This window comes from Aquincola sp. J276, from assembly GCF_024700035.1.
GTDB lineage: Bacteria > Pseudomonadota > Gammaproteobacteria > Burkholderiales > Burkholderiaceae_C > Aquincola > Aquincola tertiaricarbonis.
The window spans coordinates 1,734,024-1,845,157 of the sequence record NZ_JAJONC010000002.1 but is presented as its reverse complement, the minus strand read 5'-3'; the positions used below and the strand labels follow the sequence as shown (position 1 = coordinate 1,845,157).

Below are 111,134 nucleotides of genomic sequence, written 5' to 3'. Positions count from 1 at the left end.
GCGCCGTCTCGGCCACCTGCACCGCACGCTCCAGGGCGAAGCGGCCGGTCTCGGGCTCGGCCAGGCGCCAGCCGATGCTCTCGCGCACGCAGCGGATGCCCAGCGCGGCGGCGGTGGCGTAGTCCTCGTCCAGGTGCTCGATGTGGCCGTTCGACTGCGCCATGTCCAGCGGCTGCTGCAGGCCGTTGATGTGGTCGGCGCCTTCGAAGCCGCCCATCCAGAACGAGCGGAAGGGCGAAGCGGGCTGCATGCAGCCGTCGGCGGCGGTCATCGTGCGCGGCCGCCGCATCGGCCGGCAGGCCGGTGCGGGGTGGGCGGAGTCTGGCGTGTCATGGCACATCCGGGGCAACGCGTGTGCCACGGCGTGCGGACGGCGCCAATCAGGCCGGGGGCATGGCGGTTGCCCAAGCGCCGCGATGGCCCATGCGGGCCCCCTGCATCCGCTTTGAACAGGAGTTTGCCGATGGTCAAGAGTTCCCGCCCCGCGCCCGGCGCGTGCCGCCTTGCCGCAATCGCCGCCGCGGCCTGCCTGCTGCCGCTGGCAGCCGGCGCCCAGCAGGGCGATGGCACCAACGTGCCAGTCACCGGGCATGTGTACAAGCCCGACAAGGCCCCGGCCACGCCGCAGCGCATCGCATCGCTGAAGGTGCCGCCGGGCTTCAGCGTGACGCCGTTCGCCCAGGGGCTGGGCAATCCGCGCATCCTGGCGGTGGCGCCCGACGGCACGGTGTACGCCAGCCGCCGCGAGGAAGGCGACGTGGTGATGATGAAGGACACCGATGGCGACGGCCGCGCCGACGGCACGCCGCAGGTCGTGCTCAACCGTGCCGGCGCCCTCGGCCTGGCGATACGCGACGGCAAGCTGTGGCTGGTGACGGTGAAGGAGCTGTTCGTGGCCGACCTGCAGCCCGACGGCCGCCCCGGCCCGCTGAAGATGTTGCTGGGCGACCTGCCGGATTCAGGCCAGCATCCCAACCGCACCATGGCCTTCGGCCCGGACGGCATGCTCTACCTCAGCGTGGGCTCCACCTGCAATGCCTGCAACGAGAGCAACCCCGAGAACGCCACGCTGCTGCGCGTGAGCCCGGACGGCAAGAGCCGCACCATCTTCGCCAGCGGCCTGCGCAACACCATCGGCTTCGACTGGCACCCCGCCACCGGCGAGCTGTGGGGCATGGACCATGGCATCGACTACCTGGGCGACGACGTGCAGCAGGAAGAGCTCAACCGCATCGAGCGCGGCCAGCAGTACGGCTGGCCGCACGTGTGGGGCGAGGGCGGGCTGAATCCGCAGAGCACGCCGGTGGGCGGCATCAGCAAGCCGCAGTGGAAGGCGATGAGCCGGCCCATGACGCTGGGCTACACCGCGCATGCGGCGCCGATGCAGATGCTGTTCTATACCGGCAGCGCCTTCCCGGCCGAATACCGCAACGACGCTTTCGTGGCCCTGCGCGGCTCCTGGAACCGCAAGCCGGCCTCGGGCTACGAGATCGTGCGCATCCGCTTCGCCCAGGGCGGCCAGCCGCAGCGCATCGAGCCCTTCGTCAGCGGTTTCGTCAACGAGGACGATGCCACCCACTTCGCCCGCCCGGTGGGCCTGGCCATGGCCCGTGACGGCGCGCTGCTGATGGCCGACGATGCCAATGGCGTGATCTACCGCATCGCCTACACCGGCATCGCCGGCCGGCCCGCACCTGCGGCGGCGGCCACGCCCGCGCAGCCGGTGCAGGCGCCGGCGCAGGCCATGCAGGCCCAGGTGGCGCAGGGCAACAACGTGCCGCTCGCGCTGGCCCGGCCGCAGGCGCAGGCCTCCGGTCGCATCGAGGTGCGCTCCGGCAGCATTCCGGCCGGCGGCGACATCCCGCTGCGGCACAGCGAATATGCCGATGGCGTCTCGCCCTCGCTGGCCTGGACGGCCGTGCCGGGCGCCCGCTCGTATGCGGTGATCGTGGAGGATCCCGACGCCTCGCCGATCAAGCCCTTCGTCCACTGGGTGGCCTGGAACATCCCGGCGAGCGTGACCCACCTGCCGGAAGGCCTGCAGGAACAGCCGCGGCTGAAGGACCCCGAGGGCCTGCTGCAGGGCAAGACCACCCGTGGCAGCACCGGCTGGTACGGCCCGCGGCCGCCGGTGGGGGATCCGCCGCATGCCTACCACTTCCAGGTGCTGGCGCTGGACACCGTGCTGGACCTGCCGCCCGGCAGCGACCGCGACGCCGTGCTGGCCGCAGCCCAGGGCCATGTGCTGGCCCGCGGCGAGCTGGTGGGGCGCTATGCCCAGCAGCAACAGCCGCTGAAGTAGCTAGAGCTTCTGGATCGGGTTGCCCGCATCGTCGTGCGGGCCCTTGCTGTCGTCCTCGGGCGGCGGCGGGGGAGGCGGGGTGCGCGGATCGGCAGGCGCCGGCGCGGCCGCCGGATCGGGTGGCAGGGGGTGTTCATGCGCTGCGCCGGGCAAGGCGCATGCCGCACATCGGCATGCCGGGAATACCCCTTGCCCCTGTCCGCGGTAGCCAATGCAAGGGAGCCAGGGATGGACAAAGCCACCAGACAGATCGAACTCACCGCCGCACAAGCCGTGCAGGAGGGCCAGGGTTTCGACTACCTCATCGTTGGTGCAGGCTTCGCCGGCAGCGTGCTGGCCGAGCGCCTGGCCAACGAGCTGGATGCGCGCGTGCTCATCGTGGACAAGCGGCCCCACATCGGCGGCAACGCCTACGACTGCTACGACGAGGCGGGCGTGCTCATCCACCCCTACGGCCCGCACATCTTCCACACCAACTCGGCGGACATCTTCGACTACCTGTCGCGCTTCACCGAGTGGCGGCCCTACCAGCACCGCGTGCTGGCCAGCGTGGACGGCCAGCAGCTGCCCATCCCGATCAACCTGGACACGGTCAACCGGCTGTACGGCCTCAACCTCACCTCCTTCGAGATGAAGGAATGGCTGCAAACCGTGGTGGAGCCGTGCGACGAGGTGCGCACCTCGGAGGACGTGGTGGTGAGCACCCTGGGGCGCGACCTGTACAACAAGTTCTTCCGCGGCTACACCCGCAAGCAATGGGGCCTGGATCCCTCGGAGCTGGATGCCAGCGTGACGGCCCGCGTGCCGCTGCGCACCAACCGCGACGACCGCTATTTCGCCGACACCTTCCAGGCCATGCCCCGGCTGGGCTACACCCGCATGTTCCAGAACATGCTGAGCCATCCCAACATCAAGGTGATGCTCAACACCGACTACCGCGAGGTGGTGGGCATGCTGCCGTGGAAGCACATGGTGTACACCGGCCCCATCGACGCCTTCTTCGACCACCGCCACGGCAAGCTGCCGTACCGCAGCCTGCGTTTCGAGCATGTCACGGTGCAGCAGGAGCAGTTCCAGCCGGTGGGCACCGTCAACTTCCCCAACGACTATGGCTACACCCGCGTCAGCGAGTTCAAGCACATCACCGGCCAGAAGCACCACTGCAGCTCGCTGGTGTACGAATACCCCTGCGCCGAGGGCGACCCCTACTACCCGGTGCCGCGCGAGGAGAACGCCGCGCTCTACCGCAAGTACCAGGCGGAAGCCGAGGCGCTGGACAACGTGACCTTCGTCGGCCGCCTGGCCACCTACCGCTACTACAACATGGACCAGGTGGTCGGCCAGTCCCTGGCCGCCTTCAAGCGCCTGCGCACGCGCCATGAGGCGGTGCAGGCCCAGCCGCAGCCCGCGGCCGAATCCATCGCGGTGCTGGCCACTCCATGACCCACATCATGCTGATCCGGCATGCCGAAAAGCCGGAGGACGAGGCGGACCTGTCGCTGAGCCCGCGCGGCTGGCAGCGGGCCGGCGCGCTGGTGCGCTTCTTCGCGCCGGTGGATGCGGCCGCGGTGCGCCGCCACATCGAGCAGCCAGGCCATGTGTTCGCCGCCCGCGCCACCGACGAGCATCCCTCGCCGCGCCCGCGGCTGACGGTGGAGCCGCTGGCCGAGGAACTGGGCCTGCAGGTGGACGAGCGCTTCAGCGCCAGCGAGCCGGTGTCGCACGTGGCCCAGGTGCTGCGCCTGCTGTCGGGCCCGGTGGTGGTGAGCTGGCGGCACGACGAACTGCCCGCGCTGGCCAATGCGCTGCTGGGCCGCGAGGAAGCGCCCACCCGCTGGCCCGACCACCGCTTCGACCTGGTGTGGGTGGTGCACCGCACGCCTGGCGGCTGGAATTTCACGCAGGTGCCGCAGCGCGTGCTGCCGGGCGACGCCACGCAGGGCATCGCGCGCCGGCTGCGCAGCGCCGCCGCCTGATGGACCTGCCGCCCGGGGCCGACGCATGACCGCGCTGCTGCTGGCCCGCATCCAGTTCGGCTTCACCATCTCGTTCCACATCATCTTTCCGGCGCTGACCATCGGCCTGGCCAGCTACCTGGCGGTGCTGGAAGGCCTGTGGCTGCGCACCGGCCGCCGGGTGTATCTGGACCTGTACCAGTTCTGGCTGAAGGTGTTCGCGGTGGCCTTCGGCATGGGCGTGGTCTCGGGCCTGGTGATGGCCTACCAGTTCGGCACCAACTGGAGCGCCTTCTCGCGCTTTGCCGGCAGCGTCACCGGGCCGCTGCTGGCCTACGAGGTGCTTACCGCCTTCTTCCTGGAGGCGGGTTTCCTGGGCGTGATGCTGTTCGGCCTGAAGCGCGTGGGGCCCGGCCTGCACTTCACCTCCACCGTGGCGGTGGCGCTGGGCACGCTGCTGTCGGCCACCTGGATCCTGGCTTCCAACAGCTGGATGCACACGCCGCAGGGCTACGAGATCATCGACGGCCGCGTGGTGCCCACAGACTGGCTGAAGGTCATCTTCAATCCCAGCTTTCCGTACCGTTTGCTGCACATGGTGGTGGCGGCCTACATCGCCACCGCATTGATGGTGGGCGGCGCTGCCGCCTGGCACCTGCTGCGCGGTCGCGACGACCTGCGCGTGCGCACCATGTTCTCCATGGCCTTGTGGATGCTGCTGCTGGCCGCGCCCATCCAGGCGGTGATCGGCGACCAGCATGGCCTGAACACGCTGGAGCACCAGCCGGCCAAGCTGGCCGCCATCGAAGGCCACTGGGAGCGCACGCCGCCGGGCGAGGGCGTGCCGCTGGTGCTGTTCGGCTGGCCCGACATGCAGGCCGAGGCCACGCGCTGGAAGCTGGAGATACCGCGCCTGGGCAGCCTGCTGCTCACCCACAGCTGGGATGGCCAGATCCCCGCGCTGAAGGACTTCAAGCCCGAGGACCGGCCGAACGCCACCGTGGTGTTCTGGACCTTCCGGCTGATGGTGGGCCTGGGCCTGCTGATGATCCTCCTGGCCGCCTGCGGCCTGCTGCTGCGCCGGCGCGGCCGCATCTATAACGCGGCCTGGTTCCTGCGCTTCGCGCTGCTGATGTCGCCCATGGGGCTGGTGGCCATCCTGGCCGGCTGGTTCACCACCGAGATCGGCCGCCAGCCCTGGGTGATCTACGGCGTCATGCGCACGGCAGATGCCGTCTCGCCCCAGCACGGCGTGGCCGAGGTGGGCTTCACGCTGGCGCTGTTCGTCGTGGTGTACCTGGCGGTGTTCGGCGCCGGCACGGCCTACGGGCTGCGCATCATCGGCAAGGGCCCGGAAGCCGGCGAGCCCGGCGTGGCCGAGGGCGGGCCGGGGCAGGACCGGCATCCGATGCGGCCGCTGTCGGCCGCGCCCGAAGGCGTGGACGAAGCGGGCGACCGCGCCGCGCCCGAGGCCGGGCCACCGGCCGGAGGGGGGCGCGGATGATGGACGGCCTGGACCTGCCGCTGGTGTGGGCCGGCATCATCCTCTTCGGGGTGATGATGTACGTGGTGATGGACGGCTTCGACCTGGGCATCGGCATCCTCTTTCCCTTCTTCGACGAGAAGGAGGACCGCGACGTGATGATGAACACCGTCGCCCCGGTGTGGGACGGCAACGAGACCTGGCTGGTGCTGGGCGGTGCCGGGCTGCTGGCGGCGTTTCCGCTGGCCTACGGCGTGATCCTCAGCGCCTTCTACCTGCCGCTGATGCTGATGCTCATCGGCCTGGTGTTCCGGGGCGTCGCCTTCGAATTCCGCATGAAGGCGCGTGCCGGCAAGCGCCGCATGTGGGACCAGGCCTTCATCGGCGGCTCGGTGGCCGCCACCTTCTTCCAAGGCGTGACGCTGGGCGCCTTCCTCGACGGCGTGCCGGTGGTGGAGGGCGAATTCGCCGGCGGCCCGCTGGACTGGGTGTCGCCCTTCGCGCTGTTCACCGGCGTGGCGCTGATGGTGGCCTATGCGCTGCTGGGCGCCACCTGGCTGGTGATGAAGACCGAGGGCCCGTTGCAGCAGCGCATGCGGCAGCTGGGCCAGTGGCTCACCTGGGCACTGCTGGCGGTGATCGTGGCCATCAGCATCTGGACGCCGCTGGCGCATGACGCCATCGCCCAGCGCTGGTTCCAGTGGCCGCAGCTGCTGTGGTTCTCGCCGGTGCCGGTGCTGGTGGCCCTGTGCACCTGGGCACTGCTGCACAGCCTGCGCGGCGAGGGCCATGCACGGCCCTTCCTGCTGACGCTGGCGCTGCTGTTCCTGGGCTACAGCGGCCTGGCCATCAGCCTGTGGCCGCATGTGGTGCCGCCGGACATCACCCTGTGGCAGGCCGCCGGGCCCGACGAGAGCCTGGGCTTCGCGCTGGTGGGCGCGGTGGTCATCCTGCCGCTGGTGCTGGCCTACACGGGCTTTGCCTACTGGGTGTTCCGCGGCAAGGTGAGGGCTGGCGATGGCTACCACTGACCCGCATGAAGCACCGCCGCGCTGGGGCCGGCGGCTGGCCTGGCTGGCCGGGTTGTGGCTGGCCAGCGTGGCCAGCCTGGGCCTGCTGGCGTGGTTGCTGGGCTGGGTGCTGCAGGCCGTGGGGCTGCAGCGCTGAGTGCTAGGCGCGCGGCCTTGCACGGGAACGGCGTTTGCTCCTTGGCCCAGGCCACAACAACAGGAGCCTCCCGTGAACGACCAGACCGATCCCACGCAGAAGTCCACACCCACGGGCCCCGGCAGCTCCGCCAGCCCCGGCAGCCTGAGCGCGGGCGCAAGCACCGGCAGCGAGTCGGTTTCCGGCACGGGCACGGGTACGGGCACCAGCGCCGGCAGCGCCGGCACCGGCGGCTCCAGCAGCGGCACGAGCGGCAGCTCCAGTGCAGGCAGTTCCAGCACGGGCAGTTCCAGCACCGGCGCCGGTTCCAGCAGCGGCTCCGCCAGCGCCACCAGCCTGGGCGCCAAGATGGGCTCCAGCAGCGGATCGGACACCGGCAGCGGCTACGGCGGCAGCAGCCCGTCGCGCAACGACTATTCCTCCTCCGCCGGCGACGAGCCCTCCTTCGACGGCACGGCCGCCTCGCTGGAGAGCCTGCCCATCGGCGAGGCCATGCACGAGATGCTGGAGATGACGCGCCAGCTGGTGCGTGAGCATCCGCTGGCCGCGGTGGCGGCCGGCGTGCTGGTGGGCATGGTGCTCGGCCGGCGTTGATCGACTTCACGCCGCCGCGCGAGAAATTGCGGGCGTGCGTGATCGTGCCGGTGCGCAACGAGGCGCAGCGGTTGCCTGCCACGCTGCAGGCCCTGGCCGGGCAGACCGATGCACCCCCTTACGAGGTGCTGGTGCTGGCCAACAATTGCAGCGACGACAGTGCTTCGATCGTGCGTGCGTTCGCGCGGCTTCATCCGCATGTCAACCTCCAGGTGTGCGAGGTCACGCTGCCGCCCCCCCAGGCCAACGTGGGCCATGCCCGCCGGCTGCTGATGGAGGAAGCCTGCCGCCGCCTCACCTGGAGCGGCCAGCGCGGCGCCTTCATCGCCAGCACCGACGGCGACACCCGCGCCGCGCCCGACTGGCTGCGCCATACCGCGCGCGAGATCGACGCCGGCGCCGATGCCGTGGGCGGTCGCCTGCTGGCCGAAGGCGATGCCGAGGCCGATGCCGACGAGCCGTCCGAGGTGGCCCGGCTGCGCAAGCGATGGCAGCGCTGGGACACCGCCTACCGCCTGGCCTGCCAGAAGCTGGACAGCCTGCTGGACCCCGACGATGCCGATCCGTGGCCGCGCCACCACCAGCACTTCGGTGCCAGCCTGGCGGTGCGGGCCGATGCCTATCGCGCGGTGGGCGGCATGCCCGACGGCGTGCCCTGGCTGGAGGACGAGGCGCTGGTCACCGCGCTGCGCCGTGCCGACCGCCGCATCCGCCACAGCTGCGCCGTGCGGGTCATCACCTCCAGCCGGCGTGAAGGCCGGGTGGACGTGGGCCTGTCCTGGCAGCTGCGCGAATGGGACCGCCAGTCCCGCGAGCAGGGCGAGCTGCAGGTGGACGATCCGGCCGACCTGCATTGCCTGATCCTGGCGCGACACCAGCTGCGCGGCCTGTGGCGGCGCGGCTTCGTGGCGCCGCGCGGCGATGCGCAATGGGAGCCCCTGGCGCGCGTGCTGCGGCTGCCGGCCGACGGCCTGTGGCGCGATGCGCTGGAGGCCACCACCTTCGGCGCGCTGTGGCATGCGGTGGCCGAGCAGCGCCGGGCCCGCGGCGTGCAGGCCTGCCGCCAGGTGCCGGTGCAGCAGGCGCTGGCCGAGCTGCGCCGCCTGATCGACGCGGCCACCCCGGCCGCCGGGCAGGCCGGCCTGCCGCGGCGGCCGCCTCGGGGTCAGCGCGCGGGCGCGGCCTCGTGGTGCGCGCCGGCCGGGTCGTCGATCTGGTAGGCCGGGCCCCGCTGCCAGGCATCGGCGGCGGGATGCACGGGCGGCGCTGGAATGTCGGCCCGCTCGGCCCGCTTGGCCGCGCTGTCGATGCCGAAGCGACGGTCGCGCTCCGCCACCCTCGCCGGGTCGATCTGGCCATCGGCCGTGGCGCCCATCATCAGCTGCGGCACGCCCAGCGGCAGCGCCTTGTCGCGGTCGGTGTGCCAGGTGTGCCAGGTCTTGCCGTAGGTATCGACCAGCTTGCGCATGAGGGCCCGCTCGGCCAGCTCGGGCACGCCCGGCAGGATCAGCTGGCCCGACTTCACCTCGTGCACATGGCTGTGCCACAGCCGCTGCTCGGTGGGCGGCAGGCCTTCATACAGCCGGCGCGAGACGATGTACTCCACGCCCATCAGCTTGGCGTCGCGCACGTTGCCGTCGTAGATCACGCACTGGATCACGTCCTCGTTGACGATGCTGCAGTAGTGGTGGGCTTCCATCTGGCCGGCCATGTGGCCGCTGTAGAAGTGGAAGCCATCGAGGTAGGCATTCAGCGCATCCACCGGCGGCATGTCCTGCAGCGCGGCGGCACCGGCCTCCAGCAGCCGGGTGCTGGCGGCGGCCGGCGCACCGGGCGCCTGCACCGGCGAGCCGGTGTTCTCCGCGCCGCAGCCGGCCAGCAGCAGGCACAGGCACCAGGAAGGAAATCGGGCTGTGTTCATGGGCCCTGCCGGAGCAGGGGACGTGCCGCGGCCACCAGCGCTTCCAGCGACAGCGGCTTGGCGATGTGCGCGTCGAATCCGGCCTCCGCCGCCCGCTGCGCATCGGCGGGCCGGCCGAAGCCGGTCACTGCGATGGCCGGCCACGACCGGCTGCGCTCGCGCCGGCGCAGCTCGCGCACCAGCTGGTGGCCGTCCATGCCGGGCATCGCGATGTCGGACACCACCAGGTCGAAGTCCTGCGATTCCGCCAGCGCCAGCGCCTGCGGCGCGCTCATCGCGGCGGCCACCTCGGCGCCTTCCATGCGCAGCAGCTCGGCCAGCACGTCCAGCGTGTCCGCGTTGTCCTCCACCAGCAGGATGCGGCGGCCGGCCAGCTCGTGCGGGCCGGCGCCCTCGTCGGCGGCACCGCTGCCGCTGTCCTCGCACAGCGGCAGCCAGACGGTGAAGCGGGAGCCGCGGCCACGGCCCTCCGAATGGCCTTCCACATGGCCGCCGTGCAGTTCGGTGAGCTGCTTGACCAGCGCCAGCCCGATGCCCAGCCCGCCTTCGCGCCGGGTGGAGGCGCGGTTGTCGCCCTGCTCGAACATGTTGAACATGGAGTCCATGAAGCCGGGCTCGATGCCGGGGCCGTTGTCCGTCACGTCCAGCCGCGCCAGTGCGCCTTCGCGCACCAGCGTCAGCCTCACCGCGCCGCCGGGCTGGGTGTACTTCACCGCATTGCTGGCCAGGTTCCAGACGATCTGCTCCAGCCGCACGATGTCCGCATGCACCACCATGTCCTGCACCTGCAGCGCCACCGCGATGTCCTTCTCGGCGGCCTGCGGGCTCAGCGCATCCACGATGCGCTCGACCACCGGCCGGTAGTCCACCGCCGCGCGTTCCAGCGAAAGCTTGCCCGTCTCCAGCCGAGAGAGGTCCAGCAGGTCGTCGATGATCTGCGCCTGGCCCTTGACCGTCTTGCGGATGGTCTCGGCCGCGCGTGCCAGCGGCTCGCTGCCCAGCGCCTGCGGTGAACGGCGGATCAGCTCCGTGTTGATGAGCACCACGTTCAGCGGGTTCTTCAGCTCGTGCGACATCACCGCCAGGAATTCGCTGCGCAGCGAGTTGGCCGCCTGCAGCTGCGCGCGCACCTGCTGCTCGGCCTGAAGCAGCTCGTCGCGCTGCTTCTCCAGCAGCTGGCGTTCGGTGAGGTCGCGGGCGATCTTGGCGAAGCCGCGCATCTCGCCATCGGTGAACGGGGTGGTGGTGCCGCTGCAGTACAGCCGCGTGCCGTCCTTGCGCTGGTGCCAGCGTTCGTCCAGCGCGCGGCCTTCCCGCAGCGCGGTGGCCAGCTCCCGCTCGGGCGTGCCGTCGCTGCGGTCCTCGGGCACGAACAGCAGCCGGAAGCTCTGGCCCAGCACCTCCTGGTCGGTGAAGCCGAACATCAGTTCGGCGCCCTTGTTCCAGGTGGTGATGAGGCCGTTCTCGTCCAGCGTCACGATGGCGTAGTCCCGCGTGTTCTCCGCCACCAGGCGCAGCCGTTCGTCGCGCGCGCGCAGAAGGTCCTGCGCGCGGCGGCGCTCGCTGATGTCGATGAAGTTGAGCACGGCGCCATCGATGCGGTCCTCGTTCGTGCGGTAGGCCGAGATGCGCATCAGGTACCAGCGGCCCGCGTCGCTGCGCAGTTCGCGCTCCAGCGGCTGCAGCGTGCGCAGCACCTCCTCGATGTCGTCGGCCAGTCCGTCGTGCGACAGGCGGTTGCTCAGGTCCAGCAGCGGCCGGCCGACGTCGCTGCCGAGGATGTTGAACACCTCGCGCGCCGGCGGCGTGAAGCGCTTGATGCGCAGCGCCCGGTCCACGAACACGGTGGCGATGTTCATCGACGCGATGAGGTTGCTCAGGTCGTCGTTGATCTTGGCCATCTCGTCCACCTTGGCCTTGAGCTCGTAGTTGACGGTGACCAGTTCCTCGTTCACGGACTGCAGTTCCTCCTTGCTCGACTCCAGCTCCTCGGCGGCAGAGCGCATCTCCTCGTTCATCGACTGCAGCTCCTCGTTCGAGGCGCGCAGCTCCTCGGTGGAGATCACCGATTCGCCGATGCTGCCGGTGAGTTCGGCCTGCAGCCGCGCCACCTCGGCCTGCAGGATCTGGAGCTCGGGGTCGGGTGCCTCGCCCACGCTTTCCGGCAGCGCCAGCGCCAGGTCCACTTCCTCGAACACCACCAGCATCGTGCGGGCCGGGCTGGCGGCGCCCGCGGCTGCGGCGGTGACGGACGCCGGCCGGGTGACGTCGGGCACCACCGTCATCTGCAGGGCCACGGCGGGGCCTTCGCGCCGCGGCAGGGGCACCGGCCGCGCGGCCACGCGGCGGCCCGTCTGCCCGGCATGCAGCAGCGCCGTGCGCAACGGCGGCGCCAGCTCCGGCAGCACCAGCGCCAGCAGGTTGCTGGTCAAGGCGCCCGAGGTCAGCCGCAGGTAGCGGCCCACGCCGCCCGACAGGTGCAGCACCATGTGGTGGTTGTCGATCACCACGCTGTGGCGCGCATGCTGTTCCAGCAGGCGCAGGTGCAGGCGCTCCAGCGGCGCCATTGGCGGCGGCTGGTTGGCCTGCGCCGGCATGGCGCCGGCAGCGCTGTTGCTGCGCAGCGCCGGCAGGTCGAACTTGCGGCGCTGCACCGGCGCTGCACGGTAGATGCGGTGCTTCTTGTCCACCAGCTGGAACAGACCCGGCGCGGATTCGGCCGTCTCCGCGCTGCCCAGGAAGAGCAGCCCGCCGGGCCGCAGCGCGAAATGGAACACCTCCAGCACCTGGGCCTGCACCTCGCGTTCCAGGTAGATCAGCACGTTGCGGCAGGCGATCAGGTCCAGCCGCGAGAAGGGCGGGTCGTGCAGCACGTTGTGGCGGCAGAACATGATCTGCTCGCGCAGCGGCTTGCGCACGCGGTAGGCATCGCCATCGGCGCTGAAGTACTGGCGCAGCCGGGTGGGCGGCACGTCGGTGACGATGGCGCCCGGGTAGCGCCCGGTGCGCGCCACGGCCAGCGCCTGCTCGTCGATGTCCGAGCCGAACACCTGCAGCGCCACGCCCGGCTCGCCCGGGACCCGCACATGGTCGTTCAGCAGCATCGCCAGCGAATAGGCCTCCTCGCCGGTGGCACAGCCCACCGACCAGGCCCGGAAGGCGGGCGTCTCCTCTTCCCGGGCCAGCCGCGGCATCAGCTCGCGCTCCAGCGCCTCGAATGCGTCGCGGTCGCGGAAGAAGCTGGTCACGCTGATCAGCATGTCGCGCAGCAACGGCAGGGTCTCGGCCTGGTTCTGCTCGAGGTGGGTGCGATAGGCAGCCAGGTCGGGCAGGCCGTTGACCTGCAGCCGGCGTTCCAGCCGCCGCAGCACGGTGGCGCGCTTGTAGTGCTGGAAGTCGTTGCCGGTGCGTGCGTGCAGCAGCTGCATCACCGCCTGCAGCGCCTGTTCGCCGCGCACCGCCGCGGACGCATCGCGCGGCGGCCGCGCCTCGGACTGCTGGGCCATGTCGGCTGGCAGCTCGATGCGGCTGGCGTTGTGCCACAGCGTCACCAGCTTGTCGGCCAGGTCGGCCACCGGCAGCACGAAGTCCGCCTGGCCAGTGGCAATGGCGGCCTGCGGCATCGCCTCGTACTCGGCATCGTCCGGGGCCTGCACCAGCGTCAGGCCACCCTGTTCCTTCATGTCGGCCACGCCCACTGCGCCGTCGCTGCCGGTGCCCGAGAGCACCACCGCCATCGCACGCTCCCGCTGGGTGCGGGCCAGGGAGCGGAAGAACAGGTCCACCGCCACGTTGCGCCCCAGCGGACGGTCCAGCGGGCGCGTGGCCAGCGCAGCGTCTTCCATCAGCAACTGCTGGCCGGGAGCGATGACGTAGACATGGTCGGGCGCCACCGGCGTGGATTCGACGACCTGTTGCACCGGCATGCGGGTGGCCTTCTGCAGCAGGCTGGCGGCGGCGCTTTCGTGCTGGGGCGACAGGTGCAGCACCACCACGAAGGCCATGCCGGTGTCGGCGGGCAGGTGATGCAGCAGGCTGGTCACGGCGGCCAGCCCGCCCGCCGAGGCACCGACGCCCACCACGGGAAACGGCAGGGCGGCGCGCTGCGTCAGGGGAGAAGCCGCCTCGTGGTCGGTGCCGTTCAGTGCTGCAGGGTCGGTCAACTTCTCTCCACTGGGTGCCACCGTCCACTGCAGGCCGGCGGGTCATTCTCACCGCCGCGGATGCGACGGCGCCTGGCGGCTGTCCGGCAATCCCCGTTCCGCCAACGCGGTACAGGGCTTGCCCCGCAAGGCTGCCCGCCCCTCAGCCATTCCACAGGAGACCGAAGCCCGTGAACACCCCGAACAACCGGCCGCTGGCCGTCGTCACCGGCGCATCCTCGGGCATCGGCCTGAAACTGGCGCGCTGCTGCGCACGCGAGGGTTTCGACCTGCTCATCGCCGCCGACCAGCCGCTGCAGGCCGCGGCCGGGCAGCTGCGAGCCGAAGGCGCGCAGGTGGAGGCGGTGCAGGCCGACCTGGCCACCGCCGACGGCGTGGCGCAGCTGTGCGCGGCCATCGGCGGCCGTCCGGTAGAGGCCTTGCTGGCCAATGCCGGCCATGGCCTGGGCCATGCGTTCCTCGACCAGGACTTCACTGCGGTGCGCCACGTGATCGACACCAACATCACCGGCACGCTGGACCTGCTGCAGCAGGTGGCGCGCGGCATGCGCCAGCGCGGGCAGGGCCGCATCCTGATCACCGGCTCCATCGCGGGCTTCATGCCCGGCAGCTTCCAGGCCGTGTACAACGGCACCAAGGCATTCATCGACTCCTTCTCGTTCGCGCTGCGCAACGAGCTGAAGGACTCGGGCGTGACGGTGAGCTGCCTGATGCCCGGCCCCACCGACACGCAGTTCTTCGAGCGGGCCGACATGCTGGACACGAAGGTGGGCACGCAGAAGAAGGACGATCCGGCCGATGTCGCCCGCGCCGGCTTCGACGCGATGATGAAGGGCGAGGGCGATGTCGTCAGCGGCCTGAAGAACAAGGTGCAGGTGGCGATGGCGAACGTGATGCCATCGGACACGCTGGCCGAACAGCACCGACGCCTGGCCGAGCCCGGCAGCGGTACCTGATGCCCGGCCCCCGGCGCATGCCTCCGCATTCCTTGCGGCAAATCAGTTCACACCGAAAGGACACCCGATGAAAGCACTCTGTTGGCGCGGCAAGCATGACGTCCGCTATGAAACCGTTCCCGATCCGGTGATCGAGGAGCCGCGCGACGCCATCATCAAGATGACCTGCTGTGCGATCTGCGGCAGCGACCTGCACCTGTTCGACGGCTTCATGCCCACCATGAAGTCGGGCGACATCCTGGGCCATGAGTTCATGGGCGAGGTGGTGGAGGTGGGCAAGGGCAACAGCAAGCTGAAGGTGGGCGACCGGGTGGTGGTGCCCTTCACCATCTGCTGCGGCGAGTGCGACCAGTGCCGGCGCGGCAACTTCTCGGTGTGCGAGCGCAGCAACCGCAACAAGGACATGGCCGAGAAGATGTTCGGCCACACCACGGCGGGCCTCTTCGGCTACTCGCACCTCACCGGCGGCTACCCCGGCGGCCAGGCCGAGTACGTGCGCGTGCCCTATGCCGACGTCACGCCGGTGAAGATCCCCAACGGCCTGACGGACGAGCAGGTGCTGTTCCTCGGCGACATCTTCCCCACCGGCTGGCAGGCCGCGGTGGCCTGCGACATCCAGCCCACCGACACGGTGGCCGTGTGGGGTGCCGGCCCGGTGGGCCAGTTCTGCATCCGCAGTGCGGTGCTGCTGGGCGCCAAGCAGGTGGTGTGCATCGACAACGTGCCGGAGCGGCTGGCCATGGCCACCGCCGGCGGCGCCATCACCATCAACTTCGACGACGAGAGCGTGCTGGAGCGGCTGAAGGAACTCACGCAGGGCAAGGGCCCCGAGAAGTGCATCGACGCGGTGGGCATGGAGGCGCATGCCACGCGCTCCATCGATTCGATGGTCGACCGCGCCAAGCAGGCGGTGATGCTGGAGACCGACCGGCCGCATGTGCTGCGCGAGATGATCTACGTGTGCCGTCCGGGCGGCGTGCTCAGCATCCCGGGCGTGTACGGCGGCATCGTGGACAAGCTGCCCATCGGTGCGCTGATGAACAAGGGCCTGACGGTGCGCACCGGCCAGACCCACGTCAACCGCTGGACCGACGACCTGCTGCGCCGCATCCAGGAAGGGCAGATCGACCCGTCCTTCGTCATCACGCACCAGGTGTCGCTGGCCGACGGGCCGGAGATGTACAAGACCTTCCGCGACAAGCACGACGGTTGCATCAAGGTGGTGATGAAGCCATGAACATGATGACCCACAACACCGAGAACACCCTGCGCAGCGCGCCGCCGCGCAACGCAGGCGTGCATGCGCTGGCGCGCGGCCTGGGCTTCTTCAGCCTGGCCCTGGGCCTGGCCGAGCTGGCCATGCCGCGCCGCATGGCCCGCATGGCGGAGATGGGCGAGATGCCCGACCGCCCGGAGCTGCCCAGCAGCCAGACCCTGGTGCGGGCGTACGGCCTGCGCGAGGTGGGCGTGGGCGCCGGCCTGCTCACCACCGCCGACCCGGAGCCCTGGGTGTGGGGGCGCGTGGCCGGCGACCTGCTGGACATCGCGACCGTGGCCCTCGCACCCCGCCGGCGCACGCTGTTCGGCCACGGCGGCGGCTCGCGCGCCGGCACCTTGGTGGCGATGGTGGCCATCACCGCGCTGGACGTGTACTGCGCCGAAGGCCTGCGCCGCGAGCGCATGGCGCGCCAGGCGCGGCCGCACGACTGGAGCCGTCGCAGCGGCTTCCCCGAAGGCGCCCAGGCCGCCAGCGGTGCCGCGTCGGACTTCGAGGTGCCGGCGGACTTCCGCACGCCGGAGCTGTTGCGGCCGTGGGGGCACGGTGGAAAGGCCTCGCGCTGAGAGATCCGGCTGCAGCCAACACTGCCTCGTCTTCTTTGGGGAGGTGATCACGCATGCTTTGACCTAGCCTTTTACGGAGCCAAGTGGCTTCGTCGAAGGAATCAACCATGTCGTGGACCTCCACCGCGTTGCTGGTCGCGGTCGCCCTGCTTCAAGCGTGCGCTGTGCCTTCGGCGCGCCACCAGGCCAGCCTCGCTTTTCCGCCCGTGCTGTGGCTCGACAACGCGGGGCAGGAGATCACATTCCCGCAATACAAGGCCCGGGCGGCGCAGCACATCCACGACTTCCACGGCTCATCGAAGGAGCTGTCACCCGACAGGCGAAAGACGGTTGTCGAGTCCATCGCTCCGGCTGAATGGTTTGCGAAGGGCAAACACTGCTCGTCGCTGAACACCGACGGTGTGCTGTTGGTGCATGGCCTTACCGACTCGCCGTTTTTGATGAGGGACCTTGCCGAGGCGTTGGCTGCCAAGCCGTTGCTTCCGAACCGCTGCCTGATTGCCCGCAGCCTACTGCTGGACGGCCACGGCACGGTGCCGGGTGACCTGTTGCAGGTGGACTACCAGAATTGGGTCCATACCGTCAGCTGGGGAATCCGCAGCTTCGTGGGTCAAGCGCAGGACGTTCACCTTGTGGGATTCTCCACCGGCGGCGCCTTGGGGCTCCTGCTCGCGCACCGCACCGCGGCATCCACCTTGAGGCCGCGTCTCAAAAGCCTGGTGTTGATTTCACCGGCCATTCGGCTGCTGGATGAACGTGCACAGTCCCCAGAGGCGCTCGGCATGCTGGCGTTCTCCGGGGTCAAGCCATGGCTCGAACGGTATGAGGATCGAGACTACGCGAAGTATGAATCGTTCGCGTTGAACGGGGTATACCAAGTGTCTCGGCTCAGCCAGCAGCTTGCGCGCCACGAATCGGAACCTCTGTCGTTGCCCGTATTCATGGCGCTGAGCCTGAACGACCAAACGATTGATTCAAGGGCGGCGATTCAACGCTTTGTACGACTGGCAGAAACAGGCAATGCGCTGTGGCTCGCGGCTCCGCGCGGCGCCTCGAACGCCGATCCGATCGTTCAAGATGTCCTGCGGGCGACTGGTCACCAGGTGTCCGTCGTCGACTCCAGGATCGAAACGGAACGGATAGACGACTTTTCCCATGTCGCCTTGCCGGTTGCGCCTGCCAATGTGCACTATGGCCGCCGTGGCGATTACGTGAACTGCCTCTCCTACGCGGCGATCGACACCGGGCTGTGGTGCGCCTGCTGGGGTGAGGACCTCGGGCATCGACCCGCGCCGCCGGCATGTCCAAAGCCTGACGCGGATCGAGTCATTGTTTATGGAGAGCCACCGCCGCGGCGCCAGGATGTCACTGCACCGGTGCAGCGACGCTTGACCTTCAACCCGTGGTTCGCCGAGATGGTTGAAGCGATTCGCTCATTTCTTTCCAGTATCGCGGAGCCGACGCCATGAACGTTCTCGTGTTCTGCCAAGCAGTTTCTGCGCTGCTATCCGTGGTCATGTTGACCGGTTGCACGTCGGTGGCGTCCTACCGGCCGTCCATCCGCAGCGCGGACGATGCACCGCTGATGGTGGAATGTGCGCGTTATGCCCAAGGGCCGACGGGGCGCGTGGAGCAGGTCGAGCTCCGGGCGGAACTCCGTACCGAGCGCCCGGACTGTTATGCCCATTCGGTGGAAGCCACAGACCAGTACCGACTGTTCTTTGTGGAGTTCGATGAACAAGGTCGTTTCTACGATCGCGCGCAAATGGAGCAGCTGTTCGCGTACCTGGATAAGTTGCGCCGAGTCGGCAAACAACGCACACCGGAAATGCACGGCCACTGTGGCGAGGCCAGCGGTGGCCTGAGCATCGTCACATTCGTGCATGGCTGGAGACACAACGCGCGGTACGACGACAGCAATGTGGAGCTTGCGCGAAAGGTGCTCAGGTTCACCGCCACTGGCGAACTGGCGCGTCCGCACCACAACCCCGCGGGGTGCCCCCGGGAGGTGGTGGGCGTCTACGTGGGTTGGCGGGGTTTGTCGACTACCGTCACGGATGCTGCTGCAGGTGGCCTGCGCAACGTGCTGGCGCCATGGGAGTGGCTTTCGGTCTGGGATAGGAAGAATACCGCCCAGAACGTGGCCGTCGGTTCAGTCCGGGAGCTTTTCGGGACCTTGCGCGCGTACCAGGAATTGCGGAACGCCGATGAGGCAGGGCTCTGCGACAAGGCCATGGCCCTTGACCGCGCGGCATCCAGCTCCGGGACACTGCAGGACAGACGCGAGGCGGGGAAGCGCTATGAGGAAGCCGGCGAGCTCGGGAACGTCTATCAATGCCTTGCGGTGCGTCACTTGATCGTCGGCCATTCCTACGGGGCGCTGATTGTCCATAACGCGGTCGCTCAGCAGTTGGTCGAAAGCGTCACACGCGGCCGCTTCGATGACCCGTCTGGGCCTGGCTGCAAACCCGAAGTCGCTGGCGGTGAACTGCGCGGAGGACCCGCGAACGGACGGGCGCTGGTGCGCGGGTATGCAGACCTGATTGTTCTCCTCAACCCCGCCATAGAAGGCGCCCGATACGAACCGTTGTACGAAGCCATCGCGCAGCGGACCCGACAACGAGGTGACATCGGAGGCTTCTGTGCAAACCAGAAACCGGTGATGGTGGTGTTGACGTCTGAGCACGACTTTGCGACCAGGCAGGCGTTCCGGGCGGTCCGCTATGCCAATACGTTCTTCGAAAGTCACAACCCATACGTCAAAGACAGGTCCCAACAGGCGTTGGACTACATCGCCAGCGAGGAGCGCCGCAGCAGTCTTCGCACCCTGGGGCACAACGAACGGTACAACACCCACGAACTGGTCGGGTGGCGCAGATACCTGGAGTTGCAGACCGGTGATGCCGCCGCCAGGACCGCTGAGGAGAAGGCGGAGGAAGACAGAAGGAGGTACGCTGCCTTATTGCATCAACCCGTCCGATCAGCCAGGGCGCAGGAGCAGTACCTGCGTATGGTGCAGCGAACCGAGCAGGCGAGGCAGGTACGGCACGATCTTGCTCTTAATATCCGGAAGCACTGTCCCGCCAACAAATCGTCACCGGTCGAATGGAAGATGTTCTGCCCATCAGCCGAAGCGCCGCCACCGCCACTGGATGCATGCACCAAGGCGTCCCTCGTGGACGCCAATCTCGGGTCCCGGCTGCCTCGACGGTACGACCAGGAGTCGGACCAGAAAGAACCGGGGTGGAGCGTGCCCTTCCTGGGCGGGACGGTCTTGAGTCACCTGCCGCATTACATGCCGTCCTACAACGAGGTGGATCACGACGCGCTCCTGGAAGCCGGCATGCTGCCCGAATTCCACTCAGCCAGAACGCCGGTGTGGAACGTGATGGTGCGGGATCCGGATGTCATGGAAGGCCATGGCGACATCAGCGGCGAAGTGCTCGTCCAGCTACTGGCGCAGCTGTACCGCGCAGCGGCCATCAGCAGCTTCCACCCTGACACGCTTCAGCACATGGAGCAGCTCTCAAAGAAGGCGGGCTGCGAGACAAAACGCCAGCAAACCGCGGAACGTTGAGGTTTGCCGGCCGCATCAAGTTACAGCCACCCGGTGCCCTGCACAGGCCATGCATGGGCCGGCGGCACCGACACCGCCATCGGCCGCAGCCTTACTTGTTCCCCTTCTTGTTGACCGTGGCATCCAGCGCCTTGGCCATCTGCAGATGGTGCTCCAGCGCCGGCACGGTCTTGGCGGCCCAGGCCTTCAGCTCGGGGTCCTTGGCGTCCTTGGCGGCCTTGCGGAAGAGCTTCAGCGTGTCCTCATGGGCATCCACGCCCATGCTGGCCACGTAGCGCTGGTCGAACTTCTCGCCCTCGGCGGTGTCCAGCACCGCCTTGGCCTTGCCCTTCTGCACCAGCGACGGCCCGCTTGGCAGCTCCACGCCCTTGGTCTTGGCCAGGGCCATCAGCTCCTCGTTGGTCTTGGTGTGGTCGTCGATCATCTGCTGCGCAAACTTCTTGACCTCGGGGCTGCTGGCCTTGGTCAGCGCCATCTTGCTGGTCTCCACTTCGGCATGGCCGTTCTCGGCGGCCTGCTTCATGAAGTTGGCATCGGTGCGCGGGATGGCCGGCACCTTGTTGTCGGCGTTGGTCGCGCCGGTCTTGCCCTCGGTGTTCTGCTGGCCCCAGGCCAGCGGCGTGGCGGCCAGCGCCAGCACGGCGGCGGCAATGGCGAGGGTGCGGTGCGAGGTCTTGTGGTTCATCATCAGGTGCTCCTGTTCATGGATGGAAGGGCAGGCGGCGGGTTGCACCCGCCGCCGGGCGCCTGCCTGTCGGCAATCGACGTTCCCTGCCGGCCTTACCAGCGGCTGGGGCGGCGCAGCGCCAGGCCCAGCAGCAGGCCACCGACGAAGAGCGTGGCCGTCATCGCCACCATGGCCGGCGGCAGCGTGCGCACCGAGCCCACCAGCAGCTGCCCGGCATGCGGCGCGGCCAGCTGCATGCGCCGGCGCGTCATGCGCGCGCCCAGCACCGGCAGCTGCTCGGCCAGCAGCGATTCGGCGGCCGGCAGCAGCACCGTCTCCTCGTCGGCCACGTGGTGGATCACGTCGCGCATCAGCTCCAGGAAGGCGCGGTCGTAGCCGCGGTCCTCGGGCGCCATGCTGCGCAGCTGCGCGATCAGGCGCTTCATCTCGTCATGCTCGGGGCGCGACTTGGTGAGCACGGCATTGCCGGTGGCCACCGTCTCCAGCGCGGGATAGAAGATCTCCTCCTCCAGCTGCGCATGGATCTCCAGCGCCAGGCAGATGGCGTCGACGATGGTCTTCTTGCGCGCGGGGGTCGGACTCCACCCGGTAGCGGTGCGACATGGTCAGCACATGCGAGTGGTCCATCCGGATCATCGTGGTGATGCCGGGCGACAGCGAGCTGAGGGCGCGATCGGTGTTCATGCGGTCTCCTTGGCGTGGTCGGTCCGTGTTGGCCGGGCGGTGTGGCCTGAATCCCCTGCTTGGCAAGCCGGATGCCCTGCTGCCTTGAGCGCCTTGCGGGAACGCCCCTTGCCGCCGTTTTCCGCATTGGCCGGCAGCTGCCGGCACCTGAACAGGAGCCCCCATGAGCCAGACGGAAGACACCACCGCGCGCCACCTGAAGATCCAGCAGGAACAGGACGCGAAGGACGCGAAGAAGCAGAAGGAGCAGCAGGACGAGAAGCCCCAGGGCGTGCAGGCGGGCGCGCGCGAGCAGCCCACCGACCTGCCAGCCCAGCACCAGGACAAGCCCGGCACCGAGGCCGACCTGCAGCTGGCCCCGCGCTTCATGGCGCCCGACTACAAGGGCAGCGAAAAGCTGCAGGGCATGGCCACGCTGATCACCGGCGGTGACTCGGGCATCGGCCGCGCGGTGGCGGTGCTGTTCGCTCGCGAGGGCGCCGACGTGGCCATCGTCTACCTCAACTCGCACGAGGATGCGCAGGAGACCCGGCGCTGCGTGGAGAAGGAAGGCACGCGCTGCCTGCTGATCGCGGGCGACGTGAAGGACAGCGGCTTCTGCCAGCAGGCGGTGGACCAGACAGTGAAGGCCTTCGGCAAGCTGGACGTGCTGGTGAACAACGCCGCCTTCCAGGAGCATGCCGAGTCCATCGTCGACATCACCGACGAGCGGCTGCAGGAGACGCTGCAGACCAACATCGCCGGCTATTTCCACATGGCCCGCGCTGCGGTGCCGCACCTGAAGCAGGGCGCTTCCATCATCAACACCGGCTCGGTGGTGGGCCTGAAGGGCAGCGCCAAGCTGCTGGACTACTCCACCACCAAGGGCGCCATCCATGCCTTCACCAAGTCGCTGGCGCAGAACCTGGTGAGCCAGGGCATCCGCGTCAATGCGGTGGCGCCCGGCCCGGTGTGGACGCCGCTGAACCCGGCCGATTCCCCGGCCGAGCAGGTGGCCGAGTTCGGCAAGCAGACCGACATGAAGCGCGCCGCGCAGCCGGAGGAACTGTCCCCGGCCTACGTGTACCTGGCCTCGCCGGTGATGTCCGGCTACGTCACCGGCATCGTGCTGCCGGTGACCGGCAGCGTGGGCGCCATCTGAACCTGAAGGAATCGTCATCATGACCAGCGAAGACAACAAGCCCGTGCCGCCCGCCTCCATCAAGCCCGACGCCCGGCCGGCATTCGCCAGCTCGGGCCGGGGCGACGACACCATCGCCTCGCATCCCATCGGTGCCACCGCCGGCGCGGTGGGCGGTGCCGCAGCGGGCGCGGTGGCCGGCCTGGCCGCCGGCCCGGTGGGCAGCGTGGCCGGGGCGGTCATCGGTGCCGCGCTGGGCAGCGGCGCCTCCGGCGGCACCACCGGCATGATGGCCGCCGGTGCGCCCAAGGAGGCGCTGGCCGACGCGCCCGACGACCATGCCGCGGCCTACCGCTACGGCGAGCAGGCACGCCAGCAACATGCGGGCCGGCCCTGGTCCGAGGTGGAGGCCGAGCTGGCAGCCGGCTGGCCTGCCGCGGCTGGGGACTCGGGCCTGGACTGGGCCAGCGCCAGTCCTGCGGTGCGCGCGGCCCTGGAGCGCGCCGAGCGCTGACGACCTGGCGCCGGCAACGGCGCTGGCGGGCATGCGGGTATGGCCCTTGCCGCAAGGCCAGGCCGCCCCGCGGCCAAGGAGAACACGATGAACCCGACCGACAAGCAGGACATGGAAGACAAGGCGCGCAGCCACAAGGAAGACCAGCGCCTGGAAGGCAAGAGCAAGGACAAGGACCGCGTGCCCACCTACCAGGAACTGCTGGACGAGTCGCTGGACCAGACCTTCCCCGCCAGCGACCCCATTTCGCCCGGCGCCGCCATCAATGCCGAGCGCCGCACCAGCACCGACAAGGACGAGGTGGACTGGGAGCTCAAGCCCAGCCAGGCCGGCAAGGACAACCCGCCCGCCGACGATGGCGAGACGGAGAGCAAGAAGCCGGGCAAGTGAGGGTCGTGCGGCGGCCAAGCCGCCGTTCTTGCCTGCTCCGCTGCCCGGTGGCGGATTGCTACTCGGTGCCGCTGGTCATGTGCGCAGGCACCCGCTCGGCATGTGCCTTGCCCTTGGCCGCCCATCACACCAAGGAGCCTCATCCATGATCACGTTGGGCATCAACGCGGCTTTCCATGATTCGGCGGCAGCGCTCGTCATCGACGGGCAGCTCTGCGCCGCCGCTGAAGAGGAGCGCTTCTCGCGCATCAAGCATGCCAAGCGGCCGGTGCCCTTCAGTGCGTGGGAGCTGCCCTTCAATGCCATCGACTTCTGCCTGGCGCGCGCCGGCATCGCGCTCACCGACGTGGATGCGGTGGCCTACAGCTTCGATGCCGGGCTGTTCCTGGACGGCCGGCTGCAGGGCGACACCATCACGCTGCCGCTCATCCCCTCGGCGCAGCCCGATCCCCGTTGGGAGAACCCCTGGGATCCGCTGTTCGCGGCCTATGTGTTGAATGCCTCGCGCCAGCTGGTCGACGGTGCGCCGCACCACCTGGGCAAGCGCTTCAAGGGCGCGAAGTTCGACGGTCCGTTCACATTCCACCATGTGGCCCACCACCTGTGCCACCAGGCCAGCGCCTTCCTGGCCGCGCCCTTCGAGCACTGCGCGGTGATGACCCTGGACGGCCGCGGCGAGCGGGCCACCAGCACCTACGGCGTCTACCGCGACGACAGCTACCGGGCCATCGGCGAGGTGCAGGTGCCCCACTCGCTGGGCCTGCTGTACGAGCAGGTGACCACGCACCTGGGCTTCCTTGCCTCGTCGGACGAATACAAGGTGATGGCCCTGGCGGCGCAAGGCCGGCCGCGCTGGCTGGGCCTGCTGCAGGAGCATGTGCACCTGCTGGACAACGGCCAGTACCGCATCGATCCCATCGACCTGGCCAAGCTGGTCGGCCCGGCGCGTGAGCGCGGCGGCCCGATGGAGCAGTGGCACTTCGACCTCACCGCCAGCCTGCAGGCGCTGCTGGAGCAGACCACGCTGAAGCTGGCCACCTGGCTGCGCGAGACCACCGGCGAGCGGCAGCTGGCCATGGCCGGCGGCGTGGCGCTGAACTGCGTGGCCAATGCCAAGCTGCGGGATGCCGGCCTGTTCGACGAGGTGTGGGTTCAACCCGCGGCAGGCGATGCCGGCACCGCGCTGGGCGCGGCCTTGTGGATCGACAGCCGCGCCCGCGCCGAGGGCAGCGCCAAGGACCCGCAGCTGCCGGTGATCCGCGAAGGCGAGCCGGTGAAGCTGGCGCCGCGCACCTGGACCATGACCCATGCCTACTGGGGCCCGGACTGGAGCGACGAGGCCATCGAGGCCGAGCTGAAGTGGGCCAAGCTGCCCTACCGCCGCATGGCCGAGCCGGCCAGGGAGGTGGCCCAGGTGCTGGCGCGCGACCAGGTGATCGGCTGGTTCCAGGGCCGCATGGAATTCGGCCCGCGGGCGCTGGGCGCGCGTTCCATCATCGCCTCGCCCATCCACGCCGAGATGCAGGCCCGCATCAACGAGCTGAAGGACCGCGAGGACTTCCGCCCGGTGGCGCCGGCGGTGCCGGAGGAGCACATCGGCGAGTGGTTCACCCCCGGCCACGCCAACCGCGGCAAGTCGCCCTTCATGCTCTTCATCTACGACGTGCTGGAGTCGCAGGCCGGTCGCATTCCCGCGGCCTGCCACAGCGACCGCACGGCCCGCGTGCAGACGGTCAGCGCCGAGACGCAGCCGGCCTTCCACAGCCTGCTCACCGCCTTCGGCGAGCTCACCGGCGTGCCGGTGCTGATCAACACCTCGTTCAATGTGCGCGGCGAGCCGGTGGTGTGCACGCCGCGCGATGCCATCCATGCCTGGGCCAGCACGCCGGTGGATGCGCTGGTGCTGGGCCCGTTCCTGCTGGAGAAGAACCCGCCGCAGGCACCGGCCTGACCGGCGGCCGCGCCGCTCAGCGGCGCGGCACCACGCCCTCGGGCCCCGAGCTCGGCCCGCGCAGCACCTCGTCGGCCGCTCCAGGGTCTTCCTCGCCGGCCTCGGACTCGCCCTCGATGCTGCTCTCCGGCTGCACCGGCATCTGGCCGCCGTGCTGCTGGCGGGTGGCCTGTTGCGCCTTGCGGGCCTTGATCAGCTCCGCGTCCGGATCCTCCGGCGCCACGTCGGGCGGCAGGTCGGCGTCGGGCAGCGCGGACTGGATGTGCGCGCGCTGCGGCGGCGGCACGTAGTCGCCGTAGTTGCTGCCGGCGCGGCTGCGGTCGCCTTCGTCGGTGGTGGTCACGCGGGCTTCGTTCGTGTGGCTGTGCAGCGGGTTCGGGTCGGTCATCTCGGCTCCTCGGTGGGCGGTGTGTAGGCACATCAGGCAACCCACGTTCCTGCCGGCGCTGCTTGCGGCAATTTGGTGCGGCACCGGCGCGCGGTTACAGATGGCGCGCCCAGCCATAACCGGCGGCAATGAAGAACGGGGCCGGTGGAACACCGCTTGCCATGTGGCGGCATCGGAGAACGCCGCAAGAAAGCCAACACCATGGTGCAACACCGCCGCCTGCGCATAGGCCTGATCAGCGAACACGCCTCACCGCTGGCCCATGCCGGCAGCGTCGATGCTGGAGGGCAGAACGTCTACGTCTCGCAGGTGGCGCGTGCGCTGGCTGCAATGGGCCACCACGTGGATGTCCTCACCCGCCGCGACGACGCCGCGCTGCCCGCCGTGGTGGACGTGCGCCCCGGCATGCGCGTGGTGCATATAGATGCCGGCCCACCCGAGTTTGTTCCCAAGGAAGACCTGCTCCAGCACATGCCGGCGTTCACGCGGGCCTCGCGCCACCTGATGCAGCGCAGCGTGGGCTACGACCTGCTGCATGCCAACTTCTTCATGTCGGGCTGGGTGGGGCTGGCGCTGCGCCACATCTTCGAGGTGCCGCTGGTGATGACCTTCCATGCGCTGGGCCTGGTGCGGCGAGAGCACCAGGGCAGCGCCGACACCTTCCCGGCCGCGCGCATCGACATCGAGCGCCGCATCGTGCAGGGCGCCGACCGGCTGATCGCCGAATGCCCGCAGGACCGCGACGACCTGGTGCGGCTGTACGGCGCGCAACCCGAGACCATCTCCACCGTGCCCTGCGGCGTGGACCTGTCGATGTTCGGCCCGCGCGACCGCGCGCAGGCGCGGCGCCGACTCGGCCTGCGCGAGGACGAGTTCGTGGTGCTGCAGCTGGGCCGCCTGGTGCCGCGCAAGGGCATCGACAACGTGATCCGCGCCGTGGGCCTGATGGACCGTGCGCTGAAGCCGCGCCTGCTGGTGGTGGGCGGCGAATCGGTGGAACCCGACGAGCGGCGCACGCCCGAGATCGCGCGGCTGCGCGCCGTGGCCCGCGACGCCGGCGTGGAAGACCTGGTCACCTTCACCGGCCGGCGCGACGTGGCCGAGCTGCCCGACTACTACGCCGCGGCCGACGTGTTCGTCACCACGCCGGCCTACGAGCCCTTCGGCATCACGCCGCTGGAGGCCATGGCCTGCGGCACGCCGGTGGTGGGCAGCGCGGTGGGCGGCATCCAGTACAGCGTGGTGGATGGCGTCACCGGCTACCTGGTGCCGCCCAAGCATCCGGCCGCACTGGCCGAGCGCCTGTCCTGGCTGTGCGCCAATCCGGCGCTGCGCGGCGCACTCGGCCGCGCCGGCATGGCGCGGGTGCGCTCGCAGTTCACCTGGGACCGCGTGGCCAGCCAGCTGGCCGAGGTGTACCAGGAGGTGTGCGAGGCAGATGCCGCGGTGCTGCAGCGGCCGCACCAGGCCTTGCACCGCGGCGCCGGGCTGCCTGCTGCCGCCACGCTGCCCAAGCCGGCGGCCCAGGCGCTGGTGCTGGCCGCCGCGCCGCGCGGCCTGGGCGCATGAAACGCGCCGTCTTCCTGGACAAGGACGGCACGCTGGTCGAGGACGTGCCCTGGAACGTGGATCCGGCGCTGCTGCGCTTCACGCCGCAGGCCCTGCCGGCGCTGCAGCGGTTGGCCGCGGCCGGCTACCTGCTGGTCATCGTCACCAACCAGTCGGGCCTGGCCACCGGGCGCTTCACCGAGGCCGAGTTCGGCGTGCTGCAGCAGGCGCTGCTGCAGCGCCTGCGCGAGGAAGCCGGCATCGAGATCGCCGGCCTGTACCTGTGCCCGCATGCGCCGGCGCCCGATGGCAGCACGCTGTGCGACTGCCGCAAGCCGCAGCCCGGCATGCTGCTGCAGGCAGCGCAGGCGCATGACATCGACCTGGCGAACAGCTGGATGGTGGGCGACATCCTGAACGACGTGGAAGCCGGCCGCCGCGCCGGCTGCCGCACGGTGCTGCTGGACCGCGGCGGCGAGACGGAATGGCTGCTGACGCCGATTCGCACGCCCCACCATGTGTGCGAGGACCTGGCCAGCGCGGCCGACGCCATCCTGGACAGCGATGCCGTGGTGGCCGCCTCCGCGCGGCGGGCCGCCGCGTCGCCCGGCACGGAGCTGCGCCGGTGATGGCGGCCATGCCGACCGACCCGGCCGCGCCCTGGCGCGGCGTGCGCCGCCTGCTGGCGGTGCGGCTGGACAACCTGGGCGACGTGCTGATGACCACGCCCGCGCTGGCCGCCATCAAGCAGGCCCTGCCGGGCGTGCACACCACGCTGCTGGCCTCGCCGGCCGGCGCGGCGCTGCAGCCGCACCTGCCCGACGTCGACGAGGTCATCACCTTCGAGGCGCCCTGGGTGCAGTCCCGCTGCACTGCCGCCCAGGCCGGCCCGGCGGTGCAGGACCTGGTGCAGCGCCTGGCCGCCGGCCGCTTCGACGCGGTGGTGGTCTTCACCGTGTGCACGCAGAGCGCGCTGCCGATGGCGATGGTGGCGATGCAGGCTGGCATCCCGCTGCGGCTGGCGCATTGCCGCGAGAACCCCTATCACCTGCTGAGCCACTGGGTGCGCGACGCCGAGGTGCCGGGCGACGGCATGCGCCACGAGGTGCAGCGCCAGCTCGACCTGCTGGCCGCGGTGGGCATCGCGCCGCCGGCGCAGGGCCTGCCGGGCCGCCCCGCCACCGGCCTGCGCTTCATGCCGGCGCCGGCCGATGCGGCTTCGCTGGCAGCCAAGCTGGCGCAGGCCGGCATGGACCCGGCCGCGCCGTGGTTCGTGGTGCATCCCGGGGCCAGTGCGGAATCGCGGCGCTATCCGGCCGAGCGCTTCGCCAAGGCGGCCCAGGCAGTGGCCGAGGCCGGCGGCGGCCATGCGGTGATCGTGGGCGGGCCGGCCGAGGCCGCGCTCGTGCAGGCCGCGCGGCCGGCGCAGGCGCCCAGCACCGCGCTGGTCGGTGGCCTGTCGCTGGGCGAGCTGGCCGCGCTCATCGCCGGCGCCCGCATCACGCTGTGCAACAACAGCGGGCCGGCCCACATCGCCGCCGCGCTGGGCGCGCCGGTGGTGGTGCTGTATGCACTGACCAATCCGCAGCACACGCCGTGGCAGACGCCAGCGCGCGTGCTCAGCCACGACGTGCCCTGCCGCAACTGCCTGCGCAGCGTCTGCCCCATGGGCCACCACGCCTGCCTGCTGGGCGTGCCGGCCGACGTGGTGGCCGATGCCGCGGTGCGGCTGATGCATGCCACGCCGCTGGCCACCGCGCCCGCCTGATCCCACAGAACAAGAAGGAGCCCGTTCCATGAGTGCATCCCTCACCGGTGGCGGCCTGCCGGCCTTCGGCGCCGCCCCGGCCGGCCAGCTGCCCACCGCCGCCGATGGCCAGGCCCCGCCGGGCAGCCTGCCCACGCGCGGCCCGCGGCCCGAGGTGGCGGTGGTGATGGCCACCTACCGCCGGCCCGACATGCTGCGCCGCTGCCTGGAGGCGGTGGTGGGTCAGAGCCTGGCGGGCGACCGCTACGAGGTGGTGGTGGTGGACGATGGCCCCGACGACGACACCCGCCGCGTGGTGGAGGCGATGGATGCCGCCACCGGCGGCGCGCCCGCGGTGCGCTACCTGCGCAACGTGGGCAAGGGCCCGGCCACCGCGCGCAACGTGGGCTGGCGCGCCAGTGCCGCGCCGCTCATCGCCTTCACCGACGACGACACCGTGCCCGATGCCGACTGGCTGCGCGAAGGCCTGGCCGCGATGTCGTCGGGCCATGCCGCGGCCAGCGGCCGCGTGCGCGTGCCGGTGGAGGGCGCACCCACCGACCATGCCCGCATGACGCAGGGCCTGGAGACGGCCGAGTTCGTCACCGCCAATGCCTTCGTGCGGCGCGACATCCTGCTGCGCGTGGGCGGCTTCGACGAGCGCTTCAAGCGTGCCTGGCGCGAGGACTCGGACCTGCATTTCGCCATCCTCTCCCTGGGCGCCGAGGTGATCCGCGCCGACAGGGCGGTGGTGCTGCATCCGGTGCGGCCGGCGCCCTGGGGCATCTCGCTGGGCCAGCAGAAGAACGTGGTGTTCGACGGCCTGCTCTACAAGAAGCACCGCGCGCTGTTCCGGCAGAAGGTGCGCACGCAGCCGCCGTGGCTGTACCTGGGCATCGTGGGCCTCACCGGTGCCGCGCTCGTCGCCCTGGCCAACGGTGCGCCGCAGGCCGCGGGCTGGTGCGGATTGGGTGCGCTGCTGGGCATCGGCCGCTTCGCCTGGCTGCGGCTGCGCGGCGCCTCGCACGATCCGGCCCATGTGTGGGAGATGCTGTGCACCTCGGCCGCCATCCCGTTCCTGGCGCTGTGGTGGCGGGTGGTGGGCGCCTGGCGCTTCAAGGTGATCTACCCATGACGCCGCAGCCACTGCCGCCGCTGCTGCCGGACGGGCCCCGCCGCATCGGCGTGTTCCGCGCGCTGATGCTGGGCGACATGCTGTGCGCGGTGCCGGCGCTGCGTGCCATCGCGGCGCGCTGGCCGGAAGCCGAGCTGGTGCTGATCGGCCTGCCCTGGGCCCGTGAATGGGCGAACCGGCTGCCGATGGTCTCGCGCTTCGTGGAGTTTCCGGGCTGGCCGGGCCTGCCCGAACGCGAGACCGACCTGGCCGCCTTGCCCGGCTTCTTCCAGGCGATGCAGGCCGAGCGCTTCGACCTGATGATCCAGCTGCACGGCAGCGGCAGCATCGTCAACAACCTGCTGGCGGCGTGCGCGCCGCAGCGGCTGGCCGGCTTTGCCGAGCCCGACGACCTGGCCACCGAGCCCGGGCTGTTCACCCGCTGGCCGCGGCAGGGCCATGAGATCGAACGGCTGCTGCATCTCACCGACCACCTGGGCCTGCCACGCCAGGGCACCGGCATGCTGCTGCCGCTGACTGACGACGACCGCGCACGCGCGGCCGCGCTGGTGGGCGACGGGCCGCCTTACGCCTGCGTGCATGCGGGCGCGCGCTTCACCTCCCGCCGCTGGCCGGCCGAGCGCTTCGCGGCGGTGGCCGACCGGCTGGCCGGGCAGGGCCTGCGCATCGTGCTCACCGGCAGCGAAGGCGAGCGCGAGGTGGTGCAGCGGGTGAAGCAGGCCATGCGGCATGAGGCGCTGGACCTCACCGCCCGTACCGACTTCTGGTCGCTGGCCGCACTGGTGGAAGGCGCCCGGCTGCTGCTGAGCAACGACACCGGCCTGTCGCATGTGGCGGCGGCGGTGGGCGCGCCCAGCGTGGTGGTCAGCTCCGGCAGCGACGTGGACCGCTGGGCACCGCTGGACGTGCAGCGCCACACGGTGCTGTGGTCGCCCGCGCCTTGCCGGCCCTGCGGGCATGAGCACTGCCCCTACCAGCATGAATGTGCGCTGGCCGTCAGCGTGGACGAGGTGGCCGCGGTGGCCCTGCGCCGCGCGGTGGACACCTCCCTGTCGGCCCGCGTGGCCGAGGAAGCAACTGCATGAACACCCCCACCTCCAAGCGCCTGCGCGTGCTCACCTGGCATGTGCACGGCAACTACCTGTACTACCTGACGCAGGCGCCGCACGACTTCTACCTGGCCACGCTGCCTGGCCATCCGTCGGGCCACGTGGGCAAGGTGGGCGTGCTGCCCTGGGGCGACAACGTGCACGAGGTGCCGGCCGACGCGCTGGGCGGGCATGAGTTCGACTGCGTGCTCTACCAGCATGAACGGCACTGGCACGACGACCGCATGAGCCGCCTGACGCCGGCGCTGCGCGACCTGCCCACGCTGTTCGTGGAGCACGATCCGCCGCAGGGCCATCCCACCGACACCCGCCATCCGGCGGCCGGCAGCGGCGCGCACATCGTGCACGTCACGCCCTTCAATGCGCTGATGTGGGACAACGGCGATGCGCCGGTGAGCATCATCGACCACGGCGTGCTCATACCCGAAGGCGTGCGCTACAGCGGCGAGCGCAACGAGGGCATCGTCGTCGTCAACCACCTGCAGCAGCGCGGCCGCCGGCTGGGCGCCGACGTGTTCGAGCAGGTGCGCCAGCAGGTGCCGCTGCAGCTGGTGGGCATGGACAGCCTGCGCATGGGCGGGCTGGGCGAGGTGGGCAACCTGGACCTGGCCGCGGCCATGGCGCAGTACCGCTTCTTCTTCAACCCGATCCGCTACACCAGCCTGGGGCTGGCGGTGATCGAGGCCATGATGGTGGGGCTGCCCATCATCGGCCTGGCCACCACCGAACTCACGACGGTGATCCGCAACGGGGTCAATGGTTATGTGGACACCCGGATCGACCGCCTGGTGGAGGTGATGCGCATGCTGATCAACGAACCCGACACCGCCCGCCGGTGGGGCGAGGCCGCTCGCCAGACGGCGCTGGAGCGCTTCAACATCCAGCGCTTCGCGGCCGACTGGGACCGCGTGCTGACCGACGTGGCCGGGGGTGCGAAATGAGCAGCCCGCCCCGCCCCCTGCATGCCAGGCGTGTCGTCGTCACCGGCGGTGCCGGCTTCATCGGATCGCACCTGTGCCGCAGGCTGCTGGACGCCGGCGCCGAGGTGCTGTGCGTGGACAACTTCTACACCGGCTCGCGGGCGCTGATCGCGCCGCTGCTGGGCCATGCGCGCTTCGAGCTGCTGCGCCATGACGTGACCTTCCCGCTGTACGTGGAGTGCGACGAGATCTACAACCTGGCCTGCCCCGCCTCGCCGGTGCACTACCAGCTGGACCCGGTGCAGACCACCAAGACCAGCGTGCACGGCGCCATCAACATGCTGGGCCTGGCCAAGCGGGTGAAGGCGCGCATCCTGCAGGCCAGCACCAGCGAGGTGTACGGCGACCCGTTGGTGCATCCGCAGAAGGAAGACTACTGGGGCCATGTGAACCCCATCGGCCCGCGCAGCTGTTATGACGAAGGCAAGCGCTGCGCGGAGACGCTGTTCATGGACTACCGGCGCCAGCACAAGCTGCGGGTGAAGGTGGCGCGCATCTTCAACACCTACGGTCCGCACATGCACCCGGGCGACGGCCGCGTGGTCAGCAACTTCATCGTGCAGGCCCTCACCGGCCAGCCGATCACGCTCTACGGCGATGGCCAGCAGACGCGCAGCTTCTGCCATGTGAGCGACACGGTGGATGCGCTGATGAAGCTGATGGGCACCCGCGACGACTTCGCCGGCCCGGTGAACATCGGCAATCCGGTGGAGCGCAGCATGCTGGACATCGCCCGGCTGGTGCTGGAGCTCACGGGTTCCAAGTCCGAGCTGGTCTTCGAGCCGCTGCCGCAGGACGACCCGCGCCAGCGCTGCCCGGACATCACCCTGGCCCGCGAGGAGCTGGGCTGGCAGCCCACGGTGGAGTTGCGCAACGGGCTGCTGGACACCATCGCCTGGTTCGACAAGTGCCTGGCGGGCGGGCCGGAGGATCGCAGGATGTGAGGCGGCGCGTCGGCCGGTGGCTTGAACCTGCTTGCCGGATGCCGACGACCTGGGAAGCCTGCCTCGCTGCCGTGAACGGCGGGCACGGCCACGTCTGAAGACGGCGGCGCCTATTGCCGCTGCGCCACCACCGGCGTGCTCGGCGCATCGGCCGCCAGGGCGCCGCCGCGGTGCACCAGCCACCAGTCGCGCACCACCTGCGGCGGCAGCACGCGGCGCTGCCGCAGCACCCAGGGCAGGCTCGCCATCGCGGCACGCAGGCCTTCGCGCCGCAGGCCCTGCTGGCGGGCGTCGCGCAGCACGCTGCGGGTCTCGTCCCAGGCCACCGCCAGCGGCAGGCGCAGCCAGGCCAGCCACAGCCGGTTGCGGATCAGGCTGGCGCGGCGGCGGTGCAGGTCGCGCGCGGGGGAAGGATGGTGGTGCGTCACCACGTCGTGCCGGTAGCACAGGGCCCAGCCGCGGGCCTGCAGGTCGAAGGCCAGCAGGGCTTCCTCGGCGCCCAGGAAGAAGCGCGGCTCGTAGCCACCGGCCTCGAGGAAGGCGGTGGTGCGCATCACCACCGCGCCGGCCATGAAGCCCACCAGGGCCGGGCCGGGCAGGCCGCGTGCATCCAGCGGGCTGTGGGCCATCACGTCGCAGGTGGGGTCGGTGCGGCCCTCCGGCTCCACGATCACGCGGGCATTGAGGGCGGCCACGCGCGGATGGGCATCCAGCAGGTCGGCCGCCCGCGCCAGCGCGCCGGGCGCCCACCAGGTGTCGTCGTCGCAAAAGGCCACGTAAGGCGTGTGCACCTGGGCCACGCCGCTGTTGCGGCCGGCGGCGCCGCGGTTGGTGGGCTCTCGCACCAGCCGCACCTGCGGATGCTCGGCCCGCACCCGCTCGGCGGTGCCGTCGGTGCTGGCGTTGTCCACCACGATGATCTTGGGCCGCTCGGGCAGGGCCTGCAAGCTGTGCAGCACGCCCATCAGTTCGTCGGCCCGGTTGTAGGTCAGCACCACGATGCTGATGCGAGGGTTGGCATTCATCCGAGTTGCAGGCGCCAGAAGCGCTCGGGGTGTCGGGTGTCGGCCAGGCCGTCGGGTCCGAAGGCCCGGGCCTGGCTGGGATAGGCCGCGATGGCACGCGCCTTGGCGGCGGCCTCGCCGGCCGGCGGCTGCAGCAGCGGCGTGGCCTGGATGCCGGCCTGCTGCAAGGTGGCCAGGCGCGCCTGCACCAGGCCGGGCATGGCGCGGTACAGCGCCTCCTCGTAGCCGAGGGCCTCGGCCCGGCCCACCGCGCGCAAGGCCTGCAGGCAGGCCTGGTGCACCAGGTCATGGTCGGAATGGAACAGGCCCAGCGGCACCAGCACCGGCGCTTCGGCCGGCAGTTCATGCAGCAGCCCGGCCAGCGCCTGGGCCACTTCGTCGATGCGGGGCGAGGCCTCGTACTGGCTGTCCAGGAAGGGCAGCCAGCGAGGATGTGCGCCCACGGCCTGCAAGGCCTCGCGGTCCTCGGCCAGCCGGGCCGCCATGGCCTGGCCAGCGCCGTCGAAGCCGCATTGGCGGTCCCAATCGGTCAGCCGGCCGGCATCGGGTGGCGTGCCGGCCAGCACCGTCACCACGCAGGTGCCGGGGTGGGCGGCCAGCCACTCGCCGCAGCCGAACACCGCATCGTCCAGATGCGGCGAGACGAGCAGCGCCCTCATCCGCCGGCAGGGAACAGCCGTGCGGTGAGTTCCTCGGCGCGCATGTGCGTCAGGTCATGGTTGTCGTCGTCGGTGATGACCGCGGCCACCTGCTTGCTGCAGGCCTTGCGCAGCAGGCCCAGGAAACGCGGCGCGGCCACCACGCGCAGCGTCTGGTAGCGGCCGGCCTGCAGGGACTCGGCCAGCCACTGCGCCACGGTGCGGGCGAACACCTCGGCATGCTGGTGCGTCTCGTCCAGCCCGGCGGAGGTGGTGGCATTGCTCGCATGCTCGGTGCCGCCGCGCCGGCCGTGGCCGTCGTGGCGCATGTCGGCGTCCTTGGCGTGGGCATCGGGGTCGGTGAGGGTGTGCACTTCCTGCAGCGTGGCGCCGGGCTTGGGCAGCTCGTACACATGGGCCACCGCCTCGTCGGCCACCAGCACCCAGAGCTTGTCGTTCGATGCGTTGCTCATCCCGCCTTCCTCCCGGTGGCCTGGCCGCCGGCATCGCCGTTGTCGCTGCCGGTGGCAGCGCGGTCGGCATTGCGGGCCAGCGAACTCTCGGCGTTGTCCATCGCCTGCTGCTCGGGCGTGTCGTTGGCTTGCTCCAGCTCGGTGCCGCCGTCCAGCACTTCGGCCAGGCCTTCCTGTTCCTTCACCGCATCACGGCGTTCGTTCATCGGCCGGCCGGGGCCGGAAACCTGCGTGGGATTGGTCATCGGTGTTCTCCGTGGGGTTCAGGTGCCGGCTTTTCGGCAAGCGCCATGCCGAAGCGACCGCACACGGGGGCATCGTCACTTGCCGTTGCACGGGTGCTGCGGCCGTTTGCCGCGACGGAGCGACGAGACCATGACATCCATCAAGAACAAGCCCTTCCTGCCCACCTCGCAACGCCCGCTGGCCGGCCTGCTGATCGTCGCGGCGGGCCTGCTGGCCGCCGGCTGCGACCGCGGCGCCCCCAACACCGATGCCAACGGCATGGCGCCCAACACGCCGGCCGCATCCGGCGTGGGGCCGGGCGTGGGCAACAGCCCCACCAACGCCGGCGCGCCGCCGCCGGATTCACCGGAGAACAGCCGCACCGGCAGCCGCGTGGGCATCCCGCAGGGCAGCCCAGAAGCCGGCATGGCGACGCCGGAGAACACGCCCACCACCGGCGGCGTCGGCGCGGTGGCGCCCTCGCCCGGGGCCGCCGCCTCGGCCGCGCCGCCGGCCAGCGGAACCAGCTCCACCGCGCCGGGCCCCGCCGTGCCGTTGAGTGCCAGCGAGAAGGCCTTCATGGCCGCGGCCCATGTGGCCGGCCTCTACGAGATCGAGGTGGGCCGCATCGGTGCCGAGCGTGCGCAGGACACCAAGGTGAAGGCGCTGGCAGGCCATCTCGTGTCCGAGCACAGCGTGGCCAACGATGCCCTGCGTGGCCTGGCCGCACTGCGCAACGTGGAGCTGCCCACCAGCCTGCCGCCCGATCGCCAGGCCGACATTGACAAGCTGAAGAAGGCGCCGGCCGCGCAGTTCGACGAGACCATGGTGCAGGCCGTGGTGATCCCGGCGCACCAGGACGACATCGCCCGCTTCGAGCGCGCCCAGCAGGACGCCCGCGACCCCGAGCTGAAGGCCTTCATCCAGCGCACGCTGCCCACGCTGCACCAGCACCTGAAGAGCGCGCAGACGCTGGCCCTGCCGCCCAAGAGCTGAGGCGGCGGCAGGCGTGAAAAAGGCGGCCGAGGCCGCCTTGTTCGTTGCCGCCGGAGCCCGGCAGGCTCAGTGCGCGAGCACGGCCTTGCCTTCCATCAGCTCCTGCTTGCGGGCCAACAGCTCGGCGCCCACGGCCTTGATGTCGATGCGGCGGCGCAGCTTGGGGAACATCTCTTCCTGTTCCTCCTTCACGTGGTGCTCGATGTACTCGCCCAGCACCGTGACCTTGGCGTCGTACAGGTCATCGTCGGCGGTCATCGACTCGATCTGCGCGATCAGGTCCTTGGCGCTGGCGTGCTCCACGGTGGCTTCGTCCACCAGGTCGGCCTCGGGCAGCACTTCGCGGGCGGCCGGGTAGAAGATCTCTTCCTCGATCTGCGCATGCACCGTCAGCAGCAGGCAGATCTGGTTGGCCAGCGCCTCGCGCTCCTGCGCGCCGGCCTCGGCCTTCACCAGCTTCTCGTACTTCTTGAAGAGCTTCTTCACCTCGTCATGGTCCTGCGTCAGCAGGGTCAGGGCGTCGGGCGCTTCCTTGTCCTTGCGGGCAGGCGCGGCGCGGGTGGTTCGGGTGGTGGCGGTGTTGGCGGTAGGCATTGGGTACATCCTCATGTATGGGTACAAGGCCTTCAGGCTATCGAAGCTTGCAGCGCTTGTGGGCCCCGCAGGGGCTTGTCGCGGCCAAGCCGCACGGCTGCGTGGCCGGCTGTCCGACACGCCGGTCGGACAGCGGATCAACCGGGCGCCCCACGGCGCCTTTGGCGCGGCTTTTCGAAGGCCAGCAGCACGCACAGCGCCGCGGCGATGGGCAGGTTCTTCAGCACCGGGCCATACGGATGCAGCCAGTAGTCGGGCAGCTTCAGCGTGATGACCACGGTGTAGAAACCCATCAGCCCCAGCTGCGCCCACCACAGCCAGCGCCGTGGATGCAGCAGCGTGGCCAGGCCCAGCGCCAGGTCGAAGGTGGCCGCGCCGTACAGCATCAGCACCGCCAGCGGGCCGGTGATGCCGGTGCGCGCCAGCAGCGCCAGGCTGTCGGCCACCGGGTAGAGGCCGTAGGACACCACGGCCGTGACCAGCCACACCAGCGCCAGGCTCAGCCGCAGCAGCGCCAGCGCCAGCGGCAGCCGCGCCGCGGACAGGGCCGCCTGCCGCAGCGGCCCGACGAAGCCGGTGGCCGCCCGCGGCGCGCGGCCCAGCAGGCGGGTGACGTCATGTGCATCGGCCACGTTGCCCCGCTGCAGCATCTGCCAGGTCTGCCGGTTGAGCACCGAGCCCGGCAGGTGGTCGCCTGCCGCGGCCAACCGGTCCATCAGCCCGCGCGGCAGCGGCAGGAAGCGCGCCGGGCGCAGGCCCATGCCGGCGCGCAGGGCCGCCAGGTAGCCGCGCAGCGGCAGCGGTTCCGGGCCGACGATGGCCAGCCGCCGCGGCGTGTCGGCGGCCACCTCGTCGTGCAGCAACAGCCGCATGACGGTGGCCACCACGTCGTCCACATGCACCGGCTGGATGGCGCCCGCGCCTTGCGGCAGCGGCACGGCCAGCGGTGCGGCCGCCAGCTGCAGCAGCTGCTGCGTGCTGGCGCCGTCGATGCCGAACACCAGCGAAGGCTGCAGCACGAAGCCCTGCACCGGCAGCGCCAGCAAGGCTTCGTCCGCCGTGCGCTTGCTCAGGTGGAAGGTGGTGCTGGCCTGCGCATCCGCACCCAGGGCCGAAAGCTGCAGCACCCGTTTCACACGGGCATCGGCGCAGGCCTCGAACAGCGCGATCGGTCCGCGCGCATGCAGTGCGTGGAAGGTGTTGCGGCCGTGCTCGGCGGCGATGCCCACGGCATTGACCACCGCATCGGCACGTTCGAGCGTTGTGCGGCAGCCGGCCAGCGGATCGTCGGCCGCGAAGTCCAGCGCCACGCAGCGGCGCTGGGGATGCTGGCGCTGGTAGGCATCGGGATCGCGCACGCCGCACACCAGGGTGTGGCCGGCGTCCTCGATGGCCTGCGCGATGCGGCTGCCGATGAAGCCGCTGGCCCCGGCCAGCAGGATCAGCATGGCGTGCGCCGCCTCATTGCGGCTTGGCCACCATCAGCCAGAAAACGATCACCAGGCCCACGAAGGCCGGTATGCCCAGCAGCACCCACCAGCGCAGGTAGCGCCAGTAGCGCTCGGGCAGCTCGGTGCCGGTGGCCACCGCATGGCGGGCCATGTCGCGCATGCGCAGCTGGATCCACACCACCGGCAGCCAGCAGGCGCCGGCCACGAAGTACAGCACGAAGGACCAGAAGATCCAGGTGGTGGTGAGCGGCAGCTGCGCGATGTGGGCCATCGCCAGGCCGGTGGCGGGCTGCACGATGATGGTGGTGGTGGTGAAGATGGCATCGGCCACCACCACATGGCCCACCACCGTGGCGGCCACCCGCGGATCGCGCGTCAGGCTGGCCAGCAGCATGTAGTAGGCCGAGCCGATGCCCGTGCCGAACAGGATGGTGGACGACAGCACGTGCAGCCATTTGAGGAGGAGGTAGCTCATGGGCGGGTGGGTTGGCGTGTGGGTGCCAGGGCATCTGGTTTGCCTCGGTTGCGGCAACCGGCATTCCGCCGGCATGAAAGGACGTTCATGCGCTACGCAAGCACCGGCGCGGCCCGAAGCGCGCTGCGGATCATCGAAGGCGGCCTCAGCCAGGTTCGCCAGGCACCCTTGGCCGGCGTGCGGCCCACCTCGGCGCTGTGGTGGGGCGGCATGGCGGCCAACCTGCTGTCGGCCGCGGTGCTGATGCTGCGGGGCCGGCAGGAATCCACCACGCTGGGGCCCATCAACGCGGTGAGCCACTGGGCCTTCGGCAAGGAAGCGCTGCAGCAGGACGATGCCACCTTGCGCCACACCGCCACCGGTGCCGCCATCCATGCCGGCAGCAGCCTGTTCTGGGCGGCGCTGTACGACTTCGTGGTGGTCAAGCCGCTGTTGCGCCGCCAGCCGGTGGCCAGCGAGCCGATGGCTGCCGCGGCGCCGCTGCTGGTGGGCGCCGCGGCAGTGGCCACGGTGGCCGCGGCCGTGGACCTGAAGCTGGTGCCCGAGCGGCTCACGCCAGGCTTTCAGCACCGGCTGTCGAACACCAGCCTGGTGTTGACGTATGCGGCCTTCGGCGTGGGCCTGGCCGTGGGCGGCCTGCTGCAGCTGCGCGGTCGGCGCTGAGGCGCCGGACAGGGCCGGGCGCTGCCCGGCCCGGGCGTCAGTAGCCCTTGTCGGGCGGCGGCGCCACCGGCACCGTGGGCGGTGCCGTCTCTGCGCGGGCAGCACGGGCGTTGTGGGCCCGGGTGGCCCGCTTGGCCTCGCGCGCGGCCTTCCAGTCCATCGCCGTGCGCGCGATGCGGAAGATGCGCATCGGCCACCAGCCGCCCGGCGCAAAGGCCGATGCGGCCGCCGCGGCCGGGGAACGGGCCGGCAGCACGAAGGGCGCCAGGATCAGGCCCAGCCGCGCCATGGCACCGAACAGGCCCGGCTTCTCGCCCGGGGGCAGCGCGCCCGGCGGCAGCGCATGGCCATAGCGGTAGGCCTCCTGGCGGGCGCGCGCGCGGGCCTCGGCCCGCGGGTCGTGGCGCACCGCCTTCACCACCCGCCAGGCGATCCAGGCCGTGGCCAGCGCGCCCACGCCGATCAGGGCCACGCGGCCGCCGGAGCGGGCGGCCACGCGGGTCTGGCGAGAGACGTCGTCGATGCGTTGCAGCAGCCGGCGGTCGTGCAGCATCACGTCGCGCTCGGCGCGGCGGATGCGTTCGTCCAGCGGCAGGTCGCTGGGGGTGTGCTGCGTGGTCATGGCGACACCTCGTTCGGACTGTTGGCGTTCTTCACGGTGAAGTGGTGCAGCGTGGCCGGCAAGGCCAGCAGCGGCACCATCGCCACCGCGCGCCAGGCCAGCAGCCCGGCCGCGGCCAGGTTCACCACCAGCACCAGCACCATGGTCCAGATCGGCGACCAGCCGGCCACCTGCACCAGCATCAGCACCACCGCGGCCCACAGCGCGATCCAGCCCGTCAGGGCCACCACCGCGGCCAGCACCAGCAGCGCGATGATCTTGGGCAGCACGTCACGGGCGCGGCGCAGCTCCAGGGCCAGCAGGTGCACACGGGCGCTGAGCGCCGCCGCGGCTTCCTGCAACAGGCCCTGGATGCCGGCAGGCAAGCCTGCCAGGCCCTGGCGCGTGCCGCCGTCAGGGGGTGGGGAGCCGGGGGAACGGTTCATGCTGGCCTTTCGTCGTGGAATCGTGGACGCACGCACCTGATGGTCGTGCTTGATACACCTGTTGGCAATTCAAGTGCCGACGTTCTTTGCAGGGCGAAACACTTGGGCGCCCGGGCCGGGTGCGGCAAAGATTGCCGCCGCGCCCGGTCCATGGCTCAACGCTTGGTGCCGGTCTCGTCGGACTGGCCGATCACCCTCGTCTCGCCGGCCTCGGGCTTCAGCCCGCCGATGCCGCTGCCGCCATCGAAGCCCTCGCTCATGTTTTCGAGGGCGGCCTTGCTCTGTTCACTGTTGCGCTTGGCGGTGTCGTCCTCGCGCTTCTTGTCCTTGTCGCCCAGGTTGTCGGCGCCGCCTTGGCTGGTGGGGATGGTCATCGTGCTTCCTTCGTCTGTGGTGGGGGTATCGGGGCGGTCAAGGCAAACGGCCTGCCGCCCAGCGGGGCAGGCAGCTGCGCCTGCGGAACGCGCATTGCCGTGAGGGGGCAGGCCTGCTCGCAGGCTCCGCGCAATCGATCGACGACACCACCCTCAAAGGAAGATTCATGTTCGTTCACAACAAGCGACTCCAATACACCGTCCGCGTCAGCGAAAGCAACCCGGGCCTGGCCAACCTGATGCTGGAACAGTTCGGCGGCCCGCAGGGCGAGCTGGCCGCGGCCTGCCGCTACTTCACGCAGTACCTGGGAGAGGACGACCCGGGCCGCAAGGACATGCTGATCGACATCGCCACCGAGGAGCTGAGCCACCTCGAGGTCATCGGCACCATCGTCGGCATGCTCAACAAGGGCGCCAAGGGCCGGCTGGCCGAGGCGGTGGAGGAAGAGGGCGAGATCTACCGCGCCATCACCGGCGCCGGCAACGACTCGCACATCACGCAGGTGCTGTACGGCGGCGGCCCCCGCTGACCAACTCGGCCGGCGTGCCCTGGACCTCGGCCTACATCGACACCATCGGCGAGCCCACGGCCGACCTGCGGTCCAACATCGCGGCCGAATCGCGCGCCAAGATCGTCTATGAGCGCCTGATCGCGCTGACCGACGACCCGGGCGTGAAGGAGGCGCTGGGCTTCCTGATGACGCGCGAAGTGGCGCACCAGAAGAGCTTCGAGAAGGCGCTGTACTCCATCCAGCCCAACTTCCCGCCGGGCAAGCAGCCGCCGGTCAAGCCTTTCGACGGCATCTACTACAACATGTCGCAAGGCGTGGGCGACCTGCGCGGACCGTGGAACAGCGACGAGAACTTCACCTACGTCAGCGACCGCGAGGAGCAGGCGGCGGTGGACGGCAGCGACGGCCAGTTCAGCGTGAAGCTCACCACCGACGAAGACCAGGTGGTGCAGCAGATGGCCACGCGCACGATGTCCGATCCGCAGTCCGATCCGACCACCGGCGCGGACCTGGGCAGCGGCCAGGCCCTGCTGCAGCCCGGCACCAAGTAAGCCGGAGCGGCATCGCATGAAAACCACCGTGGCCGACCTGATGACCCGCGGCGCGCATGTGATGGCACCCGACGACAGCCTCGACCTGGCCGCCCGGCTGATGGACGACCTGAACGTCGGCGCCATGCCGGTGTGCCGTGCCGACACCTTGCTGGGGATCGTCACCGACCGTGACATCGTGGTGCGCGGCATTGCGCGCAACCGCCCGGTGGACAGCACGCCGGTTTCCGACGTGATGAGCGAGCACGTGCGCTTCTGCTTCGAGGACCAGCCCCTCAACGAGGTGCTGCCCGAGATGCGGCAGGCGCAGATCCGGCGCCTGCCGGTGCTCAACCGCCAGCACCGCCTGGTGGGCATGCTGAGCCTGGCCGACCTGGCCACCAAGGCCAGCCCCCCAGGCCGCGGCGGACGTGCTGAGCGCCGTCTCCGAGCCGGCCGAGCCGGATCGGACGGCGATGCCGCAGAAGCGGGCAGCCTGAACCCGGGATGCACGCCCGGCGGGCGTGCACCTTCCCGTTGCTTCCCGCGTGCCATGGCGCTTTGCCAAAGCAGCTGGTCATGCAGACTGCCGAGGCGGTGCAGTGGCCGGTCAATGCCAGGGCAATGCCGCCCACCCTGAGTCGACGTGGCCGCGCTGCCAGTCACCGCGCAGCATCTGCCGACGCCGCCACCCGCAAGTCTTCCACCCACGCCGCGTAGGCCGCATCGAAGTCCTCCCGCGGCATGCGCAGCAGGGCCGAGGGATGCCAGGTGACCAGCACCGGCGGGCCTTCGGGGCGTTGCAGCCATTGGCCATGTTCGCGGGTGATGGTCACGGTGCGGCCCATCAATGAGCGGGCGGCGGTGGCGCCCAGGGCCACGATGCGCCGGGGCTGCACCGCTGCGATCTCGCTGGCCAGCCAGTGGTGGCAGGCCTGCACCTCTCGCTGGGCCGGGGTCTTGTGCATGCGGCGTCTGCCGCGCAGCTCGAACTTGAAGTGCTTGACCGCATTGGTCACGTACAGCGCTTCCCGCGGCAGCCCGGCTTGCTGCAGCGCCTGGTCCAGCAGACGCCCCGCGGGCCCCACGAAAGGCCGGCCCTGAAGATCCTCGGCATCGCCTGGTTGCTCCCCCCACCAGCATCAGCGCCGACGCCAGCGCACCCTCGCCCCAGACCGTCTGTGTCGCAGGCTCGCCCAGCGGGCATTCTCGGCAGCCGGCCGCGGCCGCGCGCAAGGCGTCGTTGTCCTGCGGCGGCGCGGCGGGGGCGGGAGACGGGGCCGCAGCCTTCACCGCAGCACCGGCGATTGCGGCAAGAGCAGCATGCGGTCGCGCGGCAGCGCAGGCAGGCGGCTCATGTCGATGGAGAGGTCCTGCACCGGCACGCTGTAGTGCAGCTCATGCAGCAGGAACTGCAGCGTCTGCGTCATCAGGCTCTCCGCGATGCCTTCGCCCGGGCAGCGGTGGTGCACCTCGGCCTGGCCGCCGCCTTGCGGCACGAAGCCGAAGGGCCGCTGCTCCGGCGGGCCGATGTGCTCGCTGCCGGGCCGCGGCTGCTGTCGCCGCTCGGGCCGGAAGCGCTCGGGGCGGAAGGCCCCGGGCGTCTGCCAGGCGCGCGGTCGTGGTTGGTGCCGTACAGGTCCAGCAGCACCCGGCGCCCGGCTGGAAAGGCGTAGCCGTTCCAGGTGAAGGCGCGGCGGGTGCGGGCCGCCACCGCGGGAAAGAAGGGGTAGTAGCGCCGCACCTCGTGCACGAAGCAGGCCATGGCCATGCGCTGGTCGGCCGGCGGCGCGCCCAGCAACGCCTCGCGCTGGCCGGGCTGCTGGTGCAGCGCATGCGCGGCCAGCACCGCATAGACCGCCACCGCCACCGTGGGCCGCAGCAGGTTCAGCAGCTCCACGCCGGCAACGGCAGCGGGCAGCAACTCGCCGTCGGCCTCCCGGTGGCTGGCGATGCGCTCCAGCGCCGTGGCCGCGGTGGACGCACTGACGCCGGCGCTGCGCACCGCCTCGACGAGGCCGGTGGCCCAGGCATCGGCGGCCTGGCGGGCACGCCGCGAACGCAGGTGCTGCAGGTTCATCGCGCCTGCGCCATCGAACAGCAGGCTCAGCTGCTGGGTGCGCTGCTTCACCTCGGCCTCGGGCAGCGGCACGCCGGCCCAGGCACACACCGCACGCGTGAACACCTCCTGCGCCGCGGGATACAGCACCACCGGCTCGCCGGCCCGCCAGCCGGCGGCGGTGCGCCGCCAGGTCTCGCGCACCTGCTGCGCCAGGGCCTGCACCGGCTGCGGCCCGCACAGCGAGACGAACAAGGCCTTGCGATGGCGGTGCCGCTCGCCGTCCAGGCCCTGCACGCCGCCCTGGCCGAACAGCGTGGCCTCCAGCGCCTCCGGCGCGGCGCCGCGGCGGGCGAAGCGTTCCTCGTCGTAGAACAGGCGCGCGGCCTCCGGGCCGGTGAGGCACAACGTGGGGCGCAGCAGCAGCCGGGCCTCGAACACGTCGGTGCCGTGTTCGCGGCAGCGGCTGCCGATGAAGCGGTAGGGGTCGGCCATCAGCGCGAGGCTGCTGTCCATCTGCGGGTCGCGCGGGATGGGCCGGCTGGCGGTGGGTGGCGTGGTGTGGGTCGTCATGCGCATGCCTGCAGCAAATCAGGCTCCCGCCGGGTGGCGCACCAGCGTGCCAGCTCGGCCTGCAGGGTGTCCGGTTGCAACGGGCCCGGCAGGCAACCGTCGGCGCCGGCCTGTTGGGCGCGCCACAGGGCGTCGGTGGACAGGGTGTCGGCCTCGGCGGACGCGCCTTCGGCATGGGCCAGCAGCAGCACGCGGCACGGCGGTGCATGGCCATGGCGCTGCAGCTCGCGCAGGCGGCGGGTGGCTTCACAACCATCCAGCACCGGCAGCTGGAAGTCCAGCAGGGCGAGCACCGGCGCCCGCTGCTGGCAGGCCTGCAGGGCCTGGGGGCCGTCGGCGGCCAGGTGCACTTCATAGCCCAGCGCATCCAGCATCGTGCGGGCCAGCATGCGCAGCGCGGGCTGCGGCGTCGCCACCAGCACCGGCAGGCGGTCGGCCGTGGTCAGCGGGGCCGGTCGGGTGCTGCCGCTGGGTGCGTCGGCGCTGCCGGCCAGCGCCTGCGTCCAGCGGTTCCAGTCGCCGCGGCTGAACGGATGGCAGCCCAGCACGAAGCCGGGCAGCGTCTGCGGATGCAGCAGCCACGGCGATCCCGCCTCCACCGCCAGCACGCAGTGCACCCGCTCGGGCAGCAGAAGACGCAGCCGCTGCAGCGCCAGCACCGACAGGCCCGGGCCTTCAAAGGCGATAACCAGCGCCGGCCAGGCCTGGCCCGGACGCTGCGCACGCACGCGCCGCAGTGCATCGTCCAGCGTGGGCAGGGTGGTGACGGCCCAGCCGCATGCCTGGGCCTGGCTGGCCACCGACGCGGCATTCACCGGATCGCCCTGCAGCAGCCACAGCCGCGGATGGCCACTGGCCGGCGGCGGCTCCGGCTCGCGCTGGGCATCGCGCAGCGGATAGGCCGCGCTGAAAAGGAAACCCGCCAGCGGCAGGCAGGCGAACTCGATGCGCGCCTGCGACGCGGGACACAGGCCATGGGCACGCTGCAAACGCGGCTGGCCGGCGCGGCCGGAGGCATCCAGGTCCACCACGAAGCCCATGCGGTCCAGCGCATGCAGCATCTGTGCATCCGCGCCCAGCCGGCCGGTGCCGCCCACCCGCAGCCGCAGCATGCAGCCGCCCAGCTTCTGGCTGCGCGCCACCGCATGGAAGGCCAGGAAGCCCTGCGACAGCAGGCCCAGTGCACACAGGTACAGCCGGTGCAGGCTGCAGGCCAGCGCCGGCGCCTGCGCGGTGCACCAGTCGCTGCCCTGCTCACCGAAGGTGTAGCTCAGGCTGCGTGCCGCCAGCAGCGGCACCACCTCCCTCACGCTGACGGCAAACAGCCGCGACACCGGCATCTGCATGCTGCCCTTTCGCAGTCCAGGCCCGGTGCAGGCGGCAATCGGCTTGCCAGCCGGCCCGGCATCCGCGTCGGCACACGGCACGCCATGTGCCCATGCAGCGCTGTGCGCAATACCGCGCCGACAACCGCTTTCGAAGGACGTACCGACATGGACCGAACCACCGCAGCACCCGGGGTGCGCACGCATTCCACTTCCATCGTGGGCACCATCGCGATGATCCTGCTCATCGTCGGCGGCCTGAACTGGGGCCTGGTCGGCCTGTTCAACTTCGACCTGGTGGCCGCGCTCTTCGGCGCCGGCACCGTGCTGGCCCGCGCCGTCTACATCCTGGTGGGCCTGTCGGCGCTGTACGCCATCTTCCTCACCCCGCGGCTGTCACGCGCGCCTTGAGGGCGCCTGAGGCAGGCAGCAGCCGGCTGAAGGGCGCGCTGCGCCGCAGCCGGTCGTAGCAATAGCGGTAGCTGGCCGCGCTGGGGTGGATGCCATCCCGCGCGAACCAGCGCTGGCGGTCCGCCACGAAAGGGTCGGCCGCCCCCACGCGGAAGAAGTCCAGGTAGGTGGCCCCCGCCCGGCGTGCGCAGCGCGCATAGATGCGGGCGGCCTGCCGCGTGCGCAGCGACATCCACCACGAGAACGGCGGCACGAACACCGGCGCATGGCCGATGTTGGCCGGCCCCAGCCACACCACCCGCGGCGCCACCGGCGCCAGCACCCGCATCAGCGCATCGGCGGCCCGTTCCAGCTGCGGCAGCCGGCGGGTGTAGAGCACATCGTTGCCCCCGGCCAGCACCAGCACCGCATCCATGTGCGGCAGCTCATGCGCATGCGCGGCCACCTGCTGCGCCACGTCGGGCAGGCGCGCGCCGCTGCGGCAGGCGTTGATGAGCTGCAACTGCGGATGGTCGCGCGCCAGCAGCGCCGCCACCGAATGCGCCGGCCCGCCGCCCACGCCCACGCCGGTGCTGTCGCCCAGCAGCAGCACGCGCTGCCGCGGGCCGTGCGGCCGCTGGGTGAATGCGGTGGTGTCGGCCACCAGCCCGCGGGCAGCCTGCAGTGCGCGGCGCAGCCGGCCCGCCTGCAGCAGCGTGGCCCCGGCCACCACGGCCAGGGCGAGGGCGCCGCCGAGTCTTGCGGCAAGGGTGTCGTCGGATCCCGTCATGTGTCTTCCGTGCCCAGGTGGCGCGGCAGGGGCGCCGCCCGCTGGCTTGGCAAGGGCTGTTCCGCACCCTCGGGCGGTGCAGGTGCATTGATTGCCGCAGCCACCGTTCCGCAGTACCGCATCCGAAGGCCCGCCATGAGCAACGACGTCGAGATCCAGCCCTATGACGGCCCGGTGGGTGGCTGGGGCTCCGTGAGCTCCATCGCGCGCCGCGTGCGGGACGACGACGCGCCCACCGCGCTGCCGGAGCTGGCGCGGCAGAACAAGCCCGACGGCTTCGCCTGCGTCTCCTGCGCCTGGGCCAAGCCGGCCAATGCGCACCTGGCCGAGTTCTGCGAGAACGGCGCCAAGGCCACCTTCGCCGAGCTGACCCGCCGCCGCGTGGGCGCCGAGTTCTTTGCCCGCCATGCGGTGTCCGAACTGCTGGGCTGGCCCGACCAGGCGCTGGAGCACGAAGGCCGCCTCACCGAGCCGCTGCGCTACGACGCGGCCACCGACCGCTACGTGCCGGTGGGCTGGCAGGAGGCTTTCGCCGACATCGGCGCGCAGCTGAAGGCGCTGCAGGCCACGCCCGATGCCACGGTGTTCTACACCTCCGGCCGCGCCTCGCTGGAGACGGCCTACCTGTACCAGCTGTTCGCGCGGCTGTACGGCACCAACAACCTGCCCGACAGCTCCAACATGTGCCACGAGAGCACCTCCGTGGCCCTGAAGGCCGCGCTGGGCGTGCCGGTAGGCACCGTGAAGCTGGAGGACTTCGAGCACACCGACTGCCTGTTCTTCTTCGGCCAGAACGTGGGCAGCAACAGCCCGCGCATGCTGCATCCGCTGCAGGCCGCCAGCGAACGCGGCGTGCCCATCATCGTGTTCAACCCGCTGCATGAGCGCGGGCTGGAGGAGTTCACCAATCCGCAGCGGCCGCTGCAGATGGCCACCCGCAGCACCACGCGCATCGCCTCGCGCTACCACGCGGTGAAGCCGGGCGGCGACATCGCGGCCATCACCGGCCTGTGCAAGGCGCTGCTGGAGCTGGACGATGCCGCCCAGGCCGATGGCCGGCCACGGCTGCTCGACACCGCCTTCATCGCGCAGCACACCCACGGCTTCGACGACTTCGCCGCCTTCGTGCGGGCGCAGGCCTGGCCCGACATCGAGGCCGCCAGCGGCCTGCGGCGCTCGGCGCTCACCGAGAGCGCGCAGGTGTATGCCAAGGCCAGTGCCACCATCGGCGTCTACGGCATGGGCCTGACCCAGCACGAGCTGGGCGTGGACAACGTGCGCATGCTGGTCAACCTGCTGCTGATGCGCGGCAACATCGGCAAGCCCGGCGCCGGCGCCTGCCCGGTGCGTGGCCACTCCAACGTGCAGGGCCAGCGCACCGTGGGCATCGCCGAGAAGCCCGAGCTGGTGCCGCTGGACCGGCTGGCCGCGCAGTACGGCTTCGAGCCGCCGCGCCACAAGGGCATGAACACGGTGGAAGCCTGCGAAGGCGTGCTGGACGGCCGGGTGCAGGCCTTCATCGGCCTGGGCGGCAACTTCGTGCGGGCGGTGCCCGACCACCATGCCATCGAGCCGGCTTGGCGCCGGCTGCAGCTCACGGTGCATGTGGCCACCAAGCTCAACCGCAGCCACCTGCTGCCCGGCGCCACCAGCTACCTGCTGCCCTGCCTGGGCCGCATCGAGCGCGACCTGCAGGCCGGTGGCGTGCAGACGGTGAGCGTGGAGGACAGCACCGCCTGCATCCATGCCTCCCGCGGCCAGCATGCGCCGGCCAGCGAGCACCTGCTGTCCGAGCCCGCCATCGTCGCCGGCCTGGCGCGGGCCACGCTGGCACCCAATCCGCAGGTGGACTGGACCGCATGGGTGGCGGACTACGGCCGCGTGCGCGATGCCATCGAGGCCACCTGGCCCGACCAGTTCGCGCAGTTCAACCAGCGCATGCACCAGCCCGGCGGCTTCGCGCGGCCGCTGCCGGCGGCGCAGCGGCAATGGAACACCGAGAGCGGCAAGGCCGAGTTCAAGGTGCCGCCGCGGCTGGACGCCGCCTTCGCCGGCGATGGCGGCCCCGACGTGCTGCGCCTGGTCACGCTGCGCAGCAACGACCAGTTCAACACCACGGTGTACGGCTACGACGACCGGCTGCGCGGCATCCAGGGCACCCGCGACGTGCTGCTGATGAACCGGGACGACATGCGGCGCCTGGGCGTGGCCGACGGCAGCCAGGTGACGCTGGCCTGCGCCGCCGCCGATGCCGGCCCGGCCGACGGCGTGCTGCGCGAGGTGTCCGGCCTGCGGGTGGTGGCCTACGACCTGCCGCCGGGCTGCTGCGCAGGCTACTACCCCGAATGCAACCCGGTGGTGCCGCTGAACCACCATGCGCGCGAGAGCAAGGTGCCGGCGGTCAAGTCGGTGCCGGTGCGGGTGCGTGCCGCCGCCTGACGCCGCGCGCGGCCGGCATGGAATACTGCCGCCCCCATGACCGACGCACCCGCCCCCGCCAGCCAGCCCCGCAACCCGTTGCACGGCATGACGCTGGAGGCCATCGTCACGGCGCTGGTAGCGCACTACGGCTGGCCCGGCCTGGCCGAGCGGGTGCCGCTGCGCTGCTTCAGCACCGACCCCAGCGTGGCCTCCAGCCTGAAGCTGCTGCGCAAGACGCCCTGGGCGCGCGAGAAGGTAGAAGGCCTCTACCTCTTCATGCTGCGCGAGCAGCGGCGCGGCCCCCGCGGCGGCGCCTGAACACCATGTCCACCGACGACGACCGACTGACCGAGCTGGAGATCAAGGCCAGCTTCACCGAGGACCTGCTGGACCGCCTGAACGACATCGTGGTGCGCCAGCAGGCCCAGATCGACCTGCTGCTGCGCGAGGTGGCCCAGCTGCGGCGGGAGCAGCCGGCGCCCGATGCGATGCCGTTGCGCAGCCTGCGCGACGAGCTGCCGCCGCACTACTAGTCGTCAGTGGTCGTCCAGCAGCCCGGCGGCGGCCAGGCCGATGCGCAGCGAGGACAGCCGGTGCTGCAGGTCGGCTTCGCGCTGTTCGCCGGCGCGGGCGGCCTCGCCCATCTCGGCCAGCAGGCGGCGCTGCGCGGCCAGCGCCACGCCCTGGCGCACCGTGGGGTTCTGCTCGTACTTGCGGGCCAGCCAGTCGGCGCGGGCCTCCAGGCGCGCCTGCCAGGCCCGCAGCACCTGCGGCTGCATGGAGTCGGACTCTTCAAGGACGCGCCATGTGAACATGGCCGGCAGGGTAGCGGCAGGTCCGGCGGCTGGCGAGCCCGTCAGGCGGTTACTGTTGACCGCGCGGGCCTGGGGACGACGATGGTTGCATCTGCAAACAATTCCGGCTTGTGCGGCGCAGCATTTTGTCGGGATACGGCCTATACTCCGCTCGTCCGAAGCGCAAAACCGCCGCCAAGATTGAGGCGAATCCAGGGAACTCGTACCCCTGCGCAAAGAAGCCGTCATCCGCCACCCCGAGGGGCCGGCGATGTCCGGAAGCCGAGCCCGCCGCCAGAGATGGCCGCGGGCTTTTCTTATGGCTGCGCCGGATTCACTCCACGATCACCAGGCCATAGGGCACCCGCCCCACCGGAATGCTCCTGACGGCCTTGGCCGCGGCCACGTCCACCACCGTCACGTCGTCGCTCAGGCCATTGACGACGTAGAGCCGCTGCCCGGCCTTGTCCAGCGTGACGTTCCACGCCCGCTTGCCCACCAGCACCAGGTCGGTCACCTTGCGCGCCGCCACGTCCACGAAGGCCACGTGGTTGGCCCGGCCCAGCGCCACGAAGGCCCGCTTGCCGTCCGCGCTCATCTGGATGCCCACCGGCGTGATGTCCTCGGCCCGCGCGCCTTTGACCTCGAACTTCAGCGTGTGCGTCACCTCGTGCGTGGCGGTGGACACGATGCTCACCGTCGCATCCAGCTCGTTGGTGATCCACAGCTGCTGGCCGTCGGGCGTGAAGGCCATGCGCCGCGGCCGCTTGCCCGCCTTGATGTTCTTGACGATCTTGCCGCTGGCCACGTCGATCGCATGCACGAGGTTGGCCACCTCGGAGGTGACGTACACCAGCTTGCCGTCGGCACTCACCTTCACACCCTCGGGCTCGCCGCCCACCTTCACCGACTTGAGCTTCTTGCCGCTGGCGAAGTCGATGAAGCTGGCCTCGCCGTCGTCCTCGTTCGACACGTAGATCGTCCTGCCGTCGGGCGAGAGGTCGAAGGCCTCCGGCTCGTCGCCCAGCGGAATGCGCCGCACCGACTTGTTGCTGGCCGGGTCGATCAGGTCGGCCGCATTGCTGTCGGTGCAGGCCACCAGCAGCTGGCGCTGCGGCGTGAGCATCATGTGGCGCCCGCGCTTGCAGGTGGGCACCGTGCCCTTGACGGTGAGCGTGCCCAGGTCGATCAGCGTCAGCGCATCGTCCTTCTCGCTGGACACGTAGGCCGTGCCCTGCGCGGCAGCGCCGGCGCAGGCCAGGGCGCCGGCCAGCAGGCAGGCCGCCAGGCGCGCGGTGGGAAGAGCTTGCGGCATCGGTCAGTCTCCGTCGTGGTGCTGTGGGAGGCCAAACTAACCAAGCGCTGCAGCCTGCAACAGGGAAAATTTCCCGGGAATGCGGCTTGCAACCGCGCTGCCCACACCTCTGGGAGCCGTGCCGATGACATCACCCGGCGACAACCGCCTGCACGAGCCCGCTGCCCCGCCTGCGCCTGCCGCCGCGCGGCTCGACCCGCCCGCGGCGACCGGGGTGGAGCGCACCTACGACCGCATGGCCGGCCTGTACGACCTGATGTTCGGCCAGGTGCTGGCGCCCGGCCGCCGCGCGATGTGCAGCGCCGCCGCGGCGCTGCAGCCCGCGCGGCTGCTGGAGGTGGGCGTGGGCACCGGCCTGACGCTGGCCCACTATCCCGCGGCGACGCAGGTGGTGGGCATCGACGTGTCGGCCGACATGCTGGCCCGCGCCCGCCAGCGCGCCGCCGCGCTGCCCGGCCGCCGGGTGGAGCTGCACCGCATCGACGCCGAGCACATGCCGTTCGACGATGCCAGCTTCGACTGCGTCACCGTGCCCTACGTGCTGTCGGTCACACCCGATCCGGCGCGGCTGGTGCGCGAGATCCGCCGCGTGTGCAAGCCCGACGGCACGGTGCTGGTGGTCAACCATTTCAGCGGCAGCCGCTTCTGGTGGCTGATGGAGCGGGCCGTGCGGTCGCTGGCCGACCACGTGGGCTTCCGCTCCGATTTCCGCTACGACGAGCACATCCTGGCGCATGACTGGCAGGTGCTGTCCGTCAAGCCGGTGAACCTGTTCGGCCTGTCGCGCCTGGTGGTGCTGCGCAATGCCGCGCCCGGGCCCGCGGGTGCCAGGGTGCTGCCGTTCCCTGGCGGCGGACGCGCCGGCCGCGCCCCGTAACAAGGGGCCCCTCCGCGGCGCGGGCTCGCCAGTTGCAAGCCGGGTGGCAAACAACCGGCGGAGGCGGGCATGGGTGGTGCGTTCTGGGGTGGTCTGCTGGCCGCCATGGTGGTGGTGCAGCTGCTGGTGATCTGGTCGATACGCCGCCACCGCGATCCTTCGCTGAAGATCGAATGCGACAGCCCCATCGACGAGTTGATGCCCACGCTGGCCGGCCTGACGCTGGGCACCGCGCTGCCCGGCAACCGCGTGGAGGTGCATGAGAACGGCGCCTTCTTCGACGTGCTGCTCGCGCGCATCGCCGCGGCGCAGAAGTCGGTGCACTTCGAGACCTTCCTGTGGAAGGACGGCGTGCTCGGCCGGCGCCTGGCCGCCGCGCTGGCCGAGCGGGCCCGCGCCGGCCTGAAGGTGCGGGTGCTGCTGGATGCGCAGGGCTCCAAGAACGCCGGCAAGGAGGTGGTGGACGCCATGCGCGAGGCGGGCTGCCGCGTCACCTTCTTCCACAAGCGGGCGCTGCGCAACATCGGCGTGTTCAACGACCGCGACCACCGCAAGATCGTCATCCTCGACGGCCGCGAGGCCTTCGTGGGCGGCCACTGCATCGTGGACGACTGGCTGGGCGACGCGGAGGACGGCCAGCACTTCGCCGACGTGAGCCTGCACCTGCACGGCCCCATCGTGCACAGCCTGCAGGGCGCCTTCAGCGAGAACTGGGCCGGCGAGACCGGTGAGCTCTTCGTGGGCGAGGCGGTGTTCCCGCCCCTGCAGCCGGCCGGCGACCTCACCATCCATGCGGTGTACGCCAAGCCGGAGAACTCGTCGCCCGCGGTGAAGATCCTGCATCACACCGCCATCTGCCTGGCGCGCAAGCGGCTGTGGATCCAGAACCCCTACTTCATCCCGGAGCCGGAAGCCATCGACGCCTTCGGCTCGGCCGTCAAGCGCGGCGTGGACGTGCGGGTGCTGATGCCTTCGACCAGCGGCTCCGACAACCCCATGGTGCAGCATGCCGGCCACCGCAACTTCGAGAAGCTGCTGCGCTGCGGCGTGCGGCTGTTCGAGTACCCGCACACGCTGCTGCACCAGAAGATCATGACGGTGGACGGCGCATGGTGCGCCATCGGCTCCAGCAACTTCGACGACCGCAGCTTCGAGATCAACGACGAGATCAGCCTGTCCATCGCCGACCGCGCGCTGGCCGAGCGGCTGGACGCCATCTTCGAGCGCTATGCGCAGCGCGCCGTCGAGATCGACCTCGAGACCTGGACCCGCCGCGGCACCTGGCACAAGCTGAAGGACAACACCTTCTACCTGCTCAACGAGCTGCTGTGAGCCGCGCGCCGGGCCGGGCCGGGCAGAATCGGCCCGCATGAGCCCGCCGTCCCGCCCCGACCCCTCGATCTTCCTGAGCGACGGCGGCGAAGTGGGCAGGCTGATGCGCGGCATGGACTGGGTCGCCCATCCGCTGGGCCCGGTGGCCGGCTGGCCGCCGGCGCTGCGCAGCATGGTGGCCGCCTGCCTCAACTCGCCGATGCTGGGCACGGTGCTGTGGGGGCCGGAGCTGCGCATGCTCTACAACGACGCCTACATCCCGTCGATGGGCGAGCGCCATCCCTGGGCCCTGGGCCGTCCGGTGGCGCAGGTGTGGGGCAGCGCCTGGGAGGCGGTGTCGCCCGCCTTCTTCGAGGTGCTGCGCACCGGCCGCGGCATGCAGCAGCAGCGGGTGCCGCTGCCCATCGAGCGCCATGGCCGCCGGGTGGACACCTGGTGGGATTTCACCGCCACGCCCATCCGCGACGAGAGCGGCGCCATCGTCGGTCTGCTGAACCAGGGCAGCGAGATCACCGACCGCGTGCTGGCCGAGCAGCGGCGCGACGCGGCCGAGGCCGACCTGCGGGCCCTCACGCGCGAGCTGGCGGCGCGGGTGGAGGAGCGCACCCGCGACCGCAATGCGTTGTGGACGCTGTCCTCCGACCTGATGCTGCGCTGCCGCTTCGACGGCGAGATGGTGGCGGTGAACCCGGCCTGGACCGACCTGCTGGGCTGGACGCCGGAGCAGCTCGTCGGCCACTCGGTGTTCGAGCTGATCCACCCCGACGACGTGGCCCCGACGCGCGAAGGGGCGCAGGCCGCCTCGCAGGGGCGGCCGCTGGTGGCGCTGCGCAACCGCTACCGCCACCGCGACGGCAGCTACCGCCACATCGAATGGAACACCCGCTCCGCCGACGGGCTGATCAATGCCGTGGGCCGCAACGTGACCGAGGTGGAGGCCCAGGCGGCCGCGCTGGCGGCTTCGCAGGAGCAGCTGCGCCAGTCGCAGAAGCTGGAGGCCATCGGCCAGCTCACCGGCGGCGTGGCGCACGACTTCAACAACCTGCTGGCCGGCATCACCGGCAGCCTGGAGCTGCTGCGCCGCCGCGTGGCCGAGGGCCGGCTGCAGGACATCGACCGGCTGGTGACCATGGGCCTGGGCGCGGCCCGCCGCGCCGCCGCGCTCACCCACCGCCTGCTGGCCTTCGCACGGCGGCAGACGCTGGCGCCCAAGGCGCTGTCGGTGAACCGGCTGGTGGTGGGCATGGAGGAGCTGGTGCGCCGCGCGCTGGGCCCCGGCATCACGCTGCGGGTGGTGCTGGGCCCCGAGCTGTGGACCACGCTGGCCGACCCGCACCAGGTGGAGAACGCGCTGCTCAACCTGTGCATCAACGCGCGCGACGCGATGCCCGGCGGCGGCACGCTGACCATCACCACGGCCAACCGCCACGTGCTGCCGGGCGAGCCGTCGGGCGCCGACGTGGCACCGGGCGCCTATGTGTGCCTGAGCGTGGCGGACGACGGCATGGGCATGCCGCCGGACGTGGTGGCCCGTGCCTTCGAGCCCTTCTTCACCACCAAGCCGATGGGCATGGGCACCGGCCTGGGCCTGTCGATGATCTACGGCTTCGCCAAGCAGTCGGGCGGCGGCGTGGAGATCCGCTCCAGCGTGGGCCAGGGCACCCGCGTGTGCCTGTACCTGCCGCGGCACGAGGGCCTGGCCGCCGACGATCCGGCGCCCGCCGAGGCGCAGCCGATGCCGCGCGCCCGCGGCGGCCGCACGGTGCTGGTGGTGGACGACGACGCCCCGGTGCGCGGCCTGGTGGCCGAGGTGGTGGAGGAGATGGGCTACCACGTGCTGCAGGCGCCCGAGGCCGCCGCCGCCCTGCAGCTGCTGCGTTCCGACGCCGCCATCCACCTGATGGTGACCGACGTGGGCCTGCCCGGCGGCATGAACGGCCGCGAGCTGGCCGATGCCGCGCAGGCGCTGCGGCCGGCGTTGAAGGTGCTGTTCATCACCGGCTATGCGGAAAACGCGGTGTTCGGCGGCCTGCAGCCGCAGCCGGGCCTGCAGGTGCTGACCAAGCCCTTCGAGCTGGCGGCGCTGGCCGCGCAGGTGGACGGCCTGATGGCCGGCGCCAGCTGAGGCAGCGGCCTCAGGGCAGGAAGCGGTAGCCGATGCCGGCCTCGGTGACGAGGTGGGCCGGCATCGACGGATCGGCCTCCACCTTCTTGCGCAGGTTGGCCATGTGCACCCGGACATAGTGGGTGTCCTGCGCATGGCCGGGGCCCCACACGGCCTTGAGCAGCTGCTGGTGCGTCAGCACGCGGTCGGGCTGGGTGGCCAGCAGCGTCAGCAGCTTGTATTCGATGGGCGTGAGGTGCAGCGCCTGGCCCTCGCGCTGCACCGTGCGGCGCGCCAGGTCGATGCTCACCGCGCCGAAGGCGATGGTGGTGGCGCCCTCGGCCGTCTGCCGGTAGTGGCGGCGCAGCTGGGCCCGCACGCGCGCCAGCAGTTCGCCCGCGCCGAAGGGCTTGGCCAGGTAGTCGTCGGCGCCGGCATCCAGCGCGGCGATCTTGTCGGCCTCGGCGCTGCGGGCCGACAGCACGATGATGGGCAGCGCCGACCAGCCGCGCAGCGCCTGGATCAGCGCCACGCCGTCGCCATCGGGCAGGCCCAGGTCCAGCACCAGCAGGTCGGGCCGCCGGGTGGCGGCCTCGATGCGGCCGCGCTCGATGGTGTCGGCCTCGAACACCTCGTGGCCTTCGCCTTCCAGCACCAGGCGCACCACGCGGCGGATCTCGGCCTCGTCCTCCACGACCAGGATGCGGGGGCGGGGCGCTTGTTCGGCGGTGGTCATGGCGTGGTGGTGTCGGAGGGGGGAGGCCAGCGCGGCATCGCGGCCGTCGTCCTGCGGCGGCTGGCCCAGCGGCAGGCGGATGGTGAAGCGGGCGCCCCGGGCGTCCGGCCCGGTGCCCGGCCGGGCACCGGCGTGGATGCTGCCGCCATGCGCCTGCACGATGGCACGGCACAGCGCCAGGCCCAGGCCCACGCCCGGGGTAGCGCTTTCCTTGCTGCCGCGCTCGAACTTCTCGAACAGCTGTTCCTCGCGGCCGGCGGGCAGGCCGGGGCCGTGGTCGTCCACGGTGATCTCCAGCCGGCCGTCGGCCAGCCGGGCGCCGATCTCGATGGCGCTGCCGGCGGGCGTGTACTTGGCCGCGTTCTCCAGCAGGTTGGCCAGCACGCGCTCGAACAGCACCGCATCCAGCAGCACCAGCGGCAGCCCCTCGGCCAGCTTCACGGCCAGGGGCCGGCCGGCCAGCAGCGGCGCGCAGCCGGCCAGCGCCGCGCCCACCACTTCCTCCAGCGGCTGCCAGGCGCGATTGAGCTGCACCGCGCCGGCCTGCAGCCGGGCCATGTCCAGCAGGTTGTTGACCAGCGCGCCCATGCGCAGCGCCGACTGGCGGATGGCCTGGGTGATCTCCGCCTGCACCGAGGGCGGCTGCGGCGGCTGCAGCGCCAGCGCATCGGCCAGGCCCACCAGGGCCGACAGCGGCGTGCGCAGGTCGTGCGAGATGGCCGACAGCAACGAGTTGCGCAGCCGCTCCGATTCGATCTGCACCGTGCTGGCCTGCGCCACGTCGATGTAGTGGATGCGCTCCAGCGAGATGGCCAGCAGCGAGGCGCAGGTCTCCAGCAGCCGGCGCTGCTCCGGCCCCGGCGGATGCGGGCTGGGCGTGTGCACCGCCAGCACGCCGCGCACGCGCATCGGCGCCTTCAGCGGCAGCACTAGGCAGGCGCTGGCGGGCAGGGTGTCGGTGCCGCGGCCGGCCGGGCTGGCGCGGTCGAAGGCCCATTGCGCCACGCCCGCATCCACCTGCGCGGTGGCGCCGGGCAGCACCACCAGGCGGTCGTCGGCATCGGCGGCCAGCACCGCCGAGCCGGCATCGAACTCGGCCTTCAGGAAGCGCGCCCCGATCTCGGCCACCTGCTCCGGCAGCAGCGCGGCGGAGAGGTCGCGCGCCATCTCGTACAGGCCGCGCACCCGGTGCTCGCGCTGGCGGGCCGCCTCGGCCTGCGCCTTCAGCCCGGCGGTGAGCTGCCCGATCACCAGCGCCACCACCAACATCACCCCGAAGGTGACCAGGTACTGCACGTCGCTCACCGCGAAGGAGAAGCGCGGCGAGACGAACAGCAGGTCGAACAGGCCCACGCCCACCACCGCGGCCACCACCGCCGGCCCGCGGCCCCAGCGCAGCGCCACGCCCACCACCACCAGCAGGAACAGCATCACGATGTTGCTCAGCTCCAGCCGGCCCAGCAGCGGCGTGGACAGCAGCGCGGTGAGGGCGCAGGCCGCCACCGCGGCCGCATGGCCGCGCCAGCGCAGCGGTGCCGCCGGTGCGGCGCCCCAGGGGCTGGACGGCATCGCGGCCGGGGCGGGCAGTGCGGGCCCGGCCACCTGCAGCAGCTCCAGTTCCTGGCCCAGCGCGGCCAGGCGGGCGGCCAGCGGCGGCTGCCAGGGCCAGTGCCGCCGCGCCGGCCGGCCCAGCACCAGGCGCACCAGGTTGTGCTCCCGGGCATGCCGCACCAGCGCGGGCGCGGCCTCGGGTGCGGTGAGGGTCGTGGTGCTGGCCGCGCCCAACTCGTCGGCCAGCCGCAGCACGCGCAGCACCTGCTGGCGGCGGGCTTCCGGCAGCGCCTGCACCGCGGGCGTTTCCACGTGCACCGCATGCCAGGGCACATCCATCTGCGCGGCCTGGCGGGCACAGCTGCGCACCACGGCCTCGGCCTGCGGGCCGGTGCCCACGCAGGCCAGCAGCGCCGGGCGGTTGGGCCACACGGCGGGGCCGGCCTCGCTGCGGCGCCAGGCCTGCATCTGGCCGTCCACGCGGTCGGCGGCGCGGCGCAGCGTCAGCTCGCGCAGCGCCAGCAGGTTGCCCTTGCGGAAGAAGTGGGCGGCCGCGCGCTCGGCCTGGGGCGGCAGGTACACCTTGCCGGCCTTCAGGCGCGCCAGCAGCTCGTCGGGCGGCAGGTCGACCACCACCACTTCGTCCGCCTGGTCGAACAGGCGGTCGGGCACCGTCTCGCGCACCCGCACGCCGGTGATGCCGCCGACGATGTCGTTCAGGCTTTCCAGGTGCTGCACGTTCATCGTGGTCCACACGTGCACGCCGGCGGCCAGCAGCTCCTCCACGTCCTGCCAGCGCTTGGGATGGCGGGCACCGGGCGCATTGCTGTGGGCCAGCTCGTCCAGCAGCAGCAGCGCGCCCGGATGCCGGGCGGCGAAGGCCAATGCCGCATCGAGGTCGAACTCGGCCAGCGTGCGGCCGCGGTGGGCCACGGCCTGCAGCGGCAGGCGCGGCAGGCCCTGCAGCAGCGCCTCGGTCTCGGCGCGGCCATGGGTCTCGGCCAGGCCCACCTGCAGCGGCATGCCTTGCGCCAGCGCGGCGTGGGCGGCCTGCAGCATGGCGCAGGTCTTGCCGACGCCCGCCGAGGCGCCGAAGAAGATCTTCAGCCGGCCGCGGCGGGCGCCGGCCTCCTCGCGCTGCACCCGGGCCAGCAGGGCATCGGGATCGGGGCGCTGCGGGTCACCGGCACGGCTCATCGGGCGGTGGTGTTGCGCATGCTCATGGCGCCATGTTCCCACGCACGGGCCGCCTGCCTCAGCGGCGCGCCAGTTCGTCCAGCGCCAGGTTCAGCGCCAGCACGTTCACCCGCGGCTCGCCCAGGAAGCCGAGCACCCGGCCTTGGGTGTGGGCCTGCACCAGGGCCTGCACCTGCGCCAGCGGCACGCCGCGCAGCCGCGCCACGCGCGGCGCCTGGTAACCGGCCGCGGCGGGGCTGATGTGCGGGTCCAGCCCGCTGGCGGAGGCGGTCACCAGGTCCACCGGCACCGGCTGCGTGTTGCCGGGATCGGCCGCGCGCAGCGCTGCAATGCGAGCCTGCACCGCCTCGCGCAGCGCCGGGTTCAGCGGGCCCAGGTTGGAGCCGCCGGATGCGCCGCCGTTGTAGGGCTGCGGCGCGGTGGCCGATGGCCGGCCCCAGAACTGCGCCGGATCGGTGAAGTGCTGCCCGACCAGCGCCGCGCCGACGACGCGGCCATCGCGCTGCACCAGGCTGCCTGCGGCCTGCGCCGGAAAGGCCGCCTGTGCCACGCCGGTGACGGCCAGCGGATAGACGATGCCGGTGACGAGCGACAGCACGAGGAACAGCACCAGCGCAGGCCGCAGCAGGCCGGGGGTGGAGAGGGAAGTCTGGTTCATGGCAAGAGGAGGTGAGGGGTTCAGGCCAGGCCGGCGGCTGCGATCAGCAGGTCGATGGCCTTGATGCCGATGAAGGGCACGACGACGCCGCCCAGGCCGTAGATGGCCAGGTTGCGCCGCAGCAGCGCGGCCGCGCCCACCGCCCGGTAGGCCACGCCGCGCAGCGCCAGCGGAATCAGCACCACGATCACCAGCGCGTTGAACACCACCGCCGACAGGATGGCCGACGACGGGCTGGCCAGCTGCATCACGTTGAGTGCCGACAGCTGCGGCCAGGTGCCCACAAAGGCGGCCGGCACGATGGCGAAGTACTTGGCCAGGTCGTTGGCGATGCTGAAGGTGGTGAGGGCGCCGCGGGTCATCAGCATCTGCTTGCCCGTCTCCACGATCTCGATCAGCTTGGTGGGATTGCTGTCCAGGTCCACCATGTTGCCGGCCTCCTTGGCGGCCTGGGTGCCGGTGTTCATCGCCACCGCCACGTCGGCCTGGGCCAGGGCCGGCGCATCGTTGGTGCCGTCGCCGGTCATGGCCACCAGCCGACCGGCGGCCTGGTGCTCGCGGATCAGCGCCAGCTTGGCCTCGGGCGTGGCCTCGGCCAGGAAGTCGTCCACGCCGGCCTCGGCCGCGATGGCGGCGGCGGTCAGGCGGTTGTCGCCGGTCACCATCACGGTCTGGATGCCCATGCGGCGCAGCTCGGCAAAGCGCTCCTTGATGCCGCCCTTGACCACGTCCTTCAGCTCCACCAGGCCCAGCACGCGGGCGCCCTCGGCCACCACCAGCGGCGTGCTGCCGCGGCGCGAGACCTCGTCCACCGCAGCCTGCAGCGCCGGCGGAAAGCTGCCGCCCAGCGATTCGACATGGCGGCGCAGCGCGTCGGCCGCGCCCTTGCGCAGGCTGCGTGGCGCCAGGCCGGCGCCCGCGGGCAGGTCCACGCCGCTCATGCGGGTCTGCGCGGTGAAGTGCACGAAGCTGGCGCCCTGCGCCGCGCCGTCGTGCTCGCGCAGGCCGTGCTGCTGCCGGGCCAGCACCACGATGCTGCGGCCCTCGGGCGTCTCGTCGGCCAGCGAGGCCAGCTGCGCCGCCTCGGCCAGCGCAGCCACCGTGACGCCCGTTGAGGGAATGAACTGGTGCGCCTGGCGGTTGCCCAGCGTGATCGTGCCGGTCTTGTCCAGCAGCAGCACGTCCACGTCGCCGGCGGCCTCCACCGCGCGGCCGGAAGTGGCGATGACGTTGGCCTGCAGCATGCGGCTCATGCCGGCCACGCCGATGGCGCCGAGCAGGCCCGCGATGGTGGTGGGGATCAGGCACACCAGCAGCGCCACCAGCACCACCAGGCCCACCGGCTGGCCGCCGCCGCCCGACACCGCCACGCCAAAGAGCGAGAATGGCAGCAGCGTGGCCACCACGCCCAGGAACACCAGCGTCAGCGCCACCAGCAGGATGGTGAGCGCGATCTCGTTGGGCGTCTTCTGCCGGCTGGCGTTCTCCACCATCGCGATCATGCGGTCGACGAAGGTCTCGCCCGGGTTGACCGTGACACGCACCACCACCCAGTCGGACAGCACCCGCGTGCCGCCGGTGACGGCGCTGAAGTCGCCGCCCGACTCGCGGATCACCGGGGCCGATTCGCCGGTGATGGCGCTCTCGTCCACCGAGGCCACGCCGTCGATCACCTCGCCGTCGGCGGGCACCGTCTCGCCGGCTTCCACCAGCACCACGTCGCCCTGGCGCAGCTGGTCGGCCTCCAGCGGATGCCACTGCATCGCGTCGCGCGGCATGGTGCTGCGCTGCCAGTCGCCCTGCAGGCGCTTGGCCCAGGTGGTCTTCTTCAGCCCGCGCAGGCTGGCGGCCTGGGCCTTGCTGCGGCCTTCGGCCAGCGCCTCCGCGAAGTTGGCGAACAGCACGGTAAACCACAGCCACAGCGCCACCGCGGCGGTGAAGGCCGCGGGCTCGGCGATGGCCAGCGCGGTGGTGAAGGCGCTGCCCACGTACACCACGAACATGACGGGGTTGCGCCACTGCACGCGCGGGTCCAGCTTGCGCAGCGCCTCCAGCAGGGCCGGCCGCAGCAGCACCGGATCGAACAGGGTGGGTTGGGTCTTGCGACTCATCGACAGGTCCTTCACCGTGCCGGCAGCAGCAGCTGCTCGGCCACCGGGCCGAGTGCCAGTGCCGGCACGTAGTTGAGCAGCCCGACCAGCAGCACCGTGCCGATCAGCAGCACGACGAACAGCGGGCCATGCGTGGGCAGCGTGCCCTCGCCGGCAGCGATGCGCTTCTTGGCCGCCAGCGCGCCGGCCATGGCCAGCACTGGCAGCAGCACGCCGAAGCGGCCCAGCCACATGGCCACGGCCAGCAGCACGTTGTAGAAGGGCGTGTTGGCCGACAGGCCGGCGAAGGCGCTGCCGTTGTTGTTGGCGGCCGAGCTCAGCGCGTACAGCACCTCGGTGAAGCCGTGCGGGCCGGGATTGAGCACGCCGGCGCGGCCGGCGTCGGTGAGCACGGCCAGCGCGGTGCCGGCCAGCACCAGCAGCGGCGGCACCAGGATGGCGATGGACACCATCTTCATCTCGTGCGCCTCGATCTTCTTGCCCAGGTATTCCGGCGTGCGGCCGATCATCAGGCCGGCAATGAACACCGCCATCACCGCGAACAGCAGCATGCCGTACAGGCCCGAGCCCACGCCGCCGAACACCACCTCGCCCAGCTGCATCAGCAGCAGCGGCACCGCGCCGCCCAGCGGCGTGAAGCTGTCGTGCATGGCATTGACCGCACCGCAGCTGGCCGCGGTGGTGATGGCTGCGAACAGCGTGGAGGCCTGGATGCCGAAGCGCAGCTCCTTGCCTTCCATGTTGCCGCCGGCCTGGGTGGTGCTGGCGGCATCGTCCACGCCCAGGCCGGCCAGCACCGGGTTGCCCTGCTGCTCGAAGGCGGTGGTGGCCACCACCGCCAGCACCAGCAGCAGGGTCATCGCGGCCAGCACCGCCCAGCCCTGGCGCAGGTCGCCCACCATGCGGCCGAACACGAAGCACAACGCCGCCGGGATGGCCAGGATGGCCAGCATCTGCACGAAGTTGGTCAGCGCGTCCGGGTTCTCGTAGGGATGGGCCGAGTTGGCATTGAAGAAGCCGCCGCCATTGGTGCCCAGCATCTTGATGGCGAGCTGGGAGGCCACCGGCCCGCCCGCCAGCACCTGCGGCGGCCCGCCGGCCAGCGGCTGCTGCACCACGGCATCGGCCGCCAGGTGCTGCACCACGCCCTGGCCGGCCATGAACAGCGCCAGCACGAATGACAGGGGCAGCAGCACCCACAGCGTGGCGCGGGTGAGGTCCACCCACACGTTGCCGATGCCGCCGGCACCATGGCGCGCAAAGCCGCGCACCAGCGCCACCACCACCACGATGCCGGTGGCCGCGGACAGGAAGTTCTGCACCGCCAGGCCGGCCATCTGGGTGAGGTGGCTCATCGTGGTCTCGCCACCGTAGCCCTGCCAGTTGGTGTTGGTGACGAAGCTGATGGCGGTGTTGAAGGCCGAGTCGGGCGACACCGCCGACAGGCCTTGCGGATTGAACGGCAGCCCGCCTTGCAGGCGCTGCAGCGCATACACCGCCAGCACGCCCAGGCCGTTGAACACCAGCAGGCCGGTGGCGTAGGGCAGCCAGCCGGTTTCCTGCCCGGGCTGCACGCCGGCCAGGCGGAACAGCGGGGCCTCCAGCCGCCGGCCCATGGCAAAGCGGCCGGCCATCACCGCATCGATCATGCGGCCCAGCGGCCAGGCCACGGCCAGCAGGGCGGCGAGGAAGGCGGCCAGTTGCAACCAGGCGGCGCCGCTCATGAGAATTTCTCCGGCCGCAGCAGGGCGGCCACCAGCACGACCAGCAGGCCGGCCGCCAGCGCGGCGGCGACCCAGTACCACAGCATGTTCATGGCCGCTGCACCTGCGGCGGTTGCAGCGCCTGGCAGCCATGCGCCAGGGCCAGCATGGCCAGCCAGAGGGCGGCGGCCAGTGCGAGATAGACAAGGTCCATGAGGTCCTCCTTAGAGGAAGACGATGCTAGGCAGCAGGGTGTCAAGACGGTGGCAAGAAGCGGGGGCCGGGTGTCAAGATCGCATCAAGAGGGTGGTGCCTGCTTGTCTAGACAGGTTCTGGCCTGGTTCGCCACGTGGTGGCTTGCTGGGTGTGTGCGGTTTGCGCAGGGCGGTGCGGGCAGGCCCGGCGGCTTAGCTTCCGCGGTCCGTGCTGCGCACGGACTGCCCCGCGCGGCGGCCGAACAAGAACAGCACCGACAGCCGCGGCACAAGCATCCGCCTGACCTGGAGCGCACCGTCCAGCACAAGGCAGCCGAACAAGACACTTCCGACGGCTTACCCGGCAGGAAGGTCAACACTTGCCATTCCCACCCGAGACCCCAAGTGCACCAGATGTCTACCGTCCTGTCCGTTCTCGACCTCGCCCCCCATCACCGAAGGCAGCGACGCCGCTGCCTCCTTCCGCCACTCGCTCGCGCTGGCCCAGCATGCCGAAGGGCTGGGCTATCGGCGCTACTGGCTGGCCGAGCACCACGGCATGCCCGGCATCGCCAGCGCGGCCACGGCCGTGCTCATCGGGCACATCGCCGGGGGCACCCAGCGCATCCGGGTGGGGGCGGGCGGCATCATGTTGCCCAACCATTCGCCGCTGGTCATCGCCGAACAGTTCGGCACGCTGGAGGCGCTGTATCCGGGCCGCATCGACCTGGGCCTGGGCCGCGCGCCGGGATCGGACCAGGCCACCTCGCGGGCGCTGCGCCGCGACCTGGCGACCGATCCCGATGCGTTCCCGCAGGATGTGCTGGAACTGATCGACCTGATGTCCGACGAGCCGCAGCAGACCGTGCGCGCCGTGCCCGGGCGGGGCAGCAAGGTGCCGGTGTGGATCCTCGGTTCCAGCCTGTTCGGCGCGCGGCTGGCCGCGATGCTGGGGCTGCCGTATGCGTTCGCCTCGCACTTCGCGCCGGCGCAGATGATGCAGGCCATCGAGGTGTACCGCAGCGGCTTCCGGCCGTCGGAGCACCTGGACAAGCCGCACGTGATGCTCGGCTTCAATGTGTTCGCCGCCGACACCGACGAGCAGGCCCAGCTGCTGGCCACCTCCATGCAGCAGGCCTTCGTCAACCTGCGCACCGGCCGTGCGGGCCGGCTGCAGCCGCCGGTGCCGGGCTACCTGGAATCGCTGCCGCCGCCGCTGCGCGCCATGCTGGACGACGTGCTGTCGTGCAGCGCCATCGGCTCGCCGCAGACGGTGCAGCGCCAGCTGCAGGCCTTCATCCAGCGCACCCAGGCCGACGAGCTGATGGTCACCTGCCAGATGTTCGACCCGGCCGCGCGCCTGCATTCGTACACGCTGGCCATGCAGGCCATGCAGGCCATGCAGCCGATGCAGCCGATGCAGGCCGCCTGAGCCGGCGGCGGGCCGGCTACCAGCGCGTGCCCGGTCCCACCACGATGCGGCCGGGGTCGTCGCTGCGGCTGCTGGACACCGCCTCGCCGCCCAGCGCGTTCTGCAGCAGCGCGCCCCAGTTGCCATGGGCCTGCTGACGCTCCAGCGCGGCTTCGCGGGCCTGCACCAGCTGCTGGAACCCGCGCGAATCGTCGCCGCCCACGCGGTCGGTGGCACGGGCCGGCGCGGTGCCCATGTGCACCGCGATGCGCCGGCAGATGGCGCCGTACATCTGGGCGATGCGTGACGGCGTGAGCTGCCGCGAGGCGGCCAGCTGGCCTGGCGTCATGCCCACGCCCAGGTAGGCGTCGATCACCTGGCGGTCGGCCTCCGGCAGCGCCGCGAAGATCGCCTCCAGCCGCTGCATCAGCAGCCCGGTGTCCACCCGCGCCTCCACTTCCTCCTGGGGCGTGGCCGGTTCGCGGTGGGTGCGCATGGGGGCGTCGTCGCCGGGGTCGGTGGGCGTCAGGCTCTCGGTGCGGGCCATGGCGGCCGACTGGTCGAGCTGCGCCACCTCTTCCACCGTCAGCCCGCAGGTCTCGCCCACCTCGGCCATCGTGGCCGGGCGGCCATGCAGCGCCAGCCAGCGTTCACGCGCGATGTCCACCGCCTTGATCTTGCGCCGCTCGGCCCGCGGCAGCACGTCCATCGCACGCAGCTCGTCGATCATCGCGCCGCGCACGCGGGAGCGGGCATAGCGCACGAAGGCCTCCCGCGCTTCCTCCGTCTCGTGGCTGCCGCCGAACTCGAAGGACAGTGCGGCCTGCGCCACCGCAATCAAGCCGGCCTGGATCAGGTCGGCCCGTTCCACGTTCGAGGGCAGCTTGCGCGCCAGCGTGGCCGCTTCCTGGCGCACCCACGAGGTGTTGCGGGCGATCAGGGAGGACGGCACGCCGTGCATCGAGATCATGGTGGTCCTTGCGACATGCCTTCTGTTGGCAATCGCCGTTCCGGCATGTGGCGGCATGCAGGACGCTGCCGACAGCCCACCACGGCCGCCGCCGATGGCCCGCGCCCACCGCCTGGGCAGACTGGCGTCATGAGAACGAGCAGTCTTGCAGCCGCCGCCCTGCTGGCCCTGGCGGCCGCGGCCGGCGCGGCCACGCCAGCGCCGCTGGCACAGCGCCACGAGGCGCTGCGCGCCGAGCTGGAACGCAGCCCCTTCGGCCGGCCGCTGCTGCTGCAGGCCAGCGCCCGCGATGACGCACCCAGCGGCGAGGTGCTGGCGGTGCTGCAGCAGCCCTTCGCGCGCGTGGCGCGCACGCTGGGCCAGCCCGAAGGCTGGTGCGCCCTCATGCTGCTGCAGACCAACGTGAAGGCCTGCAGCGTGCAGGGCGAGGCGCCGCGCCGGCAGCTGGTGGTGGCGGTGGCGCGCCGCCATACCGACAGCGTGGACCAGGCCGAGCGCATCACCTTCGAGCACCGCACCGAGGCCGCCGACGGCCAGCGCCTGGCCATGGCGCTGGTGGCCGACCAGGGGCCGGTGGGCACCACCGACTATGCGCTGCGCTTCGAGGCCGTGCCGCTGCCCGACGACCGCACCGTGGTGCAGCTCACCTATGCCTACCGCCCGGGCCTGATGGCCCGCATGGCCACCTCCGCCTACCTGTCGACCGCCGGTCGCAACAAGGTGGGCTTCACCGTCACCGGCCAGGACGAGCAGGGCCGGCCGCAGCGGGTGGGCGGCATCCAGGGCATCGCCGAGCGCAACACCATGCGCTACTTCCTGGCGATGGAAGCCGTGCTGCGCACCGCCGACCTGCCGGCCGACCAGCGGCTGGAACGCCGGCTGCAGGGCTTCCATGCGGCGCTGGAACGCCATCCGCAGCAGTTGCATGAGCTGACGCTGCAGGAGTACCTGGCGCTCAAGCGCCGGGAGCTGGGTGAAGGCGCAGCCTCCTAGGCAGCCAGCCTGAGCTCCGGCAGCACCCGCGCCCAGCGCTCCAGCTCGGCCAGCATGCCGTGGCATGCGGTGGCCGCATCGGCACTGGCGGCCAGCTCGCCGTCCTTCAGCTGCTGCGCGATGCCGGGAAAGGCGACCGCCTCCAGCATCGGCACCATCTTGAAGGTGGTGAGCACCTGCCGCGCCAGCTGCACCGCGCGCACGCCGCCACCGGCGCCGCCGTAGCTGACGAAGCCGGCCGGCTTGTACTGCCACTCGTTGACCAGGAAGGTCATCGCATTCAGCCAGGCCGAGGGCGGCGCGTAGTTGTACTCGGGCATCACGAACACGAAGGCATCGGCCGCGGCCACGCTGCGGCTCCAGCGCCGGGTGTGCTCATGCTGGTAGCGGCCGGTGCGCGGATGCTCCGGCTCGTCGAACACCGGCAGGCCGAAGTCGGCCAGCTCCAGCAGCTGCGCATCGAAGCCGCCGTGCGCCTGGGCCACGCCGTGCGCCCAGCGGCCCACCGCGCTGCCCACGCGGCCCGGCCGGGTGCTGCACACGATGGTCTGCAGCACCGGCTTCATGCGGACGGCCCCGGTGCCAGCCGGAAGTCGTAGTGCGCCGACCAGTACGGTTTGCGCATCGGCCGGCCGTCCACCGCGGTGCCGGGCTCATGCTGCTCGAAGGGCACGATCAGGCTGTCGCGCACGCCAAACACCACGTCGGTGTCGATGTAGGGGCTGTCGGCCACGAAGAGGTGGGTGGTCACCGGCACATGGCCTTCGGCCGACACCATCATGTGGATGTGGCCCGGCCGGTTGGGGTCGCGGCCCATGCGCTCGATCATGCGGCCCACCGGGCCGTCCATCGGGATCGGGTAGTAGCTCGGCCGGATCGACCAGAACCAGAAGCGGCCCTGGTCGTCGGTGCGGAAGCGGCCGCGTGCGCGCATCTCGGTGTTGTCGGCCATCTGCATGTCGTAGTTGCCTTCGCCGTCGCCGGACCATACGTCCAGCAGCGCGCCGGCCAGCGGCCGGCCGTCGGTGTCGGTCACGCGGCCGGTGTACAGCGCGGGCTCGCCGGGCACGCCTTCGCCGATGTCGAAGCCCAGCGGCCGGTCGGGCGCACCCTCCCAGTAGTAGGGGCCCTGCACCGTGGCCTCCGTGGCCGGCGTGGCGCCCTGGGCGCCGCCGCTGGCGCGGGCCTGCGCCAGCGCCACCACCAGCATCGACAGGCCCAGCGTGTCCGACAGCAGGATGAATTCCTGCCGCTTGTCGGTGCACTGCTGGCCGGCGGCGGTGAGGAACTGGATGGCCTGCATCCATTCCTCGCCCGTCAGGTCCACCTCGCGCGCGAAGTCGTGCAGATGGGTCACCAGTGCGGTCATCAACTGCTTGAAGCGGGCATCGGTGCAGCCGGCCAGGCGGCCCAGCACCTCGTCGGTCAGGCTGTGGACGGCATCGGATGCGTCGGCCATGGCATGTCTCCTGGAGTTGTGGGACGCACCATATCCATTGACCTCCCCGCGCAGAAGTGAAGTTTTTCGATAAATTGCATTCACCGCATCGATTGCCTGACGGGCGCCACCCATGGAACTGCGACACCTGCGCTACTTCACCGCGCTGGCAGAGTGCCTGAACTTCACCCGTGCCGCCGAGCGGGTGCACGTCACCCAGTCCACGCTGTCGCACCAGATCAAGCAGCTGGAGGACGAGCTGGGCCACGAGCTGTTCGACCGCATCGGACGCCGCGTGCTGCTGACCGAGGCGGGCGAGACCTTCCTCGGCTATGCCTCCAAGGCGCTGCGCGAGGTGGACCAGGGCCTGGGCGAGCTCAAGCGCTCGGCCGGCGCGCTGTCGGGCGAGGTGCGCATCGGCGCCACGCACACCTTCAACCTGGGCTTCGTGCCGGAATGCCTGGCCGCCTTCCTGGCCCGCCATCCCACGGTGAAGATCAGCGTGGACGAGCTGTCGGCCGATGCCATCGCGCAGCGGCTGCTGGAAGGCACGCTGGACGTCGGCATCGCCTACCAGCCCACCGACGCCGGCCTGCTGTGGTTCGAGCCGCTCTACAACGAGGAGATGGTGCTGGTGGTGGGCGCCGCCCATGCGCTGGCCGGCCGCCGCCGCGTGCGCATGGTGGAGCTGCACAAGCAGCCGCTGGTGATGCTACCGCGGGTGTTCACCACCCGCGTGATGCTGGATGCCTGCCTGGCCAGCTGCGGCGCCGAGCCGCTGGTGGCCGCCGAGATGAACACCATCGCGCCGATGATCGACCTGGTGGCACGCACCGGGCTGGCGGCCATCGTCTCGCGCCACGCCGTGCCGGCGCGGGCCGACATCCGCACCGTGCCGCTGGAAAGCCCCACGCCGATGCGCACGCCCGGCCTGCTGTGGAAGCGGGAGGTGCGCCAGAGCGCGGCGGTGAAGAGCTTCGCGCGCGAGATCCGCAAGGCGGCCTTGGGCCGCAGCCTGCAGCCATCGATGCCGTAGATCAACCGCATCGAAATTCTTCACTTCCTGCCTGCGCAGTCAATCCTTAACGTCCGCCTCCAAACGACGTGAAAGGAACGACATGAAGATCGGCAAGGAGACACTGCCGCGCACCGCCATCTGCACCTCCGACGAACACAGCATCACCGTGCGCGGCATGGACCTGTGCAGCGAGCTGATCGGCAAGGTGGGCTTCACCGACTACTTCCACCTGCTGGTCACCGGCCGGCGCCCCACGCCGGCCGCCACCGCGGTGCTGGACGCCACGCTGGTGGCCATTGCCGAGCATGGCCTGGTGCCCAGCGTGCAGGCCAGCCGCATGACGCTGGCGGCCGCGCCCGATGCGCTGCAGGGCGCGGTGGCCGCGGGCATCCTGGGCTGCGGCTCGGTGATCCTGGGCGCATCGGAAACCGCCGGCCGGCTGTTCCACGAGATCGACCAGCGCGCCGCGGGTGCGGAGGATGCGGCGCTGGACGAAGTGGCGCTGGCGGTGGTGACGGAGTACCGCCAGGCCGGCAGGCAGATTCCCGGCTATGGCCATCCGCTGCACAAGGCGCGTGACCCGCGGGTGGATGCGCTGTTCCGCGTGGCGAAGGAGGCCGGCGCCGGCCTGCGCTTCGTGCACATCGCCGAGAGCGTGGAACGGGTGCTGCCGCAGGCGGTGGGCAAGGCGCTCAAGCTCAACGTGTCGGCGGCCATCCCGGCGGTGCTGCTGGGCATCGGCTTCCCGCTGCCGGCGCTCAAGGGCGTGCCCATCCTGGCGCGCACCGCGGGCCTGATCGCCCACCTGAACGAGGAGCTGGAGCGCTCCATCGGGTTCGCCCTCTCGTACCAGGCCACGCGCGAGCTGCAGTACGACGGCCCGCCGCCCCCGCGCGCGCCGCGGCATAGATCGACCACACCCATAACGACCGGAGACAACACCATGAGCAGTACCCGCCGGCGCGTCATCGCGTCCGCCCTCGGCCTGGCCGCCTCGGGCCTGGCCGGCCTGGCCCCGCAGGCCGTTGCGCAGACAGGCGCCGACTTTCCCAACCGCCCGCTGAAGATCGTGGTCGGCTTTGCCGCCGGCACGCCGCCCGACGTGTTCGCCCGCATCTACGGCGAATACGCCTCGCGCAAGCTGGGCGTGCCGGTGATCGTGGACAACAAGCCCGGCTCGGCCGGCAACCTCGCCACCGATGCGGTGGCCAAGTCGCCGGCCGATGGCTACACGGTGCTCTACAACGTCTCCACCGCCTTCACCATCAACCCGTTCATCTACGGCAAGCTGCCCTTCGATGCCGAGAAGGACCTGGTGCCGGTGGCGCCCACCATGCGCCAGGGCCTGGTGCTGATCGCCAGCCCCAAGATGGAGGCCGGCACGCTGAAGGAGGTGCTGGCCCAGGCCAAGGCCAGGCCCGACCAGCTCTCGCACGCTTCCTACGGCGCGGGCAGCCCGTCGCACCTGATCATGGAGTGGTTGAAGGACGAGACCAAGGTGCAGATGCTGCACGTGCCCTACCGCGCCACGCCGATCAACGAGCTGATCGGCGGCCAGATCGACATGGTGCTGGAGCCGATGGCCACGGCCTATCCGCTCATCAGCAGCGGCAAGGTGAAGGCGCTGGCGTACTCCGACACGCAGCGCCATCCGGCCATGCCGCAGGTGCCCACCTTCGCCGAGACGGCGCCGGGCCTGTCGATGATGTCGTGGCACGGCATCTGGGCGCCCGCGGCCACGCCGGCGCCGGTGATGGACAAACTCTACGGCGTGCTGCATGCCGCCAGCCTGGATGCCGACGTGCAGCGCCGCATCAAGGAGCTGAACTGCGAGCCGTTGTCGCTGGACCGGGCCGAGATGGCGCAGTGGGTCAAGCGCGATGCGGGCATCTACAGCCGCATCGTCAAGGCCAAGAACATCCGGGTGGATTGATGGACCGCCGCAACCTCCTGCTGCAGGCGGCGGTGCTGGCCGCCACGCTGGGCGCCGGCCTGCCGGCCGCCGCCCAGGACGGCGCCGCGCCCGTCAAGCTGGTGGTGCCGTTCGCCGCCGGCACCAGCACCGACATCGTGGCCCGCGTGTTCGGCAACGCACTGGCCGGCACGCTGCGCCAGCAGGTGCTGGTCGACAACCGGCCCGGCGCCGGCGGCACCACCGCCACCGAGCAGGTGGCCCGCGCCCAGCCCGATGGCAGCACGCTGGTGATGGGCACGGTGGGCACCCATGCCATCAACGCGACGCTGTTCCGCAACCTGCGCTACGACCCGCGCCAGCAGTTCGTGCCGGTGGCCTTTGCCGGCTACACGCCGCTGATGCTGGTGGTGCCGGCCGCCTCGCCGGCCAAGGTGCCGCGCGACCTGGCCGCGCTGTCGCGCCGGGCCGAGGGCGCCACCTTCGCCTCGGCCGGCAACGGCACCTCCGGCCACCTGGCCGGCGAGCTGATGAACGAGCTGGGCGGCCGCATGATCCACGTGCCCTACAAGGACGGCTCGCAGGCGCTCACCGACCTGATGGCCGGCAACGTGGACTTCATGTTCTACCACCCCACCGCGGTGATGCAGCATGTGCGCAGCGGCAAGCTGCGGGTGCTGGGTCTGACCAGCGCGGCCCGCAGCGCCCAGGCGCCCGACGTGCCCACGCTGGCCGAGCAGGGCCTGCCGGGCGTGGACCTGGTCGCCTGGTTCATGGTGTATGCACCCGCCGGCCTGCCGCCGGCCACGTTGGAGCGGCTGCGCACCGCGGCGGATGCGGCGCTGGCCCAGCCCGAGGTGCGCACCAAGCTGGCCGCGCAGGGCGTGGAACTGAAGCCGATGCAAGGCGAGGCGCTGGCGCGCTTCACCGGCAGCGAGATCACGAAATGGGCCGAGCTGGTCAAGCGCTCCGGCGCGCAGGTGGACTGAAGGAAGGGCGACAAGCAATGTTCAAGGTTCTCGAAGGCATCACCGTGCTGGAGCAAGGCACCTTCATCACCGGCCCGGCCGCCGGCATGCTGCTGGCCGACCTGGGCGCGCGGGTGATCAAGATCGAGCAGCCCGGCAGCGGCGACCCGTTCCGGGCCTTCCGCGGCGGCCTGTACAGCCCGCACTTCCAGACCTACAACCGCAACAAGCAGAGCATCACGCTCAACACCAAGCTGCCGGAGGACGCCGCCGCCTTCGACGAGCTGGTGCGCGAGGCCGACGTCTACATCCAGAACTTCCGCCCCGGTGCGGCCGAGCGCCTGGGCGCGGGCTGGCAGCGGCTGCACCAGCTCAATCCACGGCTGGTTTACTGCGCCATCAGCGGCTTCGGGCAGGACGGCCCGGCCGCCGGCCGCCCGGCCTATGACACCGTGGCCCAGGCCGCCAGCGGCTACCTCAACCTGCTGATCAACCCGGCCAATCCGCGGGTGGTGGGTCCGGCATTGGCCGACGCGATGACCGGCTTCTACGCCGCCTATGGCGTGATGGGCGCGCTGATCGAACGCGGCCGCACCGGCGTCGGCCGGCGGGTGGAGGTGTCGATGCTGGAGGCGATGTGCCACTTCAACCTCGATGCCTTCACCCACTACTTCGCCGAGGGCGAGGTGATGGGCCCCTTCAGCCGGCCCAGCGTGTCGCAGTCCTACGTGCTGGCCTGTGCCGACGGCAAGTGGCTGGCGCTGCACATGTCGTCGCCCGAGAAGTTCTGGCAGGGCCTGGCCGATGCCATCGAGCGGCCGGACATCTTCAAGGACGAGCGCTTTGCCACGCGTGAAGGCCGCATCGCCCACCAGGAGCAGCTGATCGAGCTGCTGGGCGAACGCTTCAAGACGCGCACCCGCGCCGACTGGTGCGACCGGCTGCAGGCGCGCGACGTGCCGCATGCGCCGATGTACGACACCAGCGAGGCGCTGGAAGACCCGCAGGCGCGCCACCTGCAGCTGGCCATCGACACGCCGCACCCGGTCACCGGCACCTGGCGCACCGTGCGCTCGCCGGTCAGCTTCGACGGCCAGCGGTCGCTGGAGGTCACCGCGCCGCCGCTGCTGGGCCAGCACGACGAGGAGGTGCTGGGCCCCATCCGCGAACGGCTGCGCCAGCGCGGCTGACTACCATCGGCCTCCTCGCGAAGGAGGTGGCCGGTGGACAGCACAGCAGCATCGACGGAGGTGGACGTCGCCTTGATCGGCGGCGGACAGGCCGGCCTGTCGGTGGGTTACTTCCTGCGGCGCACCCGGCGTTCCTTCTGCATCCTGGATGCGGAGCCCGCTCCCGGCGGCGCCTGGCGGCATGCCTGGCCTTCGCTGCGGCTGTTCTCGCCGGCCTCGTCCAGCTCGCTGGCCGGCTGGATGATGCCGGCCACTGCACAGGCCGAGCCGCAGCGCGACGAGGTGATCGACTACCTGGCCCGCTACGAGGCACGTTACGCCCTGCCGGTGCGGCGGCCCTGGCAGGTGCGGGCCGTGACCGACGAGGGTAGCCACCTGCAGCTGCAGGCCGAGGCTGCCGACGGCAGCCGGCACGGCTGGCGCGCCCGCGCGGTGGTGAGCGCCACCGGCACCTGGCGCGAGCCATACCGGCCGCAGTACCCGGGCCAGGCGCTGTACCGGGGGCGGCAGCTGCATTCGGCCGACTATGCCGGCCCCGACGGCCTGGCCGGCCAGCGGGTGCTGGTGGTGGGCGGCGGCAACTCCGGCGCGCAGATCCTGGCCGAGCTGTCGCAGGCCGCGCAGGCCGTGTGGTGCACCGCGGCGCCGCCGCGCTTCCTGCCCGACGAGGTGGACGGCCGGGTGCTGTTCGAGCGGGCCACGCAACGCTGGCGCGCGCTGCAGCAGGGGCTGGTGCCGGACGACCCGCCCGGCGGGCTGGGCGACATCGTGATGGTGGCCTCGGTGCGGGAAGCGCGCGCACGCGGCGTGCTGGTGGCGCGGCCGATGTTCGAGCGCTTCACCGCCACCGGCGTGCGCTGGCTGGATGGCGTGCAGCAGGACTTCGACGCGGTGGTCTGGTGCACCGGCTTCCGGCCGGCGCTGCGCCACCTGCAGCCGCTGGGCGTGGTGGATGCACAGGGCCGCGTGGCGGTGCAGGGCACCCGCAGCAGCCTGCAGCCGCGGCTGTGGCTGGTGGGCTATGGCGAATGGACCGGCATGGCCTCGGCCACGCTGATCGGCGTGATGCGCACCGCCCGCAGCACCGCGCAGGAAGTGGACGGCTTCCTTGCGCTATGATCCGTCCACATTTCGAGAAAACTGGAAGTGTGGAGATCATCATGAATCCCAAGACCTGGCAGGTGCTGTTCGTGTGCACCGGCAATTCCGCCCGCTCCATCCTGGCCGAAGGCCTGATGAACCACCTGGGCGGCGGCCGCTTCGTGGCGCATTCGGCGGGCAGCAGCCCGCGCGGCACGGTGCATCCGCAGGCGCTGGCCACGCTGCGCGCACTGGGCATTGCCGACACCGGCTACCGCAGCAAGAGCTGGGGCGAGTTCGCGTCGGCCGATGCGCCGCGGCTGGACTTCGTGTTCACCGTGTGCGACAGCGCGGCCGGCGAAGCCTGCCCGGTGTGGCCCGGCCAGCCGATGACGGCGCACTGGGGCATGCCCGATCCGGCGCAGTTCCAGGGCAGCGAGGAGGAGACGGCCCGGGTGTTCATGGACGCCGCCGTCACCCTGAAGCGCCGCATCGAGCTGATGATGGCCCTGCCGCTGGAAAGCCTGCAGCGGCTGGCCATCCAGCAGGACATCGACGCCATCGGCAAGGCCTGAATCTCCGCGCGGCGCCCCACCCCATGACCACCAACGTCCTCATCCTCTGCACCCACAACTCCGCACGCAGCGTGCTGAGCGAAGGCATGCTCAACCACTGGGCACAACGTCTGGGCCGCGACGTGCGGGCCTACAGCGCCGGCAGCGCCCCCAGCGGCCGCATCAACCCGCATGCCACGCAGGCCCTGGCCGCCGCGGGCGTGGACACCCGCGGCCACCGCTCCAAGAGCTGGGACGAGTTCACCGGGCCCGAGGCGCCGAACATGCGCATCGTCATCACCGTGTGCGACAGCGCCGCCGCCGAGACCTGCCCCTGGTGGCCGGGCAGCCCGGTGAAGGCGCACTGGGGCTACCCCGATCCGTCCAACGCGCCCGAGGCCGACAGGCCGCAGGCCTTCGAGCTGACGCGCCAGGCCATCGGCTACCGCATGCTGCAGCTGCTGGCGCTGCCGCTGGAGACGATGGGCGACGCCGAGCTGCAGCAGGCGCTGGACCGCATCGCGGTGGCCTGACATGAGCACTTCCCCGCTCCAACGCACGCTGGGCACGCCAGCCACGCAGCCGGCCATCGGCTTCTTCGAGCGCTACCTCACGGTGTGGGTGGCCCTGTGCATCGTGGCCGGCATCGCGCTGGGCCAGTGGCTGCCCGGCTTCTTCCGCGCCGTGGCCGCGATGGAGGTGTCGCAGGTCAACCTGCCGGTGGGCGTGCTCATCTGGGTGATGATCATCCCGATGCTGCTGAAGATCGACTTCGGCGCATTGGGCCAGGTGAAGTCGCATGTGCGCGGCATCGGCGTCACGCTGTTCATCAACTGGGCGGTCAAGCCGTTCTCGATGGCGCTGCTGGGCTGGATCTTCATCCGCCAGGTGTTCGCGCCCTGGCTGCCGGCCGACCAGCTGGACAGCTACGTGGCCGGCCTCATCCTGCTGGCGGCCGCGCCGTGCACGGCGATGGTGTTCGTGTGGAGCCAGCTGTGCAAGGGCGATCCGTACTTCACCTTGTCGCAGGTGGCGCTCAACGACGCCATCATGGTGGTGGCCTTCGCGCCCATCGTGGCGCTGCTGCTGGGGCTGTCGTCCATCACCGTGCCGTGGGACACGCTGCTCACCTCCGTGGGCCTGTACATCGTGGTGCCGGTGGTCATCGCGCAGGTGTGGCGGCGTGCGCTGCTGCGCCGGGGCACGGCGCACTTCTCGGCGGTGGCCTCGCGGCTGGGGCCGTGGTCCATCGCGGCGCTGCTGCTCACGCTGGTGCTGCTGTTCGCCTTCCAGGGCGAGGCCATCCTGCGGCAGCCGCTGGTCATCGCGCTGCTGGCGGTGCCCATCCTGATCCAGGTGGTGCTCAATTCCGGCCTGGCCTACTGGCTGAACCGCCGGCTGGGCGTGGCGCATTGCGTGGCCGGACCTTCGGCCCTCATCGGCGCCAGCAATTTCTTCGAGCTGGCGGTGGCCACGGCGATCAGCCTGTTCGGCTTCCAGTCCGGGGCCGCGCTGGCCACCGTGGTCGGCGTGCTGATCGAGGTGCCGGTGATGCTGGCGGTGGTGGCGGTGGTCAACCGCAGCCAGGGCTGGTACGAGAATCGGGCCGCATGAACCTCAGCACCGACCTGCCCGCGCTGGACGCCACGCTCTTCCACCCGCCCAGCGCCGAGGCGCTGCGGCCCGCACCTTCCACCCATGCGCCGCGCATCCTGATGCTGTACGGCTCGCTGCGCGAGCGCTCCTACAGCCGGCTGCTCACCTTCGAGGCGGCGCGGCTGCTGCAGGCCCTGGGGGCGGAGGTGCGCATCTTCGACCCGGCCGGCCTGCCGCTGCCCGACGGCGCGCCCGACAGCCATCCCAAGGTGGTGGAGCTGCGCACGCTGGCCGCGTGGAGCGAAGGCATGGTGTGGACCTCGCCCGAACGCCATGGCGCGATGACCGGCATCATGAAGTCGCAGATCGACTGGATCCCGCTGGCCGTGGGCGCGGTGCGGCCCACCCAGGGCAAGACGCTGGCGGTGATGGAGGTGTCGGGCGGCTCGCAGTCCTTCAATGCGGTGAACCAGATGCGGGTGCTGGGCCGCTGGATGCGCATGATCACCATCCCCAACCAGTCGTCGGTGGCCAAGGCCTTCAACGAGTTCACCGAAGAAGGCCGCATGAAGCCTTCGGCCTACTACGACCGCGTGGTCGACGTGATCGAAGAACTGGTGAAGTTCACGCTGCTCACACGCGACGTGGCGCCTTACCTGGTGGACCGCTACAGCGAGCGAAAAGAGTCGGCCGAGCAGCTGTCGCGCCGGGTGAACCAGCCGTCCATCTGAAGCCGCGCTGTCAGCCGAAGCGCGTGGGCGCGTAGGGCGCGGGATCGACCACCGGCGTGCGGCCGTCCACCAGCTCGGCCAGCAGCCGGCCGCTCACCGGCCCGAGCGTGAAGCCCTGGTGTGCATGGCCCAGGTTGAGCCACAGGCCGCGGTGGCGCGGCGCCGCGCCGATCAGCGGCAGCATGTCAGCGGTGCAGGGGCGGGCACCCATCCAGGGCTCGGGTTCGGCCGGCGGGCCCAGGTCCACCAGCTCTCGCGCCAGCGCTTCGGCGCGCTGCATCTGCACCGGCGTGGGCGCGGCTTCCAGGGCCGCGAACTCGGCGCCGGTGGTCACCCGCACGCCCTGGCGCATCGGCCCCATCACCAGGCCGGCCTCCAGGTCGTACAGCGACACCTGCGGCGGCGTGGCGCTGCGGTAGTGCCGGTGGTAGCCGCGCTTGACGAACAGCGGGTAGCGGTAGCCCAGCCGCTGCAGCAACGCATCCGACCAGGGGCCCAGGGCGATGACGGCCTGCCCGGCCTGCACCTCGCCTTCGTCGGTGCGCACCTTCCAGCCGCTGCCGGCGGCAGCCAGGCTGGTGGCATCGCCGCGCAGCAACCGGCCGCCGTGCTGCACCAGCGCCTGCGCATAGCGCGCCACCAGCTCGCCGGGATCGGCCACGGTCCATGGGTCGAGCCAGTGCACGCCGCCAGCCACCGGCCGGCGCAGCGCCGGCTCGGCGCGGGCCATGCCGGCGGCATCCAGCAGCTCGATGCGCAGGCCATGCGCCTCGGCCAGCCGGCGGGCCTGTGCGCTGGCCGCGTCCAGCGCCGCCGGGCTGCGGAACACCCAGCGGTAGCCCTGCCGGCGCACCAGCGCCCCGGCATCCGCCAGCGTGATGAGCTGCTGGTGCTCGGTGGTGGCGTGGGCGATGAGCGCCGCATGGTCGCGCGCGATGCGGGCATGCCGCTGCGGCTGCGAGGCCGCCCAGTAGCGCGTCAGCGGCGCGGCCAGGCGGGGCAGGGCGGCCAGGTGGTAGTTCACGTCGGCGCCCTGCTTCAGCGCCACGCGCAGCAGCTTGCCAACCTGCCGCGGGAAGGCATAGGGCTCCACCGCTTCGCGCTGGATGATGCCGGCATTTCCGTAGGACGTTTCGCGGCCGGGCTCGCGGCGGTCCACCAGCGTGACCGCATGGCCGCGCAGCGCCAGGTGCAGCGCGGTGCAGCTGCCCACCATGCCGGCGCCCAGCACCAGGATGTGGCTTGTCATGGCTGCGGCATGGCGTGCGGCGCCAGGGGAGGGCGGCGCAGGCGCGCCGGCATGCGGTACGTCGGGCAGGTCATGCGGCGGATTATTCCGCGCAGCGGCACCGGTTCGCGCCCCGCCGGGCTTGAAAGCTGCGTTGCGCTGGCCGCAAGGCTGGTGGCTTCAGCCGCGGGCCTGCTCCAGCTGCTGGCGCAGGTGGTCGATGAAGGCGCGTGCACTGTCGGGCAGGTGGCGGCCGGCCAGCGTCTGCACCTCGAAGTGGCGCTCGGTCATCTCGCGGTCGCGCAATGGCACCGCCACCACCGAGCCGTGCCGCAGGTGCTGGCGCAATGCCAGCTCGCCGCAGAAGGTGACGGCCTGCGTCTCGGCCACGTAGGCCACCAGCGGAAACAGGTGGTCGCTGCTGAAACGGGTGTCGTAGGCCAGGCCCTGGCGGCTGAAGCCCACGTCCAGCAGCCGCCGCAGCGTGGAGGAGGCCGAGGGCATGGCCAGCGGATAGGCCACCACCTGCGCCAGCGACACCTGCCGCCGCCCCGCCAGCGGATGGCCCGCGGCCACCACCGCCAGCACCGGCGAGGGATGCCGCAGCTCCACGTTCAGGTCGCGCTCCGACGTGAGGTTGACGGTGACGCCGATGTCCGCCTCGCCCTCGCGCACGCGGCGCACCACCTCGGCCTGCACGCACATCTGCAGCAGGAAGCTCACATGCGGATTGCGCGACTGGTACTGCGCCACCAGGCTGGGCAGGAACTCGTAGGCGAAGCCCTCGGTGGCGGCCACGCGCACCTGGTCCTTGCGCAGGCCGCGCAGGGCCAGGATGTCCTCGGCCACGCGCTCGATGTCCAGCCAGGCGCGGCGGGCATGCGCGGCGAGCATCTCGCCGGCCGAATTGAGCACCACGCCGCGGGCGCGGCGCTCGAACAGCAGCGTGTCCAGCTCCCGCTCCAGCCGCGCCACCTGGCGGCTGACGGCCGAAGGCGCCACGCCCAGCCGCGCCGCGGCCTGCGTGATGGAGCCGGCGTGCGCCACCTCGAGGAAGTGCTGCAGCGCCACTTCCTGCAGCACCCGCGGATTGAGCGACCGCTGCCGTGCCGCGGCGCGCCGGGGGCGCGGCGGCGTGGCAGCGGCAGGCGGCGGCGGGATGCGGGGCATGGCGGAGAGCCTAGCCCAGCGTTGCGTTTGCGGCAACGCTCGATTCGCACCATCGCGATTGCTGCAGCCCCCTTCGCTTCCTACGATGGACCCACACACCCCACTGCCGGAGCCACCCCATGACCCACCCCTCCCTTGCCGCCGGCCCGCGCCGCCTCATCGCGCGGGTGATGTGCGGCGCGCTGGCCGGCCTGCTGGCCCTGGCCGTGCTGCCGGCGCGGGCCCAGGCCGCCGGCGCCTGGCCGCAGCGGCCCATCACGCTGGTGGTGCCGTTTCCGCCGGGCGGCAGTGCCGACGTGGTGGGCCGGCTGATCGGCAAGCACCTGGGCGAGCGGCTGGGCCAGCCGGTGGTGATCGACAACCGCGCCGGAGCCGGCACCATCCTGGGCGCGAGCCTGGTGGCCAAGGCACCGGCCGATGGCTACACCCTGCTCATCAGCTCCGGCTCCACCTTCACCGTGAACCCGGCGCTGCGGCCCAACCTGCCGTACGACCCGGTCAAGAGCTTCGACCCGCTGGGCATCGTGGCGCGCATCCCGCTCATCCTGCTGGCCAACAAGTCGGTGCCGGTGAACGACGTGAAGGGCTTCGTGCAGGCCATCAAGGCGCGGCCCGAGCAGTACGCCTATGCCTCCTTCGGCAGCGGCACCACCTCCCAGTTCACCGCGGAGATCGTGCTGCATGCGGTGGGCGCCAAGCTGCTGCATGTGCCCTACAAGGGCAGTGCACCGGCCATGACCGACCTGATCGGCGGCCAGGTGCCGTTCTCGGTGGACACGGTGACCGCGGCGTTGCCGCAGCTCAAGGCGGGCAAGGTGAAGGCGATCGCGGTGACCACCGCCCGCCGCGCCTCGCAGCTGCCGGACGTGCCCACCTTCGCCGAGGCCGGCTACCCCGAGGTGGACGCCGACACCTGGATCATGCTGGTGGCGCCCAAGGGCACGCCGGCACCGGTGCGGGCCACGCTGGAACGCACGCTGGCCGAGATCCTGGCCACGCCGCAGGCCCGCGAGGCGCTGCTGGCCCAGGGCGCGGAGCCGCGCTTTGCCGGTGCAGCCGAATCGGTGGCGCAGATCGACAAGGAACTGCCGCTGATGCGCGCCGTGGCCCGCCGCGCCAACATCCAGCCCGACTGAGCCCGGCCCGTGAGCATGAACCCGTCTCCTTCCACCCCGCGCGATGCCGATGCGCTGGTCGCCCTGTCCGCGGTGGAACTGCGGCGCCTGATCGGCAGCCGCGCGTTGTCGCCGGTGGAGCTGCTGGAAGCCTGCATCCAGCGCATCGAGCGGCTGAATCCCTTCGTCAATGCCATCACCGCCACCTGCTTCGAGCGCGCGCGGCGCGAGGCCCGCGAGGCCGAGCAGGCGGTGATGCGCGGCCAGGCGCTGGGCCTGCTGCACGGCCTGCCGCTGGGGGTGAAGGACCTGGAGGCCACCGAAGGCCTGCTCACCACGCAAGGCACGCCCAGCCTGCGCAACCACGTGCCCACCGCCGACGTGGAGCTGGTGGCCCGGCTGCGCCGCGCCGGGGCGCTGGTGGCGGGCAAGACCAACGTGCCGGAGCTGGGCGCCGGTGCCAACTCGCGCAACCCGGTGTGGGGCGCCACCGGCAATCCGTTCGATCCGCGGCTGAACGCGGGCGGCTCCTCCGGTGGCTCGGCCGCGGCGCTGGCGCTGGACCTGCTGCCGCTGTGCACCGGCTCCGACACCGGCGGTTCTTTGCGCATCCCGGCGGCCAAGTGCGGCGTGGTGGGCCTGCGGCCTTCCCCCGGCGTGGTGCCCAGCGTGCGCAAGAGCCTGGGCTGGTCGCCCATCTCGGTGGTGGGCCCCATGGGCCGCACCGTGGCCGATGCCTGCCTGCAACTGGCCGCCAGCGCCGGCCCGCATGCCGGCGACCCGCTGAGCCATCCGCTGCAGCCGATGGACTTCCTGCAGCCGCCGATGCCCGACCTCTCGCGCCTGCGCGTGGCCTGGACGGAGGACTTCGGCACTTGCGACGTCGATCCGCTGGTGCGCCGCGCGATGCGCGCCAAGGTGGACGCCATGCGCCACCACTTCGCGGCCTGCAACGAGGTGGGCTTCGAGCTGGGCGAGGTGCACCGCTGCTTCGACGTGCTGCGCGCCGAGGCCTTCGTGGCCGGCATGCATGCGCTGTACGAGCGCGACCCCGACAGCCTGGGCCCCGCGCCGCGCGCCAACTACGAGATGGGCGCGCGCATGAGCCTGCTGGACGCGGCCTGGGCGCAGGCCGAGCACACCCGCATCATCCAGCGCTTCCAGCAGGTGTTCGAGGACCACGACCTGCTGCTGGCGCCCACCACGCCGGTGTCGCCCTTCCCCTGGACGCAGCCGCATGCGGCCGAGATCGACGGCCGACCGCAGGACACCTACTACCGCTGGCTGGCACTGACCTATGTGGTCACGCTGGCCACCCACCCCGCGCTGAGCCTGCCCTGTGGCGTGGACGAGCGTGGCATGCCCTTCGGCCTGCAGGTGGTGGGCCGCTTCCGCGGCGACCGCGCGCTGCTGGGCGCTGCGCTGGCCATGGAGCAGGCCTTCGCCGGCAGCCCCGTGCTGCGCCGCCCGCGCCCGGATGCCGGCCGGCTTGGCCCGGTGTCGCCCAGCCTCACGTCCATCGTCACCGCGCCGCCCGACGCACCCGGCAGCCGTCCCGCCGCCCCGCCGGACGGCGGGCTGTCGGTGGTGTGAGCGCAGCCCTGGCGGCTCAGCGCGCCGGCCGCAGCGTCAGGCTGTCGGCCCGCAGGCTGTCCACCTTGGCGCGGCTGAAGGCCATCGGGAAGTACTCGCCCTTGGCCCACGCCTCGATCAGGTTCTTGTAGTACGGGCTGGCAGGGTCGGCCGACTGCCCTGGCACGTTGATGGCGAGCGAGTTGTCCCAGTCGGCCAGGTCGATCACCTGCCGGTACGACGCGCCGCTGGTCACGCGGAAATCCGACGTGCGGTAGGAGGCGCGGTGCAGCGTGTCGTTGTCGCCGCCCACCGGGAAGCGCGGCGTCTGCAGCGGAGCGGCCTGCGCCTCGGTGAGGAAGGGCGTCAGCTCATGCTCGAACTGGATGTGGTGCAGCTGGCCCCACTGCCAGGCGGACTTGTCCCAGCCGCGCAGCGTCTTCAGCTCTTCCAGCGTGGCCTTCAGCGTGTCCAGCAGCAGGGCATCACGGCCGGCCACCGGATCGGCACCGAACACCGCATCGGGCGCCGCCAGCTGGCCAGCACCACCGGGCGCGACAGGCTGCCGAAGAGCGCGCGCCCGGCCGCCGGCACCATGCGCTGCGACACCTGCGCCACCAGCCGCGGCATCCACAGCTCATGGATGGTGGCGGCCACCGAATCGGTGCTGACCACATGGTTCCAGCCGCGCAGCAGCAGCAGCGCCTCGTTCAGCTCCGGGTCGGTGGTACCCAGGCCGGTGAGCAGCGGCCCCAGCGTGCGCGCGGGGATGGACAGCTCGTCGATCTGCAGCCGCGCCGAGTCGGCCACCGTGTGACCGCTGCTGGCGGCCAGCACCTCGCTGGCGCGCTGGAAGCGGTAGGGCTCGGCCCAGGCGGTGGCCGACATGCTGCGGTAGGCATAGTCGGCCGGCACGTTGAACTCGTTGGCGGTGGCATAGAAGCCCTGCGGCGGATTCAGCACCCGGGGCAGCAAGGAGCCGGGCAGGTAGCCCGCCCATTCATAGCGGCCGTCGCCGGGCACCGGCAGCATGCCGGACCAGTCCTGCCGCGGGCGTATCGGCGCCAGCGCACCGCCGAACCAGCCGATGTTGCCGTCCACGTCGGCGTACACCATGTTCTCGCCCGGCGTGAAGTGGCGGGCCATGCCTTCGGTGAACTCGGTCCAGTTGGTGGCCTGGTTCAGCCGCAGGCTGGCCAGGTAGGCGGCGGTGCCGGGAAATTCCAGGTAGGCCGCGCGCACCGCATAGGCCTTGCCGCGGGCGGTGTCCTCATGCACCACCGGGCCGTGGCGGGTGAAGCGCAACTCGGTCTCGGTGGTGCCGGGCTGGCCGCGCACCGTCACCGGCTCCTTCACCACCCGCATGGTTTCCCAGGCGCCGTTGTAGCGGTACTGCAGCGGGTTGGCGGGGTTGATGTCGTAGACGTACAGGTCTTCCTCGTCGCCGAAGGCGAAGATGGTCAGGCCGAAGGCGATGCGTTCGTTGTGGCCCATCGACACGCCCGGCAGCGCCGGCTCGCCGGCACCGATCACGTTCCAGCCCGGCGCATGCAGGTGCACCATGTAGCGCAGCGAGGGCATCTCGATCGCCCGGTGCGGATCGCCCGCGAGGATGGGCTTGCCGCTGGCGGTGCGCGACCCGTGCACCGTCCAGTTGTTGCTCTCGGTGCGCAGCACGGCCAGCTGTTCCTCCGTGGGTGCCGCGGCGCCCGCCCGCGCGCCGGACAGCGCCTTGGCCAGGGCCTCGCGCTGGCTCAGCGCCAGCGGGCTCTTGGGAAAGTCGCCGGCCTCGAAGGCCAGGCCGTTGCGGGCCAGGCTGTAGGGCGCCAGCATGCTGTTGTTGAAGCTGGCCACATCGATGTCTTCCGGCACCTGGATGGCGGTGGGCGGCTCGGTCACCGTCAGCGCCTGGGTGGTGGCCAGGCCCACGGCCGAGATGCGCCGGGCCAGCGAGATCTCGCTGCCCACGTTGCGGGTGATGCCGTAGATGCGGATCAGCGACGAGGTGGGCGACCAGTAGCCCGGCTCGGTGCCCGTCAGCCGGAACTCGATGGGCAGCTTGTCGGCGCTGGCCTTGGCCTCGTCGATGTAGGCATTGATGCCTTCGGAGAAGGCGGTGAGGATCTGCCGCGCCCGCGGGTGGTAACTGGCGAATTCCTCGTCCAGGTTGCCGCGGAACAGGAACAGCCGCGCCGCGCGGTCATGCTCCAGGAAGCGGGGGCCGAACTGCTCGGCCATCTTGCCTTCGCCGCGGCGGCGCCACTGGTCCAGCTGCCACAGCCGGTCGCGCGCGGCGTTGTAGCCCTGGGCGAAGAACAGGTCGCGCTCGTTGGCGGCATAGATGTGGGAAACGCCGTTCCTGTCGCGCACGATCTCCACCGGCTGCTGCACGCCGGGCACCTCGATGCCAGGGCCGCCGTCATCGTCGTCGTCGTCGCTACCGCCGCAGGCGCCCAGCCACAGGGCCGCGGCCAGCGGCCAGATGCCCCACCTCAGGTTCGTCCGTGCCGCCATAGCGCCTCCTGTTGGTGCCCTGAGCTTAGGAGCGGGTCACCGCCAGGGCCTGCTAGTAATCCCTGAAATGGTGCGTAACCAGGCTTGTCAGCAGGCCAGGCCGCAGCGGCTGCGCGGCCTGCAAGGGCCGCGGCGCTGGACCACAATGCCCCGCGGCCAGGGCCGCGTCTCCCTTCGCAGGGTTCCGTTCATGACCGCAATTCCAATTCCTCCGCCGGTGACACTGGCGGACAGCTTCATCGTCTGGAAGACCTCGGCGCAAGGCCTGCTGGAGGGTGACAACCCGGGCTGGGCCCGCTTCACCGGCCAGACCCGCGAGCAGTACGCCGGCGACGGCTGGCTGCAGGCGTTGCACCCCGACGACCGTGCCGAGGCCGCGGAGCGCTGGCGCGCGGCGGTCCAGGCCGGCGCGCCGTACGAGGGCCGTTACCGCCTGCGCCGCCATGACGGCAGCTACCGCCATGTGGCCTGCCTGGCCGGTCCGCTGTTCGAGGGCGGCCGCATCACCGCCTGGGCCGGCGTGTGCAACGACATCACCCACAGCCTGCAGGCCGACGCCAAGCGCCATGCCATCGAGGAGCGGTTGTCCTTCCTGGACGAGCTGGGCGAGGCCACCCGCCACCTCAGCGACCCCGAGACCGTGATGTCCACCGTGGCCCGGCTGCTGGGCGAGCACCTGCGCGCCACCCGCTGCGCCTATGCCGACGTGGAACCCGACGGCAACCGCTTCACCATCCGCAACGACTGGTCGGCCGCCGGCGTGGACAGCAGCGCCGGCGTGTACGAGCTGGAGCGCTTCGGCCCGCAGGCCACCTTCAACCTCCGCCGCGGCCAGCACCTGGTGGTGCACGACGTGGATGCGGAGCTGGGCGACGAGGCCGGCGGCCGCATGTTCAATGCCATCGGCATCCAGGCCATCATCTGCGCCGGCCTGGTCAAGGGCCAGCGGCTGGTGGCGATGATGGCGGTGCACCAGTCCACGCCGCGCCACTGGACGGACGACGACATCGCGCTGGTGGCCGAGGTGGTGGAGCGCTGCTGGACCCACATCGAGCGGGTGCGCGACAGCGCAAGCTGCGCGAGCAGGACCGCCGCAAGGACGAGTTCCTGGCCGCGCTGGCCCATGAGCTGCGCAATCCGCTGGCGCCCATCCGCTATGCGCTGGCGCTGCTGCGCCGCGGCGGCGATGCCCTGCGCCAGCAACAGGCGCTGGACGTGGTGGACCGGCAGTCGGCCCATCTCACGCGGCTGGTGGACGACCTGCTGGAGGTCTCGCGCATCAACCGCGGCCTGATCCATCTGCAGCGCACCCGCATCGCGCTGGCCGCGGTGCTGGAGCAGGCCGCCGAGACCGTGGCGCCGCAGCTGCAGGCCGCCGGCCACCGGCTGACGGTGTCACTGCCCGCGCCGGACGTGCTGGTGGAGGCCGATGCCACGCGCATGGTGCAGGTGGTGGCCAACCTGCTGCACAACGCCATCAAGTACACGCCCGACGCCGGCCAGATCCAGCTCGCCGGCGCGGTTTCGCAGGACCAGGCCGTCATCGAGGTGGCCGACAGCGGCGTGGGCATTCCGCCGGAAGACCAGGAACGCCTGTTCGACCTCTTCACCCAGCTGCCGCACACCGCCGGCCGGGCACAGGGCGGGCTGGGCATCGGGCTGTCGCTGGTCAAGAGCCTGGTGGACCTGCATGGCGGCCAGGTGCGGGTGCACAGCAAGGGCCTGGGCCATGGCAGCCGCTTCATCGTGCACCTGCCGCTGGCGCCGGGTGTGCAGAGGGCGTCGCCTGGCCCCGAGGCCGGTGCCGCCGCCACGCAGGCCGGCGATGCCGGCCACATCCTGGTGGTGGAGGACAACGAGGACGGCCGCGAGCTGCTGGTGGCGCTGCTGGAGGAGTTCGGCCATGCGGTGCGTGCGGCCGCCGACGGGCCGCAGGCCCTGGCCCTGGCGCGCCAGGCCGCCCCCTGGCTGGTGCTGCTGGACATCGGGCTGCCCGGCATGGACGGCTACGAGGTGGCGCGCCGCCTGCGCCAGGAGGCGGGCCTGGCGCACACCACCATCGTGGCGGTGACCGGCTGGGGCGCGCCGCAGGACCGCGAACGCACCGCGGCGGCGGGCTTCGATGCGCACTTCACCAAGCCCTTCGACCCGGACGCGCTGGAGCACTTCGTGCAGCAGGTCGCGCGCCAGCGCCCGGCCGCCTAGCGCCCGCGCGCCTTGTCGATGGCGGCCGCGGTGACGGCGGCCACCTGCTGGCGCAGCGCTGGCTGGCTTTCGTGCGCCAGCTCGTCCAGCGCCATGGCCAGCAGCTCGAGCTGGGAGCTCATCTGCAGCAGCGCCTCCGACGTGGCCAGTGCCGCCCGCAGTGCGGCGGGGCTGGGCGAGGGCGGGGCGGGCAGGGCGGGTTCGGGGTGTTGCATGGCGGCCTTTCCGGGAGCCCGGGCGAGCATCCGGGCAATGCATCGATGCTAGGAAGGATTCACGCCGCCGGGCCCCCGCCAACTTGTTCACGGGGGCCACCAATCCGGGGGCTGGCGGGGCCGCGCAAAAGCGCTCTTGCAGCGAGTGCTGTATGCCTATACAGTGGTCCGCAAGGAGATACGCATGACCACTGCCGCCTACCGCCAGCTCTACAGCCCCCGCCCGCACCGCTTCCATCCGCCCGCCTGGCTGCGCCGCATCTGGGCCTGGCTGTGACCTGACCACGCCAGGTTCACCCTGCCGCCCGGCGGGTAGGCGTTTGCCCTTGGTAGCCCTGCCAGGGCACCGGCACCTATACTTTGACCAGGAACAGACATCATGTCTATTTCTGTAGGCCGGTCAGTCAAGGAGACGTCATGCAGCGGTGGTCCTGGAACGTGATGGCGCGTGGCGCCCTGGTGGCCGCAGGCCTGGCGTGGCTCGCGGCGGGGCCGGCGGCCGCGCAGGGCGAGCTGCCGAAGACGGTCAGGATCGTCGTGCCCTTCAGCGCCGGCGGCAGCAACGACTTGTTCGCCCGGGCCATCGGCCAGCGCATCGCCAGCAAGTTCAACGTCACCGTGGTGGTGGACAACAAGCCCGGCGCGGGCGGCTCCATTGGCAGCGACATGGTGGCGCGGGCCGAGCCCGACGGCGGCACGCTGCTGCTCACGTCGGTGAGCTTCAGCACCAATGCCGCGGTGCAGCCCAAGCTGCCGTACGACCCGCTGAAGTCCTTCGCGCCGGTGGCGCTGGTCTCGCGCGGGCCCATGCTGCTGGTGGTCAGCAGCCAGACGCCGTTCAAGACCACGGCGCAGCTGCTGGCCGCCGCCAAGGACAGCAAGGGCCGCATGAACTATGGCTCCGCGGGCATTGGCTCGGTGGGTCAGATGGGCTCGGAGCTGCTGAACGCGATGGCCGGCACCCAGGTGCAGCATGTGCCGTACAAGGGCATCTCCAATGCGGTGTCCGACATGATCGGCGGCAACGTCGAGATGATGGTCACCACCGCCGCTTCGGTGAACGGTCCGCTGAGGGCCGGGTCCATCCGGCCGATCGCGGTGACCTCGGCCCAGCGCTCGAAGTTCGCGCCCGACCTGCCTACCGTGGCCGAATCGCTGCCGGGGTTTGCGGTGGAAGCCTGGTGGGGCGTTTTCGCGCCCGCCAAGACGCCCAAGGCCCTGGTGGACAAGCTCAATGCGGAGATCCGCGCCGCCGGCCAGACCGACGAGCTGCGCGAGCTGTATGCCCGCGAGAGCACCGAGGCCGGCACCATGACCGCCGACCAGTTCGCCAGCTTCGTGGCCACCGAGGTGGGCAAGTGGAGCAAGCTGGCCAAGGACCGCAACATCACCGCCGAATGAGCCGCGTCCTGCCTGCCTGGCGTTCGGTGCTGTACGTGCCGGCGCATGCGCCGCGCTTCATCGCCAGCGCCCACCGCCGCGGGGCCGACGCGGTGCAGCTGGACCTGGAGGACAGCGTGCCAGCGGCCGAGAAGGCCGCCGCGCGCGACGGCCTGCGCCAGGCGGCCGCCATCGTGGCGCAGGCCGGAGCCGACGTGCTGGTGCGCATCAACCGGCCGCTGTCGCTGGCCGTGCGCGACATCGAGGCCGCGGTGTGCCCGCAGCTCAAGGCGCTGACCATCACCAAGGTGGACGGCGCTTCGCATGTGCGGCTGTTCGACGAACTGGTGACCGAATGCGAGGCGCGTGAAGGCCTGCCCGCCGGGCAGGTGGGCTTCGTGCTGCTGGTGGAGACGGTGTCGGCCTTCCTCGCGATGCGCGAGCTGGCCGAGGCCTCGCCACGGGTGGTGGCCCTGGCCCTGGGCAGCGAGGACTTCGCGCTGGACGCCGGCATGGAGGCCGGCGACGACACCCTGCTGGCGCCGAAGCAGCAGATGGTGCTGGCCGCGCGCGCGGCCGGCGTGCTGCCCATGGGCTTCATCGGCAGCGTGGCCTCGCTCGACGACGAGGAGGGCTTCCGCGCGATGGTGCGGCGTTCGCGGCGCTTCGGCTTCGAGGTCGCCACCTGCATCCATCCGCGGCAGGTGGCCATCGTCAACGAGGAGTACGGCGCGCAGCCCGAGGCGCTGGACTGGGCGCGTCGCGTGGTTGCCGAGAACGAGCGGCAGGCGGCCCAGGGCCAGGGCGCCTTCCGGCTGGATGGGCGCATGGTCGACAAGCCCATCGTGGAGCGCGCGCAGCGGCTGCTGGCGCGCCAGGCGCAGTGGCTCAGCCGGCCGGCACCTTCAGCCCCTTGAGCGGCACGGCGGGTGCATCGAAGAAGGCCGGGTCGCCACCCAGGTCGGAGGTGAGCCGGCGGCCCGCGGCCATCACCAGCGGCAGGCATTCGGCGTACTTCGACCTGTTGAAGCGGTACAGCGGAATGCCCAGCGAGAGCGCACCCACCAGCTGCTGCCGGCCGGCGAACACCGGGCAGGCGATGGCCGCGCTTTCCGAATCGCGCTCGGCCTGCGAGACCGCATGGCGTGCCGCCCGGATGTCGTCGTAGGCCTTGCCGGGCTCGTCGGCAAAGGCCAGCAGCACCTTGCCGGCCGCGCCGCGCTGCAGCTCCACCCGGTCGCCTTCCGGCACGTTCATGCGCACCCGGCGCGGCAGCTCCACGCGGTGCAGGCACACCCGTGCATCGCCGTCGCGCACGTACAGCGCCGAGGTCTCGTGCGTGGCCTTGGTCAGCTCGCGCAGCACCGGCAGCACGTAGTCCTGCAGCCGGAACTGCGCCTGGTAGATCATGCCCAGGTAGAACGGCGTGGAGCCCAGCATGTAGCGGCCGTCGTCCAGCCGCTTGAGGTAGCGGTAGTGCTCCAGCGATTCGCACAGCCGCAGGATGGTGCTGTGGTACAGGCCGGTGGCCTTCATCAGGTCGGTCAGCGTCATGCCGTCCACGCTGTGCTCGAAGGCCTGCAGGATGGTCAGCGCACGGTTGACGGCGGCCACGCCGGGTTCGGCGGCTTCCTTCTCGGTCAGGGGTTCGGCAGGCATGGGCTCCTCGTGTGGGCCGTGATGCTAAGCCCATTGCGCCTTCACGGCCGGCCGTTGACAAGCCGGGCACCGTCGTTAGACTTCTGAAATAGACACGCTGTCTATTTCAAGAGAAACCACCGATGACCGGCCTGCACAAGCAATGTTTCGATCCCGCCCGGCGCGGCCCGCTGCACGGCCTGCGGGTGATCGACCTGTCGCGCCTGGTGGCCGGCAACATGATGACGCTGCAGCTGGCCGACTTCGGCGCGCAGGTGGTCAAGATCGAGCCGCCCGCCGGCGACACGCTGCGCAACTTCCGCGCCGAAGGCTTCGACACCTGGTGGAAGACCTACGGCCGCAACAAGCAGAGCGTGGGGCTGGACCTGCGCCGTCCCGAGGGCATCGCGCTGGTGAAGGCGCTGGCCGCCACCGCCGACGTGCTGGTGGAGAGCTTCCGCCCCGGCGTGCTGGAGCAGATGGGCCTGGCGCCCGACGTGCTGCTGGCGCTCAACCCCAGGCTGGTGATCACGCGGCTGTCGGGCTGGGGCCAGACCGGGCCCTACCGCGAGCGCCCCGGCTTCGGCACCCTGGTGGAAGGCTATTCGGGCTTCGCGGCGATGAACGGCTTCGCCGACCGCGAGCCGGTGCTGCCGCCGATGTTCCTCGGCGACATGACCACCGGCCTGTACGGCGCCAGCGCCACGATGATGGCGCTGTGGGAGGTGCGGGCCAATGGCGGCCAGGGCCAGGTGATCGACCTCTCGCTGTTCGAGCCGATGCTGTCCATCCTCGGCCCGCAGGCAGCCAACCACCGCTTCACCGGGCAGGTGAAGCCGCGCACCGGCAGCCGCTCCAGCACCACGGCGCCACGCAATGCCTACCCCACCCGAGACGGCCAGTGGGTGTGCCTGTCCACCTCCACCGAGACCATGGCCGCGCGCCTGTTCCAGGCCATCGGCCGGCCCGACATCACGCAGGACCCGCGCACCGCCACCGCCCGCGGCCGGCTGGCGCACGTGGAGGAGATCGACGCCATCGTCGGCGGCTTCATCCGCGGCAGGACGCTGCAGGAGAACCTGGCCTTCTTCGAGCAGGCCCAGGTGACCATCGGCCCGATCTTCGATGCCGCCCAGCTGGCGCAGGACCGCTTCGTGATCGAGCGCGAAAGCCTGGTCGACGTGGAGGACGCGGACCTGGGCTTCGTGCCCATGCACAACGTGACGCCGCGCATGAGCGCCACGCCCGGCGGCTTCCGTCGCCCGGCGCCGCACATCGGCGAGCACAACCGCGAGCTGCTGCTGCCGCTGCTGGGCACGGCCGAGTACGAGCGGCTGCTGAATGCCGGCGCCATCGTCGAGAAGCCGGCCCGGCCGCAGCCCGCGGCGCAGGCGACATCCCCCACGGCCTGAAGCGGCCGCGCAACCTGAGGACTGACATGAACCGCATCGGACATCCCATCGTCGCCCCCGGCGCCTGGAAGGGCCCGGAGATCGACTGGACGCAGCAGGGCCTGCATGTGCTGAGCCCCGAGGAAGTGCAGGAGATCGACGCCGCGCTGGCACACCTGCTGTCCCTCGGCGACGTGGACTTCCCCGACATCACGCCCGAGAACTTCCCGCTGGACAAGGTGGCCACGCTGATGCGCTCGCTGCCCGAGCGGCTGCGCAACGGCTGCGGCTTCCTGATGCTGCGCGGCCTGCCGCGCGAGCGCTACTCCGACGACGACATGGCGCGGGTGTACTTCGGCCTGAGCTGCTACGTCGGCCGGCCGATGACCCAGTCGTACCTCGGCGACCTGATCGGCCACGTGGTGGACGTGAGCGACCTGGAGCCCAAGTCCCGCGGCTACCGCAAGGGCGGCGGCCAGCTCATGCACACCGACTCGTGCGACATCATCGGCCTGATGTGCCTGCGCACCGCCATCTCGGGCGGCGAGAGCCGCATCTCCAGCGCGCTGACGGTGCACAACTGGATGCTCGAGCACCGGCCCGACCTGCTGAAGGTGCTGGCCGAGGGCCTGTACCTCAAGCGCACCGACGAGGACGGCCGCCGCGCCACGCGCACCTACAGCGAACGCAAGGTGCCCTTCTTCCACGGCGACAATGGCGAGGTGACCTGCTACCTGCCTACCGGTTATGCACGCCTGGCCGAAAAAAGTGGCCAGCGCCCGTTCACGCCCGAGGAATCGGAAGCGCTGTACGTGGTGCGCAAGGCCTCGGCCTCGCCCGAGCATTACCTCGACATGGGCTTCAAGGACGGCGACATCCAGTTCCTGAACAACCGCATCATGGTCCACGGCCGCACCGACTACGAGGACCACAAGGAGCTGCCCAAGCGCCGACACCTGCTGCGCATGTGGCTGCGCATCGACGCGTGGCCGAAGATGCCGGCCGAGCAGGTGTTCCATACCGACGAGGACATGGCGCTGTGGAGCCGCGGACGCCGCCGCCTGATGGAGCTGCCCTCGCACCACGACCGCGACCTGCTCGATCCGAACGTCGAGAAGGGCATGGTGGAGTGACGCCGACGCCCCCGCCCGTGCACGGGCTTCAGGCGCTGCATGCGCTCGAGGCCGCGGCCCGCGTGGCGCACACGCCCTGCGGCGAGGGCCACGTGGTGTGGCACCTGTGGGGCGACACCGGGCCGGTGGTGGTGCTGCTGCATGGCGGCGCGGGCAGCTGGACCCACTGGCTGCGCAACATCGGTGCGCTGCGTGCGGCCGGCTGGCGCGTGGTGGCGCCGGACATGCCCGGCTTCGGCGATTCCGCCGCGCCGCCCGACGGCCACGATGCCGACGTGCTGCCGCACTGGCTGGCCGAAGGCCTGCAGCGCCTGCTGCCGGACGAGCCGCTGTGGCTGGTGGGCTTCTCGTTCGGCGGCCTGGTCGCCGGGCTGATGGCCGCCGCCGGCCTGCCGGGGCTGCAGCGGCTGGTGCTGGTGGGCGCGCCCGCATTGAGCCCGCAGCCGATGGCGCCGCTGCCGCTGCGGGCCTGGGATGCCCAGCCGCCCGGCCCCCGGCGCGATGCGGTGCACCGCCACAACCTGGCCACGCTGATGCTGCACGACGCCGCCGCCATCGACGACACGGCGGTTCGGCTGCATGCGGCCAACATCGAGCGCGACCGCCTGCGCCGCCGCCGCCTGATGCGCGGCGACCTGCTGCTGCGCACCCTGCCGGCGGTGGCTTGCCCGGTGAACGGCATCTGGGGCGAGCACGACGTGCTCTACCGCGGCCGCACCGCGGTCATCGGCCATGCGATGGCGCAGGCGCCGCGGGCCGGCTCGCTGGTGTTCATTCCCGGCGCCGGGCACTGGGTGCAGTACGAACGCGCCGAGGCCTTCAACGCCGCGCTGGCGCAGGCCCTGGCGCCCTGAGACGGGCGGCGCTGCCTCAGGCCCGGCCGTCCTTCAGGTCGAGCGCCAGGAAGTGATGCACCGCGGGCTTCTCCGGCCCGATGTGGAAGCGCAGCGCCTGGGCCTGCATGTCGGCATCGGCCTTGGACACCCGCTGGTGCTGGCGCAGGTGCTCGGCCCAGGACTCCACCATGAACCATTCGATCACCCGCTCCGGCTCGCCGGTGTGCTCGGCCACGCCCCAGGCATAGGCGCCGTCGCGCCGCCGCTCCTGCGCCACCTGCTTCATCGCCTGCAGGAAGGCGGGCAGGTCGTGCTTGCGGATGCGGTATTCGACCTGTACCACCACCGGCCCGCGGTCGTGGGCCACCGGCTCGGCCAGCATCGGCTCGGGCCAGTGGTTGGAGGCCTGCAGGTCGGCTTCGCCGGTGGGCAGCTTCACGCGATGGAACACCAGCGCGATGACGACCAGCGCCGCACCGGCGCCCAGCAGCGTGGCCGCCAGGCCGGCTTCCTGCGCCACCAGGCCCCAGGCCAGGCTGCCGCCGGCCATCGCGCCGTTGAACACCATCAGGTAGATGGCCAGCCCGCGGCCGCGCACCCAGTTCGGCAGCACCGACTGGGCCACGCCATTCAAGGTGGTGAGGGCGGTGATCCAGCCCATGCCCAGCAGCAGCATCAGCCCGATGGCCACCGCCTGCGGCGGCGCGAAGGACAGCGCCGCCATCACGCCCGCGCTCAGCAGCGAGGCCGCCAGCACCAGGCCGTCGGCATCCAGGCGCTGGCGCAGCCGGGGCAGCAGCAGCGCACCCACGATGGCGCCCGCGCCCACCGCGCCCAGCATCACGCCGTAGAAGCCCGCGGTGCCGCCCAGCATCTTGCGCGCCACCAGGGGCAGCAGCGCCCACACCGAGCTGGCGAACAGGAAGAACACGGCGGCGCGCAGCAGCACCACATGCAACTCGCGGCTGGCGCGCGCATAGCGCAGGCCGGCCCGGAAGGCGCCGAGGAACTGCTCCGACAGCCCGCTGTCCACCGGCGCCGGGCGCTTCCACCACAGCAGCGCGGCGATGACGACCAGGTAGCTCACGACGTCGGCGCCATAGGCCGCCGCGGCACCGAAGCTGGCCAGCAGCAGGCCGCCGGCCGCCGGGCCCAGCGCCCGCGCCACGTTGATGCCCAGGGAGTTGAGGGCGACGGCGTTCTTCAGGTCGCTCCGCGGCACCAGCTCGGGCACGATCGATTGCCAGGTCGGGCCCATCAGCGCCGCGCCGATGCCGCCGACGAAGGTGAGCGCGACCAGGTACTCCACGGTGAGCGTGTCCGTCCGCGCCAGCAGCAGCAGGCAGCCGCTGACCAGCGCCAGCAGGACCTGCACGCCGATCAGGAAGCGGCGGCGGTCGAGGATGTCCGACAGCACGCCGGCCGGAATGGCCAGCAGGAAGATGGGCAGCGTCGCCGCAGTCTGGATCAGCGCCACGGCGGCCGGGCTGGCCGACAGCTCGGTGACCATCCAGGAGCTGGCCACGTCGCGCATGAAGCTGCCGATGTTGCCCAGCACGGTGGCCGTCCACAGCACGGCGAAGACCGGCTGGCGCAGCGGCGCGAAGCTGCCGCCGGGCGCTGCCGTCGGTGCAGGCGCGGGCGCTGCCGCGTGATGATGTTCGTGCTCAGACGCCAAGATGGCCTCCCAGGTCGAGCCAGGCGACGAGCATGAACCCGCCCGCCAGGCCCCAGTGTTCGAAGAATGCGTTGGCCATCGGCAGGCGCTGCGCCGCCGTGGCCACCCAGAAGCGGTCGGCCAGGAAGCTGGCCACCACCGTGAAGCCGCCGAGCAGCAGCGCGCCCAGCCAGCGGTGCCAGCCGGTGAGCACCAGTGCCGAGGCGCCGATCTCCAGCCCGATGGTGGCCACCGCCCATGGCGCCGCCGGTGCCAGCCCGAAGTGGCGCATCTCGGCGATGGCCCCTTCGAAGTGGCGCAGCTTGTGCACGGCACCCTGCAGGTAGGCGCCGCACAGCAGCAGCAGTGCCAGCCAGTGCACTGCCGGCGACACGAAGCCGTGGCGCAAGGCTTCCAGCGCCGGGCCCATCACACCGCCCAGCAGGCGCAGCCGAGCGCGCCCCAGAAGCCCTTGAGGTCCGCGATGGGCAGCCGGCTGCTCCAGGCGGTGGCGTGTGCGTGGCCGTGCAGCTTGCAGTCGTTGGCGCAGGCGCAGGCCGCCGCGGCATGGCGCAGCACCGACCGCTGCAGGCCCGCCTGCAGCGGTGCGCCGTCCTGCTCGCCCCAGTGGCCATAGCCGCCGAAGCGCCGCACCGGCGACCAGTCGGGCATCGCCGGCGGCGGCGCGCTGTCGTCGTGGGCGGCGAACTCGCCCGCGCCGTACACCACCTTGCCGCCGACCACGGTCAGCAGCGCGCTGGTGTCGGCGATCTCCGATTCGGCGCAGGCGAAGAAGTCGCGGTCGGGCACCATCAGGTCGGCGAACTGGCCCACCTCGATGCGGCCCTTCTTGCCCACCTCGTTGCTGAACCAGGTCACGTGCTCGGTCCACATGCGCAGCGCGGTCTCGCGGTCCAGGCAGTTGCGCTGCGGATAGAGCTGCATCCCGCCCACCGTCCTGCCGGTGATGAGCCACGACAGCGACACCCACGGGTTGTACGAGGCCACGCGGGTGGCATCGGTGCCGGCCGACACCTTGGCGCCCATCTCCAGCATCCTTTTCACCGGCGGCGTGGCCTCGGCCGCACCGGGGCCGTAGCGCTCGACGAAGTACTCGCCCTGGTAGGCCATGCGGTGCTGCACCGCCACGCCGCCGCCCAGCGCGGCGATGCGGTCGATCGACCGTTCGGAAATGGTCTCGCAGTGGTCGAAGAACCAGTTCAGGCCCTGCAGCGGCACGTCCTGGTCCACGCGCTCGAACACGTCCAGCGCGCGGCTGATGGTCTCGTCGTAGGTGGCATGCATGCGCCAGGGCCAGCGGTTCTGCGCCAGGATGCGCACCACCTCTTCCAGGTCGCCTTCCATCCCGGGCGCCATGTCGGGCCGCGGCTGGCGGAAGTCCTCGAAGTCGGCGGCCGAGAACACCAGCATCTCACCCGCGCCGTTGTGGCGGAAGTAGTCGGTGCCCTGCTTGTAGCGCGAGGTGGCCGTCCAGTTCAGGAAGTCTTCCTTCTCCTGCTTCGGCTTCTGGGTGAACAGGTTGTAGGCCAGGCGGATGGTGAGCTGCCCGGCATCGGCCAGCTGCTGGATCACCTGGTAGTCCTCGGGATAGTTCTGGAAGCCGCCGCCCGCGTCGATGGCGCCGGTGACGCCCAGGCGGTTCAGCTCGCGCATGAAGTGGCGCGTGGAGTTCAGCTGGTACGCCGGCGGCAGCTTCGGGCCCTTGGCCAGTGTGGCGTAGAGGATGGACGCATTGGGCTTGGCCAGCAGCAGCCCGGTGGGGTTGCCCGCGCCGTCGCGCATGATCTCGCCGCCGGGCGGGGCCGGCGTGTCGCGGTCGTAGCCCACGGCGCGCAGCGCGGCGCCGTTGAGCAGCGCGCGGTCGTACAGGTGCAGGATGAAGACGGGCGTGTCGGGCGCCACCGCATTCAGCTCGTCGAGGGTGGGCAGGCGCTTCTCCTCGAACTGGTGCTCGGTGAAGCCGCCCACCACCCGCACCCACTGCGGCGCCGGCGTGACGGCCACCTGTTGCCGCAGCATGCGCATCGCGTCGGCCAGGTTCTTCACGCCGTCCCAGCGCAGCTCCAGGTTGTAGTTGAGCCCGCCGCGGATGATGTGCAGGTGGTTGTCGATCAGCCCGGGCAGCACCCGCCTGCCGCGCAGGTCGATCACCCGGGTGTTCGGGCCGGCCAGGGCCATCACCTCAGCGTCGCTGCCCACGCGCACGAACAGGCCGTCCTGGATGGCGACGGCGCTGGCCGTGGGCCTGGCGCGGTCCAGCGTCGTGAAGAGGCCGCGGTGGAGGATGAGGTCGGGGTGCTTGCTGTCGGCCATCGCGGCGTCTCCTGGGTGCGGTGGTGGTCGGGGTCGTCGGGCTCAGCCTTCGTGTGCGCCGAACATCGTCTTGGCGTAGGTGATGCCGATGCCGTAGCCGCCGCCGAACTTCTTCGCGATGCCGGTGGTCATGTCGTAGGTGTCGGTGCGGGCCCAGTCGCGCTGCATCTCCAGCAGGTACTGCAGCGCGGTGATCGGCTGCGCACCGGCCTGGACCATGCGGTCCATCGCGCGGTTGTGCGCCTCGGTGGAGATGTCGCCGCAGGCATCGGCGATCACGTAGACCTCGAAGCCCTGGTCCAGCGCCGACAGCGCCGGGCCCACGATGCACACGCTGGTCCACAGGCCCGCCAGCACGATGCGCGACTTGCCGATCTCGTTGATGCGGGCGATGACGGCGGCGTCCTCCCAGGTGTTCATCGAGGTGCGGTCCAGCAGCGGCTGGCCGGGGAAGGGCGCGGTGACCTCCTCGAACATCGGGCCGGAGAAGCTCTTCTCGGCCACCGTGGTGAGGATGGTGGAGGCGCCGAAGCCCGCGGCGGCGCTGGCCACCAGGCCGGCGTTGGAGCGCAGCTGAACCGGGTCGATCGAATGCGTGGCGAAGGCCATCTGCGACTGGAAGTCGATCATCACCAGCGTGTGGTCGTGCGGGGTCAGCAGCTTGGCGCCGGGGGTGGGGGTGGCGGTGAGGCTCATCGGGGTACTCCTTGGGTCAGTGGTGGCGGGAACGGGAATGCAGGGACCGGGCCCGGCCGGGCCCGGCGGGATCAGGGTGCGGAATCGACCAGCACCAGTTCGGCATCGGCCAGCGCGGTGACGCGGATGGTGTCGACGTCGCTGATGGCCGCGCCGTCGCGGGCCTTCAGCGTCACGCCGTCCACCTCCACCTCGCCGCTGGCGGGCACCAGGTAGCCGCGGCGGTCCTTGCCCAGGCGGTACTCGGTGCTCTCGCCGGCCTTCAGCGTGGCGCCCAGCACCCGGGCGTTGGTGCGGATCGGCAGCGCGTCGGCGTCGCCCGGCAGGCCGCTGGCCAGCGCCACGAAGCTGCCCGAGCGCTCGCCCTTCGGGAAGGGCTTGGCGCCCCAGGACGGCGGCTCGCCCCGGCCGTCGGGCAGGATCCAGATCTGGAAGATCTTGGTCACGCCCGGCTCCATGTTGTATTCGGCGTGGCGGATGCCGGTGCCGGCGCTCATCACCTGCACGTCGCCCGCCTCGGTGCGGCCCTTGTTGCCCAGGTTGTCCTGGTGCGTGATGGCGCCTTCGCGGACGTAGGTGATGATCTCCATGTTGGCGTGGGCATGCGGCGGGAAGCCGGTGCCCGGGGCGATGGTGTCGTCGTTCCACACCCGCAGCGCGCCCCAGCCCATGCGGGCAGGGTCGTGGTAGTCGGCGAACGAGAAATGGTGCTTGGCATCGAGCCAGCCATGGTTGGCGCCGCCAAGGGCATCGAAGGGTCTGCGGTCGATCATGGTGTTTCTCCGGGCGGTTCGTGTTGCGATGGAGAGACTTTAGGAGTCGGTGATCGATAAGAGAATAGAAAAGATGGAAAACCATCGATTCCGAAAGTTGCATGAGCAAGCTGCCTGATCTGGAAGCCTGGGCCATCTTTGCCAAGGTGGCGGAGACGGGCTCCTTCGCCAAGGCGGCGGCCGACCTCGCGATCTCGCAGCCCACCGTCTCCAAGGCCATCACGCGGCTGGAGGCGCGGCTGAAGACCACGCTGTTCCACCGCACCTCGCGGCGCATGTCGCTCACCGCCAGCGGCGAGGCGTCGCTCGATCGCGCCTCGCGCATCCTGGCCGAGGGCGAGGCGGTGGAGGCGGAGGTGACCGAGCAGTCCGAGCACCTGCGCGGCACCATCCGCATCGCCGCGCCGATGTCCTTCGGCATCAGCCACCTGGGGCCGGCGCTGCCGGCCTTCATGGCGCAGCACCCGGAGGTGATGCTGGACCTGCACTTCAGCGACGAGCTCATCGACGTGGTGGCGCAGGGCTTCGACGTGGCCCTGCGGATCTCGGCGCTGCCGGATTCCAGCCTGCTGGCGCGGCGGCTGTGCGCGGTGCGCATCCTGCTGGTGGGCGCGCCCGCCTACTTCGAGCAGCACGGAAGGCCGGGTCATCCGCGCGAGCTGGCCACGCACCGCGCGCTGCGCTACGTGCACACGCGCCTGGGCGAGGCCTGGCGCTTCCGGCATGCCCGGCGCGGCGAGTTCTCGCAGGTGGTGCCCACGGCGCTGCGCGTCAACAACGCGGAGGCGCTGGCGCCCGCGCTGCGGGCCGGCCTGGGCCTGGCGCTGCAGCCGGAGTTCCTGGCCTGGGAAGACCTGCGCTCGGGCCTGCTGGAGGAGGCGATGCCGGAGTGGCAGGTGCCGCCGATCGCGCTGCACATCGTCACCCCGCCCGGCCGCGGCCGGCCGGCGCGGGTGCAGGTGCTGATCGACTACCTGGCCGCGCACTTCGCGCGGGCGCCCTGGGCGGTCGATCCCAGCCCGATGCCGGCTGCGGCCGCCGCCTCCGCCGCGCCGCGCTGAAGCCGGGCCGGTCCGCGGGTGGCGGCAACCGGCTGCCTAGTGCATTTGCGCTATGGCGCCGCGCGGGCACGGCACCTAGCCTGTGCAGCAGCAGGGCCGCCCGGCCCCGGTGCCACGGAGGTTCCCTTGAGAAAGACATTGCTCGCCGGCCTGGTGCCGGTGGTGCTGCTGCCGGCTTGCGGCGGCAGCGACGATGCGCCGTCCAACGCCTACGCGCAGCGGCCGGCCTTCCTCGCCGCCGAGCCGCGGCGCATCGACTTCGACGGCCGCACGGCGGGCCTGGTCACCGGCAATGCGGCCGACCTGCCGGCGCTGCTGGCCTATGCCGCCCCGGCCGGCGAGCCCACCGCCGCCACGCTGCGCACGCTGCAGATCCACGCCTCGTACGCCGGCCTCGACGACCTCAGCGCCGGCGGCGGCTTCGGCGTGTACTTCGGCGTACTGGACCCGCGGGCCAACCAGGGCAGCGAGTACATCGCGGTGTCCGACGACGGCAGCGGCCGCCAGAACGTGACCATGGCGGTGCAGGTGCCCAGCCACTTCGATCCGGCCCGGCCGTGCATCGTCACCGCCACCTCGAGCGGCTCGCGCGGCATCTATGCCGAGGTGCCGACGGTGGGCGAATGGGCGCTCGGCAAGGGCTGCGCGGTGGCCTACACCGACAAGGGCACCGGCGTGGGCGTGCACGACCTGAACCGCGACCGTGCCTACGCGACGGATGGCAGCCTGGTGGCCGCCGGCCAGCGCCAGGACCTGGTGTTTAACGCCAACCTGCTCGGCGACGACCTCGCCGCCTACCGCGCCGCCTTCCCGAACCGGTTTGCGGTCAAGCAGCTGCACTCGCGGCAGAACCCCGAGAAGGACTGGGGCGCCTACACGCTGCAGTCGATCAAGGTGGCGCTCTACGTGCTCAACCAGCGCTTCCCGCAGGCCGGCTTCACGCCGAAGAACACGGTGGTCATCGCCTCCAGCATCTCCAACGGCGGTGGCGCCGCGCTGCGTGCGGCCGAGCAGGACACCGAAGGCCTGATCGGCGGCGTGGCGGTGTCCGAGCCGCAGGTGAACCTGCCGGACGACGCCGGCCTGACCGTCCGCCGCGGCGACGTGGTGGTGCCGGTGGCGGGCCGGCCGCTGTTCGACTACTTCACCTTCGCCAACCTCTACCAGCCCTGCGCCACGCAGGCGCCGGCCATCCGCGACGGCACCGCCTTCGTCGCCGCGCCGCTGGCGGCGGCCCGCTGTGCGGCGCTGGCGCAGCATGGGCTGGTGGCCGGCGCCACGCTGGATGCGCAGGCCACCGATGCGCTGGCGCGGCTGCGGGCTTACGGCTGGGAGCCGGAATCCGACCGGCTGCACGACAGCCACTACGGTTTCGAGTTCACCAACCTGGTGGCGATGTCCTATGCCAGCGCCTATGCGCGGGCCGCGGTCACGGAGCCGCTGTGCGGCTACAGCGTGGGCGGCGTGGGCGCCACCACGCCCGGCACACCGGCCGAAGCGGCCCTGAAGTCCTTCTGGGGCACCGGCTCGGGGCTGCCGGCCGGCCCGATCACCATCGTCAACGACCAGGCGGTGGGCGGCCCGGCCAAGGACACGGTGTCGGTCAGCGCCAGCACCGGCCGCGCCGACTACAACGTCGACGGTGCGCTGTGCCTGCGCCGGCTGATGACCGGCGCGGCCGTGGGCCGCACGCCGATCTCCGCGGCCGAGCAGGCGGTGGCGGCCCGCGTGCGCACCGGCCTGGCGGAGGTGCGGGTCACCGGCAACCTGCGCGGCAAGCCGGCCATCATCGTGCAGGGCCGTGCCGACACGCTGCTGCCGGTGAACCATGCGGCACGCCCCTATGCGGCGCTGAACCGCCGCGCCGATGCGGCGTCCGACCTGCGCTACTACGAGGTGACCGATGCCAACCATTTCGATGCGCTGGTCACCTTCTATCCCCGCGTGATGGTGCCGCTGCTGGTCTATGGCCGGCGGTCGCTGGAGCTGATGCACAGCCGGCTCACCACCGGCGCTGCGCTGCCGCCCTCGCAGGTGGTGCGCGCGACGGCTCGCGCCTCGGCCGCCGCCACCCTGTCGGACGCCCAGCTGCCGCCCATCGCGGCCACGCCGGCGGCCGCCGACACCATCAGCGTGGGGCCGGGGACGATCGCGGTACCTGACTAGACAAGCTGGCGTCCTCGCCCTGTGCGGCCAGGCAGCGCACCAGCGCCGTCTTGTCCTGGATGCCCAGCTTGCGATAGACCTGGGCGAGCTGCGCACGCACGGTATGCGGCGAGGTGTGCAGCGCCTTGGCCACTTCCTTGTGCGTGCGCCCGCTGGCGAACAGGCCCGCCACGGCCTGCTCCCGCGGCGACAGCGCTGCGCCGCTGCGGCGCGCCTGCGCCTCGCACAGCCATTGCACGCCGAGCCGGCGAGACGACAGCGTGATCGCCTGGCCGTGAAACGGCATGCCGCCCGCCATGGCCGCCTTGGCCACCGCAGGCAGGTGCAGGTGGCCGGCCTGCGGCCATTCGCGGGCCATCAGCTCATGGAACAGCGGATCGGCGGCGTGGTAGCTGCCGCCCGCATCCACCAGCGCCAGTGCGCGCACCGGTTCCGGCAGCGCGGGGCGCTGGTTCCATTGCGCCCGCTGGAGGTCGAGCGCGCAGCTCACATGCGCCCAGGCGGCGCCGATGCGGGCCATGGCCTGCCGGTCGAAACCCTCGCGCGTGCCGCGGTACAGCACGATCCACCGCATCGGCGCGTCGCCTTGCGGTGCATCGCCGCACAGCAGCAGGTGGCGCAGGTCATGGCGCCGCGCAAAGCGTGCCATCACGCCGTGCTGCGGGCCGGCGTAGGTCGTGCCCGCATCCACGGCGATGGGGTGGCCCGGGCGGCCGAGGAAGGCGGCCGTCACCGGGTCTTCGTGGGAGACGGCCGCGTACTCCTGCAGGATGGCCTCGTCGCGCCCGTGCACCGTGGCGGTGGCGATGCGCAGCGTGTCGTCCGCCGGCATGCCGGTGCCCAGCACCGCGCCGTCGAAGCCGATCCAGCGGCGCAGGTGCCCGATCAGCTCTGCCGGAAAGTCCTGGGCGGCGGTGGTGGCGGCCAGGCGGTGCAGATCCGCCAGCTCGCCAGCAAAGGAGCGCATGGTCACGACCGGTGTTGTCACCCCGGCGATTGAAGGCGGCCCGGCGGCCGCAGGCAAGAGGGCTTGCCAGGGAGCGATTGCTAGCCGGTGGCGTCGGCATTGGCCGCCCGCAGCGGATCCGATACCTCCATCCAGTCCAGGTCGTTCTCCAGCGTGTGGAAGGCGTCGTCGCCGATGTCGCCGGACTTGCGCATGGCCAGCAGCGTCTGGCGGGCGGCGGCCACGGCGGCGAAGTAGTGGCGGTCATAGTCGACGCCGAAGGCGGTGAACGGGCTGCTGCCGTCATGCAGCGGCCGGCCGAGCTGCATCTTCAGGTTCTTGCGCACCAGCTCGATGGCCGGTGACGGGGCCGCGGGCAGCGTGGCGAAGGCCGCCTGCAGCATGCGCTCGCGGCCGCGGGCTTCCTCGACGGCCACCGGGTCGGTGTCGCGCAGCTTCAGTGCGCGCAGCAGCGGCTTGAGCGTGAAGCCCTGGATCATCAGGGTGCCGAAGACGACCAGGAACGCGGTCAGCACGATGAGGTCGCGCGACGGAAAGTCGGCTGGCAGCGCCAGCGCCGCCGCCAGCGTGACCACGCCGCGCATGCCGGCCCAGGAGATGACGAGCCCGCTGCCCACCGTCGGGCGCAGCATCGGCCGCGGCGGGCTGAAGCCCCGGCGCCGGTTGTGCCAGCGCACCGCCGCATTGAAGGTCATGTGCCAGGCGATGCGCACGCCGATCACCGTTGCCAGCACCGCGGCGGCCACCGTGAGGTACTGCTGCAGCGGGGCACGGGCCATGTCCATCCAGATCGGCCGCATCTGCAGGCCGATGAAGATGAAGGCGAAGATGTTGAGCGCGAACACCACCGTGGCCCAGACCGCATTGGTCGGGATGCGGATGCGCGCGGGAATGGTGGCCGGCGCGAGCTGCGCCATCGTCATCGCGAAGCACACGGTGGTGAGCACGCCCGACAGCCCCGCATGCTCGGCCAGCTGCCACACGCCCACGGTCCAGACGAACTGCAGGATGATGGCCGTGGGGATGTGCCGCACCCGCACCAGCACCTGCTGGGCCAGCCAGCCCAGTGCCGGCCCGGCGATCAGGCTGCCCACCACCGCCAGCAGGAAGGTGGGCGCCACCGCCTGGATCGAGAAGCCGCCGGCGGCCACCGCGCCGACGGCCAGCCGGTAGATCAGCAGCGCACTGGCATCGTTGAGCAGGCTCTCGCCTTCCAGGATGGCCAGGATGCGGTGCGGCGGCCGCAGCGGTCTGAGCACCGCGGTGGCCGCCACCGCGTCGGGTGGCGCCACGATGGCCCCCAGCGCGACGGCGGCCGCCCAGGGCAGCGTGGGCATCAGCGTGTGCGCCACCACCGCCACCGCCGCCGTGGTCAGCACCACCGCCACCAGCACCAGGCCCACCAGCGGCGCCCAGTTGTCGCGCAGGTCGCGCAGCGAGGCGTCGTAGCCGGCGTCCACCAGGATGGGCGCGACGAACAGCGCCAGCACCAGCTCGGGCGGCAGGTGCAGGCTGGGCGCACCGGGCACGAAGGCCAGCAGCGCGCCGCCGATGGCCAGGAACACCGGGTACGGCGCCCCGGCGCGCCGCGCGGCCGCTGCCAGCACCACCGCTGCGAGGAAGAGGACCAGGATCTGCTCGATCTCGTGCATCGAGCCAGTATCGGTGCGTTGTCGGCACCCAGGGCGCTGCCGCGGCGGCCTCAGCCGATCACTTCGGCCGCGGCGGCGGCCGGCGGGCACCGGCTTTCCAGCAGGGTGACCACTGCCTGGGCCAGCCGTTCGAGGCACGCCTGCTGGGCCGGCGTGATGCCGGGCCGCACCTGGGTGTCGAGCACGCAGATCATGCCGACCGCCACGCCGCAGCGCGACATCAGCGGCGCGCCCGCATAGAAGCGGATGCCCGGCTCGCCGATCACCAGCGGATTGCCGCAGACGCGAGGGTCGTGCTCGGCATTGGGCACCACGAACACGCCCTCGTGCTCGATGGCCTTGACGCAGATGCTCTTGTCCAGCCCGGTCTCGCGCGTGCCGAAGCCGTACTCGGCCTTGAACCACTGGCGCTTGTCGTCGACGAAGCTCACCAGCGCCATCGGCGCATCCAGTTCGCGTGCGGCGATGCGGACCACCTGGTCGAACACATCCTCGCGGTCGGTGTCGAGGATGGCGTACCGCGCCAGCGCCTGCTGGCGTTCCGTCTGTTCCACCTGTTTTGTCATCGTCTTCGGCATGGATGCCTGAGCAGTGGTGGACCCTTGTAGCGGGCCGCTTCGGCGCGGACAACCCCTGGAAGCGGGGCACACTTGGCGGCTTGGCACGTGTACCCCGTCAGGAGATGTTGTTGAAGTCCTCTCGCCGACACCATGCCTGGGCTGCGCTGTGGCTGGCCGCCACCCTGGCGCTGCCGGCTGCGGCCCAGAACATGGGCTGGAGCACCATCACGCCCTCCATCACCGGCACCGACACCCTGGGCCTGGTGCTGCGTGAACAGATGCAACAACGCGCGCCGGTGGCCGCGCAGGGCGGGGCGGCCGGCCCTTCCGGCGCGGGCGAGCAAGCGTCTGCCGCATTGCGCTTTGCACCGTCCAAGGCACGGCGGCAGCAGAACCTGGCGGCCTTCGTGGAGAAGACCCGGCGCGTGGACCCGGAGAACGCCAGCGGGCTGGAACGGCTGTTCGCGTCCGAGGACGTCATCGAGAAGGTGGCGCCGATGATCCGGCCCATCGGGCTGCGCATCGATGACCTGGCCGACACCTATGCGCTGTGGTGGATCTCCGCCTGGAATGCCACCCAGGGCATCAATCCGACACCCAGCCGCGCCACGGCCAGCGCCGTGCGCCAGCAGGCGGCGCGGGCATTGATGGCCACGCCGGGCATCGCGGGGGCGAGCGACGCGGCCAAGCAGGAGTTCGCCGAGGCGCTGCTGGTCCAGGTGATGTTCATCGACGCCGCGGTCGACCATCACCAGGGGTCCGCCAGCCAGCTTCGTGCACTGGCCCGGGCGGTGCAGCAAGGCGCCGGCCGCATGGGCCTGGACCTGGCGGCGATGCGGCTGACCGAGGCAGGCTTCGTGCCCTCCCGTTGACGGGCCAGGCCGGCAGCCGGCCCGGCTCAGGAGGAGCGCGACAGGTTGGTCTTGCGGCCTGAGCCGCCGAGCGGGCCGGAAGGCACCTTGCGCCGCGCGTCGAACTTCTTGTTGCCGCCGGCAAGCTTGTTGACGGCGGCCCAGGCACGCGTCTCGGCCTTGGGGCGTGCGGCGCCCTTCGGCGCGGCGCCTTCCTCCGGGGTCTGGGCCGCCGGCTCCTGAAGGTCGGCGTCCTTGTCCAGTTTCGACATGTCGGGCTCCTGCTGATCCATCACGCTGCGCGTCGGCGCCGGGAAGGACAGGTTAGGGCATTTCGGCCCCGTCCCGAGAGAGCTGGCCCGCCGCCGCTCAAGCCTGCCGGCCCTGCAGCCATGCCCGGGGCGACACACCCACCGCCTGCATGAAGGCACGGGAGAACGATGCCGGGCTGGCATAGCCCAGCTCGTCGCTGGCCCGCTTGATCGAGCTTCCCGCCAGCAGCATCGACTGCGCCAGCGACACCCGCCACCGGAGCAGGTAGTCGGCCGGCGTGATGCCGACCTGCTGCCTGAACGCCGCGGCGAAGGCGCTGCGCGACATGCCTGCCGCCTGCGCCATGGACTCCAGCGCCCAGTCCGCGCCGGGCTTGTCGTGCAGGGCCGTCAGCGCGCGGGCCAGCTTGGGATGGCCCAGGCCGTGGAGGATGCCCTCGGTGATGCCGGCTTCGGCCGGATGATCCAGCAGCCATCGCAGCAACTGCAGCAGCAGCACCTCGAACAGGCGATCGGCCAGCAGCCGGTGACCGCAGCGCACCTGCTCGGTCTCGGCGAACAGCAGGGCCAGCGTCTGTTCCAACCCGTCCACGGCATGCAGGGGCAGCACGACCACCGGCGGCAGGGCCGCCACCACCGGATGCCGCACACCGCCTTCGAAATCCACGGTGGCGCACACGAAATCGGAGCCTTCCGTGGGCGCGTTGTGGAACTGGTGCTCCAGCGGGCGCGGGTAGAGCAGCAGGGTCGGCTCCGTGACCTGGATGCGGCGGGGCGCGCCGCTGCGCGGCCGGTGCGTCACCACCATCTCGCCCCGGCGCAGCACATGCAGGAAGCCACGCCCCTCCTGGGCGTCGAAGTGGGTCACGCCGCACAGGGGGCCTGCGTGGAACAGGTGCGCATGCACCCGGAAGCGTTCCAGCAGGCCGGACAACCGGTCCACCGGCTGCGTTGATATGGATGCCATGGCGTGCGGACTGGACGGAATGGATGCTTTACTGGACGGAATGCATCGAATCATACAGGTGCCGGCAAGACACTGTGGTCCAGCGCAGCACCACATCGGCGCCGCGCCCAGCCACCTCAACTTCAAGGAACCGTCATGAACCGCATTTCCCTCGTCGACCGCCAGGCCACCACCGCCGACCGCAAGGCCTTGCTCGACGCCATCCACGGCACCTTCGGCGCCACGCCCAACATGTTCCGTGCGGTGGCCAATTCACCGGCAGCGCTCCAGAGCATGTGGTCGGCCTTCGGTGCCCTGGGCGGCGGCGTGCTGCCGGCCAAGCTCGGCGAGCAGATCGCCGTGGCCGTGGCCGACCGCAATGCCTGCGAGTACTGCCTGGCCGCCCACACCGCCCTCGGGCGCAAGGCCGGCGCCAGCGCGGAGGAGATGCAGCAGGCGCAGGCCGGCGAGTCCGCCGATGCGCGGACGCAGGCCGCGCTGCGCTTCGCGCTCAAGCTCGTCAACGACCGCGGCCAGGTCGCGGATGCCGACGTGCAGGCCTTGCGTGCGCAGGGCTTCAGCGACGAGGAGATCGTCGAAATCCTGGCCCACGTCGCGCTCAACCTGTTCACCAACTACGTGAACGTCGCCTTCGCCGTGCCGGTCGATTTCCCGGCCGTCAAGCTGCGCCGCTCCGCCTGATTCAGGCGCGTCACCCGATCGCCACCTGCCTGGCGCGACATCGCGCCCGGCTTCCAAAACACCCAAATCGATTATTTATCTTCAGTTGGATGTTTTGGATGCCGAAGTCCTGCCAGCGGCCGTGCCCTGCGGCCCCAATGGAGAAGTACTCGTGTTCAAGAATCTTCGTCTCGGCGCCCGCCTGATGCTGGCCTTCACGGTCCTGGTGCTCATGGGTGCCCTGGTGGCGGCCTTCGGCATCTATGGCCTGCAGCGGCTCAATGGCGTCAACGGCACGCTGTACGACCAGGAGCTGCTCGGCATCTCGCACGTGAAGGAAGCCAACATCAACCTGATCTATGCCGCGCGGGCGCGCGGCCAGTTCTCGCTGGCCACCACCGATGCGGACCGGGCCGGCGCCCGCGCCACCTTCAAGGCGTCGGTGGACACCATGCAGGCGTGGCTGGAGAAGGCGCGCCCGCTGTTCACCACGGCCCAGGGCCAGCAGGAATTCGACCGGCTGGACGGCATGATCAAGCTCTACGTGCCGGCGGCCGAGGCCTTCATGGCGGCCAGCACCGGCAAGGCGCTGCTGGCGCCCGACGCCGAGCTGGCCAAGCTGGACCTGGCCACCAAGCAGGCCAACAAGCAGGTGGACGACCAGCTCACCGCCCTGACCAAGCTGAAGGAGGCGAACGGCGCCCGCACCGCGCAGGACGCAACGCAGCTGTACGAGACGGTCAGCCTGGTGATGGGCCTGCTGACGGTGGCCAGCGCACTGTGCGGCGCGGTGGTGGGCGCGCTCATCACCCGCGGCATCACGCGTGCACTGGGCGGCGAGCCGGCGGACGTGGCCCGCGTGGCGAATGCGGTGGCCTCCGGCGACCTCACCACCCGCATCGACACCTCGCGTGCCACCGACGGCAGCGTGGTCACGGCGATGGCCCACATGCAGCAATCGCTGATCCGCGTGGTGAGCCAGGTGCGCGCCAGCAGCGACAGCATCGCGACCGGCTCTTCGCAGATCGCCACCGGCAATGCCGACCTCAGCCAGCGCACCGAGGAACAGGCCAGCAACCTGCAGCAGACCGCGGCCTCGATGGAGCAGTTGACCGCCACCGTGAAGACCAATGCCGACACCGCCCAGCAGGCCACGCAACTGGCCACCGCGGCCACCGTGGCGGCAGGCCAGGGTGGCGAGGCGGTGAGCGCGGTCGTGCGCACGATGGAGGGCATCACCGCCTCCAGCCGCAAGATCGCGGACATCATCAGCGTGATCGACGGCATCGCTTTCCAGACCAACATCCTGGCCTTGAATGCCGCGGTGGAAGCGGCGCGGGCCGGCGAGCAGGGCCGCGGCTTCGCGGTGGTGGCTTCCGAGGTGCGCACCCTGGCCCAGCGTTCGGCCGGCGCGGCCAAGGAGATCAAGTCGCTGATCACCGAGAGCGTGGAGAAGGTGGAGGCGGGCAGCCAGCAGGTGGACGAGGCCGGCCGCACGATGGATGACATCGTGTCGCAGGTACGCCGTGTGAGCGACCTGATCGCCGACATCGGCAGCGCCACGCAGGAACAGACGCAAGGCATCGGCCAGATCGGTGATGCGGTCAGCCAGCTCGACCAGGTAACGCAGCAGAACGCCGCGCTGGTGGAGGAAAGCGCGGCCGCGGCCGACAGCCTGAGCCAGCAGGCGGCGCGCCTGGTGGAGGCGGTGGGCGTGTTCACGCTGCAGCCCGGCGAAGCCACGCACGCTGCCGGCTGAAGCGCTGCCGGGGCGCAGCCACGCTGCACTGCAGCAGGGGCCCCTAAGATCCCGCCATGAACGAAGCAGCGCGCTCCTACTCGACGGTCGACGTCGCCAGGCGGCTGGGCGTCTCGTTGCAGACGGTGCAGCGCTGGGTCGATTCGGGCCGGCTGAAGGCCTGGAAGACACCCGGCGGCCATCGCCGCATCGACGGCCGCAGCGCCGAGC

General features: G+C 71.2%; 102 protein-coding genes and 8 pseudogenes (2 of these 110 cut by a window edge). 63 read left to right on the top strand and 47 right to left on the bottom strand.

Annotated features, from left to right (window positions below; translation table 11 throughout):
• Window positions 1-271: the beginning of a glycosyltransferase gene (locus LRS14_RS26415; RefSeq protein WP_257801718.1), read on the bottom strand. Its footprint begins 2,171 nt before the window's first position; the window shows 271 of its 2,442 coding nt (coding positions 1-271); the start codon lies at window positions 269-271; the stop codon falls past the left edge of the window.
• Between the two features lie 192 nt (window positions 272-463).
• Here LRS14_RS26415 and LRS14_RS26410 point away from each other — a divergent pair, with 192 nt between their 5' ends.
• From LRS14_RS26410 to LRS14_RS26375, 8 genes are all read left to right on the top strand, one after another.
• Window positions 464-2,302 (top strand): YbhB/YbcL family Raf kinase inhibitor-like protein, encoded by a 1,839-nt coding sequence (locus LRS14_RS26410; RefSeq protein WP_257801717.1) that lies wholly within the window; start codon window positions 464-466, stop codon window positions 2,300-2,302.
• A 228-nt stretch (window positions 2,303-2,530) separates the two neighbouring features.
• Complete coding sequence (glf, locus tag LRS14_RS26405) at window positions 2,531-3,745, top strand: UDP-galactopyranose mutase (RefSeq protein ID WP_257801716.1); 1,215 nt, start codon at window positions 2,531-2,533, stop codon at window positions 3,743-3,745.
• Window positions 3,742-4,278, top strand: coding sequence for a phosphoglycerate mutase family protein (locus tag LRS14_RS26400; protein WP_052736608.1), 537 nt, complete (start codon window positions 3,742-3,744; stop codon window positions 4,276-4,278). The genes glf and LRS14_RS26400 overlap by 4 nt, the downstream gene beginning before the upstream one ends.
• A 25-nt stretch (window positions 4,279-4,303) precedes the next feature.
• Window positions 4,304-5,761, top strand: coding sequence for a cytochrome ubiquinol oxidase subunit I (locus tag LRS14_RS26395; protein WP_257801715.1), 1,458 nt, complete (start codon window positions 4,304-4,306; stop codon window positions 5,759-5,761).
• Window positions 5,758-6,771 (top strand): cytochrome d ubiquinol oxidase subunit II, encoded by a 1,014-nt coding sequence (gene cydB / locus LRS14_RS26390; RefSeq protein WP_310740882.1) that lies wholly within the window; start codon window positions 5,758-5,760, stop codon window positions 6,769-6,771. The genes LRS14_RS26395 and cydB overlap by 4 nt, the downstream gene beginning before the upstream one ends.
• The gene (locus LRS14_RS26385) at window positions 6,758-6,907 is read left to right on the top strand and encodes a DUF2474 family protein (protein WP_257801714.1); all 150 of its coding nucleotides are present in this window, start codon (window positions 6,758-6,760) and stop codon (window positions 6,905-6,907) included. The genes cydB and LRS14_RS26385 overlap by 14 nt, the downstream gene beginning before the upstream one ends.
• 72 nt (window positions 6,908-6,979) lie before the next feature.
• Window positions 6,980-7,501 carry a hypothetical protein gene (locus tag LRS14_RS26380; protein ID WP_257801713.1) on the top strand — a complete coding sequence of 174 codons (522 nt, stop codon included), beginning with the start codon at window positions 6,980-6,982 and terminating at the stop codon, window positions 7,499-7,501.
• Window positions 7,498-8,721, top strand: a complete 1,224-nt coding sequence (locus LRS14_RS26375; protein ID WP_257801712.1) for a glycosyltransferase family 2 protein — start codon at window positions 7,498-7,500, stop codon at window positions 8,719-8,721. Before LRS14_RS26380 ends, LRS14_RS26375 begins: the two co-directional genes overlap by 4 nt.
• Here LRS14_RS26375 and LRS14_RS26370 read toward each other — a convergent pair.
• A complete protein-coding gene (locus LRS14_RS26370; protein ID WP_257801711.1) occupies window positions 8,667-9,422 on the bottom strand; it encodes an OBAP family protein in 756 nt (251 codons plus the stop codon). The genes LRS14_RS26375 and LRS14_RS26370 overlap by 55 nt on opposite strands.
• Window positions 9,419-13,585, bottom strand: a complete 4,167-nt coding sequence (locus LRS14_RS26365; RefSeq protein WP_257801710.1) for a CheR family methyltransferase — start codon at window positions 13,583-13,585, stop codon at window positions 9,419-9,421. The genes LRS14_RS26370 and LRS14_RS26365 overlap by 4 nt, the downstream gene beginning before the upstream one ends.
• A 170-nt stretch (window positions 13,586-13,755) precedes the next feature.
• Between LRS14_RS26365 and LRS14_RS26360 the strand changes: the two genes are divergently transcribed.
• The 5 genes from LRS14_RS26360 to LRS14_RS26340 all read left to right on the top strand — a co-directional run bounded on the left by LRS14_RS26360 (window position 13,756) and on the right by LRS14_RS26340 (window position 19,960).
• Entirely contained in the window at window positions 13,756-14,541 is a 786-nt protein-coding gene (locus LRS14_RS26360) for an SDR family oxidoreductase (RefSeq protein WP_257801709.1), read from the top strand.
• Between the two features lie 67 nt (window positions 14,542-14,608).
• Window positions 14,609-15,778, top strand: a complete 1,170-nt coding sequence (locus LRS14_RS26355; RefSeq protein ID WP_046115572.1) for a zinc-dependent alcohol dehydrogenase — start codon at window positions 14,609-14,611, stop codon at window positions 15,776-15,778.
• Window positions 15,775-16,383 (top strand): hypothetical protein, encoded by a 609-nt coding sequence (locus tag LRS14_RS26350; protein ID WP_257801708.1) that lies wholly within the window; start codon window positions 15,775-15,777, stop codon window positions 16,381-16,383. The genes LRS14_RS26355 and LRS14_RS26350 overlap by 4 nt, the downstream gene beginning before the upstream one ends.
• 107 nt (window positions 16,384-16,490) lie before the next feature.
• Window positions 16,491-17,852 carry a carboxylesterase gene (locus tag LRS14_RS26345; protein ID WP_257801707.1) on the top strand — a complete coding sequence of 454 codons (1,362 nt, stop codon included), beginning with the start codon at window positions 16,491-16,493 and terminating at the stop codon, window positions 17,850-17,852.
• Window positions 17,849-19,960 carry a hypothetical protein gene (locus LRS14_RS26340; RefSeq protein ID WP_257801706.1) on the top strand — a complete coding sequence of 704 codons (2,112 nt, stop codon included), beginning with the start codon at window positions 17,849-17,851 and terminating at the stop codon, window positions 19,958-19,960. Before LRS14_RS26345 ends, LRS14_RS26340 begins: the two co-directional genes overlap by 4 nt.
• Window positions 19,961-20,051: 91 nt before the next feature.
• Here the strand turns inward: LRS14_RS26340 and LRS14_RS26335 are convergent, their stop codons facing one another.
• Complete coding sequence (locus tag LRS14_RS26335; RefSeq protein ID WP_257801705.1) at window positions 20,052-20,648, bottom strand: DUF4142 domain-containing protein; 597 nt, start codon at window positions 20,646-20,648, stop codon at window positions 20,052-20,054.
• A 92-nt stretch (window positions 20,649-20,740) separates the two neighbouring features.
• Entirely contained in the window at window positions 20,741-21,160 is a 420-nt protein-coding gene (locus LRS14_RS26330) for a hemerythrin domain-containing protein (protein ID WP_310740907.1), read from the bottom strand.
• 335 nt (window positions 21,161-21,495) lie between these two features.
• Here LRS14_RS26330 and LRS14_RS26325 point away from each other — a divergent pair, with 335 nt between their 5' ends.
• The 4 genes from LRS14_RS26325 (at window position 21,496) to LRS14_RS26310 (ending at window position 25,307) form a co-directional block, all read left to right on the top strand.
• Window positions 21,496-22,473: an SDR family oxidoreductase gene (locus tag LRS14_RS26325; protein ID WP_257801704.1), complete on the top strand. Its 978-nt coding sequence runs from the start codon at window positions 21,496-21,498 to the stop codon at window positions 22,471-22,473.
• Between the two features lie 19 nt (window positions 22,474-22,492).
• Window positions 22,493-22,966 (top strand): hypothetical protein, encoded by a 474-nt coding sequence (locus tag LRS14_RS26320; protein WP_257801703.1) that lies wholly within the window; start codon window positions 22,493-22,495, stop codon window positions 22,964-22,966.
• Between the two features lie 87 nt (window positions 22,967-23,053).
• Window positions 23,054-23,356 (top strand): hypothetical protein, encoded by a 303-nt coding sequence (locus LRS14_RS26315; RefSeq protein ID WP_052736613.1) that lies wholly within the window; start codon window positions 23,054-23,056, stop codon window positions 23,354-23,356.
• A gap of 145 nt (window positions 23,357-23,501) precedes the next feature.
• The gene (locus LRS14_RS26310) at window positions 23,502-25,307 is read left to right on the top strand and encodes a carbamoyltransferase C-terminal domain-containing protein (protein ID WP_257801702.1); all 1,806 of its coding nucleotides are present in this window, start codon (window positions 23,502-23,504) and stop codon (window positions 25,305-25,307) included.
• Between the two features lie 16 nt (window positions 25,308-25,323).
• Here the strand turns inward: LRS14_RS26310 and LRS14_RS26305 are convergent, their stop codons facing one another.
• Complete coding sequence (locus LRS14_RS26305; protein ID WP_257801701.1) at window positions 25,324-25,695, bottom strand: hypothetical protein; 372 nt, start codon at window positions 25,693-25,695, stop codon at window positions 25,324-25,326.
• Between the two features lie 201 nt (window positions 25,696-25,896).
• Here LRS14_RS26305 and LRS14_RS26300 point away from each other — a divergent pair, with 201 nt between their 5' ends.
• From LRS14_RS26300 to LRS14_RS26270, 7 genes are read left to right on the top strand one after another with little or no spacing between them, the layout of a single operon-like run.
• Complete coding sequence (locus LRS14_RS26300) at window positions 25,897-27,264, top strand: glycosyltransferase family 1 protein (RefSeq protein ID WP_198157056.1); 1,368 nt, start codon at window positions 25,897-25,899, stop codon at window positions 27,262-27,264.
• Window positions 27,261-27,872, top strand: a complete 612-nt coding sequence (locus tag LRS14_RS26295) for an HAD family hydrolase (protein WP_257801700.1) — start codon at window positions 27,261-27,263, stop codon at window positions 27,870-27,872. Before LRS14_RS26300 ends, LRS14_RS26295 begins: the two co-directional genes overlap by 4 nt.
• Window positions 27,872-29,011 carry a glycosyltransferase family 9 protein gene (locus LRS14_RS26290; protein WP_257801699.1) on the top strand — a complete coding sequence of 380 codons (1,140 nt, stop codon included), beginning with the start codon at window positions 27,872-27,874 and terminating at the stop codon, window positions 29,009-29,011. Before LRS14_RS26295 ends, LRS14_RS26290 begins: the two co-directional genes overlap by 1 nt.
• A gap of 28 nt (window positions 29,012-29,039) precedes the next feature.
• The gene (locus LRS14_RS26285) at window positions 29,040-30,125 is read left to right on the top strand and encodes a glycosyltransferase family 2 protein (protein WP_257801698.1); all 1,086 of its coding nucleotides are present in this window, start codon (window positions 29,040-29,042) and stop codon (window positions 30,123-30,125) included.
• Window positions 30,122-31,210: a glycosyltransferase family 9 protein gene (locus LRS14_RS26280; RefSeq protein ID WP_257801697.1), complete on the top strand. Its 1,089-nt coding sequence runs from the start codon at window positions 30,122-30,124 to the stop codon at window positions 31,208-31,210. The genes LRS14_RS26285 and LRS14_RS26280 overlap by 4 nt, the downstream gene beginning before the upstream one ends.
• Window positions 31,207-32,175: a glycosyltransferase gene (locus LRS14_RS26275; protein ID WP_257801696.1), complete on the top strand. Its 969-nt coding sequence runs from the start codon at window positions 31,207-31,209 to the stop codon at window positions 32,173-32,175. Before LRS14_RS26280 ends, LRS14_RS26275 begins: the two co-directional genes overlap by 4 nt.
• On the top strand, window positions 32,172-33,158 hold the full coding sequence (locus LRS14_RS26270; RefSeq protein ID WP_257801695.1) for a UDP-glucuronic acid decarboxylase family protein: 987 nt from the start codon (window positions 32,172-32,174) through the stop codon (window positions 33,156-33,158). Before LRS14_RS26275 ends, LRS14_RS26270 begins: the two co-directional genes overlap by 4 nt.
• Before the next feature lie 110 nt (window positions 33,159-33,268).
• On the opposite strand, the gene LRS14_RS26265 is transcribed toward LRS14_RS26270, so the two are convergent.
• Genes LRS14_RS26265 through LRS14_RS26250 form a run of 4 tightly spaced genes read right to left on the bottom strand, consistent with a single transcriptional unit; the run spans window position 33,269 to window position 35,539 of the window.
• Entirely contained in the window at window positions 33,269-34,183 is a 915-nt protein-coding gene (locus LRS14_RS26265; protein WP_257801694.1) for a glycosyltransferase family 2 protein, read from the bottom strand.
• Window positions 34,180-34,842, bottom strand: a complete 663-nt coding sequence (locus tag LRS14_RS26260) for a PIG-L family deacetylase (RefSeq protein WP_257801693.1) — start codon at window positions 34,840-34,842, stop codon at window positions 34,180-34,182. Before LRS14_RS26260 ends, LRS14_RS26265 begins: the two co-directional genes overlap by 4 nt.
• Window positions 34,839-35,294, bottom strand: a complete 456-nt coding sequence (locus LRS14_RS26255; protein ID WP_046115585.1) for a host attachment protein — start codon at window positions 35,292-35,294, stop codon at window positions 34,839-34,841. The genes LRS14_RS26260 and LRS14_RS26255 overlap by 4 nt, the downstream gene beginning before the upstream one ends.
• Window positions 35,291-35,539, bottom strand: a complete 249-nt coding sequence (locus tag LRS14_RS26250) for a hypothetical protein (RefSeq protein ID WP_257801692.1) — start codon at window positions 35,537-35,539, stop codon at window positions 35,291-35,293. The genes LRS14_RS26255 and LRS14_RS26250 overlap by 4 nt, the downstream gene beginning before the upstream one ends.
• Before the next feature lie 130 nt (window positions 35,540-35,669).
• Here LRS14_RS26250 and LRS14_RS26245 point away from each other — a divergent pair, with 130 nt between their 5' ends.
• Window positions 35,670-36,515 carry a DUF4142 domain-containing protein gene (locus LRS14_RS26245; protein ID WP_257801691.1) on the top strand — a complete coding sequence of 282 codons (846 nt, stop codon included), beginning with the start codon at window positions 35,670-35,672 and terminating at the stop codon, window positions 36,513-36,515.
• A gap of 66 nt (window positions 36,516-36,581) precedes the next feature.
• On the opposite strand, the gene LRS14_RS26240 is transcribed toward LRS14_RS26245, so the two are convergent.
• The 3 genes from LRS14_RS26240 to LRS14_RS26230 form a co-directional block, all read right to left on the bottom strand.
• Window positions 36,582-37,109 carry a hemerythrin domain-containing protein gene (locus tag LRS14_RS26240; protein WP_046115587.1) on the bottom strand — a complete coding sequence of 176 codons (528 nt, stop codon included), beginning with the start codon at window positions 37,107-37,109 and terminating at the stop codon, window positions 36,582-36,584.
• Between the two features lie 137 nt (window positions 37,110-37,246).
• A complete protein-coding gene (locus LRS14_RS26235; RefSeq protein WP_257801690.1) occupies window positions 37,247-38,557 on the bottom strand; it encodes an SDR family oxidoreductase in 1,311 nt (436 codons plus the stop codon).
• Window positions 38,558-38,570: 13 nt separating this feature from the next.
• Window positions 38,571-39,035 carry a DUF2269 domain-containing protein gene (locus LRS14_RS26230; RefSeq protein ID WP_257801689.1) on the bottom strand — a complete coding sequence of 155 codons (465 nt, stop codon included), beginning with the start codon at window positions 39,033-39,035 and terminating at the stop codon, window positions 38,571-38,573.
• Between the two features lie 87 nt (window positions 39,036-39,122).
• Between LRS14_RS26230 and LRS14_RS26225 the strand changes: the two genes are divergently transcribed.
• Window positions 39,123-39,698 (top strand): hypothetical protein, encoded by a 576-nt coding sequence (locus tag LRS14_RS26225; protein WP_257801688.1) that lies wholly within the window; start codon window positions 39,123-39,125, stop codon window positions 39,696-39,698.
• A gap of 37 nt (window positions 39,699-39,735) precedes the next feature.
• On the opposite strand, the gene LRS14_RS26220 is transcribed toward LRS14_RS26225, so the two are convergent.
• The 3 genes from LRS14_RS26220 to LRS14_RS26210 all read right to left on the bottom strand — a co-directional run bounded on the left by LRS14_RS26220 (window position 39,736) and on the right by LRS14_RS26210 (window position 41,119).
• On the bottom strand, window positions 39,736-40,320 hold the full coding sequence (locus LRS14_RS26220; RefSeq protein WP_046115590.1) for a hypothetical protein: 585 nt from the start codon (window positions 40,318-40,320) through the stop codon (window positions 39,736-39,738).
• The gene (locus LRS14_RS26215) at window positions 40,317-40,745 is read right to left on the bottom strand and encodes a phage holin family protein (protein WP_157039775.1); all 429 of its coding nucleotides are present in this window, start codon (window positions 40,743-40,745) and stop codon (window positions 40,317-40,319) included. Before LRS14_RS26215 ends, LRS14_RS26220 begins: the two co-directional genes overlap by 4 nt.
• A 155-nt stretch (window positions 40,746-40,900) precedes the next feature.
• Window positions 40,901-41,119, bottom strand: a complete 219-nt coding sequence (locus LRS14_RS26210; protein ID WP_046115591.1) for a hypothetical protein — start codon at window positions 41,117-41,119, stop codon at window positions 40,901-40,903.
• Between the two features lie 167 nt (window positions 41,120-41,286).
• On the opposite strand from LRS14_RS26210, the pseudogene LRS14_RS26205 reads away from it, so the two are divergent.
• Together LRS14_RS26205 and LRS14_RS26200 are read left to right on the top strand one after the other, a co-directional pair.
• Window positions 41,287-42,182: pseudogene (locus tag LRS14_RS26205) on the top strand (manganese catalase family protein).
• A 16-nt stretch (window positions 42,183-42,198) separates the two neighbouring features.
• The gene (locus LRS14_RS26200; RefSeq protein ID WP_257801687.1) at window positions 42,199-42,801 is read left to right on the top strand and encodes a CBS domain-containing protein; all 603 of its coding nucleotides are present in this window, start codon (window positions 42,199-42,201) and stop codon (window positions 42,799-42,801) included.
• Between the two features lie 22 nt (window positions 42,802-42,823).
• Here the strand turns inward: LRS14_RS26200 and LRS14_RS26195 are convergent, their stop codons facing one another.
• From LRS14_RS26195 to LRS14_RS26180, 4 genes and pseudogenes are all read right to left on the bottom strand, one after another.
• On the bottom strand, window positions 42,824-43,249 hold the full coding sequence (locus tag LRS14_RS26195) for a uracil-DNA glycosylase family protein (protein ID WP_257801686.1): 426 nt from the start codon (window positions 43,247-43,249) through the stop codon (window positions 42,824-42,826).
• A gap of 201 nt (window positions 43,250-43,450) precedes the next feature.
• Complete coding sequence (locus LRS14_RS26190; protein WP_257802254.1) at window positions 43,451-43,591, bottom strand: hypothetical protein; 141 nt, start codon at window positions 43,589-43,591, stop codon at window positions 43,451-43,453.
• 3 nt (window positions 43,592-43,594) lie between these two features.
• Window positions 43,595-44,329, bottom strand: a pseudogene (locus LRS14_RS30470) (hypothetical protein); the annotation flags it as partial.
• A 460-nt stretch (window positions 44,330-44,789) separates the two neighbouring features.
• Window positions 44,790-46,139: a response regulator gene (locus LRS14_RS26180; RefSeq protein WP_257801685.1), complete on the bottom strand. Its 1,350-nt coding sequence runs from the start codon at window positions 46,137-46,139 to the stop codon at window positions 44,790-44,792.
• A gap of 147 nt (window positions 46,140-46,286) precedes the next feature.
• Between LRS14_RS26180 and LRS14_RS26175 the strand changes: the two genes are divergently transcribed.
• Window positions 46,287-46,529 carry a DUF378 domain-containing protein gene (locus LRS14_RS26175; protein WP_046116112.1) on the top strand — a complete coding sequence of 81 codons (243 nt, stop codon included), beginning with the start codon at window positions 46,287-46,289 and terminating at the stop codon, window positions 46,527-46,529.
• Here the strand turns inward: LRS14_RS26175 and LRS14_RS26170 are convergent.
• Window positions 46,501-47,298 carry a GDSL-type esterase/lipase family protein gene (locus LRS14_RS26170; RefSeq protein ID WP_257801684.1) on the bottom strand — a complete coding sequence of 266 codons (798 nt, stop codon included), beginning with the start codon at window positions 47,296-47,298 and terminating at the stop codon, window positions 46,501-46,503. The genes LRS14_RS26175 and LRS14_RS26170 overlap by 29 nt on opposite strands.
• A gap of 135 nt (window positions 47,299-47,433) precedes the next feature.
• Here LRS14_RS26170 and LRS14_RS26165 point away from each other — a divergent pair, with 135 nt between their 5' ends.
• Genes LRS14_RS26165 through LRS14_RS26155 form a run of 3 tightly spaced genes read left to right on the top strand, consistent with a single transcriptional unit; the run spans window position 47,434 to window position 50,252 of the window.
• The gene (locus tag LRS14_RS26165; protein WP_257801683.1) at window positions 47,434-49,737 is read left to right on the top strand and encodes an FdhF/YdeP family oxidoreductase; all 2,304 of its coding nucleotides are present in this window, start codon (window positions 47,434-47,436) and stop codon (window positions 49,735-49,737) included.
• A gap of 36 nt (window positions 49,738-49,773) precedes the next feature.
• The gene (locus LRS14_RS26160; protein WP_257801682.1) at window positions 49,774-50,037 is read left to right on the top strand and encodes a VF530 family protein; all 264 of its coding nucleotides are present in this window, start codon (window positions 49,774-49,776) and stop codon (window positions 50,035-50,037) included.
• A 5-nt stretch (window positions 50,038-50,042) separates the two neighbouring features.
• A complete protein-coding gene (locus LRS14_RS26155; protein WP_046116116.1) occupies window positions 50,043-50,252 on the top strand; it encodes a SlyX family protein in 210 nt (69 codons plus the stop codon).
• Window positions 50,253-50,255: 3 nt separating this feature from the next.
• On the opposite strand, the gene LRS14_RS26150 is transcribed toward LRS14_RS26155, so the two are convergent.
• Both LRS14_RS26150 and LRS14_RS26145 read right to left on the bottom strand, forming a co-directional pair.
• Window positions 50,256-50,534, bottom strand: coding sequence for a hypothetical protein (locus tag LRS14_RS26150; protein ID WP_157039839.1), 279 nt, complete (start codon window positions 50,532-50,534; stop codon window positions 50,256-50,258).
• Window positions 50,535-50,847: 313 nt separating this feature from the next.
• Window positions 50,848-51,828 carry a PQQ-dependent catabolism-associated beta-propeller protein gene (locus LRS14_RS26145; RefSeq protein WP_257801681.1) on the bottom strand — a complete coding sequence of 327 codons (981 nt, stop codon included), beginning with the start codon at window positions 51,826-51,828 and terminating at the stop codon, window positions 50,848-50,850.
• A 124-nt stretch (window positions 51,829-51,952) separates the two neighbouring features.
• On the opposite strand from LRS14_RS26145, the gene LRS14_RS26140 reads away from it, so the two are divergent.
• The 3 genes from LRS14_RS26140 to LRS14_RS26130 all read left to right on the top strand — a co-directional run bounded on the left by LRS14_RS26140 (window position 51,953) and on the right by LRS14_RS26130 (window position 56,162).
• Window positions 51,953-52,705: a class I SAM-dependent methyltransferase gene (locus tag LRS14_RS26140; protein WP_257801680.1), complete on the top strand. Its 753-nt coding sequence runs from the start codon at window positions 51,953-51,955 to the stop codon at window positions 52,703-52,705.
• A gap of 69 nt (window positions 52,706-52,774) precedes the next feature.
• Complete coding sequence (locus tag LRS14_RS26135; RefSeq protein WP_052736344.1) at window positions 52,775-54,037, top strand: phosphatidylserine/phosphatidylglycerophosphate/cardiolipin synthase family protein; 1,263 nt, start codon at window positions 52,775-52,777, stop codon at window positions 54,035-54,037.
• 37 nt (window positions 54,038-54,074) lie between these two features.
• Window positions 54,075-56,162, top strand: a complete 2,088-nt coding sequence (locus tag LRS14_RS26130; RefSeq protein WP_257801679.1) for a PAS domain-containing sensor histidine kinase — start codon at window positions 54,075-54,077, stop codon at window positions 56,160-56,162.
• Window positions 56,163-56,172: 10 nt separating this feature from the next.
• Here the strand turns inward: LRS14_RS26130 and LRS14_RS30815 are convergent.
• The 6 genes and pseudogenes from LRS14_RS30815 to kdpF all read right to left on the bottom strand — a co-directional run.
• Window positions 56,173-56,832 (bottom strand): annotated as a pseudogene (locus tag LRS14_RS30815) (response regulator); the annotation flags it as partial.
• A 72-nt stretch (window positions 56,833-56,904) separates the two neighbouring features.
• Window positions 56,905-59,625 (bottom strand): annotated as a pseudogene (locus LRS14_RS26120) (DUF4118 domain-containing protein); the annotation flags it as partial.
• Between the two features lie 58 nt (window positions 59,626-59,683).
• Window positions 59,684-60,283, bottom strand: a complete 600-nt coding sequence (gene kdpC / locus LRS14_RS26115; RefSeq protein WP_257801678.1) for a potassium-transporting ATPase subunit KdpC — start codon at window positions 60,281-60,283, stop codon at window positions 59,684-59,686.
• Window positions 60,284-60,303: 20 nt separating this feature from the next.
• Window positions 60,304-62,394: a potassium-transporting ATPase subunit KdpB gene (gene kdpB, locus LRS14_RS26110; protein ID WP_257801677.1), complete on the bottom strand. Its 2,091-nt coding sequence runs from the start codon at window positions 62,392-62,394 to the stop codon at window positions 60,304-60,306.
• Between the two features lie 11 nt (window positions 62,395-62,405).
• Window positions 62,406-64,118: a potassium-transporting ATPase subunit KdpA gene (gene kdpA, locus LRS14_RS26105; RefSeq protein WP_046113649.1), complete on the bottom strand. Its 1,713-nt coding sequence runs from the start codon at window positions 64,116-64,118 to the stop codon at window positions 62,406-62,408.
• On the bottom strand, window positions 64,115-64,210 hold the full coding sequence (gene kdpF, locus LRS14_RS26100; protein WP_083440609.1) for a K(+)-transporting ATPase subunit F: 96 nt from the start codon (window positions 64,208-64,210) through the stop codon (window positions 64,115-64,117). The genes kdpA and kdpF overlap by 4 nt, the downstream gene beginning before the upstream one ends.
• A 532-nt stretch (window positions 64,211-64,742) precedes the next feature.
• On the opposite strand from kdpF, the gene LRS14_RS26095 reads away from it, so the two are divergent.
• Window positions 64,743-65,723: an LLM class flavin-dependent oxidoreductase gene (locus tag LRS14_RS26095; protein ID WP_257802229.1), complete on the top strand. Its 981-nt coding sequence runs from the start codon at window positions 64,743-64,745 to the stop codon at window positions 65,721-65,723.
• 16 nt (window positions 65,724-65,739) lie between these two features.
• On the opposite strand, the gene LRS14_RS26090 is transcribed toward LRS14_RS26095, so the two are convergent.
• The gene (locus tag LRS14_RS26090; RefSeq protein WP_257801676.1) at window positions 65,740-66,672 is read right to left on the bottom strand and encodes a sigma-70 family RNA polymerase sigma factor; all 933 of its coding nucleotides are present in this window, start codon (window positions 66,670-66,672) and stop codon (window positions 65,740-65,742) included.
• Between the two features lie 129 nt (window positions 66,673-66,801).
• Between LRS14_RS26090 and LRS14_RS26085 the strand changes: the two genes are divergently transcribed.
• Window positions 66,802-67,665, top strand: coding sequence for a hypothetical protein (locus LRS14_RS26085; RefSeq protein WP_257801675.1), 864 nt, complete (start codon window positions 66,802-66,804; stop codon window positions 67,663-67,665).
• On the opposite strand, the gene LRS14_RS26080 is transcribed toward LRS14_RS26085, so the two are convergent.
• Together LRS14_RS26080 and LRS14_RS26075 are read right to left on the bottom strand one after the other, a co-directional pair.
• Window positions 67,662-68,231 carry an NADPH-dependent FMN reductase gene (locus tag LRS14_RS26080; protein WP_046113653.1) on the bottom strand — a complete coding sequence of 190 codons (570 nt, stop codon included), beginning with the start codon at window positions 68,229-68,231 and terminating at the stop codon, window positions 67,662-67,664. The genes LRS14_RS26085 and LRS14_RS26080 overlap by 4 nt on opposite strands.
• The gene (locus tag LRS14_RS26075; RefSeq protein WP_046113654.1) at window positions 68,228-69,124 is read right to left on the bottom strand and encodes an intradiol ring-cleavage dioxygenase; all 897 of its coding nucleotides are present in this window, start codon (window positions 69,122-69,124) and stop codon (window positions 68,228-68,230) included. The genes LRS14_RS26080 and LRS14_RS26075 overlap by 4 nt, the downstream gene beginning before the upstream one ends.
• A gap of 112 nt (window positions 69,125-69,236) precedes the next feature.
• Between LRS14_RS26075 and LRS14_RS26070 the strand changes: the two genes are divergently transcribed.
• The 10 genes and pseudogenes from LRS14_RS26070 (at window position 69,237) to arsH (ending at window position 78,152) form a co-directional block, all read left to right on the top strand.
• Complete coding sequence (locus LRS14_RS26070; protein WP_046113655.1) at window positions 69,237-70,139, top strand: LysR substrate-binding domain-containing protein; 903 nt, start codon at window positions 69,237-69,239, stop codon at window positions 70,137-70,139.
• 82 nt (window positions 70,140-70,221) lie between these two features.
• A pseudogene (locus LRS14_RS26065) lies at window positions 70,222-71,010 on the top strand (citryl-CoA lyase); the annotation flags it as partial.
• Window positions 71,011-71,064: 54 nt separating this feature from the next.
• Entirely contained in the window at window positions 71,065-72,054 is a 990-nt protein-coding gene (locus LRS14_RS26060) for a tripartite tricarboxylate transporter substrate binding protein (protein WP_046113657.1), read from the top strand.
• On the top strand, window positions 72,054-73,022 hold the full coding sequence (locus LRS14_RS26055; RefSeq protein WP_257801674.1) for a tripartite tricarboxylate transporter substrate binding protein: 969 nt from the start codon (window positions 72,054-72,056) through the stop codon (window positions 73,020-73,022). Before LRS14_RS26060 ends, LRS14_RS26055 begins: the two co-directional genes overlap by 1 nt.
• A 17-nt stretch (window positions 73,023-73,039) precedes the next feature.
• A complete protein-coding gene (locus LRS14_RS26050) occupies window positions 73,040-74,191 on the top strand; it encodes a CaiB/BaiF CoA-transferase family protein (RefSeq protein WP_257801673.1) in 1,152 nt (383 codons plus the stop codon).
• Window positions 74,192-74,224: 33 nt separating this feature from the next.
• Entirely contained in the window at window positions 74,225-75,310 is a 1,086-nt protein-coding gene (locus LRS14_RS26045) for an ArsO family NAD(P)H-dependent flavin-containing monooxygenase (RefSeq protein ID WP_257801672.1), read from the top strand.
• Window positions 75,311-75,348: 38 nt separating this feature from the next.
• Entirely contained in the window at window positions 75,349-75,846 is a 498-nt protein-coding gene (locus LRS14_RS26040; protein WP_157039587.1) for an arsenate reductase ArsC, read from the top strand.
• A 23-nt stretch (window positions 75,847-75,869) separates the two neighbouring features.
• Window positions 75,870-76,358: an arsenate reductase ArsC gene (locus tag LRS14_RS26035; RefSeq protein ID WP_046113661.1), complete on the top strand. Its 489-nt coding sequence runs from the start codon at window positions 75,870-75,872 to the stop codon at window positions 76,356-76,358.
• Window position 76,359: 1 nt separating this feature from the next.
• Complete coding sequence (arsB, locus tag LRS14_RS26030; RefSeq protein WP_257801671.1) at window positions 76,360-77,439, top strand: ACR3 family arsenite efflux transporter; 1,080 nt, start codon at window positions 76,360-76,362, stop codon at window positions 77,437-77,439.
• A complete protein-coding gene (arsH, locus tag LRS14_RS26025) occupies window positions 77,436-78,152 on the top strand; it encodes an arsenical resistance protein ArsH (RefSeq protein ID WP_257801670.1) in 717 nt (238 codons plus the stop codon). Before arsB ends, arsH begins: the two co-directional genes overlap by 4 nt.
• A 10-nt stretch (window positions 78,153-78,162) precedes the next feature.
• Here arsH and LRS14_RS26020 read toward each other — a convergent pair whose 3' ends face one another.
• Both LRS14_RS26020 and LRS14_RS26015 read right to left on the bottom strand, forming a co-directional pair.
• Entirely contained in the window at window positions 78,163-79,401 is a 1,239-nt protein-coding gene (locus LRS14_RS26020; protein ID WP_257801669.1) for an FAD-binding oxidoreductase, read from the bottom strand.
• Between the two features lie 159 nt (window positions 79,402-79,560).
• The gene (locus LRS14_RS26015; RefSeq protein ID WP_083440610.1) at window positions 79,561-80,550 is read right to left on the bottom strand and encodes a LysR family transcriptional regulator; all 990 of its coding nucleotides are present in this window, start codon (window positions 80,548-80,550) and stop codon (window positions 79,561-79,563) included.
• 119 nt (window positions 80,551-80,669) lie between these two features.
• On the opposite strand from LRS14_RS26015, the gene LRS14_RS26010 reads away from it, so the two are divergent.
• Both LRS14_RS26010 and LRS14_RS26005 read left to right on the top strand, forming a co-directional pair.
• On the top strand, window positions 80,670-81,686 hold the full coding sequence (locus LRS14_RS26010; protein ID WP_257801668.1) for a tripartite tricarboxylate transporter substrate binding protein: 1,017 nt from the start codon (window positions 80,670-80,672) through the stop codon (window positions 81,684-81,686).
• A gap of 15 nt (window positions 81,687-81,701) precedes the next feature.
• Window positions 81,702-83,258, top strand: a complete 1,557-nt coding sequence (locus LRS14_RS26005; protein WP_257802228.1) for an amidase — start codon at window positions 81,702-81,704, stop codon at window positions 83,256-83,258.
• A 16-nt stretch (window positions 83,259-83,274) separates the two neighbouring features.
• Here the strand turns inward: LRS14_RS26005 and LRS14_RS26000 are convergent.
• Window positions 83,275-85,690, bottom strand: a pseudogene (locus tag LRS14_RS26000) (penicillin acylase family protein); the annotation flags it as partial.
• Here LRS14_RS26000 and LRS14_RS25995 point away from each other — a divergent pair.
• Both LRS14_RS25995 and LRS14_RS25990 read left to right on the top strand, forming a co-directional pair.
• Window positions 85,642-86,787 (top strand): annotated as a pseudogene (locus tag LRS14_RS25995) (PAS domain-containing protein); the annotation flags it as partial. The pseudogenes LRS14_RS26000 and LRS14_RS25995 overlap by 49 nt on opposite strands.
• Complete coding sequence (locus LRS14_RS25990) at window positions 86,673-87,956, top strand: ATP-binding protein (RefSeq protein ID WP_257802227.1); 1,284 nt, start codon at window positions 86,673-86,675, stop codon at window positions 87,954-87,956. The pseudogene LRS14_RS25995 and the gene LRS14_RS25990, both read left to right, overlap by 115 nt.
• Here the strand turns inward: LRS14_RS25990 and LRS14_RS25985 are convergent.
• On the bottom strand, window positions 87,953-88,171 hold the full coding sequence (locus LRS14_RS25985) for a hypothetical protein (RefSeq protein ID WP_046113667.1): 219 nt from the start codon (window positions 88,169-88,171) through the stop codon (window positions 87,953-87,955). The genes LRS14_RS25990 and LRS14_RS25985 overlap by 4 nt on opposite strands.
• A gap of 417 nt (window positions 88,172-88,588) precedes the next feature.
• Between LRS14_RS25985 and LRS14_RS25980 the strand changes: the two genes are divergently transcribed.
• The gene (locus tag LRS14_RS25980; RefSeq protein ID WP_257801667.1) at window positions 88,589-89,572 is read left to right on the top strand and encodes a tripartite tricarboxylate transporter substrate binding protein; all 984 of its coding nucleotides are present in this window, start codon (window positions 88,589-88,591) and stop codon (window positions 89,570-89,572) included.
• Window positions 89,569-90,468, top strand: coding sequence for a CoA ester lyase (locus tag LRS14_RS25975; RefSeq protein WP_257801666.1), 900 nt, complete (start codon window positions 89,569-89,571; stop codon window positions 90,466-90,468). Before LRS14_RS25980 ends, LRS14_RS25975 begins: the two co-directional genes overlap by 4 nt.
• Here the strand turns inward: LRS14_RS25975 and LRS14_RS25970 are convergent.
• Window positions 90,440-91,210, bottom strand: coding sequence for an IclR family transcriptional regulator (locus LRS14_RS25970; protein WP_257801665.1), 771 nt, complete (start codon window positions 91,208-91,210; stop codon window positions 90,440-90,442). The genes LRS14_RS25975 and LRS14_RS25970 overlap by 29 nt on opposite strands.
• Window positions 91,211-91,332: 122 nt before the next feature.
• Between LRS14_RS25970 and LRS14_RS25965 the strand changes: the two genes are divergently transcribed.
• Genes LRS14_RS25965 through LRS14_RS25955 form a run of 3 tightly spaced genes read left to right on the top strand, consistent with a single transcriptional unit; the run spans window position 91,333 to window position 94,567 of the window.
• A complete protein-coding gene (locus tag LRS14_RS25965; RefSeq protein ID WP_257801664.1) occupies window positions 91,333-92,601 on the top strand; it encodes a CaiB/BaiF CoA-transferase family protein in 1,269 nt (422 codons plus the stop codon).
• A 26-nt stretch (window positions 92,602-92,627) separates the two neighbouring features.
• The gene (locus LRS14_RS25960) at window positions 92,628-93,713 is read left to right on the top strand and encodes a TauD/TfdA family dioxygenase (RefSeq protein WP_046113672.1); all 1,086 of its coding nucleotides are present in this window, start codon (window positions 92,628-92,630) and stop codon (window positions 93,711-93,713) included.
• Complete coding sequence (locus LRS14_RS25955; protein WP_257801663.1) at window positions 93,710-94,567, top strand: alpha/beta fold hydrolase; 858 nt, start codon at window positions 93,710-93,712, stop codon at window positions 94,565-94,567. Before LRS14_RS25960 ends, LRS14_RS25955 begins: the two co-directional genes overlap by 4 nt.
• Window positions 94,568-94,583: 16 nt before the next feature.
• Here the strand turns inward: LRS14_RS25955 and LRS14_RS25950 are convergent, their stop codons facing one another.
• From LRS14_RS25950 to LRS14_RS25930, 5 genes are all read right to left on the bottom strand, one after another.
• Window positions 94,584-96,227: an MFS transporter gene (locus tag LRS14_RS25950; RefSeq protein ID WP_257801662.1), complete on the bottom strand. Its 1,644-nt coding sequence runs from the start codon at window positions 96,225-96,227 to the stop codon at window positions 94,584-94,586.
• Complete coding sequence (locus LRS14_RS25945) at window positions 96,217-96,636, bottom strand: DoxX family protein (protein ID WP_046113675.1); 420 nt, start codon at window positions 96,634-96,636, stop codon at window positions 96,217-96,219. Before LRS14_RS25945 ends, LRS14_RS25950 begins: the two co-directional genes overlap by 11 nt.
• Entirely contained in the window at window positions 96,636-98,540 is a 1,905-nt protein-coding gene (locus LRS14_RS25940; RefSeq protein ID WP_257801661.1) for an amidohydrolase, read from the bottom strand. The genes LRS14_RS25945 and LRS14_RS25940 overlap by 1 nt, the downstream gene beginning before the upstream one ends.
• Before the next feature lie 42 nt (window positions 98,541-98,582).
• Window positions 98,583-99,236, bottom strand: coding sequence for an isochorismatase family protein (locus LRS14_RS25935; protein ID WP_046113677.1), 654 nt, complete (start codon window positions 99,234-99,236; stop codon window positions 98,583-98,585).
• A gap of 71 nt (window positions 99,237-99,307) precedes the next feature.
• Window positions 99,308-100,009 carry a pirin family protein gene (locus tag LRS14_RS25930; protein WP_046113678.1) on the bottom strand — a complete coding sequence of 234 codons (702 nt, stop codon included), beginning with the start codon at window positions 100,007-100,009 and terminating at the stop codon, window positions 99,308-99,310.
• Window positions 100,010-100,055: 46 nt separating this feature from the next.
• On the opposite strand from LRS14_RS25930, the pseudogene LRS14_RS30810 reads away from it, so the two are divergent.
• From LRS14_RS30810 to LRS14_RS25920, 3 genes and pseudogenes are all read left to right on the top strand, one after another.
• Window positions 100,056-100,127, top strand: a pseudogene (locus LRS14_RS30810) (hypothetical protein); the annotation flags it as partial.
• Entirely contained in the window at window positions 100,111-101,070 is a 960-nt protein-coding gene (locus LRS14_RS25925; protein WP_257801660.1) for a LysR family transcriptional regulator, read from the top strand. The pseudogene LRS14_RS30810 and the gene LRS14_RS25925, both read left to right, overlap by 17 nt.
• Window positions 101,071-101,196: 126 nt before the next feature.
• On the top strand, window positions 101,197-103,236 hold the full coding sequence (locus LRS14_RS25920) for a D-(-)-3-hydroxybutyrate oligomer hydrolase (protein ID WP_257801659.1): 2,040 nt from the start codon (window positions 101,197-101,199) through the stop codon (window positions 103,234-103,236).
• Here the strand turns inward: LRS14_RS25920 and LRS14_RS25915 are convergent.
• The 3 genes from LRS14_RS25915 to LRS14_RS25905 form a co-directional block, all read right to left on the bottom strand.
• Window positions 103,199-104,203, bottom strand: a complete 1,005-nt coding sequence (locus tag LRS14_RS25915; protein ID WP_257801658.1) for a helix-turn-helix transcriptional regulator — start codon at window positions 104,201-104,203, stop codon at window positions 103,199-103,201. The genes LRS14_RS25920 and LRS14_RS25915 overlap by 38 nt on opposite strands.
• 80 nt (window positions 104,204-104,283) lie before the next feature.
• Entirely contained in the window at window positions 104,284-105,855 is a 1,572-nt protein-coding gene (locus LRS14_RS25910) for a sodium:proton antiporter (protein WP_257801657.1), read from the bottom strand.
• A 50-nt stretch (window positions 105,856-105,905) separates the two neighbouring features.
• Entirely contained in the window at window positions 105,906-106,421 is a 516-nt protein-coding gene (locus LRS14_RS25905; RefSeq protein ID WP_257801656.1) for a GAF domain-containing protein, read from the bottom strand.
• Window positions 106,422-106,543: 122 nt separating this feature from the next.
• Between LRS14_RS25905 and LRS14_RS25900 the strand changes: the two genes are divergently transcribed.
• The gene (locus LRS14_RS25900; RefSeq protein WP_257801655.1) at window positions 106,544-107,287 is read left to right on the top strand and encodes a DUF6683 family protein; all 744 of its coding nucleotides are present in this window, start codon (window positions 106,544-106,546) and stop codon (window positions 107,285-107,287) included.
• Window positions 107,288-107,313: 26 nt separating this feature from the next.
• Here LRS14_RS25900 and LRS14_RS25895 read toward each other — a convergent pair whose 3' ends face one another.
• On the bottom strand, window positions 107,314-107,538 hold the full coding sequence (locus LRS14_RS25895) for a hypothetical protein (protein ID WP_257801654.1): 225 nt from the start codon (window positions 107,536-107,538) through the stop codon (window positions 107,314-107,316).
• A 97-nt stretch (window positions 107,539-107,635) separates the two neighbouring features.
• The gene (locus tag LRS14_RS25890; protein ID WP_257801653.1) at window positions 107,636-108,505 is read right to left on the bottom strand and encodes an AraC family transcriptional regulator; all 870 of its coding nucleotides are present in this window, start codon (window positions 108,503-108,505) and stop codon (window positions 107,636-107,638) included.
• A 135-nt stretch (window positions 108,506-108,640) separates the two neighbouring features.
• Between LRS14_RS25890 and LRS14_RS25885 the strand changes: the two genes are divergently transcribed.
• From LRS14_RS25885 to LRS14_RS25875, 3 genes are all read left to right on the top strand, one after another.
• Window positions 108,641-109,186: a carboxymuconolactone decarboxylase family protein gene (locus LRS14_RS25885; protein ID WP_257801652.1), complete on the top strand. Its 546-nt coding sequence runs from the start codon at window positions 108,641-108,643 to the stop codon at window positions 109,184-109,186.
• A 151-nt stretch (window positions 109,187-109,337) separates the two neighbouring features.
• On the top strand, window positions 109,338-110,924 hold the full coding sequence (locus LRS14_RS25880; RefSeq protein WP_257801651.1) for a methyl-accepting chemotaxis protein: 1,587 nt from the start codon (window positions 109,338-109,340) through the stop codon (window positions 110,922-110,924).
• 56 nt (window positions 110,925-110,980) lie between these two features.
• Window positions 110,981-111,134 carry the beginning of a response regulator gene (locus LRS14_RS25875; RefSeq protein WP_257801650.1) on the top strand. The gene runs 455 nt beyond the window's last position, so only the first 154 of its 609 coding nucleotides appear in the window; its start codon is at window positions 110,981-110,983; its stop codon lies off the right edge, out of view.

Bases quoted from the DNA above. Each gene is read 5' to 3' on its own strand.
- LRS14_RS26210 (WP_046115591.1), bottom strand. From the start codon at position 41,119: ATGACCATCCCCACCAGCCAAGGCGGCGCCGACAACCTGGGCGACAAG.
- LRS14_RS26255 (WP_046115585.1), bottom strand. From the start codon at position 35,294: ATGAGCAACGCATCGAACGACAAGCTCTGGGTGCTGGTGGCCGACGAG.
- LRS14_RS25935 (WP_046113677.1), bottom strand. From the start codon at position 99,236: ATGAGCCTCACCGCCACCCCCACCCCCGGCGCCAAGCTGCTGACCCCG.
- LRS14_RS26190 (WP_257802254.1), bottom strand. From the start codon at position 43,591: ATGACGCAGACGCTGCAGTTCCTGCTGCATGAGCTGCACTACAGCGTG.
- LRS14_RS26370 (WP_257801711.1), bottom strand. From the start codon at position 9,422: ATGAACACAGCCCGATTTCCTTCCTGGTGCCTGTGCCTGCTGCTGGCC.
- LRS14_RS26340 (WP_257801706.1), top strand. From the start codon at position 17,849: ATGAACGTTCTCGTGTTCTGCCAAGCAGTTTCTGCGCTGCTATCCGTG.
- LRS14_RS25940 (WP_257801661.1), bottom strand. From the start codon at position 98,540: ATGGCCGACAGCAAGCACCCCGACCTCATCCTCCACCGCGGCCTCTTC.
- LRS14_RS26225 (WP_257801688.1), top strand. From the start codon at position 39,123: ATGCGCTACGCAAGCACCGGCGCGGCCCGAAGCGCGCTGCGGATCATC.
- LRS14_RS26385 (WP_257801714.1), top strand. From the start codon at position 6,758: ATGGCTACCACTGACCCGCATGAAGCACCGCCGCGCTGGGGCCGGCGG.
- arsB (WP_257801671.1), top strand. From the start codon at position 76,360: ATGAGCACTTCCCCGCTCCAACGCACGCTGGGCACGCCAGCCACGCAG.
- LRS14_RS26245 (WP_257801691.1), top strand. From the start codon at position 35,670: ATGACATCCATCAAGAACAAGCCCTTCCTGCCCACCTCGCAACGCCCG.
- LRS14_RS26335 (WP_257801705.1), bottom strand. From the start codon at position 20,648: ATGATGAACCACAAGACCTCGCACCGCACCCTCGCCATTGCCGCCGCC.
- LRS14_RS26320 (WP_257801703.1), top strand. From the start codon at position 22,493: ATGACCAGCGAAGACAACAAGCCCGTGCCGCCCGCCTCCATCAAGCCC.
- LRS14_RS26075 (WP_046113654.1), bottom strand. From the start codon at position 69,124: ATGGCCGACGCATCCGATGCCGTCCACAGCCTGACCGACGAGGTGCTG.
- LRS14_RS26290 (WP_257801699.1), top strand. From the start codon at position 27,872: ATGGCGGCCATGCCGACCGACCCGGCCGCGCCCTGGCGCGGCGTGCGC.
- LRS14_RS26020 (WP_257801669.1), bottom strand. From the start codon at position 79,401: ATGACAAGCCACATCCTGGTGCTGGGCGCCGGCATGGTGGGCAGCTGC.
- LRS14_RS26055 (WP_257801674.1), top strand. From the start codon at position 72,054: ATGGACCGCCGCAACCTCCTGCTGCAGGCGGCGGTGCTGGCCGCCACG.
- kdpA (WP_046113649.1), bottom strand. From the start codon at position 64,118: ATGAGCGGCGCCGCCTGGTTGCAACTGGCCGCCTTCCTCGCCGCCCTG.
- LRS14_RS26140 (WP_257801680.1), top strand. From the start codon at position 51,953: ATGACATCACCCGGCGACAACCGCCTGCACGAGCCCGCTGCCCCGCCT.
- LRS14_RS25905 (WP_257801656.1), bottom strand. From the start codon at position 106,421: ATGACAAAACAGGTGGAACAGACGGAACGCCAGCAGGCGCTGGCGCGG.
- arsH (WP_257801670.1), top strand. From the start codon at position 77,436: ATGAACCTCAGCACCGACCTGCCCGCGCTGGACGCCACGCTCTTCCAC.
- LRS14_RS26275 (WP_257801696.1), top strand. From the start codon at position 31,207: ATGAACACCCCCACCTCCAAGCGCCTGCGCGTGCTCACCTGGCATGTG.
- LRS14_RS26305 (WP_257801701.1), bottom strand. From the start codon at position 25,695: ATGACCGACCCGAACCCGCTGCACAGCCACACGAACGAAGCCCGCGTG.
- LRS14_RS26200 (WP_257801687.1), top strand. From the start codon at position 42,199: ATGAAAACCACCGTGGCCGACCTGATGACCCGCGGCGCGCATGTGATG.
- LRS14_RS26310 (WP_257801702.1), top strand. From the start codon at position 23,502: ATGATCACGTTGGGCATCAACGCGGCTTTCCATGATTCGGCGGCAGCG.
- LRS14_RS25890 (WP_257801653.1), bottom strand. From the start codon at position 108,505: ATGGCATCCATATCAACGCAGCCGGTGGACCGGTTGTCCGGCCTGCTG.
- LRS14_RS26280 (WP_257801697.1), top strand. From the start codon at position 30,122: ATGACGCCGCAGCCACTGCCGCCGCTGCTGCCGGACGGGCCCCGCCGC.
- LRS14_RS26135 (WP_052736344.1), top strand. From the start codon at position 52,775: ATGGGTGGTGCGTTCTGGGGTGGTCTGCTGGCCGCCATGGTGGTGGTG.
- LRS14_RS25960 (WP_046113672.1), top strand. From the start codon at position 92,628: ATGAACCGCATCGGACATCCCATCGTCGCCCCCGGCGCCTGGAAGGGC.
- LRS14_RS26175 (WP_046116112.1), top strand. From the start codon at position 46,287: ATGGACCGAACCACCGCAGCACCCGGGGTGCGCACGCATTCCACTTCC.
- LRS14_RS26010 (WP_257801668.1), top strand. From the start codon at position 80,670: ATGACCCACCCCTCCCTTGCCGCCGGCCCGCGCCGCCTCATCGCGCGG.
- LRS14_RS26215 (WP_157039775.1), bottom strand. From the start codon at position 40,745: ATGAACCGTTCCCCCGGCTCCCCACCCCCTGACGGCGGCACGCGCCAG.
- LRS14_RS26050 (WP_257801673.1), top strand. From the start codon at position 73,040: ATGTTCAAGGTTCTCGAAGGCATCACCGTGCTGGAGCAAGGCACCTTC.
- LRS14_RS26260 (WP_257801693.1), bottom strand. From the start codon at position 34,842: ATGAGGGCGCTGCTCGTCTCGCCGCATCTGGACGATGCGGTGTTCGGC.
- LRS14_RS26345 (WP_257801707.1), top strand. From the start codon at position 16,491: ATGTCGTGGACCTCCACCGCGTTGCTGGTCGCGGTCGCCCTGCTTCAA.
- LRS14_RS26285 (WP_257801698.1), top strand. From the start codon at position 29,040: ATGAGTGCATCCCTCACCGGTGGCGGCCTGCCGGCCTTCGGCGCCGCC.
- LRS14_RS25975 (WP_257801666.1), top strand. From the start codon at position 89,569: ATGAGCCGCGTCCTGCCTGCCTGGCGTTCGGTGCTGTACGTGCCGGCG.
- LRS14_RS26180 (WP_257801685.1), bottom strand. From the start codon at position 46,139: ATGCAGATGCCGGTGTCGCGGCTGTTTGCCGTCAGCGTGAGGGAGGTG.
- LRS14_RS26060 (WP_046113657.1), top strand. From the start codon at position 71,065: ATGAGCAGTACCCGCCGGCGCGTCATCGCGTCCGCCCTCGGCCTGGCC.
- LRS14_RS26150 (WP_157039839.1), bottom strand. From the start codon at position 50,534: ATGTTCACATGGCGCGTCCTTGAAGAGTCCGACTCCATGCAGCCGCAG.
- LRS14_RS26250 (WP_257801692.1), bottom strand. From the start codon at position 35,539: ATGACCAATCCCACGCAGGTTTCCGGCCCCGGCCGGCCGATGAACGAA.
- LRS14_RS26410 (WP_257801717.1), top strand. From the start codon at position 464: ATGGTCAAGAGTTCCCGCCCCGCGCCCGGCGCGTGCCGCCTTGCCGCA.
- LRS14_RS26170 (WP_257801684.1), bottom strand. From the start codon at position 47,298: ATGACGGGATCCGACGACACCCTTGCCGCAAGACTCGGCGGCGCCCTC.
- LRS14_RS26235 (WP_257801690.1), bottom strand. From the start codon at position 38,557: ATGCTGATCCTGCTGGCCGGGGCCAGCGGCTTCATCGGCAGCCGCATC.
- LRS14_RS26240 (WP_046115587.1), bottom strand. From the start codon at position 37,109: ATGCCTACCGCCAACACCGCCACCACCCGAACCACCCGCGCCGCGCCT.
- LRS14_RS26315 (WP_052736613.1), top strand. From the start codon at position 23,054: ATGAACCCGACCGACAAGCAGGACATGGAAGACAAGGCGCGCAGCCAC.
- LRS14_RS25910 (WP_257801657.1), bottom strand. From the start codon at position 105,855: ATGCACGAGATCGAGCAGATCCTGGTCCTCTTCCTCGCAGCGGTGGTG.
- LRS14_RS25985 (WP_046113667.1), bottom strand. From the start codon at position 88,171: ATGCAACACCCCGAACCCGCCCTGCCCGCCCCGCCCTCGCCCAGCCCC.
- LRS14_RS26295 (WP_257801700.1), top strand. From the start codon at position 27,261: ATGAAACGCGCCGTCTTCCTGGACAAGGACGGCACGCTGGTCGAGGAC.
- LRS14_RS26400 (WP_052736608.1), top strand. From the start codon at position 3,742: ATGACCCACATCATGCTGATCCGGCATGCCGAAAAGCCGGAGGACGAG.
- LRS14_RS26220 (WP_046115590.1), bottom strand. From the start codon at position 40,320: ATGACCACGCAGCACACCCCCAGCGACCTGCCGCTGGACGAACGCATC.
- LRS14_RS26350 (WP_257801708.1), top strand. From the start codon at position 15,775: ATGAACATGATGACCCACAACACCGAGAACACCCTGCGCAGCGCGCCG.
- LRS14_RS26230 (WP_257801689.1), bottom strand. From the start codon at position 39,035: ATGAGCTACCTCCTCCTCAAATGGCTGCACGTGCTGTCGTCCACCATC.
- LRS14_RS25925 (WP_257801660.1), top strand. From the start codon at position 100,111: ATGAGCAAGCTGCCTGATCTGGAAGCCTGGGCCATCTTTGCCAAGGTG.
- cydB (WP_310740882.1), top strand. From the start codon at position 5,758: ATGATGGACGGCCTGGACCTGCCGCTGGTGTGGGCCGGCATCATCCTC.
- LRS14_RS26395 (WP_257801715.1), top strand. From the start codon at position 4,304: ATGACCGCGCTGCTGCTGGCCCGCATCCAGTTCGGCTTCACCATCTCG.
- LRS14_RS26325 (WP_257801704.1), top strand. From the start codon at position 21,496: ATGAGCCAGACGGAAGACACCACCGCGCGCCACCTGAAGATCCAGCAG.
- LRS14_RS25945 (WP_046113675.1), bottom strand. From the start codon at position 96,636: ATGGGCCCGGCGCTGGAAGCCTTGCGCCACGGCTTCGTGTCGCCGGCA.
- LRS14_RS25885 (WP_257801652.1), top strand. From the start codon at position 108,641: ATGAACCGCATTTCCCTCGTCGACCGCCAGGCCACCACCGCCGACCGC.
- kdpC (WP_257801678.1), bottom strand. From the start codon at position 60,283: ATGAACCAGACTTCCCTCTCCACCCCCGGCCTGCTGCGGCCTGCGCTG.
- LRS14_RS25965 (WP_257801664.1), top strand. From the start codon at position 91,333: ATGACCGGCCTGCACAAGCAATGTTTCGATCCCGCCCGGCGCGGCCCG.
- LRS14_RS25980 (WP_257801667.1), top strand. From the start codon at position 88,589: ATGCAGCGGTGGTCCTGGAACGTGATGGCGCGTGGCGCCCTGGTGGCC.
- LRS14_RS25930 (WP_046113678.1), bottom strand. From the start codon at position 100,009: ATGATCGACCGCAGACCCTTCGATGCCCTTGGCGGCGCCAACCATGGC.
- LRS14_RS26070 (WP_046113655.1), top strand. From the start codon at position 69,237: ATGGAACTGCGACACCTGCGCTACTTCACCGCGCTGGCAGAGTGCCTG.
- LRS14_RS26145 (WP_257801681.1), bottom strand. From the start codon at position 51,828: ATGCCGCAAGCTCTTCCCACCGCGCGCCTGGCGGCCTGCCTGCTGGCC.
- LRS14_RS26160 (WP_257801682.1), top strand. From the start codon at position 49,774: ATGACCGACGCACCCGCCCCCGCCAGCCAGCCCCGCAACCCGTTGCAC.
- LRS14_RS25915 (WP_257801658.1), bottom strand. From the start codon at position 104,203: ATGCGCTCCTTTGCTGGCGAGCTGGCGGATCTGCACCGCCTGGCCGCC.
- LRS14_RS26080 (WP_046113653.1), bottom strand. From the start codon at position 68,231: ATGAAGCCGGTGCTGCAGACCATCGTGTGCAGCACCCGGCCGGGCCGC.
- LRS14_RS26090 (WP_257801676.1), bottom strand. From the start codon at position 66,672: ATGATCTCGATGCACGGCGTGCCGTCCTCCCTGATCGCCCGCAACACC.
- LRS14_RS26355 (WP_046115572.1), top strand. From the start codon at position 14,609: ATGAAAGCACTCTGTTGGCGCGGCAAGCATGACGTCCGCTATGAAACC.
- LRS14_RS26035 (WP_046113661.1), top strand. From the start codon at position 75,870: ATGACCACCAACGTCCTCATCCTCTGCACCCACAACTCCGCACGCAGC.
- LRS14_RS26085 (WP_257801675.1), top strand. From the start codon at position 66,802: ATGAGAACGAGCAGTCTTGCAGCCGCCGCCCTGCTGGCCCTGGCGGCC.
- LRS14_RS25970 (WP_257801665.1), bottom strand. From the start codon at position 91,210: ATGCCTGCCGAACCCCTGACCGAGAAGGAAGCCGCCGAACCCGGCGTG.
- LRS14_RS26155 (WP_046116116.1), top strand. From the start codon at position 50,043: ATGTCCACCGACGACGACCGACTGACCGAGCTGGAGATCAAGGCCAGC.
- LRS14_RS26015 (WP_083440610.1), bottom strand. From the start codon at position 80,550: ATGCCCCGCATCCCGCCGCCGCCTGCCGCTGCCACGCCGCCGCGCCCC.
- kdpB (WP_257801677.1), bottom strand. From the start codon at position 62,394: ATGAGTCGCAAGACCCAACCCACCCTGTTCGATCCGGTGCTGCTGCGG.
- LRS14_RS26265 (WP_257801694.1), bottom strand. From the start codon at position 34,183: ATGAATGCCAACCCTCGCATCAGCATCGTGGTGCTGACCTACAACCGG.
- LRS14_RS26130 (WP_257801679.1), top strand. From the start codon at position 54,075: ATGAGCCCGCCGTCCCGCCCCGACCCCTCGATCTTCCTGAGCGACGGC.
- LRS14_RS25895 (WP_257801654.1), bottom strand. From the start codon at position 107,538: ATGTCGAAACTGGACAAGGACGCCGACCTTCAGGAGCCGGCGGCCCAG.
- glf (WP_257801716.1), top strand. From the start codon at position 2,531: ATGGACAAAGCCACCAGACAGATCGAACTCACCGCCGCACAAGCCGTG.
- LRS14_RS26270 (WP_257801695.1), top strand. From the start codon at position 32,172: ATGAGCAGCCCGCCCCGCCCCCTGCATGCCAGGCGTGTCGTCGTCACC.
- LRS14_RS26165 (WP_257801683.1), top strand. From the start codon at position 47,434: ATGAGCAACGACGTCGAGATCCAGCCCTATGACGGCCCGGTGGGTGGC.
- LRS14_RS26300 (WP_198157056.1), top strand. From the start codon at position 25,897: ATGGTGCAACACCGCCGCCTGCGCATAGGCCTGATCAGCGAACACGCC.
- LRS14_RS26005 (WP_257802228.1), top strand. From the start codon at position 81,702: ATGAACCCGTCTCCTTCCACCCCGCGCGATGCCGATGCGCTGGTCGCC.
- kdpF (WP_083440609.1), bottom strand. From the start codon at position 64,210: ATGAACATGCTGTGGTACTGGGTCGCCGCCGCGCTGGCGGCCGGCCTG.